The 111,117-nt window shown below is 69.0% G+C and carries 105 protein-coding genes and 2 tRNA genes (2 of these 107 only partly in view); 47 read left to right on the forward strand and 60 right to left on the reverse strand.

Annotation, left to right across the window (positions count from 1 at the left end):
- The 6 genes from sucC to oxc form a co-directional block, all read right to left on the reverse strand.
- On the reverse strand, nucleotides 1-547 hold the 5' portion of the coding sequence (gene sucC / locus G369_RS0122180) for an ADP-forming succinate--CoA ligase subunit beta (protein ID WP_019656238.1). Its footprint begins 632 nt before the window's first position; the window shows 547 of its 1,179 coding nt (coding positions 1-547); the start codon lies at nucleotides 545-547; the stop codon falls past the left edge of the window.
- A 35-nt stretch (nucleotides 548-582) separates the two neighbouring features.
- On the reverse strand, nucleotides 583-900 hold the full coding sequence (locus G369_RS0122185) for an HAD family hydrolase (protein ID WP_019656239.1): 318 nt from the start codon (nucleotides 898-900) through the stop codon (nucleotides 583-585).
- Between the two features lie 236 nt (nucleotides 901-1,136).
- Nucleotides 1,137-2,384, reverse strand: a complete 1,248-nt coding sequence (gene frc, locus G369_RS0122190) for a formyl-CoA transferase (RefSeq protein ID WP_019656240.1) — start codon at nucleotides 2,382-2,384, stop codon at nucleotides 1,137-1,139.
- A complete protein-coding gene (locus G369_RS0122195; protein ID WP_026346543.1) occupies nucleotides 2,381-2,827 on the reverse strand; it encodes a PAS domain-containing protein in 447 nt (148 codons plus the stop codon). Before G369_RS0122195 ends, frc (G369_RS0122190) begins: the two co-directional genes overlap by 4 nt.
- Nucleotides 2,828-2,985: 158 nt before the next feature.
- Nucleotides 2,986-4,257 (reverse strand): formyl-CoA transferase, encoded by a 1,272-nt coding sequence (frc, locus tag G369_RS0122200; RefSeq protein WP_019656242.1) that lies wholly within the window; start codon nucleotides 4,255-4,257, stop codon nucleotides 2,986-2,988.
- Nucleotides 4,258-4,290: 33 nt separating this feature from the next.
- Nucleotides 4,291-6,120, reverse strand: coding sequence for an oxalyl-CoA decarboxylase (gene oxc, locus G369_RS0122205; RefSeq protein ID WP_019656243.1), 1,830 nt, complete (start codon nucleotides 6,118-6,120; stop codon nucleotides 4,291-4,293).
- A 151-nt stretch (nucleotides 6,121-6,271) separates the two neighbouring features.
- Between oxc and G369_RS0122210 the strand changes: the two genes are divergently transcribed.
- Complete coding sequence (locus G369_RS0122210; RefSeq protein WP_019656244.1) at nucleotides 6,272-6,880, forward strand: Crp/Fnr family transcriptional regulator; 609 nt, start codon at nucleotides 6,272-6,274, stop codon at nucleotides 6,878-6,880.
- A gap of 225 nt (nucleotides 6,881-7,105) precedes the next feature.
- On the opposite strand, the gene G369_RS0122215 is transcribed toward G369_RS0122210, so the two are convergent.
- From G369_RS0122215 to G369_RS0122230, 4 genes are all read right to left on the reverse strand, one after another.
- Entirely contained in the window at nucleotides 7,106-7,942 is an 837-nt protein-coding gene (locus G369_RS0122215) for a cytidylate kinase family protein (protein ID WP_019656245.1), read from the reverse strand.
- A 19-nt stretch (nucleotides 7,943-7,961) separates the two neighbouring features.
- Nucleotides 7,962-9,494 carry a tripartite tricarboxylate transporter permease gene (locus G369_RS0122220; RefSeq protein WP_019656246.1) on the reverse strand — a complete coding sequence of 511 codons (1,533 nt, stop codon included), beginning with the start codon at nucleotides 9,492-9,494 and terminating at the stop codon, nucleotides 7,962-7,964.
- Nucleotides 9,495-9,519: 25 nt separating this feature from the next.
- Nucleotides 9,520-10,041, reverse strand: coding sequence for a tripartite tricarboxylate transporter TctB family protein (locus G369_RS0122225; RefSeq protein WP_019656247.1), 522 nt, complete (start codon nucleotides 10,039-10,041; stop codon nucleotides 9,520-9,522).
- A 115-nt stretch (nucleotides 10,042-10,156) separates the two neighbouring features.
- Nucleotides 10,157-11,188, reverse strand: a complete 1,032-nt coding sequence (locus tag G369_RS0122230) for a Bug family tripartite tricarboxylate transporter substrate binding protein (protein WP_019656248.1) — start codon at nucleotides 11,186-11,188, stop codon at nucleotides 10,157-10,159.
- 252 nt (nucleotides 11,189-11,440) lie between these two features.
- Here G369_RS0122230 and G369_RS0122235 point away from each other — a divergent pair.
- The 3 genes from G369_RS0122235 (at nucleotide 11,441) to G369_RS0122245 (ending at nucleotide 16,645) form a co-directional block, all read left to right on the forward strand.
- Nucleotides 11,441-11,515, forward strand: a tRNA-Arg gene (locus G369_RS0122235).
- 113 nt (nucleotides 11,516-11,628) lie between these two features.
- The gene (locus tag G369_RS36155; protein ID WP_019656249.1) at nucleotides 11,629-13,293 is read left to right on the forward strand and encodes a methyl-accepting chemotaxis protein; all 1,665 of its coding nucleotides are present in this window, start codon (nucleotides 11,629-11,631) and stop codon (nucleotides 13,291-13,293) included.
- A gap of 238 nt (nucleotides 13,294-13,531) precedes the next feature.
- Nucleotides 13,532-16,645 (forward strand): hypothetical protein, encoded by a 3,114-nt coding sequence (locus tag G369_RS0122245; RefSeq protein ID WP_019656250.1) that lies wholly within the window; start codon nucleotides 13,532-13,534, stop codon nucleotides 16,643-16,645.
- Nucleotides 16,646-16,864: 219 nt separating this feature from the next.
- Here the strand turns inward: G369_RS0122245 and G369_RS0122250 are convergent, their stop codons facing one another.
- From G369_RS0122250 to G369_RS0122300, 11 genes are all read right to left on the reverse strand, one after another.
- Entirely contained in the window at nucleotides 16,865-17,188 is a 324-nt protein-coding gene (locus tag G369_RS0122250; RefSeq protein ID WP_019656251.1) for a hypothetical protein, read from the reverse strand.
- A gap of 55 nt (nucleotides 17,189-17,243) precedes the next feature.
- Entirely contained in the window at nucleotides 17,244-17,945 is a 702-nt protein-coding gene (locus G369_RS0122255) for an EthD domain-containing protein (protein WP_019656252.1), read from the reverse strand.
- On the reverse strand, nucleotides 17,942-19,132 hold the full coding sequence (locus tag G369_RS0122260) for an NADH:flavin oxidoreductase/NADH oxidase (RefSeq protein WP_019656253.1): 1,191 nt from the start codon (nucleotides 19,130-19,132) through the stop codon (nucleotides 17,942-17,944). The genes G369_RS0122255 and G369_RS0122260 overlap by 4 nt, the downstream gene beginning before the upstream one ends.
- Nucleotides 19,133-19,144: 12 nt before the next feature.
- Nucleotides 19,145-20,113, reverse strand: a complete 969-nt coding sequence (locus tag G369_RS0122265) for a DMT family transporter (RefSeq protein ID WP_157773757.1) — start codon at nucleotides 20,111-20,113, stop codon at nucleotides 19,145-19,147.
- A 168-nt stretch (nucleotides 20,114-20,281) separates the two neighbouring features.
- Nucleotides 20,282-21,250, reverse strand: a complete 969-nt coding sequence (locus G369_RS0122270; RefSeq protein ID WP_019656255.1) for an MBL fold metallo-hydrolase — start codon at nucleotides 21,248-21,250, stop codon at nucleotides 20,282-20,284.
- Between the two features lie 30 nt (nucleotides 21,251-21,280).
- Nucleotides 21,281-21,991, reverse strand: coding sequence for an ABC transporter ATP-binding protein (locus G369_RS0122275; RefSeq protein WP_019656256.1), 711 nt, complete (start codon nucleotides 21,989-21,991; stop codon nucleotides 21,281-21,283).
- 20 nt (nucleotides 21,992-22,011) lie between these two features.
- On the reverse strand, nucleotides 22,012-23,802 hold the full coding sequence (locus tag G369_RS0122280; RefSeq protein ID WP_019656257.1) for a branched-chain amino acid ABC transporter ATP-binding protein/permease: 1,791 nt from the start codon (nucleotides 23,800-23,802) through the stop codon (nucleotides 22,012-22,014).
- Nucleotides 23,799-24,722, reverse strand: a complete 924-nt coding sequence (locus G369_RS0122285; RefSeq protein WP_019656258.1) for a branched-chain amino acid ABC transporter permease — start codon at nucleotides 24,720-24,722, stop codon at nucleotides 23,799-23,801. Before G369_RS0122285 ends, G369_RS0122280 begins: the two co-directional genes overlap by 4 nt.
- 75 nt (nucleotides 24,723-24,797) lie before the next feature.
- On the reverse strand, nucleotides 24,798-26,006 hold the full coding sequence (locus G369_RS0122290) for an ABC transporter substrate-binding protein (RefSeq protein ID WP_019656259.1): 1,209 nt from the start codon (nucleotides 26,004-26,006) through the stop codon (nucleotides 24,798-24,800).
- 67 nt (nucleotides 26,007-26,073) lie between these two features.
- Nucleotides 26,074-26,850: an SDR family NAD(P)-dependent oxidoreductase gene (locus tag G369_RS0122295; RefSeq protein WP_019656260.1), complete on the reverse strand. Its 777-nt coding sequence runs from the start codon at nucleotides 26,848-26,850 to the stop codon at nucleotides 26,074-26,076.
- 43 nt (nucleotides 26,851-26,893) lie between these two features.
- Nucleotides 26,894-28,654 carry an FAD-dependent oxidoreductase gene (locus tag G369_RS0122300; RefSeq protein ID WP_019656261.1) on the reverse strand — a complete coding sequence of 587 codons (1,761 nt, stop codon included), beginning with the start codon at nucleotides 28,652-28,654 and terminating at the stop codon, nucleotides 26,894-26,896.
- Between the two features lie 186 nt (nucleotides 28,655-28,840).
- Here G369_RS0122300 and G369_RS0122305 point away from each other — a divergent pair, with 186 nt between their 5' ends.
- Nucleotides 28,841-29,638: an IclR family transcriptional regulator gene (locus tag G369_RS0122305; protein WP_019656262.1), complete on the forward strand. Its 798-nt coding sequence runs from the start codon at nucleotides 28,841-28,843 to the stop codon at nucleotides 29,636-29,638.
- A gap of 75 nt (nucleotides 29,639-29,713) precedes the next feature.
- Here G369_RS0122305 and G369_RS0122310 read toward each other — a convergent pair whose 3' ends face one another.
- The 6 genes from G369_RS0122310 to G369_RS0122335 all read right to left on the reverse strand — a co-directional run bounded on the left by G369_RS0122310 (nucleotide 29,714) and on the right by G369_RS0122335 (nucleotide 34,781).
- On the reverse strand, nucleotides 29,714-30,460 hold the full coding sequence (locus G369_RS0122310) for a lysophospholipid acyltransferase family protein (RefSeq protein WP_019656263.1): 747 nt from the start codon (nucleotides 30,458-30,460) through the stop codon (nucleotides 29,714-29,716).
- A gap of 142 nt (nucleotides 30,461-30,602) precedes the next feature.
- Nucleotides 30,603-31,889 (reverse strand): dihydroorotase, encoded by a 1,287-nt coding sequence (locus G369_RS0122315; protein ID WP_019656264.1) that lies wholly within the window; start codon nucleotides 31,887-31,889, stop codon nucleotides 30,603-30,605.
- A 139-nt stretch (nucleotides 31,890-32,028) separates the two neighbouring features.
- A complete protein-coding gene (locus tag G369_RS0122320; protein WP_019656265.1) occupies nucleotides 32,029-32,991 on the reverse strand; it encodes an aspartate carbamoyltransferase catalytic subunit in 963 nt (320 codons plus the stop codon).
- Nucleotides 32,992-33,492, reverse strand: coding sequence for a bifunctional pyr operon transcriptional regulator/uracil phosphoribosyltransferase PyrR (gene pyrR / locus G369_RS0122325; RefSeq protein ID WP_019656266.1), 501 nt, complete (start codon nucleotides 33,490-33,492; stop codon nucleotides 32,992-32,994).
- 139 nt (nucleotides 33,493-33,631) lie between these two features.
- Complete coding sequence (gene ruvX / locus G369_RS0122330) at nucleotides 33,632-34,063, reverse strand: Holliday junction resolvase RuvX (RefSeq protein WP_020723217.1); 432 nt, start codon at nucleotides 34,061-34,063, stop codon at nucleotides 33,632-33,634.
- Between the two features lie 118 nt (nucleotides 34,064-34,181).
- Nucleotides 34,182-34,781 carry a YqgE/AlgH family protein gene (locus G369_RS0122335; protein WP_019656268.1) on the reverse strand — a complete coding sequence of 200 codons (600 nt, stop codon included), beginning with the start codon at nucleotides 34,779-34,781 and terminating at the stop codon, nucleotides 34,182-34,184.
- Between G369_RS0122335 and G369_RS0122340 the strand changes: the two genes are divergently transcribed.
- A complete protein-coding gene (locus tag G369_RS0122340; protein WP_019656269.1) occupies nucleotides 34,782-36,281 on the forward strand; it encodes a cryptochrome/photolyase family protein in 1,500 nt (499 codons plus the stop codon).
- A 71-nt stretch (nucleotides 36,282-36,352) separates the two neighbouring features.
- Here the strand turns inward: G369_RS0122340 and G369_RS0122345 are convergent, their stop codons facing one another.
- The 6 genes from G369_RS0122345 to G369_RS37735 form a co-directional block, all read right to left on the reverse strand.
- A complete protein-coding gene (locus G369_RS0122345) occupies nucleotides 36,353-42,595 on the reverse strand; it encodes a hybrid sensor histidine kinase/response regulator (protein ID WP_019656270.1) in 6,243 nt (2,080 codons plus the stop codon).
- 186 nt (nucleotides 42,596-42,781) lie between these two features.
- Nucleotides 42,782-45,088, reverse strand: a complete 2,307-nt coding sequence (locus G369_RS0122350) for a methyl-accepting chemotaxis protein (RefSeq protein WP_019656271.1) — start codon at nucleotides 45,086-45,088, stop codon at nucleotides 42,782-42,784.
- A gap of 43 nt (nucleotides 45,089-45,131) precedes the next feature.
- On the reverse strand, nucleotides 45,132-45,665 hold the full coding sequence (locus G369_RS0122355; protein ID WP_019656272.1) for a chemotaxis protein CheW: 534 nt from the start codon (nucleotides 45,663-45,665) through the stop codon (nucleotides 45,132-45,134).
- Nucleotides 45,666-45,684: 19 nt separating this feature from the next.
- A complete protein-coding gene (locus G369_RS0122360) occupies nucleotides 45,685-46,050 on the reverse strand; it encodes a response regulator transcription factor (protein WP_019656273.1) in 366 nt (121 codons plus the stop codon).
- Entirely contained in the window at nucleotides 46,050-46,448 is a 399-nt protein-coding gene (locus G369_RS0122365; protein ID WP_019656274.1) for a response regulator, read from the reverse strand. Before G369_RS0122365 ends, G369_RS0122360 begins: the two co-directional genes overlap by 1 nt.
- A gap of 84 nt (nucleotides 46,449-46,532) precedes the next feature.
- The gene (locus G369_RS37735) at nucleotides 46,533-46,703 is read right to left on the reverse strand and encodes a rubredoxin (RefSeq protein WP_007838397.1); all 171 of its coding nucleotides are present in this window, start codon (nucleotides 46,701-46,703) and stop codon (nucleotides 46,533-46,535) included.
- A 111-nt stretch (nucleotides 46,704-46,814) separates the two neighbouring features.
- Between G369_RS37735 and thiD the strand changes: the two genes are divergently transcribed.
- The 3 genes from thiD (at nucleotide 46,815) to G369_RS0122385 (ending at nucleotide 49,658) form a co-directional block, all read left to right on the forward strand.
- Complete coding sequence (gene thiD / locus G369_RS0122375; protein ID WP_019656275.1) at nucleotides 46,815-47,780, forward strand: bifunctional hydroxymethylpyrimidine kinase/phosphomethylpyrimidine kinase; 966 nt, start codon at nucleotides 46,815-46,817, stop codon at nucleotides 47,778-47,780.
- Between the two features lie 100 nt (nucleotides 47,781-47,880).
- Nucleotides 47,881-49,167 (forward strand): glutamate-1-semialdehyde 2,1-aminomutase, encoded by a 1,287-nt coding sequence (gene hemL / locus G369_RS0122380; RefSeq protein ID WP_019656276.1) that lies wholly within the window; start codon nucleotides 47,881-47,883, stop codon nucleotides 49,165-49,167.
- A gap of 5 nt (nucleotides 49,168-49,172) precedes the next feature.
- Entirely contained in the window at nucleotides 49,173-49,658 is a 486-nt protein-coding gene (locus G369_RS0122385) for a hypothetical protein (RefSeq protein ID WP_019656277.1), read from the forward strand.
- Nucleotides 49,659-49,675: 17 nt separating this feature from the next.
- Here G369_RS0122385 and G369_RS0122390 read toward each other — a convergent pair whose 3' ends face one another.
- Entirely contained in the window at nucleotides 49,676-50,119 is a 444-nt protein-coding gene (locus G369_RS0122390; protein ID WP_026346545.1) for a hypothetical protein, read from the reverse strand.
- Between the two features lie 132 nt (nucleotides 50,120-50,251).
- Between G369_RS0122390 and G369_RS36160 the strand changes: the two genes are divergently transcribed.
- The gene (locus G369_RS36160) at nucleotides 50,252-50,974 is read left to right on the forward strand and encodes a TetR/AcrR family transcriptional regulator (protein WP_019656279.1); all 723 of its coding nucleotides are present in this window, start codon (nucleotides 50,252-50,254) and stop codon (nucleotides 50,972-50,974) included.
- Nucleotides 50,975-51,024: 50 nt separating this feature from the next.
- Here the strand turns inward: G369_RS36160 and purH are convergent, their stop codons facing one another.
- Genes purH through dusB form a run of 3 tightly spaced genes read right to left on the reverse strand, consistent with a single transcriptional unit; the run spans nucleotide 51,025 to nucleotide 53,973 of the window.
- Nucleotides 51,025-52,632 carry a bifunctional phosphoribosylaminoimidazolecarboxamide formyltransferase/IMP cyclohydrolase gene (gene purH, locus G369_RS0122400; RefSeq protein WP_019656280.1) on the reverse strand — a complete coding sequence of 536 codons (1,608 nt, stop codon included), beginning with the start codon at nucleotides 52,630-52,632 and terminating at the stop codon, nucleotides 51,025-51,027.
- Between the two features lie 20 nt (nucleotides 52,633-52,652).
- Nucleotides 52,653-52,889 carry a Fis family transcriptional regulator gene (locus G369_RS0122405; protein ID WP_007838304.1) on the reverse strand — a complete coding sequence of 79 codons (237 nt, stop codon included), beginning with the start codon at nucleotides 52,887-52,889 and terminating at the stop codon, nucleotides 52,653-52,655.
- Nucleotides 52,890-52,908: 19 nt separating this feature from the next.
- Complete coding sequence (dusB, locus tag G369_RS0122410; protein ID WP_019656281.1) at nucleotides 52,909-53,973, reverse strand: tRNA dihydrouridine synthase DusB; 1,065 nt, start codon at nucleotides 53,971-53,973, stop codon at nucleotides 52,909-52,911.
- 175 nt (nucleotides 53,974-54,148) lie between these two features.
- On the opposite strand from dusB, the gene G369_RS0122415 reads away from it, so the two are divergent.
- The gene (locus G369_RS0122415; RefSeq protein ID WP_019656282.1) at nucleotides 54,149-54,619 is read left to right on the forward strand and encodes a YqaA family protein; all 471 of its coding nucleotides are present in this window, start codon (nucleotides 54,149-54,151) and stop codon (nucleotides 54,617-54,619) included.
- A gap of 84 nt (nucleotides 54,620-54,703) precedes the next feature.
- Here the strand turns inward: G369_RS0122415 and G369_RS0122420 are convergent, their stop codons facing one another.
- From G369_RS0122420 to ychF, 4 genes are all read right to left on the reverse strand, one after another.
- A complete protein-coding gene (locus tag G369_RS0122420) occupies nucleotides 54,704-55,378 on the reverse strand; it encodes a glutathione S-transferase (RefSeq protein WP_019656283.1) in 675 nt (224 codons plus the stop codon).
- Between the two features lie 64 nt (nucleotides 55,379-55,442).
- Nucleotides 55,443-55,628, reverse strand: coding sequence for a hypothetical protein (locus G369_RS0122425; RefSeq protein ID WP_019656284.1), 186 nt, complete (start codon nucleotides 55,626-55,628; stop codon nucleotides 55,443-55,445).
- On the reverse strand, nucleotides 55,625-56,146 hold the full coding sequence (locus tag G369_RS0122430) for an ATPase (protein WP_019656285.1): 522 nt from the start codon (nucleotides 56,144-56,146) through the stop codon (nucleotides 55,625-55,627). The genes G369_RS0122425 and G369_RS0122430 overlap by 4 nt, the downstream gene beginning before the upstream one ends.
- Nucleotides 56,147-56,171: 25 nt before the next feature.
- Nucleotides 56,172-57,263, reverse strand: a complete 1,092-nt coding sequence (gene ychF / locus G369_RS0122435) for a redox-regulated ATPase YchF (protein WP_019656286.1) — start codon at nucleotides 57,261-57,263, stop codon at nucleotides 56,172-56,174.
- A gap of 208 nt (nucleotides 57,264-57,471) precedes the next feature.
- Here ychF and G369_RS0122440 point away from each other — a divergent pair, with 208 nt between their 5' ends.
- The 6 genes from G369_RS0122440 to rbsD all read left to right on the forward strand — a co-directional run bounded on the left by G369_RS0122440 (nucleotide 57,472) and on the right by rbsD (nucleotide 63,628).
- Nucleotides 57,472-58,425, forward strand: coding sequence for a sugar ABC transporter substrate-binding protein (locus G369_RS0122440; RefSeq protein ID WP_019656287.1), 954 nt, complete (start codon nucleotides 57,472-57,474; stop codon nucleotides 58,423-58,425).
- Nucleotides 58,426-58,542: 117 nt separating this feature from the next.
- A complete protein-coding gene (locus tag G369_RS0122445) occupies nucleotides 58,543-60,141 on the forward strand; it encodes a sugar ABC transporter ATP-binding protein (RefSeq protein ID WP_019656288.1) in 1,599 nt (532 codons plus the stop codon).
- Nucleotides 60,138-61,130: an ABC transporter permease gene (locus tag G369_RS0122450; protein WP_019656289.1), complete on the forward strand. Its 993-nt coding sequence runs from the start codon at nucleotides 60,138-60,140 to the stop codon at nucleotides 61,128-61,130. The genes G369_RS0122445 and G369_RS0122450 overlap by 4 nt, the downstream gene beginning before the upstream one ends.
- 34 nt (nucleotides 61,131-61,164) lie before the next feature.
- The gene (locus G369_RS0122455; protein WP_019656290.1) at nucleotides 61,165-62,262 is read left to right on the forward strand and encodes a LacI family DNA-binding transcriptional regulator; all 1,098 of its coding nucleotides are present in this window, start codon (nucleotides 61,165-61,167) and stop codon (nucleotides 62,260-62,262) included.
- The gene (rbsK, locus tag G369_RS0122460) at nucleotides 62,259-63,236 is read left to right on the forward strand and encodes a ribokinase (protein ID WP_019656291.1); all 978 of its coding nucleotides are present in this window, start codon (nucleotides 62,259-62,261) and stop codon (nucleotides 63,234-63,236) included. Before G369_RS0122455 ends, rbsK begins: the two co-directional genes overlap by 4 nt.
- A complete protein-coding gene (rbsD, locus tag G369_RS0122465; protein ID WP_019656292.1) occupies nucleotides 63,233-63,628 on the forward strand; it encodes a D-ribose pyranase in 396 nt (131 codons plus the stop codon). Before rbsK ends, rbsD begins: the two co-directional genes overlap by 4 nt.
- A gap of 116 nt (nucleotides 63,629-63,744) precedes the next feature.
- Here the strand turns inward: rbsD and G369_RS0122470 are convergent, their stop codons facing one another.
- Nucleotides 63,745-64,626 carry an MOSC domain-containing protein gene (locus G369_RS0122470; RefSeq protein ID WP_019656293.1) on the reverse strand — a complete coding sequence of 294 codons (882 nt, stop codon included), beginning with the start codon at nucleotides 64,624-64,626 and terminating at the stop codon, nucleotides 63,745-63,747.
- Nucleotides 64,627-64,917: 291 nt separating this feature from the next.
- Between G369_RS0122470 and G369_RS0122475 the strand changes: the two genes are divergently transcribed.
- From G369_RS0122475 to G369_RS0122485, 3 genes are read left to right on the forward strand one after another with little or no spacing between them, the layout of a single operon-like run.
- Nucleotides 64,918-66,045 carry an FAD-dependent monooxygenase gene (locus G369_RS0122475; RefSeq protein ID WP_019656294.1) on the forward strand — a complete coding sequence of 376 codons (1,128 nt, stop codon included), beginning with the start codon at nucleotides 64,918-64,920 and terminating at the stop codon, nucleotides 66,043-66,045.
- Between the two features lie 55 nt (nucleotides 66,046-66,100).
- Entirely contained in the window at nucleotides 66,101-66,823 is a 723-nt protein-coding gene (locus G369_RS0122480) for a DsbC family protein (protein ID WP_019656295.1), read from the forward strand.
- Nucleotides 66,823-68,652 carry a M61 family metallopeptidase gene (locus G369_RS0122485; RefSeq protein ID WP_019656296.1) on the forward strand — a complete coding sequence of 610 codons (1,830 nt, stop codon included), beginning with the start codon at nucleotides 66,823-66,825 and terminating at the stop codon, nucleotides 68,650-68,652. The genes G369_RS0122480 and G369_RS0122485 overlap by 1 nt, the downstream gene beginning before the upstream one ends.
- A 7-nt stretch (nucleotides 68,653-68,659) precedes the next feature.
- Here the strand turns inward: G369_RS0122485 and G369_RS36165 are convergent, their stop codons facing one another.
- Entirely contained in the window at nucleotides 68,660-69,247 is a 588-nt protein-coding gene (locus tag G369_RS36165; protein WP_157773758.1) for a DUF2325 domain-containing protein, read from the reverse strand.
- Nucleotides 69,248-69,313: 66 nt separating this feature from the next.
- Entirely contained in the window at nucleotides 69,314-69,649 is a 336-nt protein-coding gene (locus G369_RS0122495; protein ID WP_019656298.1) for an SMR family transporter, read from the reverse strand.
- A gap of 105 nt (nucleotides 69,650-69,754) precedes the next feature.
- On the opposite strand from G369_RS0122495, the gene G369_RS0122500 reads away from it, so the two are divergent.
- Nucleotides 69,755-70,534, forward strand: a complete 780-nt coding sequence (locus tag G369_RS0122500; protein ID WP_019656299.1) for an enoyl-CoA hydratase — start codon at nucleotides 69,755-69,757, stop codon at nucleotides 70,532-70,534.
- Nucleotides 70,535-70,549: 15 nt separating this feature from the next.
- On the opposite strand, the gene G369_RS39530 is transcribed toward G369_RS0122500, so the two are convergent.
- Both G369_RS39530 and G369_RS0122510 read right to left on the reverse strand, forming a co-directional pair.
- A complete protein-coding gene (locus G369_RS39530) occupies nucleotides 70,550-71,959 on the reverse strand; it encodes a hypothetical protein (RefSeq protein WP_019656300.1) in 1,410 nt (469 codons plus the stop codon).
- Nucleotides 71,956-72,621 carry a sigma-70 family RNA polymerase sigma factor gene (locus G369_RS0122510; RefSeq protein ID WP_026346547.1) on the reverse strand — a complete coding sequence of 222 codons (666 nt, stop codon included), beginning with the start codon at nucleotides 72,619-72,621 and terminating at the stop codon, nucleotides 71,956-71,958. The genes G369_RS39530 and G369_RS0122510 overlap by 4 nt, the downstream gene beginning before the upstream one ends.
- Nucleotides 72,622-72,843: 222 nt before the next feature.
- Here G369_RS0122510 and G369_RS0122515 point away from each other — a divergent pair.
- The 5 genes from G369_RS0122515 to G369_RS0122535 all read left to right on the forward strand — a co-directional run bounded on the left by G369_RS0122515 (nucleotide 72,844) and on the right by G369_RS0122535 (nucleotide 75,435).
- Nucleotides 72,844-72,920 (forward strand) — tRNA-Met (locus G369_RS0122515).
- Between the two features lie 82 nt (nucleotides 72,921-73,002).
- Complete coding sequence (locus tag G369_RS0122520; protein ID WP_157773759.1) at nucleotides 73,003-73,404, forward strand: DUF2946 family protein; 402 nt, start codon at nucleotides 73,003-73,005, stop codon at nucleotides 73,402-73,404.
- A 126-nt stretch (nucleotides 73,405-73,530) separates the two neighbouring features.
- Nucleotides 73,531-74,145, forward strand: coding sequence for an SCO family protein (locus G369_RS0122525; RefSeq protein ID WP_019656303.1), 615 nt, complete (start codon nucleotides 73,531-73,533; stop codon nucleotides 74,143-74,145).
- A 39-nt stretch (nucleotides 74,146-74,184) separates the two neighbouring features.
- Entirely contained in the window at nucleotides 74,185-74,664 is a 480-nt protein-coding gene (locus G369_RS0122530; protein ID WP_026346548.1) for a copper chaperone PCu(A)C, read from the forward strand.
- A gap of 312 nt (nucleotides 74,665-74,976) precedes the next feature.
- Nucleotides 74,977-75,435: a hypothetical protein gene (locus G369_RS0122535; protein ID WP_019656305.1), complete on the forward strand. Its 459-nt coding sequence runs from the start codon at nucleotides 74,977-74,979 to the stop codon at nucleotides 75,433-75,435.
- A 46-nt stretch (nucleotides 75,436-75,481) separates the two neighbouring features.
- On the opposite strand, the gene G369_RS0122540 is transcribed toward G369_RS0122535, so the two are convergent.
- Both G369_RS0122540 and G369_RS0122545 read right to left on the reverse strand, forming a co-directional pair.
- Nucleotides 75,482-75,793 carry a hypothetical protein gene (locus G369_RS0122540; RefSeq protein WP_020723219.1) on the reverse strand — a complete coding sequence of 104 codons (312 nt, stop codon included), beginning with the start codon at nucleotides 75,791-75,793 and terminating at the stop codon, nucleotides 75,482-75,484.
- A 454-nt stretch (nucleotides 75,794-76,247) separates the two neighbouring features.
- Complete coding sequence (locus G369_RS0122545) at nucleotides 76,248-77,888, reverse strand: long-chain-fatty-acid--CoA ligase (RefSeq protein ID WP_019656307.1); 1,641 nt, start codon at nucleotides 77,886-77,888, stop codon at nucleotides 76,248-76,250.
- Nucleotides 77,889-78,008: 120 nt separating this feature from the next.
- Here G369_RS0122545 and G369_RS0122550 point away from each other — a divergent pair, with 120 nt between their 5' ends.
- From G369_RS0122550 to G369_RS0122575, 6 genes are all read left to right on the forward strand, one after another.
- Entirely contained in the window at nucleotides 78,009-78,680 is a 672-nt protein-coding gene (locus G369_RS0122550) for a nitroreductase (RefSeq protein WP_019656308.1), read from the forward strand.
- 138 nt (nucleotides 78,681-78,818) lie between these two features.
- Nucleotides 78,819-79,088: a hypothetical protein gene (locus G369_RS0122555; protein ID WP_019656309.1), complete on the forward strand. Its 270-nt coding sequence runs from the start codon at nucleotides 78,819-78,821 to the stop codon at nucleotides 79,086-79,088.
- Between the two features lie 37 nt (nucleotides 79,089-79,125).
- Nucleotides 79,126-79,890, forward strand: coding sequence for a helix-turn-helix domain-containing protein (locus G369_RS0122560; protein ID WP_019656310.1), 765 nt, complete (start codon nucleotides 79,126-79,128; stop codon nucleotides 79,888-79,890).
- 56 nt (nucleotides 79,891-79,946) lie between these two features.
- Entirely contained in the window at nucleotides 79,947-80,864 is a 918-nt protein-coding gene (locus G369_RS36180; protein ID WP_019656311.1) for a DMT family transporter, read from the forward strand.
- Nucleotides 80,865-80,915: 51 nt separating this feature from the next.
- A complete protein-coding gene (locus G369_RS0122570; RefSeq protein WP_019656312.1) occupies nucleotides 80,916-81,755 on the forward strand; it encodes an alpha/beta hydrolase family protein in 840 nt (279 codons plus the stop codon).
- 29 nt (nucleotides 81,756-81,784) lie between these two features.
- On the forward strand, nucleotides 81,785-82,135 hold the full coding sequence (locus G369_RS0122575; protein WP_019656313.1) for a hypothetical protein: 351 nt from the start codon (nucleotides 81,785-81,787) through the stop codon (nucleotides 82,133-82,135).
- A gap of 33 nt (nucleotides 82,136-82,168) precedes the next feature.
- Here the strand turns inward: G369_RS0122575 and G369_RS0122580 are convergent, their stop codons facing one another.
- From G369_RS0122580 to G369_RS0122590, 3 genes are all read right to left on the reverse strand, one after another.
- Nucleotides 82,169-83,338, reverse strand: coding sequence for a GGDEF domain-containing protein (locus G369_RS0122580; protein ID WP_019656314.1), 1,170 nt, complete (start codon nucleotides 83,336-83,338; stop codon nucleotides 82,169-82,171).
- A gap of 71 nt (nucleotides 83,339-83,409) precedes the next feature.
- Entirely contained in the window at nucleotides 83,410-84,588 is a 1,179-nt protein-coding gene (locus G369_RS0122585; protein ID WP_019656315.1) for an acetyl-CoA C-acetyltransferase, read from the reverse strand.
- Between the two features lie 48 nt (nucleotides 84,589-84,636).
- Nucleotides 84,637-85,419, reverse strand: coding sequence for an SDR family NAD(P)-dependent oxidoreductase (locus tag G369_RS0122590; protein WP_019656316.1), 783 nt, complete (start codon nucleotides 85,417-85,419; stop codon nucleotides 84,637-84,639).
- Nucleotides 85,420-85,521: 102 nt separating this feature from the next.
- On the opposite strand from G369_RS0122590, the gene G369_RS0122595 reads away from it, so the two are divergent.
- From G369_RS0122595 to G369_RS0122610, 4 genes are all read left to right on the forward strand, one after another.
- Complete coding sequence (locus tag G369_RS0122595; protein ID WP_019656317.1) at nucleotides 85,522-88,203, forward strand: winged helix-turn-helix domain-containing protein; 2,682 nt, start codon at nucleotides 85,522-85,524, stop codon at nucleotides 88,201-88,203.
- Nucleotides 88,204-88,424: 221 nt separating this feature from the next.
- A complete protein-coding gene (locus G369_RS0122600; RefSeq protein ID WP_026346551.1) occupies nucleotides 88,425-89,276 on the forward strand; it encodes an AP2 domain-containing protein in 852 nt (283 codons plus the stop codon).
- A gap of 8 nt (nucleotides 89,277-89,284) precedes the next feature.
- Nucleotides 89,285-90,337, forward strand: coding sequence for an AP2 domain-containing protein (locus tag G369_RS36185; RefSeq protein ID WP_244164371.1), 1,053 nt, complete (start codon nucleotides 89,285-89,287; stop codon nucleotides 90,335-90,337).
- A 73-nt stretch (nucleotides 90,338-90,410) separates the two neighbouring features.
- Nucleotides 90,411-90,788 carry a hypothetical protein gene (locus G369_RS0122610; RefSeq protein ID WP_019656320.1) on the forward strand — a complete coding sequence of 126 codons (378 nt, stop codon included), beginning with the start codon at nucleotides 90,411-90,413 and terminating at the stop codon, nucleotides 90,786-90,788.
- A 21-nt stretch (nucleotides 90,789-90,809) separates the two neighbouring features.
- On the opposite strand, the gene G369_RS0122615 is transcribed toward G369_RS0122610, so the two are convergent.
- The 5 genes from G369_RS0122615 to G369_RS0122635 form a co-directional block, all read right to left on the reverse strand.
- Nucleotides 90,810-91,958, reverse strand: coding sequence for an acyl-CoA dehydrogenase family protein (locus G369_RS0122615; protein ID WP_019656321.1), 1,149 nt, complete (start codon nucleotides 91,956-91,958; stop codon nucleotides 90,810-90,812).
- A 43-nt stretch (nucleotides 91,959-92,001) separates the two neighbouring features.
- Nucleotides 92,002-93,561, reverse strand: a complete 1,560-nt coding sequence (locus tag G369_RS0122620) for a long-chain-fatty-acid--CoA ligase (RefSeq protein ID WP_019656322.1) — start codon at nucleotides 93,559-93,561, stop codon at nucleotides 92,002-92,004.
- Nucleotides 93,562-93,592: 31 nt separating this feature from the next.
- The gene (locus tag G369_RS0122625) at nucleotides 93,593-94,705 is read right to left on the reverse strand and encodes a CaiB/BaiF CoA transferase family protein (protein ID WP_019656323.1); all 1,113 of its coding nucleotides are present in this window, start codon (nucleotides 94,703-94,705) and stop codon (nucleotides 93,593-93,595) included.
- Nucleotides 94,706-94,778: 73 nt separating this feature from the next.
- Nucleotides 94,779-95,921: an acyl-CoA dehydrogenase family protein gene (locus G369_RS0122630; protein WP_019656324.1), complete on the reverse strand. Its 1,143-nt coding sequence runs from the start codon at nucleotides 95,919-95,921 to the stop codon at nucleotides 94,779-94,781.
- Nucleotides 95,922-95,931: 10 nt separating this feature from the next.
- Nucleotides 95,932-97,128, reverse strand: coding sequence for an acyl-CoA dehydrogenase family protein (locus tag G369_RS0122635; protein WP_019656325.1), 1,197 nt, complete (start codon nucleotides 97,126-97,128; stop codon nucleotides 95,932-95,934).
- Between the two features lie 250 nt (nucleotides 97,129-97,378).
- Here G369_RS0122635 and G369_RS0122640 point away from each other — a divergent pair, with 250 nt between their 5' ends.
- Nucleotides 97,379-97,624, forward strand: a complete 246-nt coding sequence (locus G369_RS0122640; protein ID WP_019656326.1) for a hypothetical protein — start codon at nucleotides 97,379-97,381, stop codon at nucleotides 97,622-97,624.
- A gap of 31 nt (nucleotides 97,625-97,655) precedes the next feature.
- Here the strand turns inward: G369_RS0122640 and G369_RS0122645 are convergent, their stop codons facing one another.
- Nucleotides 97,656-98,525 (reverse strand): UDP-2,3-diacylglucosamine diphosphatase, encoded by an 870-nt coding sequence (locus tag G369_RS0122645; protein ID WP_019656327.1) that lies wholly within the window; start codon nucleotides 98,523-98,525, stop codon nucleotides 97,656-97,658.
- A gap of 94 nt (nucleotides 98,526-98,619) precedes the next feature.
- Between G369_RS0122645 and G369_RS0122650 the strand changes: the two genes are divergently transcribed.
- A complete protein-coding gene (locus tag G369_RS0122650; RefSeq protein ID WP_019656328.1) occupies nucleotides 98,620-100,368 on the forward strand; it encodes a lysoplasmalogenase family protein in 1,749 nt (582 codons plus the stop codon).
- Nucleotides 100,369-100,618: 250 nt separating this feature from the next.
- Here G369_RS0122650 and dmeF read toward each other — a convergent pair whose 3' ends face one another.
- Nucleotides 100,619-101,593 (reverse strand): CDF family Co(II)/Ni(II) efflux transporter DmeF, encoded by a 975-nt coding sequence (gene dmeF / locus G369_RS0122655; RefSeq protein ID WP_019656329.1) that lies wholly within the window; start codon nucleotides 101,591-101,593, stop codon nucleotides 100,619-100,621.
- Nucleotides 101,594-101,598: 5 nt separating this feature from the next.
- Nucleotides 101,599-102,663: a Holliday junction branch migration DNA helicase RuvB gene (gene ruvB, locus G369_RS0122660; protein WP_019656330.1), complete on the reverse strand. Its 1,065-nt coding sequence runs from the start codon at nucleotides 102,661-102,663 to the stop codon at nucleotides 101,599-101,601.
- 169 nt (nucleotides 102,664-102,832) lie between these two features.
- On the opposite strand from ruvB, the gene G369_RS0122665 reads away from it, so the two are divergent.
- The 7 genes from G369_RS0122665 to G369_RS0122695 all read left to right on the forward strand — a co-directional run bounded on the left by G369_RS0122665 (nucleotide 102,833) and on the right by G369_RS0122695 (nucleotide 109,391).
- On the forward strand, nucleotides 102,833-103,459 hold the full coding sequence (locus G369_RS0122665; protein WP_019656331.1) for a CDP-alcohol phosphatidyltransferase family protein: 627 nt from the start codon (nucleotides 102,833-102,835) through the stop codon (nucleotides 103,457-103,459).
- The gene (locus G369_RS0122670; protein WP_019656332.1) at nucleotides 103,456-105,222 is read left to right on the forward strand and encodes a bifunctional alpha/beta hydrolase/class I SAM-dependent methyltransferase; all 1,767 of its coding nucleotides are present in this window, start codon (nucleotides 103,456-103,458) and stop codon (nucleotides 105,220-105,222) included. The genes G369_RS0122665 and G369_RS0122670 overlap by 4 nt, the downstream gene beginning before the upstream one ends.
- The gene (locus tag G369_RS0122675) at nucleotides 105,219-106,562 is read left to right on the forward strand and encodes a phosphatase PAP2/dual specificity phosphatase family protein (RefSeq protein WP_019656333.1); all 1,344 of its coding nucleotides are present in this window, start codon (nucleotides 105,219-105,221) and stop codon (nucleotides 106,560-106,562) included. The genes G369_RS0122670 and G369_RS0122675 overlap by 4 nt, the downstream gene beginning before the upstream one ends.
- On the forward strand, nucleotides 106,552-106,998 hold the full coding sequence (locus G369_RS0122680) for a hypothetical protein (protein ID WP_019656334.1): 447 nt from the start codon (nucleotides 106,552-106,554) through the stop codon (nucleotides 106,996-106,998). The genes G369_RS0122675 and G369_RS0122680 overlap by 11 nt, the downstream gene beginning before the upstream one ends.
- Before the next feature lie 124 nt (nucleotides 106,999-107,122).
- A complete protein-coding gene (locus G369_RS36190) occupies nucleotides 107,123-107,848 on the forward strand; it encodes a lysophospholipid acyltransferase family protein (protein WP_019656335.1) in 726 nt (241 codons plus the stop codon).
- The gene (locus tag G369_RS0122690) at nucleotides 107,845-108,801 is read left to right on the forward strand and encodes a phosphatidate cytidylyltransferase (protein ID WP_019656336.1); all 957 of its coding nucleotides are present in this window, start codon (nucleotides 107,845-107,847) and stop codon (nucleotides 108,799-108,801) included. Before G369_RS36190 ends, G369_RS0122690 begins: the two co-directional genes overlap by 4 nt.
- A complete protein-coding gene (locus tag G369_RS0122695) occupies nucleotides 108,798-109,391 on the forward strand; it encodes a YdeI/OmpD-associated family protein (protein WP_019656337.1) in 594 nt (197 codons plus the stop codon). Before G369_RS0122690 ends, G369_RS0122695 begins: the two co-directional genes overlap by 4 nt.
- 20 nt (nucleotides 109,392-109,411) lie before the next feature.
- On the opposite strand, the gene G369_RS0122700 is transcribed toward G369_RS0122695, so the two are convergent.
- Nucleotides 109,412-110,023, reverse strand: coding sequence for a Crp/Fnr family transcriptional regulator (locus G369_RS0122700; protein ID WP_020723220.1), 612 nt, complete (start codon nucleotides 110,021-110,023; stop codon nucleotides 109,412-109,414).
- On the opposite strand from G369_RS0122700, the gene G369_RS39535 reads away from it, so the two are divergent.
- A complete protein-coding gene (locus G369_RS39535; RefSeq protein ID WP_019656339.1) occupies nucleotides 110,022-110,177 on the forward strand; it encodes a hypothetical protein in 156 nt (51 codons plus the stop codon). The genes G369_RS0122700 and G369_RS39535 overlap by 2 nt on opposite strands.
- Before the next feature lie 135 nt (nucleotides 110,178-110,312).
- Nucleotides 110,313-111,117: the 5' portion of a porin gene (locus G369_RS0122710; RefSeq protein ID WP_020723221.1), read on the forward strand. 260 nt of this gene lie beyond the right edge of the window; 805 of the gene's 1,065 nt are visible here — the first part of the coding sequence; its start codon is at nucleotides 110,313-110,315; the stop codon falls past the right edge of the window.

The following is a 111,117-nucleotide window of genomic DNA, read 5'->3' on the forward strand; positions in this document are numbered from 1 at the left end:
TCTGCATCAGCATGCGCGCCTGCGCCACCGAGCGGTCGGCGATGCCGATGCGCCGCGCGATGCCATCGGCATCGGCCACGCCAAGGCCGGCGAGGGGGTCGATGAAGAGCCGGTGGATCTTCTCGGGCGAGCGCGCGGCCACCTCCTCGATGTCCATGCCGCCTTCGCTGGATGCCATGAGCGCCACGCGCTGCGAATTGCGGTCGACCACGAAGCCGAGATACAGCTCCTTGTCGATCTCCACGCTCTCCTCCACCAGCAGCTGCGTCACGACGCGGCCCTCGGGGCCGGTCTGCGGCGTCCTCAGCGTCATGCCCAGCATCTGGCCGGCATGGCGCCGCACCTCGTCCACCGACCAGGCCGGCTTCACGCCGCCGCCCTTGCCGCGGCCGCCCGCATGGATCTGCGCCTTGACCACCCACGCGCGCCCGCCGATGCGGGCGGCGGCATCGGCCGCCTCGTCGGGCGAGCGGCAGACGAATCCGCGAGGGGTTGCCACGCCGTATTGGCGCAGCACTTCCTTGCCCTGGAATTCGTGGATGTTCATGGTCGGAAGGCGTTATTCAGCTGAATTGGAGAAATTCAGGCGCCGAGCTCGACGCCGTGGCTTTCGGCCCAATTGAAATAGCTCGACGAAGCCATTTCCCGCTTCTTGTGGATTTCCTTCTTCTGCTCGATGGCGAGCGCCAGGAATTCGGCGTCGTAGGCCTTCAGCAGGTGCGGCTGGTGGGTCTTCAGGTAATGGCCGATGCGCTCGTTCGCGTCCCGGCCCAGGCCCATCAGGCGGTCGTAGGTCTCGCCGTCCCAGTGCCAGCGCAGCCCCAGTTCGAAGAATGCGGCGTTGTAGGCATTGCGCTCGATTTCGTCGCGCCAGTATTGGGCGGGCGAATGGTTTTCCATGATCTTCTCCTTGAATGAATGCCGAACAGGTTGAATTGATCGAGAAATTCCGGCGAGTTCAAAATGTAGGATCGATGGACGATAAATAAAAATTAAATCAATTTATAAAAACCATTCGCCATGAGTTATGGATGGCGAACGCGCGAATTGAGATGCGCAGCAATCCTCCGTGCCGCCCGCGGGCGGCGCTGTCGCAAAGACTCGAAGATGAAAGGGTGGCGGGCCTGCGCCGCGCCTCAGATCACGCGCTCGGCCCGCAGGGTCTCAAGGTCGTCCGCGCTGTAGCCGAGCTGCCTCAGCACTTCCTCGGTGTGTTCGCCGAGCAATGGCGAACGCTTCACCACCGTCGGGCTGTCGGACATCTTGATGGGGTTGCCCACCGTCAGGTACTTCCCGCGCACCGGGTGGTCGACCTCGACGATGGTGCCGGTCTCGCGCAGCGATTCGTCCGCTGCGATCTCCTTCATCGAGAGGATCGGCCCGCACGGGATGTCGTACTCGTTGAGGATGTCCATGGCCTCGAACTTGGTCTTGGTCATGGTCCACTGCTCGATGCGCGCGAAGATCGGCTTCAGGTGCAGCAATCTCGCCGCCGGCGTGGCGTAGGCCTCGTCGGTGATCCAGCTTTCCTCGCCGATGACCTTGCACACGGCGGGCCACACGGCCGCCTGCGTGATGAAGTAGATGTAGGCGTTCGGGTCGGTCTCCCAGCCCTTGCACTTCAGGATGGAGCCCGGCTGGCCGCCGCCCGATGCGTTGCCTGCGCGCGGCACGGCGTCGCCGAACTTGCCGTCGGGGTACTGCGGGTACTCGTGCATGGTGCCGGTGCGCTCCAGCCGCTGCTGGTCGCGCATCTTCACGCGGCACAGGTTGAGCACCGCGTCCTGCATCGGCGCGAGCACCTGCTGGCCGCGCCCGGTGCTGTTGCGCTGGAAGAGCGCCGCCAGGATGCCGAGCGCCAGGTGCAGGCCGGTGCCGCTGTCGCCGATCTGCGCGCCGGTGACCAGCGGCGGGCCGTCCTCGAAGCCGGTGGTGGAGGCCGCGCCGCCCGCGCACTGGGCCACGTTCTCGTAGACCTTGCAGTGCTCGTACTTGCCGGGGCCGAAGCCCTTGACCGAGGCCACGATCATGCGCGGGTTGAGCTTCTGGATGTGGGCCCAGGTGATGCCCATGCGGTCGAGCGCGCCGGGCGCGAAGTTCTCGACCAGCACGTCGCAGGTCTTGATCAGGCTGTCGAGAACCTCCTTGCCCTTGGGGTTCTTGGTGTCCAGCGTGATCGAGCGCTTGTTGTGGTTCAGCATCGTGAAGTAGAGGCTGTCCGCGCCCGGAATGTCGCGCAGCTGGCTGCGCGTGGCGTCGCCTTCCCCGGCGCGCTCGACCTTGATCACGTCGGCGCCGAACCAGGCCAGCAGCTGCGTGCAGGTGGGACCGGACTGGACGTGGGTGAAGTCGAGGATACGGACGCCCTCGAGTGCTTGGCTCATCGACTGTCTCCTTCTCTGATCGTGGTGGCTTCGACTTCTACCAGACGTGCGCGAAGTTTGCGCTCCTCTGCGAAGCGGGCGGTCTCGTCGCGCACGATGGCGACGATGCCGGTGACCTCGCGATCGGCGGAGAACAGCATCGACACCGTGAAGGCGATCGACAGCGTGTGCCCGTCCTTGTGCAGGGCCGGCACGCGCAGCAGGTCGGCGCCGTATCTGGTGACGCCGGTTTCCATCGTCTTGTGATAGCCCTCCCAGTGCCTCTGGCGCTGCCTCTGGGGAATGATCAGGTCGAGCGACTGGCCGAGGGCCTCGGCCTCGCCGAAGCCGAAGATGCGTTCGGCCGCGCGGTTCCACAGCGTGATCGCGCCCATCGCGTCGCACACCATGATCGCATCGCCGGCGCCTTCGACGAGCTGCTTGAAATCGACATTCGCTTGCATGAGTGCCTCCGGCGCTTCGTTCAATCCAGGCCCGGCTCCGGCAGCAGCTTCCCCCAGTTCCAGGGACACCGCGGAACCGGCTCCGCCGGGCCGCAGGTGTCGCCCCCTGGAGGGGGGTGGCGCTGCCACACGAAGTGGGCAAGCCTGGGGGTGGGCTTCTACACTGCCTTGGCCGCGTGCAGGTTTTCGATCTGGTCCTTGCTGTAGCCCAGTTCCGCCAGCACCTCGTCGGTGTGCTCGCCCAGCAGGGGCGAGGCGGTGACCTCGGGCTTGAGATCGGAGAACTTGATCGGGCTGCCGATGGTCCAGTAGCTGCCGCGCTCCTTGTGCGGCACTTCGACGATCGAGCCGCTCCTGCGCAGCGATTCGTCGTGCAGCAGTTCCTTCATCGACAGCACCGGGGCGCAGGGAATGTCGTACTTGCGGAAGATGTCCACCGCCTCGAACTTGGTCTTGTCCTTGATGAAGTCCTCGATGGTGGCGAAGATCTGCTCGATGTGCGGCTGGCGGGCCTTGGCCGTCATGTAGTCGGGGTCGGTCTTCCACTCGGGCTTGCCCAGCGCCTCGCAGATCGGCTCCCAGGCGTGGCCCTGCACCGTGAAGTAGATGTAGGCGTTGGGGTCGGTCTGCCAGCCCTTGCACTTCAGGATCCAGCCCGGCTGGCCGCCGCCGCCGGCGTTGCCCCCGCGCGGCACGACCTTGTCCTCGAACGCGCTCATCTCGTGCGGGTACTGCGGGTACTCCTCGAGGTAGCCCACGTTGTCCAGCCGCTGCTGGTCGCGCATCTTCACGCGGCAGAGGTTGAGCACCGCGTCCTGCATCGAGCAGGCCACCTTCTGGCCCTTGCCGGTCTGCTCGCGCCCGATGATCGCCGTCAGGATGCCGATGGCCAGGTGCATGCCGGTGTTGGAGTCGCCCAGCGCCGCGGCCGAGATCGTCGGCACGGAGTTGCCGCCCTTCCACCAGCCGGTGGTGGACGCGGCGCCGCCGGCGCACTGCGCCACGTTCTCGTACACCTTCAGGTCCTCGTAATGGTGGCCTTCGCTGAAGCCCTTGACCGAGGCGACGATCATCTTGGGGTTCAGCTCCTGGATGCGTTCCCAGGTGAAGCCCATGCGGTCGAGCGCACCGGGGCCGAAGTTCTCCACCAGCACGTCGGATTCGCGGATCAGCTTCTCCAGCACGGCCTTGCCCTCGGGCTTCTTGGTGTCCAGCGTGATCGAGCGCTTGTTGCTGTTGAGCATGGTGAAGTACAGCGCGTCGACCTCCGGGATGTCGCGCAGCTGCGAGCGCGTGACGTCGCCCGCGCCGGGACGCTCCACCTTGATCACGTCGGCGCCGAACCAGGCCAGCAGCTGGGTGCACGCGGGACCGGCCTGCACGTGCGTGAAGTCGATGATCTTGATGCCGTTGAGGGGCTTGTTGCTCATTGGGATATCTCCTTGAATGAAACGGAACGCGGGTTACTTCTTCTTCGCCGTGGCGGGGTTCAGGCTCGTGATGCGGCCGCTCTCGGTGCCCGCCGTCTCGTCGATCACGGCGTTGATGAGGGTCGGGCGGCCCGAGGCGACGGCCTCGGCCAGGGCCTTCTGCAGCTCGTCGGCGGTGGTGGCGTGCACGCCGACGCCGCCGAAGGCTTCCATCAGCTTGTCGTAGCGCGCGTTCTTGACGAACACCGTGGGCGCCACGTCGGGCGTGCCGCTGGGGTTCACGTCGGTGCCGCGGTAGACGCCGTTGTTGTTGAAGACGATCACGCAGACCGGCAGGTTGTAGCGGCAGATGGTCTCCACCTCCATGCCGCTGAAGCCGAAGGCGCTGTCGCCCTCGATGGCGATCACCGGCTTGCCCGTGACCACGGCGGCGGCCACGGAGAAGCCCATGCCGATGCCCATGATCCCCCAGGTGCCCACGTCCAGGCGCTTGCGCGGCTCGTACATGTCGACGATGCTGCGCGCGAAGTCGAGCGTGTTGGCGCCCTCGTTGACGACGATGGCGTCGGGCCGCGCCTTCACCTGGTCGCGGATCACGCTCAGCGCGCTGTGGAAGTTCATCGGCGAGGGCCGCGCGGCCAGCGTGGCGGCCATCTTCGACAGGTTCTTGTCCTTGCGCTCGGCGATGGCGCCGGTCCACTCGGCCGGCGGCCTGGCCCACTTGGCGTCGATGCCGGCCAGCAGCGCGGCCACGCAGGAGCCGATGTCGCCGATCACCGGCGCCTCGATGGCGACGTTGCTGTCGATCTCGGTCGGCGCGATGTCGATCTGGATGAAGCGCTTGGCGCCCTTCTCCTGCGCCCAGGTCTTGCCCTTGCCGTGCGAGAGCAGCCAGTTCAGGCGTGCACCGATCAGCACCACCACGTCGGCCTCCTGCAGCACGTAGGAGCGTGCGGCGGCTGCCGACTGCGCGTGCGTGTCGGGCAGCAGGCCCTTGGCCATGGACATCGGCAGGTAGGGAATACCCGTCTTCTCGACGAGCGCGCGGATGTCGGCGTCGGCCTGCGCGTAGGCGGCGCCCTTGCCCAGCAGGATCAGCGGGCGCCTGGCGCCCTTGAGGATGTCGAGCGCGCGCTGCACCGCGTCGGCCGCCGGGATCTGGCGCGGCGCTGCATCGACCACCTTGATGAGCGAGGCCTTGCCGGCAGCCGCGTCCATGGTCTGCGCGAACAGCTTGGCCGGCAGGTCGAGGTACACGCCGCCCGGGCGGCCCGACAGCGCGGCGCGGATGGCGCGCGCGATGCCCACGCCGATGTCCTGCGCATGCAGCACGCGGAAGGCGGCCTTGCACAGCGGCTTGGCGATGGCCAGCTGGTCCATCTCCTCGTAGTCGCCCTGCTGCAGGTCGACGATCTCGCGCTCGCTGGAGCCGCTGATGAGGATCATCGGGAAGCAGTTGGTGGTGGCGTTGGCCAGCGCCGTCAGGCCGTTGAGGAAGCCGGGCGCCGACACCGTCAGGCAGATGCCGGGCTTCTGCGTGAGGAAGCCGGCTGCTGCGGCGGCGTTTCCGGCGTGCTGCTCGTGGCGGAAGGAGATCACGCGCAGGCCTTCGGCCTGGGCCATGCGCGTGAGGTCGGTGATCGGGATGCCGGGCAGGCCGAAGATGGTGTCGATGCCGTTGAGCTTGAGGGCATCGATGACCAGGTGGAAGCCGTCGATGGTCTCGCCCGCGGGCGCGCTGTCTTCCGTCACGCTCTTGAGCGCGCGCACCACCGCGTCGCCGTCGGCTTCACGGGTTTTCGCGGGCTTGAGGGCTTCGCTCAGCGTGGTGGTCGCCTCTTTCTCTGTTCTGACTGAAGACATGTCTCTCCTTCTGCATGGGTGAATGGCCGAGGTCCGAGCCGCGACTATGATTCGGGCCAAACTTTCGGCCGTTGACCTCGGTCAACTTTCCCGAAAACGGCGCAGCCCCCGATGAGCGGCGCCGGCAGCGAACTCGAGCAAGACGGTGACCATGACGACGTTGGAAAACCATCCGGAGAAGAACATCATTCGCGCCCAGCTGCGGCAGAACGTGCTTCTCAAGGACCTGAACGAAGCCGACCGCACCGAACTCGAGGCGCACCTGGTCATCGTCGACGGCAACAAGGGCGAGTTCCTGCTGCACCAGGGCGTGCGGGAGATGGAGCAGTACTTCATCCTCGACGGCATCCTCAAGCGGGTGGTGAGCAACCCGGAGGGCAAGGAGATGATCCTTCGCTTCGCCGACGAGAACGACATGGAGACGAGCTACGCCGCGCTGCGCCTGGGCACGCCCACGCCCTACGGCATCGTCTGCGTGACCAAGGCGCGCGTGGCGAGCCTGCCGCTGAAGGAGTGGATCGCCTTCCTGAACAAGCACCCGCAGACGAAGGAACTGTTCGAGTTCCTCGTGATGCGCGGCATGAGCGAGATCATGGCCCACACGATCACGCTGCACCTGCTCGATGCGGCGGGGCGCGTGCACCGGTTCCTGCGCAAGCATCCGGAACTGGTGGACCGGATTCCCAGCAAGGAGCTGGCTTCCTATCTGAACCTGTCGGCGGAGACGCTCAGCCGGTTGAGGAAGCGCGGGAAGATCTGAGCCGTCTTGCTCCCTCCTCCTCTGGGGGAGGGCCGGGGTGGGGGCACGGGGCGCTTCAAGGGCTGTCGGCGTATCTACCGCCCAGTGCCCCCATCCCGACCTTCCCCCAGAGGGGGAAGGAGCAAAGCCCAGGTCCGGTGCGCCGAAGCATCGCGCTGTCGATCGGTATTGGTCCCCTCTCCCGCTTGCGGGAGAGGGAGCAAGACCGAATCCGGAGCCCGGAGCTCAGGTCTGCTTCGCCGACGCAAACCGCCGCGTACTCGCCATCAGCCTCAGCTGGTTGTGCACGCCGCTCACGCCCCGGACCTCCGCCGCCACAGCCTCGGCCTGCGATCGCTCCTCGGAGTCCAGCACGATCCCGCGCAGCAGCAGCTCGCCCTGGTTCGCGGTGATGGTCACGTTGATGTCGCGCGTGGCCTCATGCTCCTTGAGCGCGGCGCGCACGCGGGCCTCGAGCGCCATGTTGGAGAGCTTCGTGCGCGAGGCCGGCGTTTCGGCGAACTCGGGGCGGCTCGCCATCAGCCTGATCTGTTCCACGCAGCTTTCCACCGAGAGCCGGTCGGTGTTGAGCACCAGGTCGTAGAGCACCGGGTCGCCCCAGGCCACGCCGAACTGTGCGTGCATTCGCGCGGCGTGCGCCTGGTCGCTGCGGCGGATCTCGGCTTCGGCGAACTCGGCGTCGTCGGTCTCGATATCGGCCATCAGCCACTCGACGCGATTCTTCATCGAGCGCGTGATGCGCACGCACACCACGTGCGGCACCGGCCGCAGCAGGCAGGTGGCGCCCCAGCCGCGCAGCACCACGTTGCCGCGCTCGGCCAGCGCGAAGAGCTCCTGCGCGGTGTAGAGCGCCACGCTGCGCCTGTCGGTGGTCAGGCGCTCCACCAACCCAGCCTTGCCGCTGCGCAGCCTGCCGATGAGGCTGGTGGAAACCTGCATCCGTTCCGCCACGTGCTCGATGACCTCGTGGCGCATCACGGCAAGGCCCAGCGTCTCGGCGAGCTGAAGCGAAACATCCTTCGCGAGGGAGCCCATCTCCTGGGTCAGTGCGATCACTGGCATGTGCTGGCCTCCTTCGTCATCAATCCACCGGCCGCTCGACCGCGAACTCGTCGGGCTTCTTCGGCTTCTTCACGAAGGCGAGCGCCCTGGAGATCAGCGGCCAGAACAGCAGCACCAGCGCGAGCGTGGTGATGGTGCCCACCAGCGGGTTCGAGAACATCACCATCACGTCGCCCTGCGACACCAGCATGGCCTGGCGGAAGGAGTCTTCGGCCTTGTCCCCGAGCACGAGCGCCAGCACCAGGGGCGCCAGCGGAAAGTCGAGCTTCTTGAACAGGTAGCCCAGCACGCCGAAGCCGAGCATGAACCAGATGTCGAGCATCGCGTTGTGCACGGTGTAGGCGCCGATCGCGCAGATCACGATGATCACCGGCGCGATGATCGAGAACGGAATGCGCAGGATCGATGCGAACAGCGGCACGGTGCTCAGCACCACGATCAGCCCGACGATGTTGCCGAGGTACATGCTCGCGATGAGGCCCCAGACGAAGTCCTTCTGCTCGACGAACAGCAGCGGCCCGGGCTGCAGGCCCCAGATCAGCAGGCCGCCCAGCAGCACCGCAGCGGTGGGCGAGCCCGGAATGCCCAGCGCGAGCATCGGCAGCAGCGCGCTGGTGCCGGCCGCGTGCGCGGCGGTCTCAGGCGCGACAACGCCTTCGGCCTCGCCGGTGCCGAACTTCGCGCCCTTCTTCGACATCTTCTTGGCCAGGCCGTAGGCCATGAACGAGGCCGGCGTGGCGCCGCCGGGCGTGATGCCCATCCAGATGCCGATGAGCGAGCTGCGGATCGAGGTCAGCCAGTACTTGGGCAGCTGCTTCCATGTCTGCCACACCACCTTGGGATCGATCTTCGCGCTCTTGCCCGAGAACTTCAGGCCCTCTTCCATCGACAGCAGGATCTCGCCGATGCCGAAGAGGCCGATCACCGCGATCAGGAAGTCGAAGCCGCGCATCAGCTCGGGTTGGCCGAAGGTCAGGCGCAGCTGGCCGGTGACGGTGTCCATGCCCACGCTGGCGAGCGCGAAGCCCAGCGCCATCGACGCGAGGATCTTGAAGGGCGAGCCCTTGCCCATGCCCACGAAGCTGCAGAAGGTCAGCAGGTACACCGCGAAGAACTCCGGCGAGCCGAACTTGAGCGCGAACTTCGCGACCAGCGGCGCGAGGAAGGTGATCATCACCACCGCGAGGAAGGCGCCCACGAAGGACGATGTGAAGGCGGTGGTGAGCGCCGCGCCGGCGTGCCCGTTCTGCGCCATCGGATAGCCGTCGAAGGTGGTGGCCACCGACCACGGCTCGCCCGGGATGTTGAACAGGATGGAGGTGATGGCCCCGCCGAAGAGCGCACCCCAGTAGATGCACGACAGCATGATGATGGCCGAGGTCGGCGACATCGTGAAGGTGAGCGGCAAGAGGATCGCCACGCCGTTGGCGCCGCCGAGCCCGGGCAGCACGCCGATCAGCACGCCGAGGATGATGCCGAGGAACATCAGGCCGATGTTCATCGGCGAGAGGATCACGTAGAAGCCCTGCATCAGGGCACTGAGTTCTTCCATTTCGCTTGTGCTCCTTGGGTCGGGTTCAGTAGCCGAGGAATCGAAGCGGATCGAGCGCGCCCTTGAAGAGCGGCACCTTGAACCAGACCTCGAACATGCAGAAGAAGAGCGTGTTCACGCCCAGCGCGGCGAACACGCTCTTGAACCACGCGTACTTGCCCAGCACCATCATGAAAAGCGCGATGTAGATCGCCGACGCCACGTAGATGCCGACGATGGCGATCGCCAGCACGTAGACCGTCGCCGGCACCAGCACCGAGAGCACGCGCCTGAGCTGTACGGAGTCGACGAAGACCGCGGTGTTGCGGCTCTTTCCCAGCAGCGACTGGTAGAGGATGCCCGCGCCCGAGATCGTGATGATCACGCCGATGAAGAACGGGAAGTAGCCGGCGCCCGGGCCGTCGGTGGTCCAGCCGGCGCCTAGCTTGCGCGCCTCGAACACCACCACCAGGCCGATGGCCAGCAGCGCGACGGCCACCGCCGCTTCTACGAGGTGGGTGGAGATGCCCGTGCGAGCCGGGCCCTCGGATGATTGTTCGTGCTCCATGGAGCCCCCATCGTGGTTGTGTGGAAGAAGAAAGAAAGGAAGGAAATCGGCGCGCACTCCCGGCGCACGCGCCCGCTGCCGCCGTGCGCGGCAGTCGTCGCCGGCCCGCGCCGACCTACTTGTTGCTCGCGAGGAAGCCCGCGTCGGACATCAGCGTGCGGTGCGCGGCCTCGGCCTCGGTGAGCCACTTCGCGAAGGCATCGCCGGTCATGAAGGTCGGGTTGAAGGCGCCCTTCTCCATGTATTCCTTCCAGTCCGGCGTGGCCGCGACCTTGGTCATCAGCTCCTTGTAGAAGGCGAGCTGGTCGGGCGTGACGCCGGGCGGCATGAAGATGCCGCGCAGCATCGTGTACCTGGTGGGCACGCCCGCTTCCTTGCAGGTGGGGATGTCGTTCCACGACTGCGTGTCGGTGACCTTGGCCTTGAAGGGCATGCGCTCGTCGTCGAACACGCACAGCGCGCGCAGCTTGCCCGCGCGCCATTGCGCCACCGCCTCGATCGGGTTGTTCACCGTCGACTGCACGTGCCCGCCCACCAGCTGCACCGCCACCTCGCCGCCGCCCTTGAAGGGCACGTAGATGAACTTGGTGCCGGTGGCCTTCTCCAGCGCCACGGTGATGATCTGGTCTTCCTGCTTCGAGCCGGTGCCGGCCATCTTGAACTTGTTCGGCCCCGCGGCCTTCACCGCGGTGATGTACTCGCCCGCGCTCCTGTAGGGATCGGAGGCGTTGGTCCACAGCACGAACTGGTCGAGCGCCAGCATCGCGACCGGCGTCATGTCCTTCCAGTTGAAGGGCACGCCCGTGGCCATGGGCGTGGTGAACAGGTTCGACAGCGAGATCACGATCTTGTGCGGATCGCCCTTCGCCTCCTTGACCGCGAGGAAGCCCTCGGCGCCCGCGCCGCCGGACTTGTTGACGACGATCAGCGGCTCCTTCATCAGCTTGTACTTGATGATGATGCCCTGCAGCAGCCGGCCCATCTGGTCGGCGCCCCCGCCGGTGCCGGCGGGAATCACGAACTCCACCGGCTTGGTGGGTTCCCATGCGAAGGCGGGCGCGGCACCGGTGGCCAGCGCCGCCGCGGCGGCAGTGGTGGCAAGAACGGCAGTCGCGCGGCTCAGGACATTCGAGGCGATCTTCTTCATCAGGTTGTCTCCTGTGTAGTGATTTCGCTCTTTTTTGTTCTTGAATCTGAGCAGAGATGCGAACGGGCACGATGGTGCGCGCCGCCGATTCGAGCCGGCTTGATCGCGGTCAACTTTTCGAAGATTTCGTATCGGGGTTAGCCCGCGATGGCGATGCGAGCGGGGTCGCGCGCGGGGTCGGCGGGAACCGGCATCGCGAACCCTATAAAATCGCGGGCGCACCACGGCTTTCGCCTCGTGCATCCCCATCCGGTCTTCGTAGTTCAATGGATAGAACGGGGTCCTCCTAAGACTCAGATACAGGTTCGATTCCTGTCGAAGGCACCACCCACCCGCCCCCCGCAACGGCTTTCGCCGCCCAGGCACGCCCTCTCACGCCCTGTTCTCCACAAGCGGCTGCGGGTCAACGCCCAGTCACACGCCCTCGGTCTAATCCGCGCGTGACTCCAGACTCCCACCTTCTCCTCCCCTCCCCCGGCGCCCGCAACATCCTCGGACGCCGGCTCCTTCTCACCTTCTCGGCCGTGCTGCTGCTGACCCTCGCGGGCTCCGGCATCGGCATCCGGTCGCTCGCCAAGGTCGACGAAGCCACGCGCGAGACCATCCAGCAGCGCGGCGTGTCGGAGCGGCTCGTGGCCGACGCCTACCGGCTGCAGGCGATCAATGCCGAGCGCTACAAGGCGATGGCGCTGAGCTCGGAGCCCGAGGTCGGCGAGATTCTTTCTGCGGACATCCGCGCGACCGCGGCCGAGTACGACGACTTGATCAGGCGGCTCGACCAGCGGCTGCACGACGAGTCCGACCGAGCATTGCTCGCTCAGGCCGACGCCGCCGCCAAGGACTTCGCAGGCGCCGTCAAGGAGCTGGTCGCCGCGCGCGACTCGGGCCTGACGGAGCGCATCCGCAATGTCTATGCGCAGCGCTTCCAGCCCAGCTCGGCGGCGCTGCTGGCCGCCGTGTCGAGGCTCGCCCGATCGCAGCGGCAGGCCATCGACACGGCCGGCGAAGACATCGCGCAGCTGAGCGCCTCGGCGCGCATCGCGCTGGCGGTGTTCAGCATCGCGGCCCTGCTGCTGGGCGGCGTGCTGGCACTGGGGCTGGTGCGCAGCATCGGCCGGCCGATCCGGCTGGCCAGCGAGACGGCCAGGCGTGTGGCGGGCCTCGACCTGCGCCGCGACATCGAAGGCCACTCCCGCGATGAAGCGGGGCAGATGCTGCAGGCGCTGGGCGCGATGCAGAGCGCGCTGCGCGAACTGGTGGTGCGCGTGCGCGAGTCGGTGCAGAACGTGCGCACCGCGGCCGGCGAGATCGCGCACGGCAACTCGGATCTCTCGGCGCGCACCGAAAGCGCGGCGGCCAGCCTGCAGCAGACCGCGGCGGCGCTCGAGCAAGTCATGCACAACGCGCGCGAGTCGAGCACGGCCGCGGGCGACGCCGAGCGCATGGCCGGCGCCGCGGCCGCGGTGGCATCTCAGGGCGGCGAGGCGGTCTCGCAGGTGGTGAGCACGATGCAGGACATCCGGCGCGAGTCGCACAAGGTGGCCGACATCACGGGCGTGATCGACGCCATCGCCTTCCAGACCAACATCCTGGCGCTCAATGCCGCGGTCGAGGCCGCGCGCGCCGGCGAGGCGGGGCGCGGCTTCGCCGTGGTCGCGTCGGAGGTGCGGCAGCTGGCCACGCGCTCGGCAGCGGCAGCGCGGGAGATCAGGAACCTGATCGACCACTCGGTGCAGCGCATCGAGGCCGGCACCCTGCTGGCCGACGACGCGGGCCGCACGATGGGCCGCATCGTCGCCTCCATCGGGCAGGTGGCCGACACGGTCGGCGCCATCACGGCGGCGACGCAGGCACAGGTGCAGGACATCGGCCAGATCAACGCCGCCGTCGCGCGGCTGGACGAGACGACGCAGAAGAACGCGGCCATGGTCGAGGAATCGACCGCCGTGTCGGAAAGCCTGCGCGAGCAGGCGCGCAACCTCGACACGCTCATCAGCCAGTTCGTGCTGCCCGGCGATGCGCCGCGCACTGCGCTGCCTTCGGCGCCGCGGCGCGACTACTCCCGCGACGTTCCGGTGTCGCCGCGCCTGCGGCCGGCGGGCTGAACCGAGGCCGCCCCGGGGCCCCCTGCGCCTCGGCCTTCGTTACGTCCTGACAAGGTAACGGCGCTACGTAACAAGCGCCGAAGCGCGCCCGCCGCAAGCCCCTGCGCGGGCGTCGGCCCGGCGGGAATCCCGATGTAAATCAACGACTTGCGCGCGCATCGCCCGCTCGGTGGCACCTGCGAGGGCCAGCGGCACACAAGTTGCCCCATCAGCCACTCCCAATACCGAGGAGGCTGCCATGGCGGATGCCAACACAACGATTTCTTCGACCGCCGGAGGTGCCGACGGCGGTGCCGCCGCACCGGTGATCCTCGCGCAATCGACGGTCCGGCCGATCGCGCCCATGGGTGCGGCCAGCACCGCCACGGCAGCGACGCCGGCCGCCGCACCGGCCGGCCTCGGCTCGCTGTCCAACGCCACGCCAGGCACGGTCGTCATGCGCGACGGCGTGGCGATTCCGGTGTCCGGCAGCCAGACGCTGATGGCCGGCGACCGCGTGATCGTTCCGCAGGACGGCCACGCCAACGTCCTCTTTCCCGGATCTGCCACCAACAAGGCGCCGCTGGCCGGCGTGTTCACCGGCGGGACCGACGCCACCATCAGCTCGACCAAGCTCGCCAGCGGCCTGGAACAGGTGAACGTGGACGTGGCCTCAGGCGACCTGGAAGTGACCGCGCCCGACAGCGACGCCGAAGCGGCCGCGCTGGCGGTCAGCAAGAAGACTGCCGCCGGCAGCGGCATCGGGCTGGGCGAGTTCGCGCTCGGCGCATTGGGCGCCGTCGGCCTCGCCGCCGCACTGGGCGGTGGCGGCAGCGATGGCGGCGGGATTCCCTTCTTCGCTCCCGGCATCGGCGAAAGCGATGCCGACGCGGATGCCGACGGCGACTCGGATGCAGACGCCGATGCGGATGCAGATGCCGACGCGGACGCCGATTCGGATGCCGATGCCGATTCCGACGCGGACTCCGATGCGGACGCGGATGCCGATTCCGATGCAGACGCGGACGCCGACCACCTGCTCGACCCGGGCGACAGCGCCGCCGACCATCTGCTCGGCGCGCTCGACAACCTGCTCGGCCTGGGCGGAGGCGGCACGGCGGCGGCCGCGCGCAGCGCCGCGGTCGCGAGCTCCGCGCCCACGCTCTCCTCGCTGATGCCCACGGTCGACGGCTTCACCGACCTGGTGGACAACGTGCTCTCGCCGATCGCGGGCAACGAGTTCCGGCCGAACGACCCGAACGCATTCGATCCTCTGGACGACACCGTCGGCGGCATCACCGCCGACCTCGGCGGCGTGCTCACCCCCGTGGTCGACGGCCTGCTGGGCGCCGGCCTGACCGGCGCGCTCATCGGCTCGCTGAACGGCCAGGTCGACTACCTGACCGATGCCATCGACAACATCCTCGAAAACGTGCTCGGCAGCAACGGCCTGCTCGGCGGCGTGACCACCGGCCTGGGCATCGACGGCCTCGTGGACCAGCTCATCGGCGACGAAGGCGTGATCAGCCAGGTGCTCGACGGCCTGCTGGGCGACGGCAGCCTCGTGGGCAGCGTGCTCCGCGAAGGCGGGCTGGTCGGACAGCTGCTGGGCGACGGCGGCCTGCTCGGTGGCGTGCTGGGCGATGACGGCCTGCTGGGTGGTCTGCTCGGTGGCGACGGCGGCCTGCTTGGCGGTGTGCTGGGAGACGAGGGCCTGTTGGGTGGCGTGCTCGGCGGTGAAGGCGGCCTGCTCGGTGGCGTGCTGGGCGATGGCGGCCTGTTGGGTGGCGTGCTCGGCGGTGAAGGCGGCCTGCTCGGCGGTGTGCTGGGCGATGACGGCCTGTTGGGTGGCGTGCTCGGCGGTGAAGGCGGCCTGCTCGGCGGTGTGCTGGGCGATGACGGCCTGTTGGGTGGCGTGCTCGGCGGTGAAGGCGGCCTGCTCGGCGGTGTGCTGGGCGATGACGGCCTGTTGGGTGGCGTGCTCGGCGGTGATGGCGGCCTGCTCGGCGGTGTGCTGGGAGACGACGGCCTGCTGGGCGGTGTCCTCGGCGAAGGCGGCTTGCTCGGAGGACTGCTCGGTGGCGACGGTGCGCTTGCCAGCGTGCTTGGCAGCGAAGGCCTCACCGGTGGCCTGCTCGGCAACGATGGCCTGGTCGACAGCCTGCTCGGACCCGATGGCGTGGTCGGCGGAGTACTCGGCGCAACGCCGCTGGGCGGATTGCTCGGCGGCGAGAACGGCCTGCTCAGCGGCGTGCTGGGCGACAACGGCCTGGTGGGCGGACTCCTCGGAGGAGACGGCCTGCTGGGCGGCGTCCTCGGCGACGACGGTCTCCTGGGCGCCGAAGGCCCGCTGGGCGGCCTGCTTGGCGGCGATAGCGGATTGCTCGGCGGCGTGCTGGGCGACGGCGGCCTGCTGGGTGGCGTGATCGGCGGTGAAGGTGGCCTGCTCGGCGGTGTACTGGGTGACGACGGCTTGCTGGGCGGCCTGCTGGGCGGCGATGGCGGCCTGCTGGGTGGCGTGCTGGGTGACAACGGCCTGCTGGGCGGTGTGCTCGGCGGCGACGGCGGCCTGCTCGGAGGTGTGCTGGGCGAAGGCGGCCTCGTCGGCGGCGTCCTCGGCGCCGTCACCAACGGCGATGCCGGTGGCCTGGTCGGTGGTCTGCTCGGCGAACACGGCATCGTCGGCGGCGTCCTCGGCGCCGTCACCAACGGCGAAGCCGGTGGCCTGGTTGGTGGTCTGCTCGGCGAAGACGGCCTCGTCGGCGGCGTCCTCGGCGCCGTCACCAGCGGCGATGCCGGCGGCCTGGTCGGTGGTCTGCTCGGCGAAGACGGCCTCGTCGGTGGCGTCCTCGGCGCCGTCACCAGCGGCGATGCCGGTGGCCTTGTCGGTGGTCTTCTGGGCGAGGACGGCATCGTCGGCGGCCTGCTCGGCGGGGTGACCGGCGGTGGCGCCTCGGGTGGCCTGCTGGGCGGCGTGCTCGGCGAGGACGGCCTGGTGAACAACCTGCTTGGCGACGACGGACTCGTGGGCAGCGTGCTGGGTGCCGATGGCCTGGTCGGCCGCCTGCTCGGCTCGCTGGGCGGCGACGCTGCCCCCGTGGCCAACGTGCTGCAGTCGGCGACGAGCGAGGCGGCCGCTCCGGCGGCGCATGCGGCCTCCAGCGCGGCGGCCCCGGCGACCGACATCCTGGCCGGCACTGCCGGCACCGCGGCGCCGGTGGTCGAGACGGTGGCGCATGTGGCCGAAGGCGCGGCCGGCAGCGTCGCCTCCGGCGTGGCCGAGGCGGTGGCGCCGATCACCAGCCAGGTCGAGCAGACGGTGAGCCACGTGGTGAGCCCGGTCACCAACATCCTGCACGGCCTGCTGGGCTGAGCGGACCACCCGCCCGGTCCGCCGCCGGCCTGGGGCGGCGATGTAGGCAAGGACTCACGTGCTTGCCTTGCGCTGTCCCGCATGGGTGGGCGGTGCGCAGAGTCAATGTGGGGGTTCCGTGGATCCCGGTTCCTCCTCACGGCGCATTCGTGCGTCGTTAAGCGCTCCCTCGAGGAGCGCTTTTTTTTGCGCGGGTACGCACCGGAAGACTCGCAGCCCTCAGCGGAGGGCGCTCATCGGCACGGCCTGCGGCGTGACCCTGGCTTCGGTCGCCGTCAGCAGCTGGCCGTTCGACTCCTTCCAGCACATGAGATTGGTGCGGCCGGAGCCCACCGGGCCTGGCGCCTGGATCGACACCGCCTTCCAGCCCCTGCATGCGCCGCCGATGGTGGTGGGGCGGTCGAGGAACACGTAGTCGGTTCCGGCGTCGATGCGCAACACGCCGGCCACTCCGGGCGACAGCGGCGTGGGCGTCTGGGCAGGCGCGCCACAGGCTGCGGCAGCCATGACGATGCCCAGGAAGAAGATACGAGTGCGTTCCATGCGTGCCGGTCCGGTGTCGAGGAGCGCCGATGTTAGGGCTGGCGTGCCCTCGGCCTCACACCACGCGGTACTCCTCCACCACGAAGGCCGTGATCTCCGAGAGGAAGGTGAGCGCGTGCGCCATCGTCACCCGCCCTTGCGGCGAGGCGAAGGCGGCATCCAGCGTGTCGGTGTTCTCGAACCAGAGCTCGACGATGCCGTCGATCGGCAGCTCGGCATAGCCGCAGGGCGTGCCCTTCACGAACTCGCGCGCGGTCACCACGTTCTGGCGGTAGCCGCTCACGCCGGGCATGCGGCGAACGTGGTCGGCGTGCACCTTCCACTCGCGGCGGAAGTCGTCCTCCGACTGTTCGATGGGCCGGCGCAGCAGCGAGATGCGCTTGAGCAGGCCCTGCGGCTTCGGCGGCAGCGCGACCACCTCGGTCTGCGCGACGGTCACGATGTGCAGGCCGCCGAGGAAGCGCTCCTCATCGGCGCGGATGGCGGCGGCCAGCTCGCCCGTGTTGAAGGCCGCATCGGCCTGCGCGCCCTCGTCGAAGCGCAGCTGCGAGAAGCCGTCGAAGTCCCAAGGCCCGCGCGCGAAGTCGATGCCGCGCTGCAGCCGGTCGAGCACGAGGTTCTGGCGGTAGCTGCGCAGCGTGGGCAGCTGCGCAACCAACGGGCCGTGCCTGTCGCGCCAGTGGCTGCGGAAGGCCTCGTCGGTCCATGCGGGCTTCTTCCGGATCAGGCCCATGCGCAGGGTCGTCGGTTCGGTCATCTGCTTGTCTCCTGGTCGTCGGGTTGCTGTTCGCGGGCTTCGGCGCGCGCACGCGCCAGGCCGGGTGCGCGCTTGGACAGCCATACGCCGTGGCGCACCGGCCATCGCTCGAAGCCCGGGTCCGCGTCGAGCGCGGCGGCTGCGTGGTGTGCCCAGTAAGGATCGAACAGCGCCTCGCGGCCAAGCGCGACCAGGTCGGCGTCGCCAGCCGCGAGCACGGCTTCGGCCTGATGCGCATCGACGATCATCCCGACCGCCTGCGTCGGCACCTGCGCCTCGCGCCGGATGCGCGCCGAGAACGGCACCTGGAAGCCCAGCCCGCGCGGCACGGGCAGCGCGCGCGTCTCCTCGGTGAGCCCGCCCGACGAGCAGTCGATCACGTCCACGCCGCAGCGCTTGAGTTCGCGCGCGAGCACCACCGAGTCGTCGAGGTTCCAGCCGTCGAGCGTGCCGTCGACCGCGGAGAGGCGGCAGAACAGCGGCTTGTGCGCGGGCCATGCGGCGCGCACGCGCTGCGCGATCTCCAGCGCGAGCCACATGCGGTTGTCGCGGCTGCCGCCGAGCGCGTCGTCGCGATGGTTGGCGTTGGGCGACAAAAAGCTCGCCACCAGGTAGCCGTGCCCGAAGTGCAGCTCGACCACGTCGAAGCCCGCCTTGTCCGCGCGCAGCGTGGCATCGACGAAGCGCTGAACCACCGCCGCGACGCCGTCGGCGTCGAGCGCGCGCGGCACCGACCAGCCCGGCCCCGCCGCGATCGCGCTCGGTCCCAGGCGCTCCCACGGCTCCTCGTCGGCGGCCATGCGCGCGTCGCCCAGCGCGGCGCCGCCCTCCCACAGCGGCTCGCTGCCGGCCTTGCGCCCTGCATGCGCGAGCTGCACGCCGATGGCGCTGCCCTGGGCATGGACGAAGTCGACCACGGCCTTCAGCGGCGCGATCTGGCTGTCGTTCCACAGCCCGAGGTCGGCCGTGCCGATGCGCCCGCGCGGATCGACCGCGGTGCTCTCGGTGAGGATCAGCCCCGCACCGCCGAGCGCGAACTTGCCCAAATGCACCATGTGCCACGGCGTCGCATGGCCGCGGTCGGCGGCGTGCTGGCACATCGGCGAGATGACGACGCGGTTGGCCAGCGTGAGGCCGCGCAGCTGCAGGGGCTGGAACAGCAGGGGAAGGGAATCGACGGAAGACATGGATGGAAGAAATCAGGGAGCAGGCTTGGACACGGTTGCGGCAACGGCAACGGCAGCGGCGGGCCGTGTGCCCAGCCAGGTGCCGCTCATCACCGCGGCGAAGCCGAACAGATGCCACCATGTCAGCCTCTCGCCCAGCAGCAGCGCCGCCACCGCGACGCCGAACACCGGCACCCAGTAGAGAAAGACGGCGGTGCGCGCCACGCCGATGACCGAGATGGCGCGGTTCCAGATCAGGTTGCCCGCGGCGGTGGCGGCCACGCCCGAGAACAGCACCAGCGCCCACGGCCACGCACCCGGAAAGAGCTGCGCTGCGCCCAGCGGCGACGGCCCGAGCAGCGCGTGCACCACCAGCATCGCCGTGCCCATCACGTAGATTCCCCAGCTCATCGACAGCGGATCGATCTGCCGGGCCAGGCGCTGCACGCCCACGCCGCCGACGGCGAAGCTCACCACCGAGAGCGCGAGCATCAGGTCGCCCAGCCCCGCATGCGACAGGCTCGCGCCCGGATGGCTCAGCACCACCGCCGCCACACCCGTGAAGCCCAGCGCCACGCCGACCAGACGCCGCGCCGTGAGCGCCTCGCGAAACACCAGCGCCGCCATCAGCGCCGACACCAGCGGACTCAGCGCCATGATCAACGCGCCGTTGGTGGCCGTCGAACGCTGCAGCCCCAGCGCGAACAGGATCTGGTTGGCGTACACCATCAGGAAGCCGCAGCCGGCCAGTGCCGCAAGACGCCGCATGCCGAACCCCGGCACCCCGCTGCGCCGCCACAGCACGATCGCGCTCAGCGCCATGCAGGCCACCACCATGCGCAAGGCCGCCAGCGGCAGCGCCTCGAAGAAGCCCGTCAGCACCTTCACCGCCGACACGTTCACGCCCCACACCAGCATCCCCAGCAGCAGCCAGGCCTGCACGGCGGCCGGTGTGGCGCCCGCTGAGGACGATGAAGATGACGACGGCGCAAGCTGGTTCATTTCAATCGTTCCGCCAGAGACAACCGTACACCACGGCCCGCGCAGCGAGGCCTCTTCGCAGGCTCCCGCGGAACCGGCTCTGCCGGGCCGCAGGGTGCGCCCCCGCGAGGGGGTGTCCGAGCCACACGAAGTGGGCGAGGCTGGGGGTGATCAACAGTCCTGGGGAGGTCATCCCTCCAGCTCGTTCCACATCTCGATGTCGCGCTCCGCGGTCCAGATGCGCGGGTGGACGTGACCCGTCGCTTCGTCGTACGCACGCGTCACGTCGAAGGGCATGCAGTGGTCGAAGATCACCCAGTGGCCGTAGGTGGGGCGCAGCGCCGCCACCGTCTCCTTGTAGATCGCGTTCAGCGTCTTGCCCTGCGCCACGCCATTGTTGACGAGCGTGTACACGTCGGAGATGAAGGCGCGCGTGGAGGCGATGGCCTTGCGCACGTCGGCTGCGTTCTCCAGCGCGGCGCCGCGGCCGGGCACCAGCTTCTCGAAGCCGAAGCCGGCGAGGCGGTCGAGCGTGGCGGGCCAGTCGCGGAAGTAGCAGTCGCCGGCGTAGGCGGTGCTCTGGTATTCGACGAGGTCGCCCGCGAAGCAGATCTTCTGGTCTTCGAGGTAGGCGATGGTGTCGCCCTTGGTGTGGCCGCGGCCCACCTGCGCGATCTTCACTTCGAGCTTCTTGCCCAGCCACACGCTCATGGTGCCGTCGAAGGTCATGGTCGGCCAGGTCAGGCCCGGCGGCACCGACTCGACGTTGCGGAACAGGCGCGGGAAGCGGCCGATCTCGCTGGCCTTGTCCTGCTCGCCGCGCTCGACGATCAGGTCGTAGGTGTCGCGGCTGGCGATGATCTGCTCGGCGCCCTCCTTGAAGTAGGCCGAGGCGCCCAGCACGCGCACCGCGTGGTAGTGCGACAGCAGCACGTACTTGATGGGCAGCGGCGTCACCTCGCGGATGCGGCGGATCACGTCCTGCGCCATCGCCGGCGTGGCCTGCGTGTCCACCACCATCACGGCCTCGTCGCCGATGAAGATGCCGGTGTTGGGGTCGCCCTCGGCGGTGTAGGCGTAGGCGTTCTCCGAGAGGCGGGTGAACGAGACCTTCTTTTCCTCGAGGTCGGCGTGGCTGGCGAATTTCTTGGTGGTCATTGGGAGTTCCTTTGAAATGAGCGATGCGGGTCAATGCGTGCCGAGGTACGCGGACTTCACCTTGGGGTTGTCGAGCAGCTCGCGGCCCGAGCCCTCGAGCGTGATGCAGCCGGTCTCGAGCACGTAGGCGCGGTCGGCCACGCCCAGCGCCTGCTTGGCCATCTGCTCCACCAGCAGGATGGTCAGGCCCGAACTGCGCAGCTGGCGGATGGCGTCGAAGATGTCCTTGATGATGAGCGGCGCCAGGCCCAGCGAGGGCTCGTCGAGCAGCAGCAGGCGCGGCTCGCTCATGAGCGCACGGGCGATCGCGAGCATCTGCTGCTCGCCGCCCGACAGCGTGCCCGAAGGCTGGTGCTGGCGCTCCTTCAGGCGCGGGAAGCGCGCGAACTCGCGCTCGATGCCGCGCTCCACGAAGGCCTTGTCGCCGCGGCGCGAATAGGCGCCGAGCATCAGGTTCTCGCGCACGGTCTGGTCGGGGAACACGCCGCGCCCCTCGGGCGACAGCGCCACGCCCAGGCCCACGCGCTTGTGCGAGGGCACGTGGGTGCAGTCGTTGCCGTCGATCAGCACGCGGCCCTCGGCCACGGGCTCCAGCCCGACGATGCTCTTGAGCAGCGTGCTCTTGCCGGCGCCGTTGGCGCCGATGATGGTGACGACCTCGCCCGCGCGCACTTCCAGGCTCACGCCCTTGACGGCCTCGATGGCGCCGTAGGAGACCTTCACCGATTCGATTTTCAGCATGATGGTTTCGGTCTTTCTGCTCAGGCCGGCATGGCCGTGGCCAGTGCCTCTTCTTCTTCGTCGTCCACGCCCAGGTAGGCCTCGACCACGCGCGGGTTGGCCTGCACCTCGGCGGGCCGGCCCTCGGCGATCTTGATGCCGTAGTCGAGCACGATCACGTGGTCGGAGATCGACATCACCAGGTCCATGTGGTGCTCCACCATCAGGATCGACACGCCGCACTTGCCGATGCGCAGCAGCAGCTCGCCGAGCTCGGCCGTCTCCTGCGGGTTGAGGCCCGCTGCCGGTTCGTCGAGCAGCAGCAGCTGCGGCTCGGTGGCCAGTGCGCGCGCCAGTTCCACGCGGCGCTGCAGTCCGTAGGGCAGGCTGCCCGCGGGCCAGTGCGCCAGGTGGCCGAGGTCGACGAGGTCGAGCAGCTGCAGCGCGCGCTCGCGCGTCGCCTTCTCCTGCCGGTTCGCGGTGGGCCAGGCCACCAGCGACGACACGAAGCCGTTGCTCATGCGGCTGTGGCGCCCGAGCATGACGTTGTCGAGCACCGAGAGATCCGCGAACAGGCGCAGGTTCTGGAAGGTGCGGCCCATGCCCATGCAGCAGATGGCATGCGCCGGCTGGCCCACGATGTTGCGGCCCAGGAAGCGGATCGAGCCCGCGTCGGGTTCGATCACGCCGGTGAGCATGTTGATCATGGTGCTCTTGCCCGCGCCGTTCGGCCCGATCAGCGCATGGATGTGGCCGCGCTGCAGGCGAAACGACACGTCCTGCGCCGGCTTCACGCCGCCGTACGACTTGGTCACGCCCTGCACCACCAGCAGCTCGCCTTCGCCGCCGGGGCCGATCTGGCCCGGCACGCCGCTGCCGCCCGCGCCTTCGCCGCGATGGCGCGACTTCATGAACCACTTGTTGAAGAGGCCCACCACGCCGCCGGGCATCACGTACAGCGCGAACAGCAGCAGGAAGCCATAGAGGAAGTGCTGTGCCGAGGGCCAGCGCGCGAGCAGCGCGTCGGTCAGCGTGAGCAGCACCGCGCCCACCAGCGGGCCGTACATCGAGCCCGCGCCGCCGAACAGCACCAGCAGCAGGATGAAGATCGACAGGTGGAAGGTGATGAAGTCGGAGTTGATGTACTGGTTCTGCTGCGCCACCAGCGCGCCCGCGATGCCGCAGGTGACGGCCGCGACCACGAAGGCCATGACCTTGGCGCGGTACACGCGAACGCCCACGGAGGAAGACGCGATCTCGTCCGCCTGCAGCGACAGCAGCGCGCGCCCGAAGCGGCCGCCCAGCAGGTTGCGCAGCAAGAGGTGCAGCGCCGCGCACAGCACGATGCCGAGGATCACCCACTGCGTGGTGTCCAGCGGCGCGCCCTTCCAGGTGAGCGGCCGGATGCCGTAGATGCCCTGGGCGCCGCCGAACACGTCGGTCCATTCGCCCACGAGCTTCTCGACCACGATGCCGAAGGCCAGCGTGACCATGGCGAGGTACGGCCCCTTCACGCGCAGCGAGGGCAGCGCGATCAGCACGCCGCACAGGCCCGAGATGACGGCGGCCAGTGCGAGCGCGAGCCACGGGTCCATGTCGGTGCGCGATGTCAGCAGCGCCACCCCGTAGGCGCCAGCCGCGAACAGCCCGGCCTGGCCGAGCGATTTCTGCCCCGCGTAGCCCACCAGCACGTTCATGCCGGCGGCGCAGAGGTAGTAGACGCACATCATGAAGGCGATGCGCAGGTAGTAGTCGTTGCCCGACGTCGAGACGATGCCGCAGAGCACGGCCGCGACCAGCACCACGGCGAGGGGATGGGCCAGGCGCTTCATACCTTCTCCACCGTCGAGCGGCCGAACAGGCCCGTGGGGCGGAATGCCAGCACCAGGATGACGAGCGCGAACACCGCCACCTCGCGCCACTGCGCCTGCCAGAGGTTGACCATCGACTCGAGCACGCCGAGCAGGAAGCCTCCGATCACGCAGCCGCGCGGATTGCTCAGCCCGCCGATCATCGCGCCCGAGAAGCCCTTGAGCCCCACGGTGAGGCCCATGAAGAGCGAGGCCTGCGCGATGGGCGCGAGCAGGAAGCCCGAGAGCCCTGCCAGCGCCGAGCTGACGACGAAGGCGCCGATCATCATCGCGTTGGTGTTGATGCCCATCAGGCTCGCGACGTTGCCGTTCTGCGCCACCGCGCGCATCGCCTTGCCGACCATGGTGCGGTTCATCACGCGGTCGAAACCCAGCATCACGACCACGGCCACGCCGAGCGTGAGCAACTCCTGCGGACGCACACCCACGCCGAAAAGGCGGATCACGGTGTCGCCCACGGGCGCGGGCACCACCACCGGCTTCGGGCCCCAGATGGCGAGGCCCACGCTCTGCAGGATCACGCCGAAGCCAAGCGTGCTCATCACCCAGGCCATGCCGGGGCGGCCGGCGAAAGGCCGCACGCCCAGCACGTAGAGCAGCCAGCCCAGCAGCCCCATCACGCCGAGCGCGGCCAGCAGCGCGAACAGCTGCGCGCCCGCGCCGGGCACGGCGTCGCCGAAGGTGGTGGAGCTCAGCGGCTTGCCCAGTACCAGGAACAGGGCGCTCATGCCGATGAAGGCGCCGGCCGAGACGAACTCGCCGTGCGAGAAGTTCAGCGTCTTGGTGGTCGTGAACGTGATGCTGAATCCCAGCGCCACCAGCGCATAGGCACCGCCGACGGCGAGCCCGCTGATGAGCGCCTGCAGGAGCGCTTCAACCATGGTATGTATCTCCGTTGCGAGACGGCGCCGGCTGCCGCGCGGGCAGGCCGGTCGCGCCTCATCTTTCTGTCTTGCTTACTGCTTGAAGTCGGCCGGCTTGAGGCCCTGGATCAGCGCGTCGCTGTAGGGCAGCAGCTTGCCGTCCTTCCAGCGGATCCAGACCAGGTCCTTGGCGGTCAGCGCCTCGTGGTTGGTCTTGCTGAAGGGCTTGTCGTAGGTCTTCAGCACGCCCTGCACGGGCGTCTTCAGGTCTTCGAGCGCCGCGCGCACCGCAGCGCCGTCGGTGCTGTTGGCCTGCTTCATGGCCTGCGCCAGCAGCTGCATGGAGTCGTAGCCGTGCAGCGCGAACGAGAACGAGCCGGGCGCCTTCAGCTTGGCGCCGATGCGGTCGAACAGCTTCTGCTGCGCGGGCGTGCGGGTCTCGCTCACGGTGCGCATGAAGATGGGCTTCTCGGCCAGCGCCTTGCCCGCCGCGTCGTAGAAGGTGATGTTGTCGGCGGCCCAGGAGGTGAGCGTCAGCGGGAAGTAGTTGATCTTCTCCATGCTGCGCACCAGCTGCGCGATGGGCGTGCCCTGCGCCCACACCACCACGGTGTCGACGTTGGCGGCCTTCATCTTCGACAACTGCGAGGTCATGTCGGTGTCGCCGACGCCGAAGCGCTCGGTGGCGGCGATCTTGATGTCCTGCAGCTTGGCGATCTCTTCCATGTCCTTCAGGCCGCCCTGGCCGTAGCCGGTGGTCTCGGCCATCAGGCCCACCACCTTGGAGCCGGCGGTGTTCTTCTTCACGTAGGCCATGAGTGCGGCGACCTGCTCGCGGTCGACCATCGAGACGCGGAACATGTAGTTGTCGGCGCCGGGACTCATCGGCTTGGTGATGTCGGTGCCCGAGCCCACGTTGCCCAGCACTGGGATCTTCTTCTGGTTGGCGATGTGCTTCCACGCCATCGCGTTGCCCGAGTTGGTGGGGCCGAACACCGCCACCACCTTCTCGTTGTCGATCAGGTCGCTCATGTTCTGTATCGACTTGGGCGGGGCCGACACGTCGTCGCGCGTGACCAGCGCGAGCTTCTTGCCGAGCACGCCGCCGGCGGCGTTGATGTCGGCGATGGCCGCTTCCATGCCCAGCACCGCGGCCTGCCCGCTCTGCGCCGAGGGCGATGCGGAAAGGTCGCCGTTGTAGCCGACCTTGATGTCCTGCGCCATGGCGCCGGTTGCGCCGGCCGCGAAGGCGGCGAACGCCGCTGCGGCGAGCAGCGTCTTGTACAGACGGATGGTTTTCATTTTTTGTCTCCTGAGGTTGACGGACGAGGAAGCGGAAAAAGCGGAAAGCAGAAGGCAGGAAGGAGGCTCAGACGGCGAGGAAGCCGCCGTCCACCGGCAGCACGATGCCGGTGACGTAGCGCGACATGTCGCTGGCCAGGAAGATCACCGGGCCCACCAGGTCTTCGGTCTGGCCGACGCGGCCCATCGGGATGCGGGTCATGAACGATTCGAGGCGCTGCGGGTTCTCGCGCGTGGCCGCGGTCATGGGCGTCTCGATCACGCCGGGGGCCAGCGCGTTGACGCGCACGCCGGCAGGCGCGAGTTCCTGCGCGAGCGACTGCGTGAGCATCTTGATCGCGCCCTTCGAGGGCGAGTAGCCCAGGCTCGCGCCCTGCCCCGCATAGGCGGCGATGGAGGCGATGTTGATGATCGAGCCCTTCGTCTGCTTGAGCATCGGGATGAAGGCCAGCGTGGTGTTGAAGGTGCCGTGCACGTTCACGTCGATGGTCTTCTTCCAGTTGGCCGCGGCGTTCGGGCTGCTGGTGTTCTCGCGGATGATGATGCCGGCGTTGTTGACCAGCAGGTCGACGTTGCCGATCTCCCTGCCCACGCGCTCGGCCATCGCCTGGCAGGCCTCGGGGGCGGTGACGTCGAGCACGAAGGACCAGGCCTCGCCGCCCGCGTCGCGCACCAGCTGCGCGGTTTCGCTGACGGTGGCGTCGTTCATGTCGGTGACGACGACGCGCGCGCCGGCCTGCGCCAGGCCCAGCGCGAGCGCGCGGCCGTTGCCCTGGCCCGCGCCGGTGATGAAGGCCAGGCGGCCTTCGAGCAGGCGGGGTGCGACGGTGGATGGAAAGGCCATCGGTGTCTCCTTCTTTCTCTGTCTATGTATGTATGGATGAGGCTCAGGCGGCGCGGCCGACCGGCACGGCCTCGCGCTGCTCCACCTTCAGCTGCGCCGCGGCCTTGGCCTCGGCCTGCGCGACCTGCAGCCCGGCAACGTAGCCGAAGGTCAGCGCCGGGCCGAGCGTGATGCCGGCGCCGGGGTAGTTGCCGCCCATCACGCTGGCCGCGTCGTTGCCCACCGCGTAGAGGCCCTTGATCGGCTGGCGGTTGGCGTCGAGCACGCGCGTCTTCTCGTCGGTGACGAGGCCGGCGAAGGTGCCGATGTCGCCGATCACCAGCCTGATGGCGTAGTACGGGCCGTTCTCCAGCGGCGCCACGCACGGGTTCGGCGTGACGTTCGCGTCGCCCTGGTAGCGGTTGTAGGCCTTGCTGCCCTTGCCGAAGGCCGGGTCGTCGCCGTTGCGCGCGCCCTTGTTGAACTCCTGCACGGTGGCTTCGAGCGTGGCGGGCGCGATGCCGATTTCCTTGGCCAGTTCGCCGACGGTGGCGCCGCGCTTGAGGTAGCCGCTCCTGAGGTGCCGCCCGATGGGCAGCGGCGCGGGCGCGACGCAGCCCAGGCCGTAGTTGCGCAGCGCCTTGTGGTCGCACAGCAGCCAGGCCGTGACTTCGGGCTCGCCCTCGCAGGCCTTGACCATCGCCTGCACGAAGTCGTGGTACGAGTTGCCTTCGTTGGTGAAGCGCCGGCCCTTGGCGGTGACCGCGATCACGCCGGGCTTGGCGCGGTCGATGAAGTGCGGCATCACGCCCTTGCTGCCGTCCGGGCGCGTGGTGACCGACGCGGGCACCCAGGCCGCGGCGTGCGGGATGGTGCCGTCGACGCGGCCGCCCACCGCTTCGGCCAGGCGCAGGCCGTCGCCGGTGTTGGTCGAGGGCGATGGCGAGTAGTGCTCGCGGCCGGTGGGCGCGTGCGGGAAGAGCTGCTTGCGGCGCTCCACGTCGTAGGGGAAGCCGCCGCAGGCCAGCACCACGCCGCGCTTCGCGACCACGCGCACGTTCTGGCCTTCGTGCTGCACCACGGCTCCGGAGACGCCGTCGTACTCCACCACCAGCTTCTTCACGGGCGACGAGAGCCACACGGGAATGTTCTTGTCCATCGCGGCCTTGGCGAGGCGGCCGGCCAGCGCGTTGCCGTTGGTCAGCGTCATGCCGCGGCCGTGGCGCAGCACGTCGAGGAAGTGGCGGCTCAGCCGCTTCGTCACGTACCAGAACGAGGTGGGCGACTTGAAGGCCCGCATGAAGTGTTTGATCTCGGGGCCCGAGCCCAACATCATCCCGAACACGGTGAGCTCGGGCAGCGGCGGCGCCAGCTGCTTGATGCGCTTGCCCAGCTCGCGTCCGTCGAACGGGCGCGTGACCATCGAGCGGCCGCCCTGCTGGCCGCCGGGCGCCTCGGCGTGGTAGTCGGGGAAGACGGCCGGCATGTCGAACTGCACGCAGGTGTTGCGCGTGAAGAAGTCGATGGCCTTCGGGCCCATCTCGAGGAAGGTGCCCACGCGCGCGGCGTCGAAGTGCGTGGTGGCCTCGTGCTTCATGTATTCGAGCGCGGCGCCCTCGGGCTCGTGGATGCCCTGCTCCGTGGCCAGGCGCGTGCCCGGAATCCACAGCCACCCGCCCGAGCGTGCGGTGGTGCCGCCGAAGCGCGGCTCCTTCTCGACCACCAGCACCTTCAGCCCCTGCGATGCCGCAGTGACCGCGGTGGCCATGCCCGATGCGCCGCTGCCGACGACGAGCACGTCGCATTCAAAAGTGTTCTGTTCCATGTCTCTGTCTGTTCGCGTATTTGTGTAAGACCAAAGTTGCGGCGCAGTTTAGGCAGCGACATTGATATGGTCAAGTGTCTTCGTTACTATCAGATAATCAATCATCATCGATTGAATACGACCATATCAGTAGAAACCCCGATGGCTATACTCGCCCCCACCCTCACTCCCCACGCCGGGCGCCCCATGGAAAAGCCAAGACGTGGCATTCAGTCCGTCGAAATCGGAACGCAACTGCTGGTGGCGCTCGGGCGCCATGTGGCGCCCATGGCGCTGCGCGACCTGGGCAAGGCCGCGGGCGTCCCGCCCGGCAAGGCGCACCCCTATCTCGTCAGCTTCCTGAAGGTCGGTTTCGTCGTGCAGGACAGCGCAGGCCGCTACGAGCTGGGCCCGCTGGCGCTGCAGCTGGGGCTGGCCAAGCTGCAGCGGCTCGATCCGATCAAGGAGGCATCGCCCCTCATCGAACAGCTCGCCTCGGAGACCGAGCAGAGCATCGCGGTGGCCGTGTGGGGCAACTTCGGGCCGACCGTGGTGCGGCTGGAAGAGCCGATCCACCCGCTGCACGTGAACCTGCGCACCGGCACCGTCATGTCGCTCGCCTACACAGCGACCGGCCGGCTCTTCGCGGCCTACCTGCCGCCCAAGGTGGTCGAAAAGATGATGCTGGAAGACCTGGCGCGCACCCGCCCCGCGGATGGCCGCGGCGCCACCGCCGAGCTCTCGCGCGCAGAGATCGAGACGCTGCTGGTCGAGACGCGGCTGCACGGCATGTCGCGCACGCTGGGCCAGCCGATCCCCGGCATCGACGCCTTCTGCGCACCGGTGTTCGACTCCACCAACAACCTGGTGCTGGGCATCACCGCCATGGGGCCCGAAGCCACCTTCGACCGCGAGTGGGACGGCCGCGTGGCCGCGCCGCTGCGAGCCTGCGCGCTGGAGATCTCGCGCCGGCTGGGCTTCGTGCCCACGGGCGAGCAGGACTGATCGAGGTCGTCACCGGCTTGTCGACAATGGAAAAAGGCGCTTCACGAAGCGCCTTTTTCCTTGGTGCCGAACCGGTCAGTGCGTTTCGCGCCGCAGCTGCTGCACGTCTTCATGCAGCGACTGCGCCCACGCGCGGCGGTCGCGGCCGTGCGGGTCCTGCGGCTCGCCGAAGCGCACGATGGCCAGCAGCGGCGGCGCGCGCAGCGTGTTCCACAGCGACACGACGAGGTTGTCGTCGTCGACGTAGCGCGGCGCCTGGCTGGTCTCGCCGGTGGCGGCATCGGCAAAACGCAGCGCGGCGGGCACCACCGGTGCGCCCGAGGAGATCGACGCCTGCAGCAGGTTGGCGTGGAAGGGCAGCAGGCCCCGGCCGTCGCTGGTCGTGCCTTCGGGGAACACGCCGATCAGGTCGCCGTTGCGCAGCGCGTCGGTCATGTGGTGCACCACGCGCAGCGCGTCGCGGCGGCGTTCGCGCTCGATGTAGAGCGTGCCCGAGCCGTTGGACAGCGTGCCGATCAGCGGCCACGACTTCACGTCCGACTTCGACACGAAACGCACGTGCCGCGCGGCGTGGATGGTGGTGATGTCCAGCCACGAGAGGTGGTTGCAGATCAGCAGCGCCGGTCCCTTGGCGGGCGGCGTGCCCTGCACCACCAGCGTGATGCCCATGAGCTCCAGCATGCGCCGCGACCACGCCTGCACGCGCGCGTTGCGCTCGTCGGGCGAGAGCTTCGGGAAGGTGAAGCGGATCGTCCACCAGCCCGAGGCCGCATGCATCACCGCGCGCAGCAGGCGCCAGCAGGCTTTCAGCGAATGCAGCATCGCACGGGCGCCCTCTGGGTGGCTTCCATGCAGGGTCGTGGAACACCGCGGAACCGGCTTTGCCGGCCCGCTGGTGTTGCCCCCTGCAAGGAGGTTGGCGCAGCGACGCGAAGTGCGCGAAGCCTCGGGGTGCGCTTCATTTCTATTCGTGGACGACGCGGCCGGCCACCAGCGTATGCCGCGCACGGCCCTGCAGCGGATAGCCCGCGAACGGCGTGTGCTTGCCCTGGCTCCTGAGCGCGCCGGGCTCCACCTGCCATTCGAGTGCGGGATCGACGATGCACAGGTCGGCCACGCCGCCTTGCTGCAGGCGGCCGATGCCGGTGGCCGCATGGTCGGCACCCAGCAGGCGCGCAGGCGCGGCGGTGACCGCCTCGATGGCGCGCGCGATGCCGGCGCCGCTTCGCTCGCCCCAGCGCAGCGCGAGCGGCAGCAGCAGTTCGAGGCCGGTGGCGCCCGCCTCGGCTTCGGCGAAGGGCAGCGTCTTGGCGTCGGCCTCGACCGGCGTGTGGTCGGACACCAGCGCGTCGATGGTGCCGTCGGCCAGCGCGGCCGAGAGCGCGTCGCGGTCGCCCTGCTGGCGCAGCGGCGGGTTCAGTCGGGCGCGGCTGTCGAAGTAGCCGATGTCGGTGTCGGCCAGATGCAGCGAGTTGATGCTCACGTCGCAGGTGATCGGCAGGCCCTGTGCCTTGGCCTGGCGCACCAGCTCCACGCCGCGGGCGCTGGAGATGCGGCACAGGTGCACGCGCGCGCCGGTGCTCTTCATGAGCTCGACGATGGTGAAGATGGCGATGGTCTCGGCCGACACGGACACGCCCGACAGGCCCAGCCGCGTGGCGAGCGGGCCGCTGGCGGCCACGCCCTTGCCGAGGTCGCGGTCCTGCGGGCGCAGCCACACGGTGTAGCCGAAGGTGCTGGCGTACGACAGCGCGCGCTGCAGCACCTGCGTGTCGCCCAGCGGCACGTCGGCCTGGCCGAAGCCGATGCAGCCGGCCTCGGTGAGCTCGGCCATCTCGGTCAGCACGCCGCCGGCCAGGCCGCGGGTGAGCGCGCCCTGCGGGAACAGGCGCGCGGCCTGCAGCTTCTCGGCGCGGAACTTGAGCATCTCGACCAGGCCGGGCTCGTCGAGCACCGGGTCGGTGTCGGGCGGGCACACGAGGCTGGTGACGCCGCCGGCGATGGCCGCGGCCATCTCGCTCTCGAGCATGCCCTCGTGCTCGTAGCCCGGCTCGCGCAGGCGCGCGGCCAGGTCCACGAGGCCGGGCGCGACGATGCAGCCCGAGGCGTCGATGGTGCGCTCGGCCTGGAAGCCGGCGGGGATGCTGCTGCCGATGCCGGCGATCTTTCCGTCGGCGATGGCGATGTCGGCCTTTTGATCGGTGCCCGACGCGGGGTCGACGACGCGGCCGTTGGTGATTTGGATGTTCATGCGTCTGTACTTCCGCTGACAGTCAGGGCCTTTTCGGGAAACACCGTGGCGCCGGCTTCGCCGGGCCACCGGTGTTGCCCCCGGCAGGGGGTTGGCGACGCGACACGAAGTGCGCGAAGACTGGTGGCAAGCAACATTTCTATGCCTCGTTGCCCGCCACGATGCTCATCACCGCCATGCGCACGGCGATGCCGAAAGTGACCTGCGGAAGGATCACGCTCTGCTTGCCGTCGACCACGGCGGAGTCGATCTCCACGCCGCGGTTGATGGGGCCCGGGTGCATCACGATGGCGTCGGGCTTGGCCAGCTGCAGCTTCTCCTGCGTGAGGCCGAAGGTCTTGAAGAACTCCTGCGACGACGGCAGCAGGGCGCCGCTCATGCGTTCGTTCTGCAGGCGCAGCATGATGACCACGTCGCAGTCCTTGATGCCCTCTTCGAGCGTGTGGCACACGCGCACGCCCATGCCGGCCATGTCGCCGGGCACCAGCGTCTTCGGGCCGACCACGCGCACCTCGGCGCAGCCCAGCGTGGTGAGCGCGTGGATGTCGGAGCGCGCCACGCGCGAATGCAGCACGTCGCCGACGATGGCGACCGTGAGGTTCGAGAAATCCTTCTTGTAGTGGCGGATCGTGTACATGTCGAGCAGCCCCTGCGTCGGGTGCGCGTGGCGGCCGTCGCCGGCGTTCACCACGTGCACGTGCGGCGCGACGTGCTGCGCGATCAGGTAGGGCGCGCCCGACTCGCTGTGGCGCACCACGAACAGGTCGGCGGCCATGGCGCTCAGGTTGGCGATGGTGTCCAGCAGCGACTCGCCCTTGGTGGCCGAGGAGCGCGCGATGTCGAGGTTGATCACGTCGGCACTCAGGCGCTTGGCCGCGATCTCGAAGGTGGTGCGCGTGCGGGTGCTGTTCTCGAAGAACAGGTTGAACACACTCTTGCCGCGCAGCAGCGGCACCTTCTTCACCTCGCGGTCGCTCACGCTCGTGAAGTTGGCGGCCGTGTCGAGGATGTGCGTGACGATGTCCTTGGGCAGGCCCTCGATCGACAGCAGGTGGATCAGCTCGCCGTTCTTGTTGAGCTGGGGGTTTCGCTTGTAGAGCATTTACCTGTTCTCCTCCACCTTGAGGCTGAAGGCGCCGTCATTGGCGCGGGCAAGGGCGAGCAGTTGCGTGTCGGGCAGCGTCAACGTGGCGGCGGCGAAGTCGGCCGCCACCGGCAGCTCGCGGCCGCCGCGATCCACCAGCACCGCGAGGCGCACGCTGGCCGGACGGCCGAAGTCGAACAGCTCGTTGAGCACCGCGCGGATGGTGCGGCCGGTGTAGAGCACGTCGTCGAGCAGCAGCACGTCGGCGCCGTTCACGTCGAAGGGCAGCGAGGTCTGCGCGCTGGCCGAAAGGCCGCGGCGCGCGAAGTCGTCGCGGTGCATGGCCGATGAGATGACGCCGGGCGCGCCGGGCAGGCCCAGGTCCTTCTGCAGCCGCTCGACCAGCCAGGCGCCGCCGGAGGTGATGCCCACCAGCTTCGTTTCAGGGCGCACCAGCGGCTTCACGCCGGCCAGCAGATCGAGATACAACGCCTCGGCGTCAGGAACGACAGAACTCAAGATGATTGCTCCAGGACAAGGCAAGGAAAACGGAAAGCTCGGGGAACACCGCGGAACCGGCTCCGCCGGGCCACAGGTGTCGCCCCCGGCGAGGGAGTTGGCGAAGCGACACGAAGTGCGCGAAGCCTGGGGGAGAGCCTCATTGCTCCAGGCTCCTCAGGAACTGCTCCAGGATGATGCAGGCCGACGCAGCATCGGCATCGCGCGCCCCCGAGGCCAGCGCCTCGGTGGTGCTGTAGCGCTCGTCGACCTCGAACACCTGGAGATTGAAACGGCCGCGCAGCTGGCGCGCGAACTTCTGCGCGCGGCGGGTGTTCTCGTGCGCGGCGCCATCGGGGTGCCAGGGAACACCGATCACCAGCGCGTCGGGCTGCCATTCCTTGATGCGCGCCTCGACCTGCGCGAAGCGCGCGTCGCCCTCGGCCTTGATGGTCGGCTGGGGCGTGGCGGTGCGCAGCAGCCGGTTGCCGCTGGCCACGCCCGTGCGCTTCAGGCCGAAATCGAAGGCCAGGAAGCTCTGGAAATGGGAGGGAACAACGGCAGGCGCTGGGGACCGGGCGCTGTCAGACATCGCCGGTCCGTTCACAGGGGGCCGCCGCGCACGGCCGCCCGAAGCGGCCGGCCCGCCCGCGGCAGGGAGTTGGCGAAGCGGCACGAAGTGCGCGCAGCCTGGGGGCGAGCCAGGTTCATCAGGCGTGTCCGGCGTCGGGGGACAGCTTCCAGGCCTCCAGGCCCAGCAGCATCAGCGCCTTGTCGTAGCGCTGCTCGATCGGGGTGTCGAAGATCACCGCCGGGTCGGCGCCCACGGTGAGCCAGCTGTTCTCGGCCAGCTCGGATTCGAGCTGCCCTTCGCCCCAGGCCGCGTAGCCCAGGGAGACCAGCACTTTGCGCGGGCCCGCGCCGGTGGCCAGGGCCTCCAGCACGTCCTTGGAAGTGGTCATCTCGAGCCCGCCGGGGATTGTCATGGTCGAGGCGTAGACGGATTCCTCGGGCTTCTCGGCCTGGGAGAAGACCGGCTCGTGCAGCACGAAGCCGCGCTCGGTCTGCACCGGCCCGCCCTGGAAGACGGGGGCTTCGCCCAGCTCGGGGCGGGCCAGGTGCAGCTCGATCTTCTCGAAGAGCACCTTGAGGTTGATGTCGCTGGGCTTGTTGATCACAAGGCCGAGCGCGCCGCGCTCGCTGTGTTCGCAGAGGTACACGACGCTGCGGTTGAAAGTTTTGTCTTCCATCCCGGGCATCGCTATCAAAAAGTGATGCGTGAGGTTCATCGGGGCAGAATCGGCGGCCATATGCCTCCGATTTTACTGGCCGTCGACAAGACCTATCCCAAAGGGCTCATGTGGTTCCGCCGCGACCTGCGCGTGGACGACAACGCCGCCCTCTACCGTGCGCTCCGGGCCTGCAGGCAGGTCCTGTGCGTGTTCGTGTTCGACAAGGCGATCCTGGACGCCCTGCCCACGGTCGACCGCCGGGTGGAGTTCATCCGCGAATCGCTGGTGGAGCTGGAGGCCGAGCTGCGCGCGCTGGGCGGAGGGCTGATCGTGCGGCATGCGGTGGCGGCGCAGGAGATTCCGGCCCTGGCCCGCGAGCTCGGCGTGCAGGCCGTCTTCGCCAACCGCGACGACGAGCCCGACGCGCTGGAGCGCGACGCCAAGGTCTTCGGCGCGCTGGCCAACGCGGGCGTGACCTTCCACACCTACAAGGACTCGACCGTCTTCGACCGCGACGAGGTCATGACCAAGACCGGACAGCCCTACACGGTGTTCACGCCCTACAAGCGGGCCTGGCTGGCGAAGCTCGACGCCTTCTTCCTGAAGTCGTACCCGGTGCGCAACCACGCCGATGCGCTCGCCCCCTCGCCCCAGGCCTACGGCGAGCCGGTGCCCACGCTGCGCGAGATCGGCTTCGAGAAGAGCAACCTCTCGACGCTGGAGATCCCCACCGGCACCCGCGGCGCCGGCAAGCTCTTCGAGGACTTCTTCGAGCGCATCGACCGCTACGACGAGGCGCGCAACTTCCCCGCCGTGCGCGGCCCCAGCTACATGGGCATCCACCTGCGCTTCGGCACGGTGTCGATCCGGCAGCTGGCCAGCGTGTCGCACCAGCTCTCGCTGCAGGGCAACACCGGTGCGGCGACCTGGCTGAGCGAACTGATCTGGCGGGAGTTCTACTTCCAGATCCTGGCGCACTTCCCGCACGTTCACCAGGGCGGCGAGTCGAAGAGCTTCCGCCCCGAGTACGACAAGATCCAGTGGCACCACGGCAAGCACGCCGACCAGCTCTTCGACGCCTGGTGCAACGGCCGCACCGGCTACCCGCTGGTGGACGCCGCCATGCTGCAGATCAACCAGAGCGGCTACATGCACAACCGTCTGCGCATGGTGGCCGCGAGCTTCCTGTGCAAGGACCTGGGTCTGGACTGGCGCCGCGGCGAGGCCTACTTCGCGCTGCACCTGAACGACTTCGAGCTGGCCTCGAACAACGGCGGCTGGCAGTGGGCCAGCTCCAGCGGCTGCGACGCCCAGCCCTACTTCCGCATCTTCAACCCGGTGACCCAGAGCGAGCGCTTCGACCCCGAGGGCAAGTTCATCCGCCGCTACCTGCCGCAGCTCGCGGGGCTGTCGAACACCACGATCCACGCGCCCTGGCTGGCCTCGCCGGTGGAGCTGGAAGCCGCCGGCATCAAGCTCGGCGAGACCTACCCCAAGCCGGTGGTCGACCATGCAGAGGCGCGCGAGAAGACGCTGCAGCGCTACGGCGTGGCGCGGGCGAAGGCGCTGCAGAAATAGCGACCACCGGAACCGGCAAAGAAAAAAGGGCCCCAGGGGCCCTTTTCCGATGGAGCGGCAGACCGGTCGCGTCAGGCCGCGACCGCCAGCGCCGGCTCGCTCGTGTACGCACGCACCAGGCGCAGCAGTTCCTCTTCCGAGTACGGCTTGCCGAGGTAGTGGTTCACGCCCAGCGTGCGCGCGTAGTCGCGGTGCTTCTCGGCGATGCGCGAGGTGATCATGATGATCGGCAGCTCGGCCAGGGCCGCGTCGGCGCGGATGTTGCGGGCCAGGTCGAAGCCGTCCATGCGCGGCATCTCGATGTCCGACAGCACCACCGCCGGGCGCTCCTGCTGCAGCCGCTCCAGCGCCTGCAGGCCGTCGGCCGCGAGCGACACGCGATAGCCTTCGCGCTGCAGCAGGCGCTGCGTGACGCGGCGCACGGTGATGGAATCGTCCACCACCAGCACCAGCGGGATCTGCGGCACCACCGGCGCCAGCGCCTGCAGGGGCTGCTGCGGCGCGCCCTGCTCGGCCTCGCCCTGATCCGCCGGGGCCGCGGCGGCGATCGCGGCGGCGGCCTGGCGCTCGCGCGCCTGTTCGCCGTGCACCGCGGCCAGCGCCACCGGGTTGTAGATCAGCGCCACCGCGCCCGAGGCCAGCACCGAGATGCCGGCAAGGCCGGGCAGCCGCGCGAGCTGCGGGCCGAGGTTCTTCACCACGACTTCCTGGTTGCCCAGCACTTCGTCCACGTGCAGCGCCACGCGCTGCGCCGCGCTTCGCACGACCACGATGGTGTTGTTCTTGGCCGGGCCGTGCTCGCTGCGGGTGGAGGCCTGCAGCAGCGCACCGGTCCAGTAGAACGGCACCTGCTCGCTGCCGAAGGGATGGCTGTTGTGCAGGTAGGCGGCCTCGAGGTCGGACGCGCCCACGCGCTGCACCAGCTCCACCAGGTTCGACGGCACGCCGATGGACACCTCGCCCGCGCGCAGCATCACCACGTGCGTCACGGCGGTGGTCAGCGGCAGCACCAGCTTGAAGGTGGTGCCCTGGCCCGGCGTGCTGTGCGTCTCGATGCGGCCGCCGAGCGCCGCGATCTGCGCGCGCACCACGTCCATGCCGATGCCGCGGCCGGCGAGTTCGGAAACCTGCCCCGCCGTCGAGAAGCCGGGCTTGAAGATCAGCTCGGTGGCCTCCTCGGCCGTGAGCTCCTGGTCGGCGCCCAGCAGGCCGAGCGTGCGCGCACGCTCGGCGATGCGCCTGTGGTCGAGGCCGGCGCCGTCGTCGCGGAAGCTCACCGACACGTCGTTGCCCTCGTGATGCAGGTCGATGACGATCAGGCCGCTGGCGTCCTTGCCGGCGCTCTCGCGCACCGCCGCATCCTCGATGCCGTGGGCCACGCAGTTGCGCAGCAGGTGCTCGAAGGCGGGCGTCATCCGGTCGAGCACGCCGCGGTCCATTTCGATGGAGCCGCCGACGATGTCCAGGCGCACCTGCTTGCCGGTGTCCTTCGAGGCCTGGCGCACCACGCGGTAGAGGCGGTCGGAGATGCCCTCGAACTCCACCATTCGCGTGCGCAGCAGGCCGCGCTGCAGTTCGCGCGTCTGGCGCGCCTGCACGCTGAGGTCGTCTTCCGTCGCCTGCACGGTCTTCTGCAGGGTGCGCTGCACGGTGGCCACGTCGTTCACCGACTCGGCCATCATGCGCGTGAGCTCCTGCACGCGGGTGAAGCGGTCGAACTCCAGCGGGTCGAAGCTCTGCTGCGAGTCCTTGGCCTGCGCGAGGCGCGACTGCATCTGGCTTTCGGCCTGCACCTCGATGTCGCGCAGCTGCTGGCGAAGGCGGTCCAGGTTGCCCGTCAGGTCGGCGAGCGAGCCGCGCAGCTGGCCGAGCTCGGCCTCCAGGCGCGAACGCGTGATGATGACCTCGCCGGTCTGCGCGACCAGGCGGTCGAGCAGCTGGGTGCGGATGCGCACCGCCTGGCCGCTCGCGGGGCGCAGCGGCGCCACCAGCGCGGCCGGCGCCGGGCGCGGCTGCGGGCTGGCGGCGGCAGCCACCTGCGGCGCAGCGGCGTGATCGGCCGCGGCCTCCGCCGAGGTGGCTGCGGGCTGGTCTTCCAGGCTCGCCACGGGCTCCACGGTTTCGTCGTTGGCCGGCACGGCGGCCTCGGGCGCCTGCGACGCGACGGCGACGGGCGCGGCCGAGGTGGCGGCGGCAACGATCTGGGCCAGTTCGACCTGCGTGGCGTCGTCGGCCGCGCGCAGCGCGTCGAAGGTGGCCTGCAGCACGTCGAGGCGGCCCAGCAGCTTCTCGATGTCGGCCCGCTCGGCGCCCTGGGAGCCCAGGACTTCGATCTCGGACTCCATGCGGTGCGCGCGCTCGCCCAGACGCATGGCGCCGGCCAGGCGGGCGCTGCCCTTGAGCGTGTGCAGCGTGCGCAGCACCGAGGCGCGCGGCGCGCTGTCGTCGGGGTGATGCGCCCACTGGCGCAGCGCCTCGCCGAGCTGCGGCAGCAGTTCGGCCGCCTCTTCCTCGAAGATCGGGAACAGGTCGACGTCGACCGCGTCGGCCAGGTCGATGGCGTCCTCGGAGTCGTCCAGCGCCACGTCGGCGACGGGCTCGCTGGCGACCACCTGATGCAGTGGCCGGGCCTCGGCGCGCATGGCCACTTCGGTGGGCATCGGCGAATTGGCGATGTCGCGCAGGGCCTGCAGCGTGCCTTCGGCCGGGTCGCGCAGCAGGCCTACGGCGAACTGATGCAGCAGGCGGCGCAGCTCGTCGGCAGCGGCCACCAGAACCATGCCCTGCTCGCGCGTGCCGCTGCCCTGCATCTGCAGGTGCTGCAGCGCCGCCTCGAACAGGCGGGCCATGCCCGACAGGCTGTGGAAGCCGACCGTGGCCGAGCTGCCGGCCAGCGAATGAGCCAGCGCGATGGTCGAGTCGGGCAGGCGCTCGTGCGATTCGAGCGCCCACTCGCCGACGTCGGTGGCGAGCTGGCGCGACCATTCGTCGGCCTCGTTGAGGTAGACGTTGTAGAGCTGGATGCCGATGCGCAGCGGGCCGATGACCTTGACCTGGTCCTCGGCGCTTTCCTGCGCGACGACGGGAGCGGGGGCTTCGACGGGCTCGGCCGGCTCCACGCTGACCACGGGCTCAGGCACAGGGGCCTCCACCACATCGGCGACGAGGATCTGCGCCTCGGCGGGAACGGCGGGCGCCTCGAAGATGGGCACGACCACTTCCTCGGCCTGCGCCACCGGGGCGGGCTCGGGCTGCGGTTCGGGTTCGGGTTCGACCGCCAGCAGCGGCTCGGGCACGGCGGCCGGCGCCTTGTCGGGCAGCGGGGCTTCCACGGCCTCCACAGCTTCCGCAGCGGGCACGGGCTCGGGTTCCGGCTCCGCGACGGGGGCTTCGGCCTGCACGGGCAGCGGCTCGGGCTCCCATTGCAGGTCGGGCAGGCCGGCGGTGGTGGGCACGGTGACGGCGACGGGTTCCGGCGCGGGGGCCGCCGGCTCGGCGGGCTCCTGCTTGAGTTCGACGGTCGCGGGCGTCCTGGCGGGCGGCGCGAGGAAGTCGAACATCTCGCCGCTGGGCAAGACCAGCGGCGCTGGTTCTTCGGTCTGCTGCTTCGACTCGAAATCGAGGAAGTCGGTGGACGCGAAATCGTCGTCGGCCTCGGGCGCTCCGGCCTTCACCGGCTCCTGCCAGTCGAGCGGCTGCAGCGGCGGCAGCTCGAAGGCGGCGGCCGGTGCGGGCTCAGGCGTGGGTGCGGGCGCGTCCGGCGTGAGCGACAGGTCGGGCAGATCGGGCAGGTCGGGAAGGCGCAGCGGCGGCAGCTCCGCCGCGACCGGCGCCGGCGCAACCACGGGCGCGGGAGTTTCCAGCGGCGAGGGCGCGGTCACCGGCGCTTCGGCGGCGATGTGGCGCGCGGCGACCGCCAGGGCCTCGGCATCGGCCATGCGCACCGGCGGGGGCACCGGCTCGCCGGCCATCAGCGCATTGGCCACACGGCTGAACGGGGCGGACTGCCAGCCCTGTGCTGAGCCGGCGGCAATGGCTTCGACCCACTGGCCGAAATCCTTCATCGTGCGTTCGGTGCCTTCCAGCAGCGCCGGCGTGGCGGCGCGCTGGTCGGCCAGCCAGGTGTTGAGCACCTGTTCGAGCGCCCATGCGGCGTCGCCGAACTCGGTGAGGCCGACCATGCGCGAACTGCCCTTGAGCGTGTGGAAGGCACGCCGCAGGATCGTGAGTTCCTCGGTGTCGTCGGGGTAGCTGGCGAGCTCCTCGATGGCGGCCAGGCCGTTCTGCACGACCTCACGGGCCTCCTCGAGGAAGATGTTCTGCAGGTCGTCTTCTTCGAGCTCGGTGACTTCGGTGTCGGGCAGCTCGGCCGGGCCGGAGATCTTCTGGGTCCAGCTGTCGGCCTTCTTGCTGAATTCCTCGATGGGCGAAGGCTTGGCCTTGGGCGCGGCGAGCGCCGCGAGCTTGGAGGCGATCTGCGCGTCGACTTCCTCGATGCTGAGCACGGCCTCGGCGGCGGGCGCCTGGCCTGCGGCCGGGGCGTCGCCGGCCGTTGCATCGGTACCCTGGCGGCCCATCAGCGGCTTGAGTTCGCCGGCGTCGGCGTCGAACACGAACAGGCGCTTGGCCAGCGCGGGCTGGTAGCCCAGCATGTCGATCAGGAAGCCCAGCGCGCCGAGGTTGTTGCCCAGCGCGTCGAAGCCGGCCATCTCCTCGGCCGGCGAGGTGCTGACGAGCATCGCCTCGACGTCCTCGCGCATGCGCTGCACGGTGTGCGCGGCCTGCTCGAGGCCGAGCACCGAGAACACGCCGCGCATCTGCAGCAGCTGCGTGGGCACGGTGCGCAACAGGCCCTTCTCGGCCGGGCGGCGGAAATACTGGTCGAGCGACTTCTCGAGCTCGCTCAGGTGGCTGCGCAGCTCGTCGACCACGGTGCCCATGGTCTGGCGGTCGCTCACGCGGCGGTAGAGGTCCTCCATCCACGGCTCGAGCGGCTCCGAATGGCCGCCGGCGCGCACGCGCTCGATGCGGCCCGCCAACTGCAGCGTGCGGGCGGTGAGCTGGGGATCGCTCGGGTCCAGGTCCTCGAGGGCGGCCTCCAGGTAGAGCACCGAGGTGGCGACTTCCATCGCGAGCTCGGTGCCCGGCGCCTGGCCGGAACGCACCGAGGCCTCGACCGCGTGGGTCAGGGCCTGCACCATCGGCAGGATCGGCGGATGCAGCTTCTGCAGCGATTCGCCCAGCTGAGCGAAGGTATCGGCCACCTGGCGGGTGCGGGTGATGTCGCCGCCGGAGAGCGCCGACCACATTTCCTTGGCGGTTTCGATGCGCTTGCGCGCCTGCTGCAGCACCAGCGGATCGAAGCGGCCGAACTGCTCGACGTTGTAGTCGACGCGCTGCTCGCCCGAGATGCCCCAGGCGGTGCGCACGGTGCGCAGCGTGGCGGCGTCGTCGCCGGGGCCGGGCACGGCCTGCGCGCAGAAGAAGAGCAGGTCCTGGCCGAGCCGGTCGGACACCAGGCTGTCGCCGCGCGCGAGCGTGGCGTACTGCAGCAGCACGCGCGAGGCGGCGCGCTTGACGTAGGCATCGGGCTGGATCAGCCCCGCAGCCAGGGCCTCGAAGAAACCGGCGGCCAGGGTCCAGAAGCTGGAGACGCGCGGCAGCAGCGCACCGCGGCCGAGCCCCAGGCACAGCGCATGGAGGCGGCGCGCCGCCTGGGTGTCGCCGCTCTTGACGACCTGCAGCACCTCGCGGTCGAGCCGCGAGCGCACGGCCGGGTCGTAGGCGACGGCGGCCTGCGTGACGGCGGGCTTGATCTCGACCCAGCGCCAGGCGGTGCTCCACAGGTCGGCCGGGTGCACGCGCTCGTTGCCCACCAGCTCCAGCACGTCGCGGTACTGCGGGAAGAGCGCAACCGACGACACCGGCTTGCCGGCCAGCAGCGCGCCAAGGAAGTCGGTGACGGCGAAGCCCGCACGCTCGATCTTGAGCACCGCGGCCTCGGTGCAGCGTTGCGGCTCGGCGATGAAGCCCTGCACGGCGAACTCGATGGCGCCGAGCACCAGCGCGGGCGAGGAGTGCCCCACCATCTGGAGCGCGCCGACGGCCTGGTGCAGCTGCTGGCGGGCCATCTGCAGCGGGCCGGCCTCGGGCTCGGACGCGGCATCCACTTCGCGCACGAAGCGCCGCAACGACTTGCCTACACCGTCAAGGGATTTCTGGATCTCTCCCAGCACCCAGGCCAGCGGCCCGAGGTCTTCGGTGACCGGCGCGTTGCCGGCGTGAGGGGCCGTGGCAGGGGTTTGGATCGACACGTTGGATGCTCGCCGTTTCTTTTGACTGTCAGTTTTTCAATGGGCGCAAGGCGCCCCGGATGCACAAGGCCTCCGCTGCCGCTTCAGGGAACATCGCGGAACCGGCTTCGCCGGGCCGCAGGTGTTGCCCCCGGAAGGGGGTTGCCGAAGCGGCACGAAGTGCGCGAAGGCTGGGGGAGAGCTTCATCACGCAATCTTGAAACGGGCGACCGAGCGGCGCAGTTCCTCGGCCATCTGCGAGAGTTCGCGCACCTGCTGCGCCGTGGTGCGCGTACCTTCTCCGGTCTGTTCCGTCACCGCGAAGATGTGCTGGATGTTCGCGGCCACCACGTTCGCCGAATCGGCTTCGCGGGATGCGGACTGCGAGATCTGCTCGATGAGGTCGGCGAGCCGGCGCGACACGCGGTCGATCTCGGACAGCGCGGTACCCGCGTTGTCGGACAGCTTGGCCCCCTCGACCACACCCTGCGTGGAACGCTCCATGGCGCCCACCGCGTCCTGCGTGTCGGTCTGAATCGCCTTCACCAGCGCCGAGATCTGGCGCGTGGCGTCCGCGGAGCGTTCGGCCAGTCGCTGAACTTCTTCCGCCACCACCGAGAAGCCTCGGCCGGCTTCACCGGCGGACGCGGCCTGGATGGCTGCGTTCAGGGCCAGCACGTTCGTCTGTTCGGTAATGTCCGAGATCAGCTCCGTGATTTCACCGATCTCCTGCGAGGATTCGCCCAGGCGCTTGATCCGCTTGGAGGTTTCCTGGATCTGGTCGCGGATGGAGTTCATGCCGCCGATGGCGTTCTGCACGGCCTGCAGGCCCGAGGAAGCAGCCTGCAGCGACTGGCGCGCCACGGTGGCGGACTCTTGCGCCTGGGTGGACACGCCGTTGATTCGCTCCGCCATGGTCAGCACCGACTGGCCGGTCTCGCGGATCTCGCGCAGCTGTTCGGTCGAGGCCGCCAGCAGCTCGGTCGAGGTGCTTTCCACCTGCGACGTCGTCTGCGCCACGCGGGTCGCCGTGTTCTGCACGTTGCCCACCAGCAGCCGCAGTTCTTCCACCGTGTAGTTCACCGAGTCGGCGATGGCGCCGGTGATGTCCTCGGTCACGGTCGCTTCCTGCGTCAGGTCGCCTTCGGCCACCGTCTGCAGTTCGTTCATCAGGCGAAGAATGGCGGCCTGGTTGGCGTTGTTCACGCGGCTGGCTTCTTCGGAAGCCTGTTCGGCAGCCAGACGTTCGCGTTCGGCGACCGCGGCGCGTTCGCGGCCTTCGCGCACCTGCACGAAACCGATGGCGCCGGCGAGCGCCAGGGCGGCCAGCGACAGCACGAACAGCAGCACGATGGTGCCGGCGCCCAGGCCGGTGCGGGCGGAGAGCTTTTCCTGCAGGTCGCCCAGCGACTTACGCAGCGGCTCGCTGTCGGTCAGGATCGAGGCCTGCGCTTCGCGCGCGGCCACCAGGCCCTGCAGGTTGCCCAGAATGGCCGATGCCTGCGTGCGCATCTGTTCGTAGGTCTTCAGGATGGCTTCGAGCTGCTGGCGCGTCTGCGGGTCCTTCGAGCCGGGGAAGCGCTGCTGCGCATTGCCGTCGAGCAGACCGCGGGTGGTTTCCTGGAAGGTGTTCAGGTCCTTGCCCAGCAGGAACACGGCGTCGGGGTTCACGCCCTCGACCGTGAAGAACTCGTTGGTCGACTTGCCGATGCGCTGCGTCAGCATCACGAGCTGGCCGGCGGCCGAGATCTCGGGCAGCGTGGCGTTCTGCTGCATCTTCAGCGAGGCGACGGTCTCCGTCATCTCGAGCAGCGTGGACGACTGCTGGTTGATGTCGCGCAGGGCGGCGCCCACCTGCGTCAGGATCTGGCGCTGGGCCAGCACGACCTTGGCGCTGGCGTCGGCACGGGCGACCAGAGGATTGATCCTGTTCATCTCCTCGTCGTACTGGTTGCCCACGCGCTCCAGGCGCAGGGAGTCGTCGCCGTTGGTCAGGCCCTGCACGCGGCGCGTGAGGTCGTCGGCGGCGTCCTTCACCTCGACGAAGGCCGAGGGGCTGCCCACGAGGGCCTGCGAGATCGACTTGGCCAGGCGCTGCGACTGCATCAGCGACTGGCCGGTGGCCGCCACCTGCTGCGCGAGGCGTTCGGCGCGAAGGATTGCGGAGCCTGCGACCAGCAGCAGCAGCAGCACCACGATCGCCAGCATGATGGCCAGGATACGCTGCTGCTTCGCCGGGTTGGAGCCCGCGCGGCCGCCGGTGATGTCGGGCGCGATCTCAGCAGCCGCGGCGCCGGGTTCGTTGGCGGCGTCGCCGCCGCCGGGCAGGTCGACGTCGCCGAAGCTGGTGTCGGGCGCGCCGGCCTTGCGGTCGATGCGCACGGTCTTCTCGTCCGGAACCTGGACCGTGTCGACATCGTCGATCGATATCGAACCGGAGCCATCGACGCGGGCCTTGTCGTTGCCGTTGGTCACGGGCAGTAATTTCTTGAACTTGTCGGCGATCGAGCTCACGGTCGGTCCTTCAGGTGGTTTTCCGGTACGGCGTGCGTAGACGCTACGCACCAATGCTCAAAAACTGGGGTTGCTGCGAAAGCGCCTGCAGGTTGACTTCCTGCCAGCGCTCCCCTGCCGCATCGGTGAACAGATGTCCGTGCCATGCGGGTGCGTCTGCGCCGGGAGGTTCGGACGCCGTGAAGGCCTCCGCCCCCCGCAACCCCGCCAGTCGATCGACCAGCAATGCGCAGTTGACTTCGAGCAGCTCGTTGAAAGCAACGAGCCGCGACTGGATGCGCGCCGCCTCGGTGGCGGCCAGCGCGGCAGGAACGCCGGTGGCGAATGCCGAAAGCTGCACGACGCCGTAGAGGCCGCCGCGCAGGTTGGCAACGCCCAGAAACCACGGCTCCGTGTAGGGCACGGGCTGCGGCGGCGTCCAGGGAAAGATCTCGCCGGCGTGTCCCAGCGGAAAGAGGTATTTGCCCTCGCCGGCCTCGACCGCCAGCCAGGTGGCGGCCACGCCCGTCGTGCGAGCGGCCTGCAGGCGGCTCGCCAGCCGGGACTGGAAGGCTCTCAGAGCATCGCGATTCGCCATGGACTCGGCAGGCTTTCGCTCAGTTCAGGGCGCTGATCTTGGACATCAGGTCGGCGGCGTTGACCGGCTTCACGATGTAGTCGCGCGCGCCTTGGCGCATGCCCCAGACGCGGTCGGTCTCCTGGTTCTTGCTGGTGCACAGGATGATCGGGATCGCCGAGTACTTCGGGTCGCGGGCAATGGCGCGCGTGAGCTGGAAACCGTTCTGGCCGGGCATGACCACGTCCATGAGGATCAGATCGGGGTGCTCCTCCTCGAGGCGGCGCATGGCGTCGTCGGCGTTCTCGGCCGTCTTGACGGCGAAGCCGTTCTTCTGGAGGAGGTCGGACAGGAACACCAGTTCCGTCTTGGAGTCGTCGACGACGAGGATTTTTCGAATGGGCATTACTGCGCTTCCTGTTGAACGGTGCCAAACTGCTGCACGGCCTGCAGCAGCTGGTCTTTGGTGAAAGGCTTGGTCAGGTAGTCCTGGGAACCGACCATGCGGCCGCGTGCCTTGTCGAATACACCGTCTTTCGAAGACAGCATGACGACCGGGACGTTGGAAAAGTGGGCGTTGCGCTTGATGATGGCGCAGGTCTGGTAGCCGTCGAGACGCGGCATCAGGATGTCGCAGAAAATCAGGTGCGGCTTGTGGTCGTTGACCTTGGAGAGTGCGTCAAAGCCGTCCTCGGCGAGAAGAACTTCATGCCCACCCTGCTTCAGAAAAATCTCGGCACTGCGCCGGATGGTGTTGCTGTCGTCGATGACCAGCACCTTGTAACCAGATCCATTCGGGCCCATTGCAAACGCTCCTGCTCATGAGACTTGGAAGCCCGCCGCGCCGAACACCGACGCAGACCGCGTAGCTCTATCTATGCCATGCTTTCAGATTTCAACCATTTCGAAGTCTTCCTTGCGCGCACCGCACTCAGGACAGGTCCAGTTCATCGGAACGTCGGCCCAGGCCGTGCCTGCCGCGATGCCGTCTTCCGGTACACCAACCGCTTCGTCATAGATCCACCCACAAATCAGGCACATCCAAGTTTTCGTATTCATCGGAGCTTAAAGTCCTTGTTCATTAAATGCAACGAGTGTATCTATGCGTATCTCCCTGGCAGACTGTAAACGTCGCGCCTATGCCACCATCCAGGGGATTCCGCACGGCGTATGACCATCTACTTACTTCCAGCAGACAACGCCCGTAAACCGGGCGATCTTAACGACCCCTCGCAGGATGCCGGACAGCAGGCCGAGCACGACCTGAATCCGCCCTGCGTGCTGGTGTTCAACGCCAGCGACCCCAGCGGCGCGGGCGGCCTTGGCGCGGACGCCCTGGCCATGGGGTCGGTAGGCGCACACATCCTGCCGGTCGTCACGGGCGCCTACGCACGCGACACGGCCGAGATTTTCGATCACTTCCCCTTCGACGAGGAGGCCATCGCCGAGCAGGCGCGCTCGATCCTGGAGGACGTGGAGGTCCAGCTGATCAAGGTCGGCTTCGCCGGAACCACCGAGGCGCTCAGCACCATCGCGGAAACCGCCGCCGACTATCCGGAGGTGCCCGTGGTGGCCTACATGCCCAACCTGTCGTGGTGGGACGAGAACCTGATCGAGCCCTATCTCGACGCTTTCCGCGAGCTCGTCCTGCCCCAGACGACGGTGTTGGTAGGAAACCACAGCACGCTGTGGCGCTGGCTGCTTCCGGACTGGAACGGCGATCGGCCGCCCGGCGCGCGCGACATCGCCAAGGCCGCCGGCGAGTTCGGCGTGCCCTACACGCTGGTGACCGGCCTGGTGCTGCCCGACCAGTTCATCGACAACGTGCTGGCCTCGCCGCAGTCGGTGCTCGCCAGCGAGAAGTACGAGCGGCTCGAGGCCGTCTTCGCCGGTGCGGGCGACACCCTCTCCGCCGCGCTGGCCGCCCTGCTCGCCAGCGGCGCCGACCTGGTCGCCGCAACCACCGAGGCCCTGGCCTACATGGACCGCTGCCTCGACGCGGGCTTCCGCCCGGGCATGGGCCACGTGCTGCCCGACCGCCTCTTCTGGGCCGAGCCCGAACCCGAGGAGGAAGGCGACGAGGACCCGGACGCCCCGCCCGACTTCGCCCTTCCCCCACACGACACCCGCCACTGAAATGCTGCTCGTCCCCAGGCCGCGCGCACTTCGAGCCGCTTCGCCGGCCCCTGCCGGGGGCACGCCGGCCGCTCCCACTGAAAACCTCTGCTGAGTCCCGATGCCAAGTACCGACCGCAACGACATTCTTTTCGAGCGCGCCCGCGCCGTGATTCCCGGCGGCGTGAACTCGCCCGTGCGTGCCTTCAAGGCCGTGGGCGGCACGCCCCGCTTCGTGCAGCGCGCCCAGGGCGCCTATTTCTGGGACGCCAACGACAAGCGCTACATCGACTACATCGGCTCCTGGGGCCCGATGATCCTGGGACACGGCCACCCCGCCGTGGTCGAGGCGGTGCAGAAGGCCGTGCTCGAAGGCTTCTCGTACGGCGCGCCGACCGAGCGCGAGGTCGAGCTGGCAGAGGCCATCCTCGCGCTGGTGCCTTCGATGGAAATGGTGCGGCTCGTGAGCTCGGGCACCGAGGCGGCCATGAGCGCCCTGCGTCTGGCGCGCGGCGCCACCGGCCGCAAGAGCATCGTCAAGTTCGAGGGCTGCTACCACGGCCATGCCGACGCGCTGCTCGTGAAGGCCGGCTCCGGCCTCGCCACCTTCGGCAATCCCACCTCCGCCGGCGTGCCGCCCGAGGTGGTGCAGCACACCATCGTGCTCGAATACAACAACCTGCAGCAACTGGAAGAAGCCTTCGCGCTGCACGGCAAGGACATCGCCTGCCTGATGATCGAGGCGATCGCCGGCAACATGAACTTCGTGCGCGCCACGCCCGAGTTCGCCCGCCGCTGCCGCGAGCTCTGCACGCAGCACGGCGCCCTGCTGGTCTTCGACGAGGTGATGACGGGCTTCCGCGTGGGCCTGCACGGCGCGCAGGGCGTGCTGGGCATCAAGCCCGACCTCACGGTGCTTGGCAAGGTCATCGGCGGCGGCATGCCTCTCGCGGCCTTCGGCGGCCCGCGCGCGATCATGGAGCAGCTCGCGCCGCTGGGGCCGGTCTACCAGGCGGGCACGCTGTCGGGCAATCCGGTGGCCACGGCATGCGGCCTCGCCACGCTGAAGGAGATCGCGAAGCCCGGTTTCTACGAAGCGCTCGGCAAGAAGACGCGCTCGCTCGTCGACGGGCTCAAGGCTGCCGCGGCGGCCGAAGGCCAGCCCTTCAGCGCCGACAGCGAAGGCGGCATGTTCGGCTTCTTCCTGATGAAGGACCTGCCGCAGAACTATGCCACCGTGATGACAACCGACAACGCCAAGTTCAATGCGTTGTTTCATGGTCTGCTGGATCGCGGCGTGTATATTGCGCCCGCGCTTTACGAAGCAGGCTTCGTGAGCGCGGCACACAGCGACGAGGACATCGCCGCCACCATCGAAGCCGCACGACAAATCTTCAGCACACCCTAGCCACCATGAACTCCCTGCGCACGCTGCCGGCCCTGAGCATCGCTCTTCTCATTCCCGGCTTCGCAGCGGCGCAGGACTCGTCCTTCGATCCGAAGAACATCTGGATCAACCCCGGCTTCTACTCGGCGCATTTCGACAGCGGCAAGGGCCTGGAGAACGTCAACCAGGGCCTGGGCTTCGAGTACCCGCTGAACGATACCTTCCGCGTCACCGCGGGCACCTTCCGCAACAGCGACCGCCGGCAGTCGAACTACGTGGGGCTGTATGCGCTGCCCTTCGAGTTCTACGGCGTGAAGTTCGGCGCCGTGGTCGGCGGCTTCGACGGCTACCCCAACTACCGCAACGGCAACTGGTTCCCCGCCATCCTTCCGGTGGCCGCCATCGAGGGCAAGAACTGGGGCCTCAACATCGCCTACGTACCGACGATCAAGAACCGGCTGTACGGCGCGGTCACCTTCCAGCTGAAGTACCGCTTCGGCACGCACGAGTAAGCCGGCCTTCGGCTTGTCTATCGGGTCGTGACTTTCACGAGCCTGGTCACCGGCTTGCCGTCCACCAGGACAGGCTTGTGCTGGTCGTCGGCCAGCAGGATGCCGATCACGTGCTCTCCCGTCGGCGACGGGCATGGACCGAAGCGCGCCTTGATCAGCTCTCCGCCGAAGTCGCTGTTCATGCTGTTGTAGGGACGGCCCGGCAGGTTGCAGCTGTCGCCTTCGGGATCGATCTTCATGTGGATGTGGCCACAGCGCTTGTCGCCGCCGCATTGGCCGGCGGCGAGCAGCCTGTAGTTGCTCTGCACGACCACGCCGATGGAGCGCTCGGCATCGCTGCCCAGTTGCACGACAGCCCCTTCGGGCGGCCAGACGATCTGCAATGTCGGTGCGGACTCCTGGGCCGATGCCGCGCCTGCCCAAAGGGCCGCGGCGAACAGAAAAGCAAGACGGATATGCATGAGAGCTCCAGTTGGAACGATGGATGGAAATGGTTCGGATACCGCGCATGTAATCAATGCATACATCGCGGCAGGGCGCAGTCTAGCGCAAAATAAGCAGCGCTTACATTGAATGCAGCAAGCTCCATCCCCATGGCCACTCGCCCCCCCTCTCCGCCCGCTCCCGAACCCCGCGCCTATCACCACGGCAACCTGCGCGAGGCGCTGATCGAGGCGGCCGTCGAGCTGATCGAGCGCGACGGCCTCGACAAGCTCAGCGTGCGCGAAGCGGCCAAGCGCGCGGGCGTGTCGCCGGGCGCGCCGTTCCGTCATTTCGCGACCAAGACCGCGCTGCTGACGGCCGTGGCCGAGCAGGCGACACAGCGGCTGCGCATGCACGTGGAGGAAGCCGTGGCGGCCGCGTCCGAAGCGCCGCCGCTGGCGCGCTTCGGCGCCATCGGCCATGCCTACATCGAATGGGCGCGCGCGAACCCGACGCACTTTCGCGTCATCAGCGAACGCTCGCTGATCGACTACGACGATTCGCCGACGCTGCGCAGCGACAACGAAAAGATCCGCACGCAGATGCGCAAGCTCTTCGACGAGGCATTCGCGCAAAGCGGCAGCACGACGAATGCCGCCGACGCCGCGCACGCGCAGATCGCCGCGCGCGCGCTGGTCTACGGCTTGGCGCGCATGGCCGTGGACGGACACTTTCCGGAATGGAGCCTTTCGCGCCAGTCGACCGCCAAGACGATGGCGGGCACGCTGGATTTCTTCATGTCGCTGCTCGCGGGCGCGGCGGAGTCCAGCGCCGAAGCGGCAGCATCGCCCCAAAAGAAAAAGGCCGAGTCGCGCACGCCAGGGAAGAGCTAGCGGACGGCCCGGCCGCGCCCTGGAACGGGCGCAGGTCGATCAGTGGCGAATCAGTGGCGGAAGTGCCGCACGCCCGACAGCACCATCACCACGCCGCGCTCGTCGGCAGCGTCGATGACCTCCTGGTCGCGCATCGAGCCGCCCGGCTGGATCACGCAGCTCGCGCCCGCGTCCACCACCACGTCGAGGCCGTCGCGGAACGGGAAGAAGGCGTCGCTGGCCACGGCCGTGTCCTTCAGCGACAGGCCCGCGTGCTCGGCCTTGATGCTGGCGATGCGCGCCGAATCGAGGCGGCTCATCTGGCCTGCACCCACGCCCATGGTCATGCCGTTGGCGCAGAACACGATCGCGTTGCTCTTCACGTACTTGGCGACCTTCCATGCGAACAGCAGGTCTTGCAGTTGCTGCGGCGTGGGCTGCTTCTTGCTGACCACCTTGAGGTCGGTGGCGGCGAGCTCGTGGTTGTCGGCCGTCTGGATCAGCAGGCCCGAGCCGACGCGCTTGACGTCCATGGCGTTGCGGCCGTTGTCCCAGTCGGTGGCGCCGCCCTTGGGCAGCGCGATCTCGAGCACGCGCACGTTGAGCTTTGCCTTGGTGGCCTGGAACACCTCGAGCGCCTCGGGCGTGTAGCCCGGCGCCATCAGCACCTCGACGAACTGCTTGGCGATCTCCTGCGCGGTCGGGCCGTCCACCGGACGGTTGAAGGCAATGATGCCGCCGAAGGCCGAGGTCGGATCGGTCTTGAAGGCCTTGGAGTAAGCCTCGGCCGCGTCCTTGCCGATGGCCACGCCACAGGGGTTGGCGTGCTTCACGATCACGCAGGCGGGCACGTCGAAGCTCTTCACGCACTCCCACGCCGCATCGGCGTCGGCGATGTTGTTGTAGCTCAGCTCCTTGCCCTGCAGCTGCTTGGCCGAAACGAGCGAGCCGGGCGCGGGATGCAGGTCGCGGTAGAAGGCGGCCTGCTGGTGCGGGTTCTCGCCGTAGCGCAGGTCCTGCACCTTCACGAAGCGGCCGTTGCTCTGCGCCGGGAAGAGCGAGCGCTTGGGCGCGGGCTGGCCGATGCTGGCGTCGAAGTCGATGGCCGAGAGGTAGTCGCTGATCGCGCCGTCGTAGTCGGCGATGCGGTTGAACGCGGCCACCGAGAACGCGAACTTGGTCTTGTCGCTGAGCTTGCCGTCGGCCTTGAGTTCGGCCAGCGCCACGGCGTACTGAGAGGAGTCGGTGAGCACGCCCACGTCCTTCCAGTTCTTGGCTGCGCTGCGCACCATGGCCGGACCGCCGATGTCGATGTTCTCGATCGCGTCTTCCAGCGTGCAGCCGGGCTTGGCCACCGTGGCCTCGAACGGGTAAAGGTTGACCACCAGCAGGTCGATGGTGTCGATGCCGTGCTGCTGGATGGCAGCCACGTGCGCGGGCAGATCGCGGCGCGCGAGCAGGCCGCCGTGGATCTTCGGATGCAGCGTCTTCACGCGGCCGTCGAGCATTTCGGGAAAGCCGGTGTGGTCGGCCACCTCGGTGACGGGCAGGCCCGCATCGGCGAGCAGCTTGGCGGTGCCGCCTGTGGACAGCAGCTTGATGCCCAGCGCGTGCAGCGCCTGGGCGAATTCGAGGATGCCGGTCTTGTCGGAAACGGAGATGAGTGCGGTCTGGGCCATTGGATATGCCGGGGAGTTATTTATTTCAGGAGTTTGTGTTCGACCAGCTTCTTGCGAAGCGTGTTGCGGTTCAGGCCCAGCCATTGCGCGGCCTTCGATTGATTGCCCTCGGCGCGCGTCATCACGACATCGAGCAGGGGTTTCTCCACCACGCGCACGAGCATTTCGTACATGCCGTCGGGTTCGGTGCCGCGCAGGTCGCGGAAGTAGCTGTCCAGACTGGTGCGCACGCAGTCCTCGATGTGTTTCTTGCTCATTGCTTCTTCTTTTCCTCTCTCAATGGACGGTGCAGGCCGTCTCCTCTTCTTCGCCCGGCGCGTCGTCGTCCGCGGGGCGCTGCACGGGCATGCGGTCCATGTGATCCGCCAGCCCGTCGAAATAGTCGCCGACGGCGCGCAGCTGCTCGGCACAGTCCTCGATGGCGTTCATGCGTGCGCGGAACGCCTCGCCGTCGGGCAGCGTGCGCACGTACCAGCCAATGTGCTTGCGCGCCGTGCGCACACCGCTGTAGTCGCCATAGAGCGCATAGTGCTCCACCAGATGGTCGAGCAGCAGGCGGCGCACCTCCGCCACCAGCGGTGGCGCGCGGTGGGTGCCGGTCTCGAGGAAGTGCGCGATCTCGCGGAAGATCCACGGCCGCCCCTGCGCGGCGCGGCCGACCATCACGGCGTCGGCGCCGGTGGCCGCGAGCACGTCGCGCGCCTTCTCGGGTGAATTGATGTCGCCGTTGGCCACCACCGGCACGCGCACGGCAGCCTTCACGGCGGCGATGGTGTCGTACTCGGCGAAGCCCTTGTAGCCCTGCTCGCGCGTGCGTCCGTGCACGGTGAGCATCTGCACGCCGGCCGATTCGAAGTCGCGCGCCAGCTTCACCGCGTTGCGGTGCTCCATGCTCCAGCCGGTGCGCATCTTGAGCGTGACCGGCACGCCGAAGGGCTGCGCCGCGTCGACCACGGCCTGCACGATCTCCAGCGCGAGCGGCTCGTCGCGCATCAGCGCCGAGCCGGCCCACTTGTTGCAGACCTTCTTGGCCGGGCAGCCCATGTTGATGTCGATGATCTGCGCGCCGCGCTCGATGTTGTAGACCGCGGCCTCGGCCATCATGGCCGCGTCGGTGCCGGCGATCTGCACCGCAATGGGGCCCGGCTCTCCGTCGTGGTTGGCGCGCCGCGATGTCTTGAGCGAACCCCAGAGCTCCTTGCGCGAGGTGACCATCTCGCTGACCGCGTACCCCGCGCCGAGCGCACGGCACAGCATGCGGAAGGGCCGGTCCGTCACGCCGGCCATGGGCGCGACGAACAGGCGGTTCTCCAGCGTGTGGTTGCCGATCTGCAAGGTCATTTGGAAGGGGGGAGCTGCGCGTTCGGCTGCTGAAAAATGAGGCACGATTGTAGCCACGCCGCATTTCAGCGACTGAAACGATTTGCGCCTCGGTACCCCGTACAAATACCGGTGCGCGCCGGGGCTTTCTCCCACGCGTCGGCGGTGCCTGCGCTGCCTATACTGCGCCGACCCTATGGAAGCCTGGCTCGACTCTCTCCTTGCGCTGCTGGCACTGCCGCAGTACGGACTCTCCACGCTGTTCGTGGCTGCCTTCGTCTCGGCGACGCTTCTGCCGGTGGGCTCCGAGCCATTTCTCTTCGGCCTGCTCAAGCTCAATCCCGACATGTTCTGGCCCGCCATCGCAGTCGCGACCGTGGGCAACACGCTCGGCGGCGCAGTCGACTGGTGGATGGGCTACGGCGCGCACAAGGTCGCCGACAAATACTCGCACTCGAAACATCATGTGCGTGTTCTGGGCTGGCTCGAGAAGCTCGGCCCCAAGGCCTGCCTGCTGAGCTGGCTGCCGCTGGTGGGCGATCCGCTGTGCGCGGTCGCCGGCTGGCTCAAGCTTCCGTTCTGGCCCTGCGTGGCCTACATGGCGATCGGGAAATTCCTGCGCTATGTCTCCATGACTGTCGCGCTGCTGCACGTCTTCCCGTCGTAGTTGTCGCTCACCGCCGAACTGCGCGCGCTTCGTTCATGTCGCTTCGCCGACGCCTTTCCGAAGCGGCTATCGCGAAGGAATGACTCAGTTCAGAAGCTCATAAGGACCGCCGCGCTCCAGCGCACGCTTGTACGCAGGACGCGAATGGATGCGCTCCAGGTATGCCATCAGCTTCGGCCGCTTCGCATCGAGCCCGCCGCGCGCCCGCGCGGCCTCGACCACGAAGCTCATCTGGATGTCCGCGCCAGTGAACGCATCGCCTGCGAACCACTCGCTCCTGCCCAGCTCGGCCTCCATGTAGTTCAGGTGGCTCGCGATGTTCGGATGGATGAACGCCGATTTCGTCTTCGCCGCGATCGCCTTCGCCACCGGCCTCGCGAAGAAAGGCATCTTGCCGGTCTCGATGCGGTCGAAGATCAGCTTCAGCAGCAGCGGAGACATGGCCGTGCCTTCCGCGAAATGCAGCCAGTAGCGATAGCGCACCGCCTCCGGCGAACCCGCGACTGGAGCGAGCCGGCCGTTGCCGTAGCGCTCGATCACCGTCTCGATGATCGCGCCCGACTCGGCGAGCGTGAGTCCGTCATCCGTCGTGACGACCGGTGACTTTCCCAGCGGATGAACGGCCCGCAGCGAAGCGGGCGCCAACATGGTCTGCGGATCGCGCTGGTAATGCACGACCTCGTAGGGCAGCTCCAGCTCCTCGAGCAGCCAGAGCACGCGTTGCGAGCGGGAGTTGTTGAGGTGGTGGACGGTGAGCATGGGGCTGGCCTTGGGAGGAGAGACGGGGCGCGCGGAGTCTATCCAACAACCCGCTGCCGCGGCTTCACTTCACGCCGGCCTTGCGCAACTCGTCTGCCGTGATGCGAACCGGCTTCTGGCCTCGCTGCACCACGATGGCGGTGTTGGTGCGTACTGCTGCTTCCCGAGCCGCCCTGGCAGCGCGCCGGATCGCGATCAGCGACCCGGCGAGGTCCTTGTCCTTAGCCTGCGACAGCTGCTCATTGGTCATGACGCTTCTCCCCATTCGATGAGAGCCGGCTCTTCACCGGAGTTGTCGTACAGAGCCCAGGCATCGACCGCACCGCGATAGCTGTCGTCGAAGTTCCTGCGCCCAGACGCGAAGCGGCGGCGAATCACATCCTCAGGAATGTGATGGCCGCCTTGGCGAACACGTTCCGCCACACGCGCGACTGCAAATTCTGCCGTGGGCAATGACAGAAAGAAAAGACTCACGTGATAGCCCGAGGCTCTCCAGGCGCCGATATGGCGCAGATAGCCCAGTCCCGACAAGGTCGTTTCGAAGGCGAAGCTTTCTCGCCGACGGACACACTCCGCAATCTCATCGAGCATCAGCCGACCGGCCTTGATCGCTTCTGCTTCCGGCGCGAAAGGAGACAGCCCGGCAGCGATCAAGTCCGCATTGATGAAGCGCGAAAGCTGCGCTTCCTGCGGAAGGAAAGCCCGGGCGAAGGTGGTCTTGCCCGCGCCATTGGGCCCCGCAATGATGACGATCTTGGGACGACTCATCGGAGGGGCATCTCACCGGCGGGAATCAGGAGCTGAACAGGAAGTTCATCACGTCGCCATCCTTCACGACGTATTCCTTGCCTTCCGAGCGCATCTTCCCCGCGTCCTTGGCGCCCTGCTCGCCCTTGTAGGCGATGTAGTCCTCGAAGGCGATGGTCTGGGCGCGGATGTAGCCCTTCTCGAAGTCGCCGTGGATCACGCCTGCCGCCTGGGGGCCGGTGTCGCCGATGTGGATGGTCCAGGCGCGCACTTCCTTCACGCCGGCGGTGAAGTAGGTCTGCAGGCCCAGCAGCTTGAAGGCCGCACGGATCAGGCGGTTCAGGCCCGGCTCCTCCTGGCCGATCTCGGCGAGGAACATCTTCTTGTCCTCGTCGTCCATCTCGGCCAGGTCGGCCTCGATCTTGGCGCAGATGGCGACCACGGGCGCGCCCTGCTTCGCGGCATATTCGCGCAGGCGGTCGAGGTAGGGGTTGTTCTCGAAGCCGTCTTCGGACACGTTGCCGACGAACATCGCGGGCTTGGCGGTGATCAGCGAGAAGGTCTTGATCAGCGGGCGCTCTTCCTTGGTGAACTCGAGCGCGCGCACCGGCGTGTTCTCGTTGAGCGCGGTCTGGCAGCGCTCGAGCAGGCCGACCAGCTTCTGCGCGTCCTTGTCGCCCGAGCGGGCCACCTTGGTGTGGCGGGCCAGCGCCTTCTCGACGGTGGCGAGGTCGGCCAGGCACAGCTCGGTCTGGATCACCTCGATGTCGGAGATCGGGTCGACCTTGCCGGCCACGTGGACGACGTTGTCGTCGTCGAAGCAGCGCACCACATTGACGGTGGCGTCGGTCTCGCGGATGTGGGCCAGGAACTTGTTGCCCAGGCCTTCGCCGGTGCTGGCGCCGGCCACCAGGCCGGCGATGTCGACGAACTCGACGATGGCGGGCACCACGCGCTCGGGCTTGACGATCTCGGCGAGCTGGTCGAGGCGCGGGTCGGGCACTTCCACCACGCCCACGTTGGGCTCGATGGTGCAGAAGGGATAGTTTTCCGCCGCGATGCCGGCCTTGGTCAGCGCATTGAAAAGGGTGGATTTACCGACGTTGGGCAGGCCGACGATGCCGCATTGCAAACTCATGGGAGGTCCTCTTGGGTAACCGGCAATTTTAGGCGAGCATGTCCCGATGCCCATCCGACAGGTCTTCCAGCCCGCCGGCCGAGCCCTCGGCGATCAGGGTTAGCACCGATCGGCAAACGTTTGCGCAAACGTTTCCGTAAGTTAACATCGGCGCCCCGGCCAAGACCGGCGCACCGTTTCGATCCACCCATCCCAGGAGACAACCACCATGAAGTTCACCCGCCGTACCCTGCAAAGCGCTGCCGCACTGACGCTGCTGGGCGCCATGGCCGGAACGCCCGTTCTCGCGCAGGAAAAGCCCAAGGTCGCGCTGGTCATGAAGTCGCTGGCCAACGAATTCTTCCGCACCATGGAAGACGGCGCCAAGGCGCACCAAAAGGCCAACGCCGCCAAGTACACGCTGGTGGCCAACGGCATCAAGGACGAGACCGACACCGCCGCGCAGATCAAGATGGTCGAGCAGATGGTGGCGCAGAAGATCAACGCGCTGGTCATCGCGCCGGCCGATTCGAAGGCGCTGGTGCCGGCCGTGAAGGCGGCCATCGACAAGGGCATCCTGGTGGTCAACATCGACAACCAGTTCGACGCCGCCGCGCTGAAGGAAAAGGGCATTCAGGTGCCCTTCGTCGGCCCCGACAACCGCGCCGGCGCCAAGCTGGTGGGCGATGCGCTCGCCAAGGAGCTGAAGGCGGGCGACAAGGTCGGCATCATCGAAGGCGTGTCGACCACCTTCAATGCGCAGCAGCGCACGCTGGGCTACCAGGACGCGATGAAGGCCGCCGGCGTGACGGTGGTGGGCGTGCAGTCGGGCCAGTGGGAAATCGACAAGGGCAACACCGTGGCCGCCGGCATGATGCGCGAGCACCCCGACCTGAAGGCGCTGCTCGCGGGCAACGACAGCATGGCCCTGGGCGCCGTGGCTGCCGTCAAGGCCGCCGGCAAGACCGGCAAGGTGCTGGTGGTCGGCTACGACAACATCGGCGCCATCAAGCCGATGCTCAAGGACGGCCGCGTGCTCGCCACGGCCGACCAGTTCGCCGCCAAGCAGGCCGTGTTCGGCATCGAAACCGCGCTGAAGGCGCTGGCCGAGGGCAAGAAGCAGGCCGACATGCCCGCCGAGGTGAAGACCGACGTGGTGCTCGTCACCAAGGACTCGAAGTAAATGTTGCTCGCCCCCAGGCTTTGCGCACTTCGTGTCGCTTCGCCAAACCCCTGCCGGGGGCAACACCGACGGCCCGGCAAAGCCGGTTCCGCGGTGTTTCTGGAATAAGGTTTATCGATGGCTGACAACGATCCCGGCGCGCCCGTGCTCTCGCTGAGCGCCATGGGCAAGGACTATGCGGCGCCGGTGCTGGACGACGTCTCGCTCGTGCTCAACCCCGGCGAAGTGCTGGCCCTCACGGGCGAGAACGGCGCCGGCAAGAGCACGCTGTCGAAGATCGTCTGCGGCCTGGTGCAGCCCACGCGCGGCCAGATGCTGCTCGACGGCAAGCCCTTCGCGCCCACCTCGCGCCGCGACGCCGAGCGCCTGGGCGTTCGCATGGTGATGCAGGAGCTCGGCCTCGTCACCACGCTGTCTGTGGCCGAGAACCTGCTGCTCGACCGCCTGCCCAACAAGACCGGCTGGATTCGCAAGGCCAGGCTGCACGAGCTGGCCGCGCGCCAGCTCGCCAAGATCGGCATGCAGAACATCGACCCGGCCACGCCCGTGGCGCGACTGGGCATCGGCCAGCAGCAGATGGTCGAGATCGCGCGCAACCTGCAGGACGACACGCGCGTGCTGGTGCTCGACGAGCCCACCGCCATGCTCACGCCGCGCGAGACCTCGCACCTCTTCGAGCAGATCGACCTGCTGAAGGCGCGCGGCGTGGCGATCGTCTACGTGTCGCACCGCCTGGAAGAACTGCAGCGCATCGCCGACCGCGTGGCGGTGCTGCGCGACGGCCGCCTGGTGGACGTGCGCCCCATGGCCGGCGTGCGCGAATCCGAACTGGTGCAGCGCATGGTCGGCCGCGCGGTGCACGAGCACGAGGGCCGCGACCGCCGCGCGGCAGGCCCCGTGCTGCTGAGCGCACGCGGCATCGGCCGCGCGCAGGTCGTTCGCGACGTGGACATCGACCTGCGCGCGGGCGAAGTCATGGGCCTGGCCGGCCTGGTCGGCTCGGGCCGGACCGAACTGGTGCGCTTGCTGTTCGGCGCCGACCGCGCCGACCGCGGCGAGATCACGCTGCACGCCGACGGCAAGACCACCCACCACGTGCGCAAGGGCTGGCGCTCGCCGATGCAGGCGATCCGCGCAGGCATCGGCCTGGTCACCGAAGACCGCAAGTCGCAGGGCCTGCTGCTGCCGCAATCGATCCGCGTGAACGCCACGCTGAGCGACCTGGGCGCGATCTCGCATGCCGGCTGGCTGCGCGGCGCCAAGGAGCGCAGCATCGCGCGCAAGCTGGTGGAACTGCTGCGCATCCGCTCGCGCAGCATCGAGCAGCCGGTGGCCACGCTCAGCGGCGGCAACCAGCAGAAGGTGGTATTCGCGCGCTGGCTGCACCGCGAATGCAAGGTGCTGCTGCTCGACGAACCCACGCGCGGCGTGGATGTGGGCGCGCGCGCCGACCTCTACGCCGAACTCGACCGCATGACCGACGCCGGCAAGGCGCTGCTGATGGTGTCGAGCGACCTGCGCGAACTCATGGCCATGTGCGACCGCATCGGCGTGATGAGCGCCGGCCGCCTGGTCGCGGTGTTCGAGCGCGGAGAATGGACCGAACAATCGCTGCTGGCCGCGGCATTCAGCGACGCCACGGGACACCCAGCAGCCCAACCGCCGACGGTATCCCCCGTTTCCGACCCGACCCCGGTCGCCGCCGACACACCATGAACGCCGCTTCCCCGAAATCCAATACGCCGCCCGCGCCTTCCGCGCTCAAGGGCCAGCTCGGCACCTACCTGGGCCTGACGATCGTGCTCGTGGGCATGATCGCCCTCTTCGGCTCGCTCAGCGAATACTTCCTGACGCGCGAGACCTTCGTCTCCATCGCCAACGAGATCCCGGCGCTGGCCGTGATGGCGGTCGGCATGACCTTCGTGCTGATCATCGCGGGCATCGACCTGTCGGTGGGCTCGGTGCTGGCGCTCAGCGCCGCCGTCACCGCCGCCGCCATCCTCGAATGGAAGCTCTCGGTGCCGCTGGCCGCCGCGCTCGGACTGGCCACGGGCCTGGTGTGCGGCACGGTCACGGGCGCGGTGTCGGTGGCATGGCGGCTGCCGAGCTTCATCGTGTCGCTGGGCATGCTGGAGGCGGTGCGCGGCGGCGCCTACCTCGTGACCGATTCGCGCACGCAGTACGTGGGCGACGCCATCTCGGGCCTGGCCGCGCCGTGGATCGGCGGCATCTCCGCCGCCTTCGTGCTGGCGGTGGTGCTGGTGGTCATCGGGCAGCTGGTGCTCACGCGCACCGTGTTCGGCCGCCACGTGGTGGGCATCGGCACCAACGAGGAGGCGATGCGCCTGGCGGGCGTCGATCCGCGGCCCATCCGCATCATCGTGTTCGCCGTCACCGGCCTGCTGGCCGGCCTCGCGGGCCTGATGCAGTCCGCCCGCCTCGAGGCCGCCGACCCGAACGCGGGTGTGGGCATCGAGCTGCAGGTGATCGCGGCCGTGGTGATCGGCGGCACCAGCCTGATGGGCGGGCGCGGCTCGGTCGTCAACACCTTCTTCGGCGTGCTGATCATCGCGGTGCTCGAGGCCGGCCTCGCGCAGGTGGGCGCCAGCGAGCCGAGCAAGCGGATCATCACCGGCGCGGTGATCGTGGTGGCGGTGATCATCGACACGCTGCGTCAGCGCCGCGCGGAACGCCGGCTGGCCTGATCGGCTCCCGTCCATCCAGCAACAGGAAAGAACCATGGCCACCATCAAGGACGTCGCGCTGAAGGCGGAGGTGTCGGTCACCACCGTCTCGCATGTGGTCAACGACACGCGCCACGTGAGCGCCAAGGTGCGCGAGCGGGTGGAACTCGCCATCCGCGAGCTGGGCTACGTGCCCAACGCGATGGCGCGCAGCCTCAAGAGCAACACCACATCGACGCTGGGCATGCTCATTCCCAACAGCTCGAACCCCTACTTCGCCGAGATCGTGCGGATCGTGGAAGACCGCTGCTTCGGCGCCGGCTACACGCTGGTGCTGTGCAACACCGACGACGAGCCCCGGCGCCAGAGCGTCTACCTGCAGGTGCTGGCCGAGCGCCGCATCGACGGGCTGATCGTGGTGTCGACCGGCGAGAGCGGCGACGACGACCTGGCGAAGCAGCTCAACGGACTGCGCGTTCCCACCGTGCTGGTCGACCGCGAGATCGCCAACCCCGTCTGCGACCTGGTCGAGACCGCCCACATGCAAGGCGGCCTGCTCGCCGTGCGGCACCTGCTGTCGCTGGGCCACAAGCGCATCGCCTGCATCGGCGGCCCGGTGGGCGTGATGCCCAGCGAGCAGCGCATCGAGGGCTGGCGCATGGCGCTGGCCGAGGCCGGTGCCGCGCCCGGCATCGCCAGCACCGATTCGCTGCTGTGGCGCGGCGGCTTCACCAGCCAGGGCGGCTACGAGGCGATGCACGCCATCCTGCGCACCGAGCAGAAGCCCTCGGCCGTGTTCGTCTGCAACGACCTGATGGCAATCGGCGCCTTGCGCGCCGCGCACGAGAGCGGCGTGCGGGTGCCCGACGAGCTCTCGATCGTCGGCTTCGACGACATCGAGCTCTCGGCCTACACCAGCCCCGCGCTCACCACCGTCGCGCAGCCCAAGGAGCGCATCGGCGCGCTGGCGGTCGACATGCTGCTGGAGCGCGTGGGCGGCAAGCGCCGCGATGCGCGCAAGGTGGTGCTGCAGCCCGAGCTGTGCGTGCGCGCCTCCACCGCGCGCCATGCGAGCTTCCGCGAAGCCCCCGCCCCCGCACCGGCGGCCGCCGGAACGCCCTCCCCGCAAACCCGAAAGTCCCGCACCTCGTGAGCCTGAAGCCTTCTTCCAGCAGCAGCACCGATGGCCGTGCCGCGGCACCGCGCATCGTGGTGTTCGGCAGCCTCAACATGGACCTGGTCGTGCGCGTGCCGCACGCGCCGGCCGCGGGCGAGACCCTGCTGGGCCATTCGATCGCCGACATTCCCGGCGGCAAGGGCGCCAACCAGGCGGTGAGCTGCGCGCGCGAAGGCGGCAGCGTCCGGATGATCGGCTGCGTCGGCGACGACGCGCACGGCAAGGCCCTGCGCGATTCGCTGGAGCGCGACGGCATCGACACCGCCTCCCTGCGCACCGTTGCGGGCGAGCCCACGGGCACCGCGCTGATCCTGGTGGAAGACAGCGGGCAGAACCGCATCGTGATGATCCCCGGCGCCAACGCCCGGCTGGAGGCCGACGAGGCCACGCTGAAACAGCAGGTGCAGGGCGCCGCCTTCCTGGTGGCGCAGTTCGAGACGCCGCTGGACCAGGTCGCGCGCGCCATCGCGGTGGCGCACGAGGCGGGCTGCAAGGTGCTGCTTAACCCTTCGCCGGTGCAGGCCATCGCCGAGCCGCTGTGGCCGAAGATCGACACGCTGGTGGTCAACGAGATCGAGGCGCAGACGCTGTGCGGCCAGTCCGCCGACAGCCCCGAAGAGGCGGCACGGGCCGGCCAGGCGCTGCGCGCCAGGGGCATCGCGCGCGTGGTCGTCACGCTGGGCGCGCGCGGCGCGGTGGCCATCGATGCCGACGGCGCACGCCACCATCCCGCGCCGCAGGTGCAGGCGGTCGACACCACGGCCGCCGGCGACACCTTCCTGGGCGCGCTCGCCGTCGCGCTGGGCGAAGGCCAGGGCTTCGACGAGGCCGTGCGCCTGGGCATCCGCGCCGCGGCGCTGTGCATCCAGCAGCCGGGCGCCCAGCCCTCCATCCCGCAGCGCGATGCCGTGCTGCGCAGCCCCATGCCCCCCGACTGGATCAAGCTTTGAAACGCACCGCCCTGCTGCACGCCGAACTCTCCCACGTGATCGCCTCGCTGGGCCACGGCGACATGCTCGTGCTCGGCGACGCCGGCCTGCCCATTCCCGACGGCCCGCGCCGCATCGACCTTGCCGTGGCGCGCGGCGTGCCGACGCTCGGCGAGGTGCTGCAGGCGGTGTTGTCGGAGATGCAGGTGGAAGGCATCGTGATCGCCGAGGAGGCCCTGGCCGGCGATGAGAAGAAGCTGCCGGGCTGGTACCCGCAGTCGCTCGGCATCGAGCCCCAGACCGTGTCGCACGAGGAATTCAAGCGCCGCACGGCCAAGGCCCGCGCCATGGTGCGCACCGGCGAGTGCACGCCCTACGCGAACATCATCCTCGTCGCTGGAGTGAAGTTCTGACGCGCCCCCGGGCTTGCCCACTTCGCGTGGCCGCACACCCCCTTGCAGGGGGTAATACCTGCGGCCGGGCAAAGCCGGTTCCGCTGTATTCCTGAAACAGGCAAACCCTGTTCCGGCTATTCGAAGCGGTAATTCGCGCCCACCTGCTGCCCGACCTTGAGCGTGTGCTCCACGCCCTGGATCACGATGCAGTTCATGCCGAAGGTGATGCCGCCGTCCACGCGCGCGTCGGCGCGGTAGGTGCGCAGCGTGTTGCCGACTTCGGGGCTGCTCAGCGCGGTGGCCGGGTCGATGTCGGGGATCGGGCAGCGCGTGCAGGGCTTGACGGGGCGCAGCTCGGCCTCGCCCTCGCCGGTGGTGATGTGCAGCGCCTCGACGCGGTCCTCGTCGTGCGACTCGATGCCCGCGAGCACGATGTTCGGGCGGAAGCGCTCGATGCCCACGGGCCCATGGCCCTGCGCCGCGAGGCGGTCGTTGAGCTCGGCCAGCGAGCCCTCGCTCGCCACCAGCAGCGCGTAGCCGTCGGCGAACTGCGTCTGCGCCTCGACGCCGTCGGTCCACTTCATGCTCGACAGGCGCCTGTGCTCGGGGTCGAAGCGCACCAGGCGCAGGGTCTGCGGCTTGCCGGGCTCGGAGAGGAAGTCGCTGAACCACTGCGCGGCGATGTCGCCCATGTCGTAGGCAGCCACCTCGTCCTTCCACACGCGCACCCGCACCGGCTTCTCGACCCGGTCGAAGGCCAGGTGCAGCGCCAGCATGCCGGGCGCGCGCAGCACCACCTCGGTGTGCTTCATCTGCGGCTTGATCAGCGCCATGCGCGGCAGCTGCCGCTGGGTGACGAACTCGCCCTGCGCATCGACCACCATCCAGGCGCGGTCGAACTCCAGCCCCGTCTCGGTCAGCAGCATCTCGGGAAGCTCGACGCCGGCGCAGGATTTCACTGGGTAGACGAACAGGCGCGAGATGGTGGCCTGGAGATCGAAGGCGGGCTGGGACACGGTGGGGTTTCCTTGAAATTCGGCCGCGATTGTCCCGCAGCTCCCGGGAGAATCCCCGCCCCCTTCCAGGGATACCACGGAACCGGCTTTGCCGGGCCGCTGGTATCGCCCCCGCGAGGGGGTTGGCGAAGCGACACGAAGTGCGCGAAGCCTGGGGGCGGTTGCGGTCCGCGCGGAACCGGCTCTGCCGGGCCGCCGGTATCGCCCCCGCGAGGGGGTTGGCGAAGCGACACGAAGTGCGCGAAGCCTGGGGGCGGGCCTGATCCTTGGCGTAATCCATACAATCCCTCGATGGCCCTCCCTCCAGAAGTTTGCATTCGCGGCGCCGGCATCGTCGGCCGTACGCTGGCCCTGCTGCTCGCCCGCGAGCGGGTCCGCGTCGCGCTGGTGGTGCCGCCGGCCGCGCAGGGCAAGGAAGACATCCGCGCCTACGCGCTCAATTCCGCCTCCCGCGCGCTGCTCGAATCGCTGCGCGCCTGGCCCGATGCGGCCCACGCCACGGCCGTGCGCGAAATGCTGGTGCATGGCGATGAAGGCGGCCGGGTGCAGTTCAGCGCCGCGCGCCAGAAGGTCGAGGCGCTGGCCTGGATCGTCGACGTGCCCGCGCTCGAAAAGCAGCTGGCCGACGCGGTGCGCTTCCAGCCCCAGATCGAAGTGGTGAACGAGCCCGTGGCCGCGCCGCTGACCGTGGTGTGCGAAGGCAAGTCCAGCACTACGCGCGAAGCTCTCGGCGTGAGCTACGAGGTCACGCGCTATCCGCAGCACGCGATCGCGGCGCGGCTGGAAGCCGCCCAGTCGCACGACGGCATCGCACGCCAGTGGTTCAACGACAAGGGCGAGGTGCTCGCGCTGCTGCCGCTGGACGGCACGCACGGCAAGACGGTCGCGCTGGTGTGGTCGGCCGACCAGCTGCGCGCACCGGACCTGCTCGCGCAGGGCGACGAGGAGTTCGCCGCCGCGGTCACCGAAGCCAGCCACAACACGCTCGGCGCGCTCCGGCTCACCAGCGAGCGCGCCGCCTGGCCGCTGGCCCGCGCCATCGCCGACCGCTGGACCGGCACCATGCCCGGGCAGCCCGGCCGCTCCTGGGCGCTGGCGGGGGACGCGGCCCACACGGTGCATCCGCTGGCCGGCCAGGGCCTGAACCTGGGCCTGGCCGACGCGGCCGAACTGGCCGACGTGATCAAGAACCGCGACTACTGGCGCAGCGTGGGCGACGCGCGCCTGCTGCGCCGCTACGAACGCGCCCGCCGCGCCGACGTGCTGCAGATGAGCCTGGCGACCGACGGGCTGCAGCAGCTCTTCGCGCACAACCTGGGCCCGCTGCAGGCGCTGCGCAACTGGGGCATGCGCGGCTTCGACCGCACGCGCCTCGTCAAGCACTGGATCACCGCGCAGGCCATGGGCCTGAAGGCCTGAGGCCCCCTCCTCAGACGACATCCGACCGAACTCCGACCGAACCAACGGACACCCGATGACATTCGTACGCAACCTTCTCCTCGCCGCCTGCACGCTCGGCGCGGTCGTGGCCGCCACCGCAGGCGAGGCCGAGATCCGCAAGAACCTGCCGGCGCGCATTCCGCAGTTCCCGGCCATCGACGAGGTGTCGAAGTCGCCGATCCCGGGCGTGTACGAAGTGCGCGTGAACGGCTCGCAGATCTTCTACACCGACGAGCAGGGCAACTACCTCTTCCAGGGCAACCTGATCGACGTGAAGGCGCGCAAGAACCTCACCGAGGAGCGCGTCGAGAAGCTCAGCGCCGTCGCCTTCGACCAGCTGCCGCTGAAAGACTCGATCAAGATCGTGCGCGGCAACGGCAAGCGCAAGCTCGCGGTGTTCGAGGACCCGAACTGCGGCTACTGCAAGCGCTTCGAGAAGGACATGAAGACGGTCGACAACGTCACCGTGTACCTGTTCCTCTACCCGGTGCTCGGCCCCGATTCGAACGTCAAGTCGCGCGACATCTGGTGCAGCAAGGACAAGGGCAAGGCCTGGAGCGACTGGATGGAGTCGAGCACCCGCCCGGCCACCGCGCCCGCGAGCTGCGACGTGACCGCGCTGCAGCGCAACGTCGACTTCGGCCGCAAGTACAACATCACCGGCACGCCCACGCTGATCTTCAGCGACGGCACGCGCACGCCGGGTGCCATTCCCGCGGAGCAGGTCGAGAAGCAACTCGCCGCGTCGTCCAGCTGATGGCGACGAAGGCCCCAGCGCAGCACGCGGCAGGCGTGCACTACCGCGTCGAATGCGCCGACCCGCACGCGCATCTGTTCGGCGTCACCCTCACCATCGAGGCGCCTGCCGCGCAGCAGCGCGTGTCGCTGCCGGTGTGGATTCCGGGCAGCTACCTGATTCGCGAGTTCGCCAAGAACCTGCAGGGCCTGCGTGCCACGCAGGGCCGCCGCAAGCCGGCGCTGACGCAGCTCGACAAGTGCAGCTGGCTCGTCGAATGCACGCCCGGCCAGCCGCTGGTGCTGAACTACCAGGTCTGCGCCTACGACAACTCGGTGCGCACCGCCTGGCTGGACGCAGAACGCGGCTTCTTCAACGGCACCAGCGTGTGCCTGCGCGTCGAAGGGCAGACCGAATCGCCGCATGCGATGGAGATCGTCGCGCCTGCGCACGTCGGCGACGACGGTGCGCGCTGGTCGTGCGCCACCGCGCTCGTGCCGCTGAAGGCCGACAGGCACGGCTTCGGCAGCTACATCGCGTCGGGCTATGACGAGCTGGCCGACAGCCCCGTGGAGATGGGCGCCTTCTGGAGCGCCGACTTCGAGGCCTGCGGCGTGCCGCACCGCTTCGTGGTGGCCGGCGCTGCGGCGTCGTTCGACGGCGACCGGCTCATCGCCGACACCAAGGCCATCTGCGAGGCCGAGATGCGCTTCTGGCACGGCGACAAGGTCGGCAAACGCGGCGGCCCGAAGCCGCCGATCGACCGCTACGTGTTCATGCTCAACGTGGTCGACGACGGCTACGGAGGCCTCGAGCACCGGCATTCCACCGCGCTGATCTGCAACCGCCGCGACCTGCCGCAGCGCGGCGACAAGAAGAGGCAGCCCGAGGGCTACACCACGCTGCTGGGCCTCATCAGCCACGAGTATTTCCACACCTGGAACGTCAAGCGCATGCGGCCGGCCGAGTTCGCGCGCTACGACTACAGCCAGGAGAACTACACGCAGCTGCTGTGGTTCTTCGAGGGCTTCACCAGCTACTACGACGACCTGCTGCTGCGGCGCGCCGGTCGCATCGACGACGCGGCCTACCTGCGCCTGCTCAACAAGACCATCAACCAGGTCGTGCAGACACCGGGCCGGCTGGTGCAGCCGGTGGCCGACGCGAGCTTCGACGCCTGGGTCAAGTACTACCGGCAGGACGAGCAGACGCCCAACAGCACGGTGAGCTACTACACCAAGGGCGCGCTGGTGGCGCTGTGCCTCGACCTCACGCTGCGCCACGAAGGCAAGGGCACGCTCGACGACGTGATGCGCCACCTGTGGAAGCACAGCGAGGGCGGGCCGATCAGCGAGCAGGACATCGCGGCGGCGCTCGAAGCCGTGGGCGGCCGCTCGTACAAGGCCGAGCTGGCGCGCTGGGTGCACTCGACCGAGGAGCTTCCGCTGGCACTGCTGCTGCGCTCGCATGGCGTCGCCACACTGGAAGACCCCTCGCAGCCGGCACAGGCGCTGGGCCTGCGCGTGGCCGAGGCCAACGGCGGCGTGCAGGTGAAGGTGGTGCTGCGCGGCGGTGCTGCCGAGAAGGCCGGCTTCTCCGCGAACGACGAGTGGATCGGCATCGAACTGCCCGCCTCCGGCAGGAAGAGCCAGCAGCGGCCGGCCCAGGCCTGGCGCATCGCCAAGCTCGACGACCTGGCGCTCTACCTGGGCGATGCGACGAAGTGCACCGCCATCGTGGCGCGCGACCGCAAGCTCATCAGGCTGCCGCTCGTGCTGCCCACCGGCGCGACCACCTGGCGGCTGTTCTCGCACGATGCCGCCAAGGTGACGGGCTGGCTGGCCGGCTAGCCGGCAGCTAGGCGCTTTCCGCCGCCTTCGGGTGGCGCACGAACATCATCGGCTGGGGCTCCCCCACCAGCACGCAGGGCTTGCCGGTGCGCCGGCAGTGGTCCTGCACGCGCCAGTAGGCGCCGTGGCTGACGCAGCCGGTCTGGCAGATCACGAGATCGGCCGCGTGCAGGCTGGCTTCGAGCGCGGCGGCGTCGGCATCGTCGGCGCCGTCGTGATGCAGGTAGCGGCCGCCGGCGATTTCCACCAGCTGGCGCGCGAGCGACGACGGCGCCTCCTGCTCTTGGCCCACGCACAGCACCGCCTTCTCGCGCAGGTCGGCCGGCGCAGGCATGCCGGACGGCTTCAGGTGCCGCCTGCCGCCAGGCGCCAGCAGCGCGTGCAGCCGCTTCGGCAGCGCGCTGCCGGCCAGGGCGCGCGCCGCGAGTTCCTCGCGCACGATGGCGACCGCCGAATCTCGCGCCACCAGGGCACCGCGCAGCCGCACGATCTGCGCTTCGAGCCTTTCGATGAGGGCGGCCTGCTCGACCAGCAGGCGCGAGCAGCGCTCCTGCACCCGGGCATAGGCCCGCAGCAACACGGCATGTTCTTGCATCGGGAACTCCATGGCGGGCATTCTAGATGAGAGCAATTCTCAATTGGAGCACTCGACCCTTGCCTCTCAATGGGCAACCGACTTCGAGAACACATTCACCACCACCACGCCCGCGATGATCAGCCCGAGCCCGGCGATCGCAGGCGCGTCGAGCTTCTGGCCGAACCACAGCCAGCTCACCAGCGAGATCAGCACGATGCCCACGCCTGACCAGATCGCGTAGGCGATGCCCGTGGGCACGGTGCGCAGCGTCAGCGAGAGGAAGTAGAACGCGACCGCGTAGCCCGCCACCGCAGCCAGCGCGGGCCACAGCCGCGTGAAGCCCTCGGAGCCCTTGAGGAAACTGGTGGCGACCACCTCGGCCACGATGGCGACGAACAGGAAGGCGTAGTTGGAGTTCATGGCGGCCACTCTATGGGAACCGGCAATGCCCCGCGCCCCCGCCGGCCATGCTGGGTATAGTGAAGCGCGTTTTTCCCTCCTCTTTCCCGTTCCCCCGGAGACACCATGAGCTACGAAAACATCGAAGTGCGGACCGAAGCAGGCAAGGTCGGCATCATCACCCTCAACCGCCCCAAGGCCCTGAACGCGCTGAACGACGCGCTCATGACCGAGCTGGGCCAGGCCCTGAAGGCCTTCGATGCCGACGACGCCATCGGCTGCATCATCCTCACGGGCAGCGAGCGCGCCTTCGCGGCCGGCGCCGACATCGCGGCGATGGCCAAGTACAGCTTCATCGACACCTACAAGGGCGACTACATCACGCGCAACTGGGAAACCATCCGCTCGATCCGCAAGCCCGTGATCGGCGCGGTGGCCGGCTTCGCGCTGGGCGGCGGCTGCGAGCTGGCGATGATGTGCGACTTCATCATCGCGGCCGACAACGCCAAGTTCGGCCAGCCCGAGATCAAGATCGGCGTGATCCCCGGCGCCGGCGGCACGCAGCGCCTGCCGCGCGCGGTGGGCAAGAGCAAGGCCATGGACATGGTGCTCACGGCACGCATGATGGACGCCGCCGAAGCCGAGCGCGCCGGCCTCGTCAGCCGCGTGGTGCCCTTCGAGAAGCTCGCCGACGAGGCGCTGGGCGCGGCGCTGGTGATCTGCGGCTTCTCGCAGATCTCGGTGATCGCGGCCAAGGAGTCGGTCAACCGCGCCTTCGAGAGCGGCCTGAGCGACGGCGTGATGTTCGAGCGCCGCCTGTTCCACGCACTGTTCGCCACGCAGGACCAGAAGGAAGGCATGGACGCCTTCCTGACCAAGCGCCAGCCCGACTTCAAGAACGCCTGACGCCGGCCGATCCGGTCAGCGCGTCGACAGCAGCGAACGCAGCGCGTCGAGCGCCTGGGCCGGCGGCGTGCCGACCAGCGCGGCGCCGCCGGGCTGCGGCGTCCAGCGCACCTGGTCGCCGGCGATCTCCAGCACCGCGACCAGCGCCTTGCCCCGATAGAGCTCGAGCCGCGCCTCCACCGGTGCGGCCAGCGGCTCGTCGGGCGCGGTGGCCGAACGCGCGACGGTGCCGACCAGCGCCGCCAAGCCTTCGACGTCGCCGCGCTCGCGGCGCACGCTCTCGCCGTTGCGCGTAAAGCCCAGGGAAGTCCATCGATCCAGCGCCGAGAAAGGCGCAGCGCTTCGGGGCGCAATGGCCTTGGCTGCCGACGGTGCCGGTGCGGATGGACGCACCGCGCCGGAGGCAGTTGCGTCGGCGTGGTCCTGACGGGCGAGCGCGGGCGCGGAATCCTGGAGCGGCTCGCGATACGCCTGCGCCGCGCCAGGTGCGGGCGCAGGAGCGACGGCCGCCGGCGGCAATGCCGGGGCGGCTGCCGCAGGCGCCCCCGCCGCGTAGGCACGGCGCCGCTGTTCGCCCTCCACCTGCGCTTCGCGACGCTCATCGCGCGCGAGCGGCGCGGGCAGCGGTGCCGGTTCAGCCCTCTCGGCCACGGCCGGAGGCGGCGGAGCCGGTGCGATCGATACGGACGGAGCGGGTGGCGCGACAGGTGCCGGAGCAGGCGGAACAACCAGAGCGCTGGGCGCAGCAGGCGTCGCTTGCAGCAGTGGAGGCACCGGCTCGGCTTTGCGTGCGGCATCCGCGTTCGCCGTATTGGCGGCCTCCTTGGGCGCCCTTTTGGCGGACGAGTCTGCCGACTCGCGCGCAATCCTGGCGCGCTGTTCCGATTCGGGCGTACGTGCTGCGGGCGCTCGTGCGGGAGCCGGCGCCGCTGCGGCAGGCGCTGCCTGCGTCTCTGCCTGCGCCGCGGCAGCCTCTGCTGGAGGCTGGGCCGGCTTCGGTGCTGCTGGTGCTGCCGGTGCTGCTGGTGCTGCCGGTGCTGGCAGCGCTGCAGGTGCTTGTGCCGGCGCAGCCGCTCCCCCCACGCGCGCCTCGCCATCGAGCTGCGCGTCCGGCACGGGATCCTTGTGCCAGAGCACCGTCACGAAAGCCGCCACCAGCACGGTGGCGAAGGCGGCGTTCCACGGCATGCGCGCATGCGGTTCGCCGCCGCCGAAGAGGCGGCGCCACCAGGGCGCGGCACTGGCGTTGTTGGCTGCCGCGCCTGCATCGACGGGAGCAGCGGCCAGGTTGTGCGCCATCTTCAGGATCGCCTCGCGCGTGCGCGGATGCGGCGTGGCCTCGCTGTCCGGCGCGTGGTCGAGCGCGCGGCGCAGCGCCGGGTCGTGCAGGTCGTCGAAGTTGGAGTTGTCGTTGCCGCCGCTCATGCCCGCTTCTCCAGCACCGACAGGTAGCGCTCCATGCAGCCGCGAAGTTTCTGCAGTCCGTAGCGCAGCCTGCTGCGCACGGTCTCGAAGCCGATCTCCAGGCTCGTGGCCAGCGCCTCGACGGTGAGGCCGTCTTCATGGTGCAGCAGGAACGCGGCGCGCTGCTCGGCCGGGAGTTCGTCCAGGCAGGCGAGCAGGCGGCGGCCCGCGGCGCGCCAGAACGCGAGTTCCTCGGCCGAAGGATGCGAGGCCGCGTCACCCGCTGCGCCGCGCACGCCGTGCTCGAGCGTGGGCACGGGGCTGTCGTCGTCCGCGTGCGATTCGAGCGCCACTTCGCGCCCGCTCACGCGCAGGCGGTCCATCGCCAGGTTGTGCGCGATGGTGAAGGCCCAGGTGCGCCATGCCGCGCCCTGCGGCGAGAAGCTCTCGCGCGCGGAGATGATCCGCACCCAGGTGTCCTGGAACACCTCGTCGGCCTGCGCCGCGAGCCGCGCGCCGAGCAGACGCTTGACGAAGCGGAACAGCCCGCCCTCGTGGCGCGCGTAGAGCACGTCGAACGCGGCGGCGTCGCCCTGCGCGTAGGCCAGCATCAACTGATCGTCGGGCATGGCGTCTCGCTCGGGGGCGTTCTTGGCTGAAGGGGCGCGGGGGAGCGCGGACATCGGAGGATTTTCACCCGAGCTTGTACGGGCCAAGAGGCGCATCGGGGTTCGGGACGGGAAAAACACGACGAGCAGCATCGTCGGCCACCTGCACCACAGGCGGCGGGCCGAAAGCCTTGCGCGGAGGATCTAGCGGAAGAATTGGGCCGGTTGCCTTCGGGTGGTTGAGCGGCCGCAAAAGTCTGGGCTATAATCGCAGGCTCGGTGAGCAACTCACTGAAAGGCTCTTTAGCTCAGTCGGTTAGAGCGATGGAATCATAATCCACAGGTCCGCGGTTCGAGTCCGTGAAGAGCCACCAAAACAACCGAAAAAGCCTTGCAGGTCAACGACTTGCAAGGCTTTTTTCTTTGCGGCGCGGCACTGGCCGATAATCCCCGGAGATGCCTGCGACGCCTTTCCGCTCCCTGCCCAGCCGCCCCGGCTCGGCATTGCCGCGGCCGGGTGTGGGGCTGGTCCGCCTAGCGCTGCTGTGGTTCGCGCTCTCGCTGGGCGTCGCCATGGCCTCACCGCTCGTGCATCCGCAGACGGTGGAGCTGGTCTGCTCCAACGCCGGGTCGGTCAAGGCCATCGTCCATGGCGACGACGGCGTACAGGAGATGGGCGCGGGCCACATGGACTGCCCGCTGTGCGTGCTCAGCGGCGCCCCGCCCGCGACCACGCCCACCGTCGAATTGCCGGCGTTCGCGCCGCTGGCCCGTGTGGTGCGGCCGGTTCCGTCGGCGCATGTCGCAGCTGCCGCCACCGCGCCGCTGCCGGCCCGCGGGCCTCCCTCGCTCGTCTGAGGCTTCTTCCCCAGTCTTCGCGCGCGTGATGCCGGCCTCCCGACGAGGCCCGTCTCTCATACGCCGCGCGCGTTCCTGCAACGAATCCATCGGCGCCTCCTGCAGGCGCCGGAGCGAGTCCATCCAATGACCAGAAACGAATCCCACCCTCCGACGCGGCGGCGCCTGCTGCTCTGCGCGGGAGGCCTCGCAGCCGTCGCGAGCCTTGCGGGCTGCGACAGGCTGCTGCCCGAGCGCTTCAACGGCGTCGACATCACCGGCGCCAACTACGCGCAGGACTTCCGCCTGACCGACGCCGACGGCCGCGAGCGCACGCTGGCCGACTTCAAGGGCAAGGCCGTGATGATGTTCTTCGGCTTCACCCAGTGCCCCGACGTCTGCCCCACCGCCCTCGTGCGCGCGGCAGAGATCAGGAAGATGCTCGGCGCCGACGGCGATCGCCTGCAGGTGATCTTCGTCACCGTCGACCCCGAGCGCGATTCGCCCGTCGTGCTCAAGGCCTACACCCAGGCCTTCGACCCGAGCTTCATCGGCCTGTACGGCGACATGCAGCGCACCAGCCAGACGGCGAAGGACTTCAAGGTGTTCTATCGGAAGGTGCCCACCGGCTCCTCCTACACCATGGACCATTCGGCCTTCAGCTATGTGTTCGACCCCAAGGGCAAGATCCGCATCGTGCTGCGCCACGAGCAGAGCGCGCAGGAATGCGCCGACGACCTGCGCAGGCTCCTGCGGGCCTGACTTCCATCATTCGAATCCAAGGAGATAAAGACCATGACCATGAAGAACCGCATTGCACACATCCTCGCCATCACAAGCGCCGCGCTGCTCACCGCGCATGCCGCGAACGCGCAGGTCACCGTGAAGGACGCATGGGTGCGCGCCACCGTGCCGCAGCAGAAGGCCACCGGCGCGTTCATGCAGATCAGCGCCGCGAAAGACACGAAGCTGGTCTCGGCCAGCTCGCCCGTCACCCCCGTGGTGGAGGTGCACGAGATGGCCATGCAGGACAACGTGATGCGCATGCGCCAGATCCCCGCGCTCGATCTGCCCGCCGGCAAGACCGTCGAGCTCAAGCCCGGCGGCTATCACGTGATGCTGCTCGACCTCAAGCAGCAGGTGAAGGAAGGCGACACCGTGCCGCTCACGCTGGTGTTCGAAGGCAAGGACGGCCAGCGCGAATCGGTCGAGGTGAAGGCGCCTGTGCGGGCGCTGAATGCGTCGGCGCAGCCTGCCGGGCACGGCAGCCACAAGCACTGAGCGGCGCGAACCGGCCACCCCTGCACCACGGAGACTGGCCGGAGGGACTACCCTGTTTCGGTGATGGCGCCTACCCCTGGGACACAGAAGAATGTTGACAAATATTCACAATTCATCCCCTCCCCGGCCGGCCCTTTCGTGGAACGGATCGCGCGGGGGCTCGTGAGGTTGTCCGGGGAGCAGGAGGGCGTTCGCGCCGATCCTGCTCCGGCTGGGTGACTCCGGGCGGCATCGACGGCCGAGGGAGGTGTACACAGGGGTTGTTCCGTGCCGCTCAGTTACCTCCTCCATCTGGAGAATGCTCGCCTGCCCATGCACGTGACCGACGCGCGGGACGTGCGTCGGGTTTCGGTCCTGAAGGCGACCGGCCTCATCGAGGCCGCCATCGATCCGGCCTACGACACCGCGCAGGGCAGCTACAGGCTCGCGCAGGCCGCGCTGGTGGTCTGCATCACCGACGAGGGGCATGCCGAGATCGAGAGGCTGCGCGGCCGCGAGGGCAGCGGCGCATCGCCGAAGAAGGCATCGAAGTCGAAGCTCGAACCGCTCGACTACCTGCGCGCCATAGAACGTTCGGCCTTCCCCCTTCGCGTGGAAGACCGCCAGGAGATCGGCTGCGTCGAGGCGCTGAAGCAGGCCGGCTTCGTCGATGCCGTCATCAGCCCAGCCCTGGCATGGAAGGATGCCGGCGGCGAGCCGCAGGAGCTGGCGGTCATCAAGCGCATCACGCCCTTCGGACGCGCGCAGCTCGCGCGCGGCGCCACCAGGTGATTTCGCGGCTTTCGGAATTTCGACAGGCCGGCAGCGCTTCTTTCGCCTACATCCGCGCCGTTTCGAGCGCTTCGCACTGGCCTTCGATGCCCGCGTGCAGCATGCCCAGCGATGCGATCAGCAGGCGCTGTATCGACGAGCGATGGGTTTCGTCGAGCAGGGGCTGCGCTGCGTCGCGCCGCCCTTCGTCCCACGCGAGCAGCTGCATCAGCGTGTGCGCGCCGTCGATCACGTCGCGCGCATCGTTGAGGAACGAGGCCCGCCGTCGCTCCTCGTGGTCGAGCCCGTCAACGGGGTTCCATGCGAACGGTTTGAACTCCGCGCTTGTGCTTTGCGCGGTACTTGATGAATCGGCCATGTCGGCCCTCCCTGTCGGTTCGGCTTTGCTGCAACCGCCGCATCCGCTGCTAAACGAAGGCGGCGGCTCGAACGGGTTAGCAGACCGGGAACCGCTAGGCGAAACCGGCAGGGCGCGAGCCCTCCCATCCGAGCCGCCTGAAACGGGAAGCTGGAATAGAAAAGCCGCGAGACCATTGCGGTATGCGGCTCTTCGCCGCGGTTACTTCAGGCTGCTAAACCCGGCCTCGCTCATCGCGAGGCGGTCTGGAATGTAGCCGCCAGCCCTACCCCCGTCAATCGACGCCGAAGCCCCCGCATCCCGAGCGGCTCGCACGAACTTGCACCGGACCGGCACCGCTGCCTATTCAACAGGCAACGTGGCGGGAAGCCACGCCAGTTCTCGCTCCGCTGTCCCGCCTCCACCCACAACTCACAGAGTTGTCCACAGAAAAATCGAACAAGTCACCGAACTGTCAAACAGATGTCGTCGCCACGTAACCTTTGAACTGTTCGCGCAGCTTCGTCTTCAGCAGTTTTCCGGTGGCTGTATGCGGCAGGCTGTCGACGAAGACCACGTCTTCCGGTAGCCACCATTTCGCGACGCGCTCCGCGAGGAATGTGAGCAGTTCCTCGCGCGTGGCTTCCATCCCCGCACGCTTGACCACGATGAGCAGCGGACGCTCCTGCCACTTCGGATGCGCGATGCCGATCACCGCCGCTTCGGCCACCGCGGGGTGCAGGCTCGCGGAGTTCTCGAGGTCGATGGACGAGATCCACTCGCCGCCCGACTTGATGACGTCCTTCGCGCGATCGACGAGCTGCACGTAGCCGTCCTCGTCGATGTTGGCCACGTCGCCCGTCGGAAAGAAGCCCTCGGCATCGAGCACCGATCCGCCCTCGCCCTTGAAGTAACCGCTCGCGATCCACGGACCGCGCACGTGCAGGTGGCCGAAGGCCTTGCCGTCGTGCGGCAGGCGCTGGCCGTCGTCACCGACGATCTTCAGCTCCACGCCCCACACGCCGCGGCCCTGGCGCATCTTCACGCGCAGCTGTTCTTCCTTCGGCATCGACAGGTGCTTGGGCAGCAGGTTGCCGATCACGCCGATGGGGCTGGTCTCGGTCATGCCCCAGCCCTGCACGAAGTCGGCGCCGAAGTCGCGCTCGAAGCGCTCGATCATGCTGCGCGGCGTGGCCGCGCCTCCCACGCCGATGCGCTTGAGGCCGATGGCGCGCGTGTCGATCTCGGGGTGCGCATCGAAGTACTGGAACAGCATCAGCCAGATGGTCGGCACGGCCTGCGAGAAGCCGACCTTCTCGTCGCGCATCAGCTCGTAGAGGCTCTGGCCGTCCATGTGCGGACCGGGCATGACCAGCTTCATGCCGGTCATCGCCGCCGCGTACGGCATGCCCCATGCGTTGGCGTGGAACATCGGCACCGCGAGCAGCAGCGTCATCTGCGAGTTGACGCCGAAGGTGTCGGGCGCGCACTCCATCAGCGAGTGCAGCACGGTCGAGCGATGCGAATACAGCACGCCCTTCGGGTTGCCCGTGGTGCCCGAGGTGTAGCAGAGCGACGACGCGGTGCGCTCGTCGAACTCGGGCCACTCGTACTTCTCGCTCTGCGAACCGACGAGCTCGTCGAAGCACAGCAGGTTGGGCACGTCGACGGGCGGCACGTGCGCGCGGTCGGTCATCGCGATGAAGGCGCGCACCGACTTCAGCGCAGGCGCGAGCTTCTCCACCAGCGGCGCGAAGGTGGTGTCGAAGAACAGCACCTTGTCTTCCGCGTGGTTGACGATGTAGTCGATCTGCTCCGGAAAGAGCCGCGGGTTCACCGTGTGCAGCACCGCGCCCGAGCCCGACACGCCGAAGTACAGCGCGAGGTGCCGCCATGTGTTCCACGCGAGCGTGCCCACGCGGTCTCCGGGCTCGATGCCCAGCGTCTTCAAGGCATTGGCCACCTGCTTGGCACTGCGCTGTATCTGCGCATAGTCGGTGCGATGCACCGGCCCCTCGACGGTGCGGCCCACGATCTCCGCGTGCGGATGGAATGTGGCCGCATAGTCGATGAGCGACGAGATCAGCAGCGGGCGGTCTTGCATCAATCCGAACATGTCTTGTCTCCTGTACGCTGGGCGGATGCTAGGCAGGGGCCACGCCGCGCGGCATCGTCGGAACGGACGATTGAGCGCATCCGAGGGTTGCCCCTAGCATCCCCCCAAGAGGACTTTGGAATGAACGTTCAGGACGCCATCGCCACCCGCCGCTCGGTGCGCGAGTTTCTCGACACGCCCGTCTCCGGCGACGTCATCCGCCGTGTGATCGAACAGGCGCTGCGCGCACCTTCGGGCGGCAACCTGCAGCCCTGGCACCTGCACGTGGTGGGCGGCGAGAAGCTCGCCGAGCTCAAGGCCATCATGCGCACGCGCGTGAAGGAAGCGCCCGCCGGCGAAGGCAGCGAGTACGACATCTACCCGCGCGAACTGGTCGCGCCCTACCGCGACCGCCGCTTCGCCGTCGGCGAGGCGATGTACGCGCGCCTGGGCATTCCGCGCGAGGACAAGGCCGCGCGCCGCGAATGGTTCGCGCGCAACTACCAGTTCTTCGGCGCGCCGCTCGCGCTCTTCTGCAGCGTCGACCGCCGCATGGGCCCCCCGCAATGGTCCGACCTGGGCATGCTGCTGCAGAACGTGATGCTGCTGCTGCGCGCCGAGGGCCTGGACAGCTGCCCGCAGGAATGCTGGGCGATCTACCCGCAGACCATCGGCAGCTTCATCGGCCTGCCGCCCGAGCGCATGCTCTTCACCGGCATGGCCATCGGCTACGCCGACCGCAGCCGGCCGCTCGATGGGCTGGTGACCGAGCGTGCGGCGCTGTCGGAGGTGGCGGAGTTCGTGGGGATCTGAGCGCGCCGTTCTTCGAGCAAAGGGTGCTCAGGATCTCTTCAGGCGAGGCGGACAGAATCCGCACGGCCGTGCTCGCGAGAAATCGCACGGGCACGAGAAGAGACCGAAGAATCGCCTCGCCCGGCAAGGAGAGACCCGATGCGCGAACAAGAAGAGTCCTACTGGTTCCCCGCCAAGCGCTACGGCTGGGGCTGGGGCCTCCCTCACCGCTGGCAGGGCTGGGTCGTCCTCGCCATCTACGCCGCGCTGGTGCTGACCGCGGTGTATGCCCTTCATCCCGAACACGAACCGCTGCGCTTCTTGCTCGGCATCGCGATTCCGACCGTGGCGCTGGTCGCGGTCTGCTGGCTCAAGGGTGAGCCCGCGCGCTGGCGCTGGGGCGAGGACGGCAGCAGCGAAGACAAGTAACCGCCAGCGGCCATCCGGCGCGCAAAATGGCTGAGCCATGCCTCACGACCGCACGCTCCTCTATGCCGGACAAGATTTCACGGTGGAGCACCTGCGCTCGCATGCGAAGGACGAGCTTGGCTGGAGCGGCCCCTACACGATCGAATCGCGCCGCATCATCTTCCCCGCAGGTCGTACGGTGCTCGACGTGCGTTGGGGCGACAGCACCTGGCAGGTCGACGCACTGACCGCCATGCATCTGGTCGATGCCATGATCTATCAGCTGCGCCCAGTGGTGCGCGCAGTTAGGCAAAGCGTCGTGGTCAGCCGGCACCGGCCGGCACGTACCGACTCAACGCCTGCGTTCCGCCGGCTCTCGCCGAAGTCGCTGTACCGGGTTCACCTGGCGCAACGCCAACTGCGCAGGGGCGACGGCGGAGCAACGGCCATCGCATCGCTGGTCGCCGAACTCGAGACATCGCACCAGCAGATGCCGCTGACCAGCGCGGTCGCGAGCGCCAAGCAGCTGCTTGCGGAAACCGCCGATCGCGAGGCACGGCTTTCATTGCGCGAACTTGCCGACGCAGTCTCGCGCTCCCCCTTTCACCTTGCACGCAGCTTCCGCCTGCAGACGGGCCTGAGCCTTCACCAATACCGCCAGCACCTGCGCATCGCCTCTGCCCTGGAGCGCCTGGCCGATGGCGACACCGACCTCGCAGGCATCGCACACGACCTCGGCTACTGCAGCCAGAGCCACCTGGGCGCGGTATTCAGGCGCGACGTGGGCGTGACGCTGGGCGAAGCCCGGCGCGCTCTGGCCTGACGGCCGGCGCACGAATTTGATAGCCGCCAGCGGGTGCGGTCGCGAGACTCGCCGCCATGCTGGATCGCAACCTCCTCACTGGCCTGCTTGCCGCGCTGGCCGCCTCCTTCATCGGCAGCGCACGGCAGCTCGTGTCGCGGCACGGCGTGACCACCACGCTCGGGCCGATCGACCTTGCGCTGCTTCGCTACGGCATTCCTGCACTGCTGCTCATGCCGCTGTGGTTCGGCCGCGAGCGCATCGCCCCGAAGGCATCGCTGCCCGTGCTCGCGGTGCTCGTCGCCGGCGGTGGACTGCCATTCGGCCTGCTGGTGCTCGCGGGTGCGCAATGGGCACCCGCGAGCCACATGGGCATCTTCATGGCGGGCAGCCTGCCGCTGTTCACGGCCATCGGCGCATGGCTGCACAAGCGGCAGAGGATCGAAGGCATCAGGCTCGCCGGACTGGCCTGCATCGCGATCGGCATGGCGCTGTTCGCGGCAGACAGCTTTCGCGGCGGCACCAGCTCGACCGGCTGGCGCGGCGACCTGCTCTTCCTCGCCGCGGCCATGCTGTGGGCCGCGCACTCGCTCGCGTTCGCGCACTGCGGACTCACGCCATGGCAGGGCGCGGCATTCGTGAACGGCTGGTCGACGCTGCTCTTGTCGATGCTCGTGCTGCCCTTCGCCGGCGTGCCGAAGCTGCTGGCAGCCCCGTGGCCCGACGTCGCGCTGCAGGCCACGACGCAGGGCGTGGTCGCCGGCCTTCTCGGGCTGGTGGTCTACATGGTCGCCGTCGCGCGGCTGGGCGCGCCGCGTGCGTCGCTGTCGGCGGCGCTGGTACCGGTGTTGACGACGCTGGGCGCCGCGGCCTGGATGAACGAGCCCGTCACTGGGGCGGCGTTGGCGGCACTGTCGCTGGTGGTGCCGGGAATCGTGCTGGCGAGCGGCGCGGCAAGGTGGAGTCCGAAGCGGGGAGCGCACGCTGCGGGTTAGCGGCTCGGGGTCGCGGGCAGAATGCGGCAGATCGTCAGGGATGCCCGCGCAATGAAAAAGCTCTTCGCTCTTGCCGCCTCGCTCGTTTTCGCAGCCGCTTCCTGCTGGGCGCAGGAACGCAGCACGGTCCGTGTGCCCACGCCGTTCGCCGAGGGCGGTGCACCGGTCACGCTGGAGATGGTGATCTACAAGCCCGGAGGCTCCGGCCCCTTTCCGACCGTGGTGTTCAACCACGGCTCCACTGGCATCGGCAACAACCCGGCGCTCTTCAAGGAAACCTGGGCACCCGAGCGCCTCGCCGGATGGTTCACCCAGCGCGGTTGGCTGGTCGCATTTCCGCAGCGCCGCGGGCGCGGCCAGTCGGACGGGCTCTACGACGAGGGCTTCACACCGAAGCGCGAGCACTACAGCTGCGATCCGGGCCTGTCATTGGCCGGCTTCGAGCACGCACTTGCGGACATCGACGCAGCCGTCGCTTGGCTGCAGGCGAATCCGGACGTGGACACCCGGCGCATGGAGATCGCCGGCCATTCGCGCGGCGGGATTCTCGCCATCGCCTATGCCGGCACCCGGCCGGGCGTGTTCCGTGGTGCGATCAACTTCGTCGGCGGATGGATGAGCGACCAGTGCCCCAACAGATCGGCCGACGCGATCAATCCCGTGAGCTTCAGGCGTGGCGCGGCGTTTACCCGCCCCACGCTCTGGCTGTACGGCGAGAAGGACAGTTTCTACGCGATCGCCCACAGCCGGATGAATTTCGAAGCGTTCACGGCCGCGGGGGGTCAGGGCAGCTTCGAGGTCTACACGCTGGCTCCCGGCGTGAACGGCCACATGCTGATCGTGCGACAGGACCTGTGGGGGCCGGCGGTCGAAACCTACCTGGGGCAATGAGCGCCATGATCTCCGCCTGAACCCACCCCATGCCACGCACCCTCTACTGCTGGCGCTGCCAGACCGACATGCCGATGCTCACGGAGGAAGAGTGGCAGGTTGCGCATCCCATGAGCTACATCGCGCAGATGAATCGATACCGCGAGGAAACCGGCTGCAGCCTCGCCGAAGCCCGGGAGCGCGGCCTCGGCTACCTGACGGTGGCGGCGTACGAACGCATCACGGGCTTCAGGGAAACCAATCCGAATGCGATCCTGCATCACCGCCTGAGCCTCTACGGCCCACCGTGCCACGTACGCGACACGCCGCTTCGTACGCCTGCGGCCCGCTACTGTGCAAGATGCAACGCCGAGCGCGTCGATGCCGACGCCGGTGGATGAAGCTCCCCGCGCACATCCCGCCAGCCGAATCGCTCAGGCCGCAGCAATCACCCGATCCCGCCCCATCGCCTTGGCGCGGTAGAGCGCCGCATCCGCCAGCGCCAGCATGTCGTCGATGCTGGAGCCGCCTGCGCTGCTCGCGCCGGCCGCCACGCCGATGCTCACGGCCATCGAGCCGACGACAGCCATGCTCGAGTCCGCCGGGAAGGGCTCGCCGATGGCGTGCCTCAGGCGCGCCGCGATCGCCATCGCCTCGGACTGGCCGGCCTCGGGCAGCAGCACGACGAACTCCTCGCCGCCATAGCGGCCGAGAACGCCCTTGTCGCCGATGGCGCGCTGCATGCGGCGCACCGCCTCGCGCAGCACGGCGTCGCCCATCTGGTGGCCGAAGCGGTCGTTGATGTCCTTGAAGTGGTCCAGGTCCACCATCAGCAGCGCGCCGCCGCGCTCGCCCGAGGAGAAGGCGCGCTCGCTGGCCTCGAGCACGGCGCGGCGGTTGAGCGCGCCGGTCAGCGGGTCGCGCGTGGCGAGGTATTCGAACTCGGTGTGCACGCGGTCTGTGGCCATCAGGATGACGGCGATGGACAGCAGCAGCACGGTGAACGAGTACATGCTGATATAGATCGACTGGATCCACGAGCCCTCCATGAGCCCGTTGCCCGCCATCCCGGCCACAACCGACACGAAGCGAAGCGCCGCCACCAGCGCCTGCGCCAGCAGCAGCCCGGTCATCAGCCGCTTGCCGAACACTTCGCCCGCATGCCGCATGTAGAGCTGCGCGTGCCGGAAGAACAGCGCCGCCACCGCCAGGGTGACGAACAGCAGGCGCATCTCGAAGTCGGGCTTCACGATGCCGAACCAGAACAGCGCCGCCGTCAGGACGCAGTTCAGCACCGTCCAGCTGCGGGTGTCGCTGCGGCCGAACAGGAATTTCTGGCTGCCGGCGTAGTACAGGATGCAGGCCTGGTACAGCACGAAGTTGGCGACCACGATCGTGAGGAAGTCGGGAAAGTACCCGCGCGCCGCGAAGAGCATGGTGCTCACGAACGCGACCAGCGGGGCCTTCGCCCAGTCGCCCAGCCCCTGGATGGTGCGCGGATAGCTGCGCTGCATGAAGAAGACCACGAGGGCCATCATGACACCCATCACTCCCGCAAGCAGGATGATGGAACGGGGATCGAGGATGGATGGCGAGGCGCCCATGGACCCCGATTATGTTGGCATCGGCATTCCCCGCCCCGCAGGCGGCCTCCCGCGCCTGGCCTGCCGACGCGTCAAAGCCGCTCGACGATGGTCACGTTGGCCATGCCGCCGCCCTCGCACATGGTCTGCAGGCCGTAGCGCTTGCCGCGCTGGCCGAGCGCATGCACGAGCGTGGTCATGAGCTTGGTGCCCGACGCGCCCAGCGGATGGCCCAGCGCGATCGCGCCGCCGTTCACGTTGAGCCGCGCCGGGTCGGCGTCCAGCGTCTGCAGCCAGGCCAGCGGCACCGGCGCGAAGGCTTCGTTGACCTCGTACAGGTCGATGTCGGAGATCTTCATGCCCGCCTTCTTCAGCGCGCGCTGCGTGGCCGGCAGCGGGGCCTCCAGCATGATCACCGGGTCGTGCCCCATCACGCTCATGTGATGGATGCGCGCGAGCGGCTCCACGCCCAGCGTCTTCAGGCCGCGCTCGTTCACCACCATCAGGCCGCTGGCGCCGTCGCAGATCTGGCTGGCGGTGGCCGCGGTGCAGCGCCCGCCCTCGGCGATGAGCTTCACGGCCGCGATGCTCTCCAGCGTGGCGTCGAAGCGGATGCCTTCGTCCACAGTGTGCTGCTCGCCGGGCTCGGTTCCGTCGGCCATGCGCACCGACACGGGCACGATCTCCTGCTCGAAATGGCCGGCCCTGGTGGCGGCGATGGCGCGCCGGTGGCTTTCCAGCGCATAGCGGTCGAGCTCGTCCTTCTCGATGCCGTAGTTCCTCGCGATCATCTCGGCGCCGGTGAACTGGCTGAACTGCACGTCGGGGTAGCGCTTGGCCATGAGCGGGCTCACGTAGAAGCCCAGCCCGTTCTTCAGCGGCAGCGTGACGGGCATGCCCATGGGCACGCGCGTCATGCTCTCCACCCCGGCGGCGATCACGATGTCCATGGTGCCCGACATCACGGCCTGCGCCGCGAAGTGCAGCGCCTGCTGCGACGAACCGCACTGCCGGTCGACCGAGGTGGCCGGCACCGACTCGGGCAGCTTCGAGGCCAGCACCGCGTTGCGCGCGATGTTGGAAGACTGCTCGCCGGCCTGGTCGACGCAGCCCATGATGACGTCTTCGACCAGCGCCGGGTCGGCGCCGGTGCGGTCCACCAGCGCGTTCAGCACCTGTGCTGCGAGATCGGCCGGGTGCCAGCCGGCGAGGCGGCCGTTGCGGCGGCCGCCGGCGGTGCGGGCGGCGGCGACGATGAAGGCTTCGGGCATGGGAGTTCTCCTGTGTTTCTGTCTATCTGTGCGGGTTCGGGTGGCGTGTCAGCGCGGCGCCATGCGGATGGCCCCGTCGAGCCGCACGCTCTCGCCGTTGAAGTAGCCGTTGGTGATCATCAGTTCGGCCAGCGTCGCGTATTCCGCCGGGTTGCCCAGCCGCTTCGGGAACGGCACCGAGGCCGCCAGCGCGGCCTTCACGTTGTCGGGCGCGCCCTGCAGCAGCGGCGTGTCGAAGATGCCCGGCAGGATGGTGTTGACGCGGATGCCCTCGCTCATGAGGTCGCGCGCGATGGGCAGCGTCATGCCGACGATGCCGGCCTTCGAGGCCGTGTAGGCCGCCTGGCCCATCTGCCCGTCCTGCGCGGCCACCGAGGCGGTGTTGACGATGGCGCCGCGCTCGCCGTCTTCCAGCATGTCGAGCGTGAGCATGCCGGCGGCCGACTTGGCGATGCAGCGGAAGGTGCCCACCAGATTGATCTGGATGATGCGGTCGAAATTCGCGAGCGGAAAGTGCTTGATCTCCCCGGTGGCCTTGTCGCGGCTCGCGGTCTTCACCGCGTTGCCGGTGCCGGCGCAGTTGACGAGCACGCGCTCCTGGCCGTGCGCCGCGCGGGCCTTGGCGAAGGCGGCGTCCACCTGTTCCTCCGACGTGACGTCGACCTTGCAGAAGATGCCGCCGAGTTCCTTGGCCAGCGCCTCGCCCTGCTCGGCGTTGAGGTCGAAGAGCGCGACTTTCACGCCGTGGCCCGCGAGCCGGCGCGCGGTGGCGGCGCCCAGGCCCGAGGCGCCGCCGGTGACCACGGCGGCAATGCTGGAATCGAGTTGCATCTGCTGGAGTCCTCGAGGTGTCTTGAACGGTTTGTCCCCGTCCAGTTTAGGAAGCAGAATCGGCCGCACACATCGTCGGAAACGACGGGATTTCAGCGCCGCATGCAGCCGTCCACCCCCCGGATCCTCGAAACAAAGCTCAATCCCCCGGCCTTCGTCGCCACGCAGGTGCCGCGCACCGCGATCGGGGAAGAGGTCGCCTCGGCGGCCGTGAAGCTGGTGCTCGTGCGCGCGCCGGCCGGCTTCGGCAAGACCACCGCCATGGCGCAGATCCGCGAGCGCATGGAGGCCCGGGGCATCGCCACCGCATGGCTCACGCTGGACCGCGCCGACAACGATGTCTCGCGCTTCCTCGACTGCCTGGCCGAGGCCGTGCAGCGCCTGGGCGTGGAAGACCCGCGCGGCAACGGCGGCAACAACCCCTTCGATGCGGTGGCCGCGCTGGCGGCGCACGAGTCGCCCTTCACGCTCTTCCTCGACGACTTCGAGCGGGTGCAGGAGCCGGCCGTGCTGGGGCTGGTGCGCGAGATCGTCGAACACCTGCCGCGCCGCGGGCAGATCGTGATCGGCTCGCGCAGCCTGCCCGACCTGGGCCTGGGCCGGCTGCGCGCGCGCGGGCAGCTCACCGAGATCGACACCGACCGGCTGCGCTTCAGCCTGGAGGAGACCGGCGCCTTCTTCGGCCTGCGCCAGTCGCTGCCGGCCGAGATGCTCTCGCTGCTGCACCGCAAGACCGAGGGCTGGGTGGCGGCGATCTGGCTCGCGTCGATGGCGCTGGAGCGCCACGGCGCGGGCTCGGCGGGCGCCACCGCCACTGCTTTTGTCGAGCGCTTCTCGGGCTCCGACCGCGCGGTGGCCGAGTACCTCGCCGAGGACGTGCTCGCGCACCAGCCGAAGGAGATCCGCGACTTCCTGCTGCGCACCAGCATCCTGAGGCAGCTCGACGCATCGGTGTGCCAGGCGCTGTGCCCGCGTGTGGACTGCGCGGCCATCCTCGAGCAGCTGGCCGCGTCGAACCTGTTCCTCACGCCGGTGAGCGGCGATGGCGATGCGTGGCGCTACCACAGCCTCTTCGCCGACTTCCTGCGCGCGCAGCTCGCGCGCGAGATGCCCGGCGAGCCTGCGCGGCTGCACCTTGCGGCCTCGGGCTGGTACGAATCGCACGGCCGACCGGTGCCGGCCATCGACCATGCGATCGAGGGCGGAGACCATCCGCATGCGCTGAACCTGCTCGACCATCACGCCGCGCAGTTCCTCGAAGAGGGCCGCATGCGCATGCTGGCGCGCTGGTTCTCGGCCATTCCCGAGCACCAGCTGCGCGGGCATCCGTTCCTGCAGCCGATCTCGCTGTGGGCCACCTGCTTCACCCACGGCCCGTGGGACGCGATGCGACAGCTCGACGAATCGGGCTGCCTCGACAGTCCCATCGCCGAGGTGCGCGCGAGCGCCCACACCCTGGTGCCGCTGCTGCTGGCCATGCAGGACCGCCACGACGAGGCCTACGAGGCCGGCCGCCAGAGCCTGGCGCGCCTGCCCACCGGCCTGGCCTTCGCCGACAGCGTGCTGCTCAACGCGATGGCGCACATCCTCGCGGTGCGCGGCGACCAGCACGAGGCGCAGCGGCTGCTCGACGCGGCCCGGCGCGAGCAGGGCAACAGCGCCTTCAACCGCATGTACACCGAGTCGCTGGCGGGCCTGTTCGACCTGCACGAAGGCCGGCTGCGGCAGGCCACCGCGCGGCTGCGCATGGCGGTCGATTCCACGCACGCCGTGTCGTACAACCACAGCCACGGCAACGCATGGGCCGGCGTGCTCTACGCGGGCGCCGTGTACGAGACCAACCAGCTCGTGCAGGCCGAGCGCCTGCTGAACGTTTACCTGCCGCTGGCGCGCGACGTGGGCCTGCCCGACCACATGATCCTGAGCCACGCGATGCGCTCGCGGCTGGCCTTCCACGCGGGCGACATCGACGCGGCCTTCCAGGCGCTCACCGAGCTCGAGTACCTGGGCCACCAGCGCCAGTTGCCGCGCGTGGTGGCCGGCGCCAAGCTGGAGCGCTCGCGCATGCTGCTGCTGCAGGGCAACGGCCCCGCCTCGCACGACGAGCTGCTGCGCGCCGACGACCCCGCCCTGTGGGACCGCGAGCGCCGCCAGCGCCTGCCGGCCCACGACCTCGACTACCTGGCGCTGGCCAAGGCGCGCTGGGAGATCGCCTTCGGCGATGCGCGCGCGGCGCTGTCCGTGCTCGACGCCGAACTGCACGCCGCGCTCGCCGCGGCCCGCAACCGGCGCGCGCTCAAGCTCAGGGTGCTGCGTGCGCTGGCCCTGCAGCGCGCCGGCGACCCGGCCGCCGCCACCGAGGAGTTCGCCGGCGTGCTGCAGTCCGCGAGCCAGGAGGGCTTCATGCGGCTGATCCTCGACGAGGGCCCGGCCGTGGGCACGCTGGTGCACCGCAGCGCCGCCGCGATGCAGGAAGGCGGCGCCGGCGACCCGATCCTGGCGGACCACCTGCAGCGGCTGCTGCAGGCCGTGGGGCCGATGCCGGCGCCGGCCGAGTCGGAGGCTCCCCCCGGCGGCGAGGCGATGAAGGAGCCGCTCACGCGCAAGGAGATCCGCGTGCTCCAGCTGCTGGCCGAGGGCTACTCGAACAGCGCGATGGCCGAGAAGCTCTTCGTTTCCGACAGCACGGTGCGCACGCACCTGCGCAACATCAACATGAAGCTGGACGCGAAGAGCCGGACGCAGGCGGTGGCGATCGCGCGCAGGCTGGGTGTCATCCGATAGCCTTACATCCGGCCTCCTTCCGGCGCCGCCTACCCCCTGAACTACGGATTCCGGTGATACCCCACCGGTGCCTGCTTCCCTAGCATTTCCCTCTGTGTTCCAACTGCCGCGATAGCGCAAGGCGCATCGCGGCGCCTGGGAATCCTCGCCCGGCGCCGCCCCCCCAGCGCCCGGCGGGAAAGCCATGCAAGAACCAGAGAGCGGACTCAAGCCGAAGCACCATGCCCAAAGGAATCCCCAACTCCGCAGCCATGTACGGCATCTACCCCCGCAGCTGGGGCTACGAGGTGTCGATCGTGCGAAACGGAAAGCGCTATTTCCAGCAGTTCGGCCGCGCCAGCTACGGCGGCGACGCCCAGGCGCTGCGCCAGGCGCAGGAATGGCGCGACGGCGTGGTGCGCAGCGTGCCGCCGGTGCCTCGGCGCACGCGCGCCGAGAAGCTGCGCGTCAACAACACCACCGGCGTGTCGGGCGTGTTCTGCCAGGTCGCGCCGGGCGGCAAGGTGCGGGCCTGGGTCGCCAAGACCTACATCGGGCAGGACGAGATCCTGCGCACCGACTTTCCCGTGAACACGGTGGGCGACGCGGCGCAGGCGCTGGCCATCGAGGAGCGGGCGCGGCAGCTCGAACGCATGGACGGCCTGGCCAGGCTGCATCCGGCCGAGGAGTCCATCCGGACGAGCCCACCGGCCTCTCCGGCCGAGACGCTGGTGCCCAAGCGCTCCAAGTCCGAGATCAAGCGCAGCACCAATTCGAGCGGTGTGAGCGGCGTGCATTTCAAGGCGCCGAACCCGGGCCATCCGGGCTACTGGCTCGCCATCACCTACACGGCCGGCCGGGGCAGCGTGAGCAAGGCCTTCTCCATCAAGGAGCACGGCGCCGAGAAGGCGAAGCAGCTGGCCATCGAGGAACGCCAGCGCCAGCTGGAGCAGAAGCACGCGTTCATGCAGCAGGAAAGCAGCGCCGCGGCGAAGACGCCGGCGATCTCCATCCCCTTCCTGCCCGACCAGCCCTCCCGGGCTTCCTCCCTGCTGCACGGCATGGCCGCCGCCGAGGCGAGGCCGGCGCAGTGATTCCGTGGATGTCCGCGCCCGGCGCCGTTCGCGCGGCGGCCGGCGGATATCCGTGCCCGGCGCGGGCCGCCGGGGATATTTTTCCGACCGCCTCCGCCGCCCGGACGGATTCATGGCGGCGCTTCGGCCAGAATAGCTGCGAAAAATGCGCGCCCGATAGCCACCGCAATGGCGACGGCGACGCGCGAGCCGGGGAGCCCATCGGAATCAGCATCGGCGATGCTGAGTACGCAAGCAGCAGCATCACATCGAGAATGCCCAAAGGTGTACCGAACCCGGCAGCCATGTATGGCATCTACGCCAGGTCCTGGGGTTTCGAAGTCTCCATCGTCCGCAACGGCGTCCGCCATCACAGGCTGTTCGGCAAGGCCAGTTACGGCGGCGCGGAACAGGCGCTGCTTCACGCGCAGGACTGGCGCGACCACATCGTGCGCAGCGTGCCGCCGCTGCCGCGCAGTGCGCGGGCCGAGAAACCCCGCGCCAACAACAGCACCGGCGTGACCGGCGTGTTCCACCACCTCGCGCCCAGCGGCCGGGTGCGCGCCTGGATGGCCAAGACCTACATCGCGCCCGACGAGATTCTGCGCACCGATTTCTCCGTCGCCGAGCTGGGCGACGACGCGCAGGCGCTCGCGATCCAGGAGCGCGCACAGCAGCTCAAGCGCATGACCGGGCTGGCGCGCATCCACCCGGCCGAGGAGGCGATCCGCATGGGGCTGTCAGCCCACCCTGCCGGGCCGCGCGAACCCAAGCGCTCGAAGTCGGAGATCACCCGGCGCAACAACACCAGCGGCGTGAGCGGCGTGCATTTCAAGGCGCCCAACCCCAGCCACCCTGGCTACTGGCTCGCCATCACCTACACCGCCGGCAAGGGCAGCGTGAGCAAGGCCTTCTCGGTGAAGACGTACGGCGCCGAGGCGGCGAAGAACATGGCCATCGCCGAACGCGCGAACCAGCTCGCCCTGAAGCAGCTTGCGGCCGGGGAAGAAGAACGACATCAGAGAGGAAAAGCCGAGGCCGGCGTCCGCGCGACGACCGGCACGAGGCGGAACAACGGATGAGTCCATTGCAAGGAAGAGACCTCGCGCGCGCCGCGAGGCCAGGGGAAGGCCGCCCGCGCGGAGCGGCCCGCCCATGAATCACAAGCACCTGCACCAGCTGCTGCGCGTCGCGTCGCACCTGATGGACCAGGCCGCGGCGGAAGTGCGCAGCACCGATCTCGGACCCGTGGACGAGAACATCCAGCGCATCGGCCGCGCGCTGATCGAGGTGATCGAGGTGCAGCGGCAGCTCTACGCCGCGCAGCCCGAGCTGCAGCCCAGGTCGCTGGCAGCCGACTCGCGCGAGAGCGATGCCAACCTGCTCTTCACCCAGTACACGATGGAGGCGCTGGAGCTGGAGGACGCGGGCAACCCCGAGGCCGCGCGCGAGAAGTACACGCAGTTCATCGGGCTGTCGCCCTCCTACCCCCACCGCGAGATCGCTCGGGCGCAGATCAGGCGGCTGTCCTGAGCGTGCCCGGAGAACCGGGCCTCACAGGGCCCGGGCGATCACCTCCTTCATGATCTCGTTGGTGCCGCCGTAAATGCGCTGCACCCGGGCATCGGCGTACATGCGCGCCACCATGTATTCGTTCATGAAGCCGTAGCCGCCGAAGAGCTGCAGGCACTCGTCGATCACGCGGCCCTGCGCCTCCGAGCCCCAGAGCTTGGCCATGGAGGCGGTGGCGGTGTCGAGCCTGCCGGCCACCAGGTCCTCGATGCAGCGGTCGATGAAGGCGCGGCCCACCTTGATCTGCGTGGCGATCTCGGCGAGCTTGAACTTCGTGTTCTGGAACTCGGCGACGGGCTTGCCGAAGGCCTTGCGGTCGCGCACGTAGTCGAGCGTGGCCTGGTAGGCGCCCTCCATGGTGGCCAGCGCGCTCAGGCCGATGATGGTGCGCTCATAGGGCAGGTCGCTCATGAGCTGGAAGAAACCCTGACCCTCCACGCCGCCGAGCAGCGCGTCGGCGCCCACGCGCACGTCGTCGAAGAAGAGCTCGGAGGTGTCCTGCGCCTTCATGCCGATCTTGTCGAGCACGCGGCCCACGCGGAAGCCCTTGCAGCCCTCGGTCTCCACGATGAGGATCGAGGTGCCCTTGGCACCCTGGGTCGGGTCGGTCTTGCACACCACCAGCACCACGCCGGCCAGGAAGCCGTTGGTGATGAAGGTCTTGGAGCCGTTGACGACGTAGCCGCCTTCCTTCTTCTCGGCGCGGGTGCGCACGCCCTGCAGGTCGGAGCCCGCGCCCGGCTCGGTCATGGCGACGGCGCCGACCAACTCGCCGCGCGCCATGCGCGGCAGGTAGTGGCGCTTCTGCGCCTCGGTGCCGTGGTTGAGGAAGTAGTGCGCCACGATGCTGTGCACCGAGGTCGCCATGCCGGTCAGCGCACGGCGCGACATCTCCTCGTAGAAAACGGCCTCGTGGCGGAAGTCGCCGCCGGCGCCGCCGTACTCCTCGGGAATGTCGGCGCACAGCAGGCCGAGCGCACCGGCCTTGCGCCACACCTCGTGGCCCACGTGGCCGCGCTTGCGGGCCTCCTCGTCGTGCGGCAGCACTTCGGTCTCGATGAATCGCACCACGTTGTCGCGGTACAGCTCCAGGTCTTCGTCGCTCCAGGAGCGGCGGAAATCGATGGCCATGTTGTCTTCCTTTGCTTTCCTTGTTTCTGCCGGATCCCGCGGCTCAGCCCACGCGCCGTTGCCTGCCGGCCCAGAAGGGCTCGCGCAGCTGGAACTTCTGCAGCTTGCCGGCCGCCGACAGCGGCAGCGCGTCGCGGAACTCCACGCTGCGCGGGCACTTGTAGTTCGCGATGTGCTCGCGGCAGTGGGCGATGACGGCCTCGGCCTCCAGCGCCATGCCCTCGCGCCGCACGATCGCCGCGTGCACGCGCTCGCCCCACTGGTCGTCCGGCACGCCGATCACCGCGGACATCAGCACCTGCGGCATCTTCGCGATGGCGTTCTCGACCTCGGCCGAATACACGTTCTCGCCGCCGCTGACGATCATGTCCTTCATGCGGTCGACCACGTAGACGAAGCCTTCGTCGTCCATGTAGCCGCCGTCGCCGGTGTGCATCCATCCGCCGCGCAGCGCGGCCTCGGTCTGCTCGGGCTTGTTCCAGTAGCCCTTCATGACCATGGGGCCGCGCGCGACGATCTCGCCGACCTGGCCGGGCGGCAGCTCGTTGTCTTCGCCGTCGACGATGCGTACTTCGGCGATGGGCACCGGCGTGCCGGCGGAGCGCAGCAGCCGGTAGCGATCGGGGCCGGGCAGGTGGCAATGGGGCGACAGCGCCGTGACCACGGGCGACAGCTCCGTCATGCCGTAGACCTGCGCGAAGGCGGCGCCCGGAACGGCGCGCATCGCCTGGTCGAGCAGCGCGGCGTCGATGGGCGCCGCGCCGTAGAACAGCAGCCGCAGGCTAGACAGGTCGAACTCCGCGAAGCGCGGATGCTCGATCACGCGCTTGATCATGGTCGGCACCATGAACATCTCGGTGATGCGCGCGGACTGCACCGCCTGCAGCACGGCCAGCTCGTCGAACATCGGCAGCACGTGCGTGGGCGTGAGCCGCAGCATGTTCTGGATGGTGGCGCCGCAGCCGGCCACGTGGAACATGGGCGCGGCGACGAGGGCCACCGCGTTCTGCGCATCGCGCGGCAGCGCCGCCACGGTGCTCAGCGCGTTGATGCACAGGTTGCCGTGCGTGAGCATCACGCCCTTGGGCTGCCCGGTGGTGCCGCCGGTGTACATGATGGCCGCGAGTTCGTCGGGCGCATGCGGCGCATCTTCGATGGGCTGCGCCTCGCCCAGCAGCGCCTCGTAGCCCACCATGCCCTCGGGCACCGCGCCGTCGCCGCAATAGACCACGGTGCGCAGCGAGGCCGAGAGCTGCCGCAGCGCCGGCACCATCGGCACGAACAGGTCGTCCACCAGCAGGATGCGGGTGTCGCAGTCGTCCAGCGAATAGGCGACCTCCTTCGGGTTCCAGCGGATGTTGACCGGATTGATCACGCCGCCGCCCCACCAGGTGCCGAAGAAGTATTCGACGAAGCGGTGCGAGTTGAGGCTCATCATGCCGACGCGGTCGCCGCTCGCCATGCCCAGTCGCTTCAGCACCGCGCCCAGGCGCGCGACGCGATCGGCGAGGGTGGCGAAGTCCTGCCGCGTGGCGCCGCAGACGATGGCGGTGCCCTTCGGCTTCTCGCGCCGGCCCTTGTGCAGGGGTTGGGTGAGGAACATGGGTGGCTGTCTCCGTTCTTGTTTTCTCTGTTCAAGCCCCGCACAGCGGCGCGATGGCTTCCGCCGCCACGCCCCAGCGGCGCAGCACGGCGGAGCCGTCTTCGCCGGCAGTGGCCTGAGGCACCGTCGGCGCGGTGCGGCTGAATCGCGGCGCGGGCGCGGGCTGCACCACGCCGCCCAGGTTGGCGAAGGTGCCGCGCGCCACGTTGTGCGGGTGCTCCGGGGCCTCGTCCCAGTCGAGCACGGGCGCGAAGCAGGCGTCGCTGCCCTCGAGCAGCACGCACCACTCGTCGCGCGTGCGGGTGCGGAACACGTCGGCCATGCGCAGCTTGAGCATCGGCCAGCGGTCGGCGTCCATCTGCGCGTCGAAGGCGGTGTCGTCGGCGATGCCGCAGCGCTCGCGCAAGAGCGCGTAGAACTGCGGCTCGATGGCGCCCACGGCCACGTACTTGCCGTCGGCGCAGGCGTAGGTGTCGTAGAAGTGTGCGCCGCCGTCGAGCATGTTCTCGCCGCGCTGGCTGCTCCACTGTCCGGCCGACCTGAAGCCGTACATCATGGCCGACAGCAGCGCCGCGCCGTCGGTCATGGCGGCATCGACCACCTGGCCCTGGCCCGAGCCCTTGGCCTCGTGCAGCGCGGCGAGGATGCCGAATGCCAGCAGCATCGCGCCGCCGCCGAAGTCGCCCACGTAGTTCAGCGGCGGCACCGGCGGCTCGCCCGCGCGGCCGATGGCGTGCAGCGCGCCGCTGATGGCGATGTAGTTGATGTCGTGCCCCGCCGCATGCGCAAGCGGCCCGTGCTGGCCCCAGCCGGTCATGCGGCCGTAAACCAGCCGCGGGTTGCGCGCGTGGCATTCGGCGGGGCCGAGGCCCAGGCGCTCCATCACGCCGGGGCGGAAGCCCTCGATGAGCACGTCGGCCCTGGCGATGGCGTCGAGCACCGATTGCGCGGCGCCCTCCGCGCGCAGGTCGACCTGCAGCGTGCTGCGCCCGCGCGCGAGGATGTCGTGCGGCGCGGTGCGCGTGCCGGGGCGCTCGATGCGGATCACCTCCGCGCCCATGTCGGCGAACAGCATCGCGCAGAACGGGCCGGGGCCGATGCCCGCCATCTCGATCACCCGAAGGCCTTGCAGTGGACCTGCCATGGTCTGTCTCCTGTGTGTGGAGGCATCTTGGCGCCGCCCCCCTGGCGCCGCATCGTCGAAAGCGACGAAAGCGCTACGCCAGCGCCGCCACGGCGCGCAGCTTCGCGACGCGGCGCAGGTGCCACGAAGGCGGTCCGAACTGGCCCTCGATGAGCGTGGCGCGGCGCACGTAGTGGCCCACTGCCAGCTCTTCGGTCATGCCCATGCCGCCATGCAGCTGCACCGCACCCTGCCCGACCGCCCTGCAGGCCCTGGCGGCGGCCACCTTGGCGGACGAGACGGCGCGTGCGCGTTCGCCGGGCGAGGCGCCGTCGATGGCTTCGCCGACGCTGGCCGTGAGCGCCGCGGCCTGTTCCAGCGCCATGTGCATGTCGGCCAGCCGGTGCTGAAGCACCTGGAAGCTCGCGATCGGCACGCCGAACTGCTTGCGCTGCCGCACGTAGTCGAGCGTGTCGCGCATCAGGCGGCGCATGACGCCGACCGATTCGGCGCACACGGCGAGCGCGGCCTCGTCGAGCGCCCGTTCGATCTGCGGCAGCGCGCCGCCCTCCTCGCCCAGCAATGCGTCGGCCGGCAGGCGCAGGTCGTCGAATGCGATCTCCGCCGCACGGCCGCCGTCGCGCGTCGGGTAGGCACGCAGGCGCAGGCCGGGCGTGTTCTTCGGAACGACGAAGAGCGAGAGACCGGCGCCGCCTCGCGCGCTCACGAGCAGGTGGCTGGCCCATGGCGCGGCGTGCACCACGGCCTTGCGTCCGTTCAGGCGGAAGGAGCCGTCGGCATCGCGCACGGCTTCGGTCCGCACATCGGCGCGGTCGTGCCGGCTCTGCGGCTCGCCATGGGCGAATGCGAGCACGGCCTCGCCCGCGACCGTGCGAGCGAGCAGCGCATCGGCCTGCACGCCCGGGTTGCGCTGCAGCAGCCCGGCGCCGATGACCATGGTCGACAGGTAGGGCTCGGCGGCGAGTGCGCCGCCCAGCGTTTCCATCACGGCGAGATGCGCGGGCATGCCGCCGCCGAGGCCGCCCTGCGATTCGGGCAGCGCAGCGCCCAGCAGGCCGAGTTCGCCGGCAAGGCCCTGCCAGAAGGGCGGCGGCGCGTCGTCGGCCTTGCGCAGCGCATACAGGCGCTGCTCGAAGCCGTGGTTGTCGTCGAGGTAGCGCGCGAGGCTGTCGCGCAGCATCGCCAGGGTGTCGTCGCGTTCGGTGGTGGCGTTCATGGCACAGCCCTCAGTTCGCCAGCAAATGGGCCGCGACGATGTTGCGCTGCACCTCGTTGGACCCCGCGTAGATCGACGCCGCGCGGTCGTTGAGGTAGGCCGACATCGAGAACACGGCGTCCTCCGGAACGGGCAGTTCGCCTCCCTGCAGCTGGTCGTGCAGCGGAAGGTCGGCGGCTGCGTAGTGGGCGGCGATCTCGACGCCGAGCTCGGTCAGCCGCTGGCGCAGTTCGGAGCCCAGCACCTTGCCCATCGAAGGGCGGATGCCGTGCGGCTCGCCGCGGGCCTGGGCGCGCAGCGATTGCAGCTCGGTGGCCTCGAGCGCGTCGATGGCGCATTCGGCTTCGGCCAGGCGCAGGGCCATGTCGTCGGCCTCCTGCGCGTCGCCCGCCGCCGCGAAGGCTGCGTCCGCGGCTTGCTGCAGGCGGCGCAGGCGTGCGCGCAGCATCGGCGCCCACGCACCGCCGCGCTCGTGCTGCAGCAGGTACTTGGCGATGGCCCAGCCCTGGTTCTCCTCGCCGATGAGCCCTTCGGCCGGCACGCGCACGTCGTCGAAGAACACCTGGTTGAGCTCGTGGTCGCCCGAGATGCTGATGATCGGCCGGATGGTGATGCCCGGCTGCGGGATGTCGAAGCACAGGAAGCTGATGCCCTGCTGCGGCTTGCCGCCCGAGGCGGTGCGCACCAGGCAGAACATGCGGTTGGCGTACTGGGCGTGGGTGGTCCAGATCTTGGTGCCGTTGATGACGTAGTGGTCTCCATCGCGCACGGCCTTGCACTGAAGCGAGGCCAGGTCGGAGCCCGACTGCGGCTCGGAGTAGCCCTGGCACCAGTAGTCCTCGCCCGAGCGGATGCCGGGCAGCCAGGCCTTCTTCTGCGCCTCGGTTCCGAAGGCGATGATCACCGGCGCGACCATGCCCGGGCCCATCGGGGCGCGCGGCGGGGCGTCGGCGGCCGCCAGCTCGGCCGAGAAGATGTAGTGCTGCATCGGCGTCCAGCCGGTGCCGCCGTGCTCCACCGGCCAGTGCGGCACGCTCCAGCCGCGCCCGGCGAGGATGCGGTGCCAGCGGTTGCCGTATTCATGGTCGCTGAAGATGCCGGAGCTGCGCCGGCCGGCGGCGCGAAGCTCGGGCGTCAGCTCGCGCGCGAGGAAGTCTCTGACCTCGTCGCGGAACGCGGCCTCCGCGGTCGTGAGTGCCCAGGCCATGGTGTTCGTCGTCTCCTTCGGGAATGCCCTGGCCGAGTGTGATGCCGTCCGGGCCGGCCGGCATCGTCGGATCGGACGAACGTGGCGGCGCGACCCATGCATGCACTGCGGAGGCTCACGGATTTCCGTGGAACCTGGTTTGCATGCGGGATAGTCCGATACGGCGGGCCATCGGTTGCTGCTTCAATCGTTCGCGGGGAGCTGTTCCGTGCGGCAGAGAAGAAAGAGCCGCCCTCGAAGGAGCACTGCAGTGAGCACTGTCATTCCCGGCTTTCCGCACAGCAGCGTCGAGCGCCTGTGCGACTACGAGCTGCCGGAACAGCCCGGCGCCACGCCTGCCCTCGACCCACCCGATTCCGACGGCCCCGAGAACCTCGCGCTGGCCTGGTGGCTGTGGATGGACGAGCTGGGCAGGAGCATGCTGAAACACTACGACGCCTGGCGCGAGCAGTTCGACCGGGCGACGAGCACGACCGGGCGCGACCACAGAGGCTGAGCGCGGCAGCCCTGCCTCTTTTTTCCGCGCTTCAGGCGGCGACGGCCTCGCGCTGCGGCGTCGCCTTCGACGGCACGGGCATGTGCCTGGCCCAGTCGATGATTTCTAGCGTGCCGTCGGCATGCTCGGCCAGCGCCGTGAGGCTCTCGACCCAGTCGCCGTCGTTGCAGTAGAGGATGCCGTCGATGTCGCGCATCTCGGCGTGGTGGATGTGGCCGCAGACCACGCCCTGCGCGCCGCGCTTGCTGGCCTCGCGCGCCACGGCCACTTCGAAGTCGCCCACGTAGCTCACGGCGCGCTTCACCTTGCCCTTGAGGTACTTGGAAAGCGACCAGTAAGGCAGCCCCATGCGCGCGCGCAGCGAATTGAGGTGGCGGTTGAGCTTGAGCGTGAACTCGTAGAGCGAGTCGCCCACGTAGGCCAGCCACTTGGCGCACTGGATCACGCCGTCGAACAGGTCGCCGTGGATGATCCAGAGCTTGCGGCCGTCGGCCGTCTCGTGGATCCACTCGTCGGCCACGTCGATGCCGCCGAAGTTGTGGTGCAGGTACTTGCGGGCGAACTCGTCGTGGTTGCCCGGGATGAAGATCACGCGCGTGCCCTTGCGCGCCTTGCGCAGCAGCTTCTGGATCACGTCGTTGTGCGCCTGCGGCCAGTACCAGTGCCGCTTGAGCTGCCAGCCGTCGATGATGTCGCCGACCAGGAACAGCGTCTCGCACTCTGTGTGCTTGAGGAAATCGAGCAGGGCCCGGGCCTGGCAGCCGGGGGTGCCCAGGTGCAGGTCGGAGATCCAGAGGGTGCGGAAGTGCAGCGGCGGACGCCCGCGATCGTCGTCCTCCGGGTCGAGTGCCCGGGCCGCGGTGTCGCGCCATGCGCGAAGGAAAGCGTCGTCGCGTTGCATGGCCCGGTAGGCTCCCACCGCCGGGTGACCGTACGATGGCGACCCCGTGACATCCCGGTGACTTGTGGCAGTGCAGCAACGCCACAATCGCGCGATGCGACCTGGCCAGATCATCGTTCTTGCGACACCCGTCTTCTTCCTGCTGATGGGGATCGAGTTCGCAGTGGGCCGTGCCCGCGCTCGCCGCGGCACCGGGCAGGACACCTACCGCCTCGCCGACGCCATCAACAGCGTCGGGCTGGGCATGCTCAGCCAGGTCAGCGCGGTGCTCACCGGCCTGCTGCGCATCGGCATCTACACGGCCGTGTACTCGGCGATCTCGCTCTTCCCGCAGGAAGCGGCCCGGCAGTTCTGGACCACCTGGTACGGCTGGCTGCTGGCGCTCGTGTTCTACGACTTCTGCTACTACTGGCTGCACCGCATGGGCCACGAGTCGGCCGTGCTGTGGGCGGCGCACGTCGTGCACCACCAGAGCCAGCACTACAACCTCTCGACCGCGCTGCGCCAGACCTCCAGCGGCGCGCTGCTGGGCTGGATCTTCTACCTGCCGATGGCGGTGGCCGGCGTGCCGCCGCTGGTGTTCGGCGTGGTGGCGCTCGTCGACCTGCTCTACCAGTTCTGGGTGCACACCGAGCAGGTGGGCAGGCTGGGCTGGTTCGACCGCTGGTTCTGCTCGCCCTCGAACCACCGCGTGCACCACGCGGTGAACGACAAGTACCTCGACCGCAACTACGGCGGCGTCCTGATCGTGTGGGACCGCATCTTCGGCACCTTCCGCGAGGAGGACGAGCGCTGCGTCTACGGCACGCGCGGCGGGCTGCGTAGCTGGGACCCGCTGTGGGCCAACGCCGAGGTCTACTGGGCGCTCGCGAAGGATTCATGGCACGCGCGCAGCTGGGCCGACAAGCTGCGCGTGTGGCTCAAGCCGCCGGGCTGGCGGCCGGCGGACGTGGCGGCGCGCTTTCCGAAGCCGGCCTTCGACATCGCGAAGGTGACGCGCTACGAGCCGGCGGTGAGCGCGGGCGTGCAGTGGTTCGCGGGCATCCAGTTCCTGCTGCTGGTCGGGTGCGCTGTGGTCTTCCTGTGGTTCTCCGACCTCATGCCGCTGTCGCATTCCGGAGTCTGGCTGGCCGCGCTGACGGCCATGCTGTGGGCGATCGGCGGCGTGCTGCAGGGGCGGCTGACGGTCACCGAGGTGCTGCTGATCGAGGCCGCAGCCCTGGCCACGGCCAGCGCGGCACTGGGCATCGGCTGGCTGCACCACGTCTTCAAGCCGCTGGCAATGTCGATCGCGATCGTCCTCGCGGCCCGGCGGGCGCTCGCGGCCGGCCCGGTCACCGGCTTCGACGGCCTGCTGGTGGCGGGCCTGGTCGCTTCGCTGGCAGGCGACGTGCTGCTGATGGGGCCGGCCGGGATGTTCGTGCCCGGCCTCGTGTGCTTCGTGCTGGCCCACCTCGCCTACATCGCGCTGTTCCGCATCGGCGTGGGGCTGTTCCCGCGCCCCGGGGCGCTGGCGGCCACGCTGCTGGTCGGCGCGGCGATGTACGCCTTCCTCTGGCATGGCGGGCTGCCGGCGGCGCTGCGGATTCCGGTCGGCGCCTATGTGGTGGTGATCGCCTGCATGGCGGCGCAGGCCATCGGGCGCGCGGCGGTGCTGCGCCGGACCGACCCGTCGGCCCCATGGGTGGCGGTGGGTGCCTGCTTCTTCATGCTGAGCGACTCGCTGCTGGCGATCAACCGGTTCGTGATGCCGATGCCGCTGGCGCAGCTGTGGGTGCTGGCGACGTACTACGCGGCGCAGGTGTTGATCGTGCGGCACGCGAGGCGCAGGGCCTCGATTTGACTTGCTCCGTCCCCTTCCGGGGGAGGGCCGGGGTGGGGGCAGGCGGCGTCGGAATGGACACGCCGTCGTGCCCCCATCCCAACCTTCCCCCAAAGGGGGAAGGAGAAAGAACATGGTGCCCAGGTCGATTGACTTCGGCTCGCTCCCTCCCCCGCTGGGGGAGGGTTGGGGTGGGGGCAGGCGGCGTTGGAGTGGTCGCGCCGTCGTGCCCCCATCCCGGCCTTCCCCCAGCGGGGGAAGGAGGAAGAACCTAATCCACGCAGCGCTGGATTTCCACCGTCGAGTGGCGGATCTCCTCGTGCATCGAGAAGCAGGCCCGCACCTGGTCGGCGGTGAGCGTCGGCGAGTGGGTCACCACGGTGAGCGCGCAGGCGTAGGCGTCGCGGCCCACGCGCCACACGTGCAGGTCGGCCACGCGGGTCTCGGAATCGGCCAGCAGGGTCTCGACGCCTTCCTTGATCTCCGCGGTGACGGGGTGGTCCATCTCGCGGTCGAGCAGCACCTTGCCGGTCTCCTTCAGCAGCCCCTTGGCCCAGGCCGCCACCAGCACCGCGCCGACGATGCCCATCGCCGGGTCGAGCCAGGCCCAGCCGTAGAACCAGCCGCCCAGCAGCGCCGCGATGGCGAGCACCGAGGTGGCGGCGTCGGCCACGACGTGCAGGTAGGCCGAGCGCAGGTTCAGGTCGTGGCCATGGCCGTGGTGATCTTGATGGCCGTGCCCATGGTGATGGTGGTCGTGTGCATGTCCATGGTCGTGCCCGTGATGGTGATGCGCCCCACCCAGCAGCCGCGCACAGACCAGGTTGACCACCAGCCCCAGCACCGCCACGGCGATGGCCTCGGGGTAATGGATGGCCGAGGGCGACCACAGCCGCTCCAGCGAGCCCACCACCATCAGCGCCGCCACGCCCAGCAGCGCCAGCGCGCTCGCGAAGCCGCCCAGCACCTCGATCTTCCAGGTGCCGAAGGCGAAGCGCGGGTCGCGCGCATAGCGGCGCGCGGCGGCATAGGCGAAGGCGCTCAGGCCGATGGCCAGCGCGTGCGAGCTCATGTGCCAGCCGTCGGCCAGCAGCGCCATCGAGTTGAACCACCATCCGGCGCCGATCTCGACGACCATCATCGCGAAGGTGATCCACATCACCAGGCGCGTGCTGCGCTCGGCGGAAGAGGTGTCGGCGCCGAAATGGTGGTCGTGCTGCCAGGCGCTCAGGTCATGGGTGTGCATGGGAATCAGGCTCCAAAGAGATCGGGGCCGTCGGCACGGCCCGAGGGCGGGGCCACGCCCAGGTGGCGGTAGGCGGCCAGCGTGGCGATGCGTCCGCGCGGCGTGCGCTGCAGGTAGCCCTGCTGGATCAGGTAGGGCTCGATCACGTCCTCGATGGTGTCGCGCTCCTCGCCGATGCTGGCGGCCACGTTGTCCAGGCCGACCGGGCCGCCGTCGAAGCGGTGGATGACGGCCTCCAGCAGCTTGCGGTCCATCAGATCGAAGCCCTGCGGATCGACGTCGAGCATGGCCAGCGCCCGGTGCGCGATGTCTTCGGTGATGCGGCCGTTGCCCTTGACCTCGGCGTAGTCGCGCACGCGGCGCAGCAGGCGGTTGGCGATGCGGGGCGTGCCGCGCGAGCGGCGGGCGATCTCGAAGCCGCCGGCCGCATCGGCCTCCACCTTCAGCAGGCCGGCGCTGCGGTGCACGATCAGCGCGAGCTCCTCGGGCGTGTAGAACTCCAGCCGCGCGACGATGCCGAAGCGGTCGCGCAGCGGGTTGGTCAGCATGCCGGCGCGGGTGGTGGCGCCCACCAGAGTGAAGGGCTGCAGGTCGAGCTTGATGCTGCGCGCCGCGGGGCCCTCGCCGATCATGATGTCGATCTGGTAGTCCTCCAGCGCCGGATACAGGATTTCCTCGACGACCGGGCTCAGCCGGTGGATCTCGTCGATGAAGAGCACGTCGTTCGGCTCCAGGTTGGTCAGCAGCGCCGCCAGGTCCTTGGGCTTCTCGAGCACGGGGCCGGAGGTCTGGCGCAGGTTGACGCCCAGTTCGGCCGCGACGATGTGCGACAGCGTGGTCTTGCCCAGGCCCGGCGGGCCGAAAAGCAGCACGTGGTCGAGGGCTTCCTTCCGCTTGCGCGCGGCACCGATGAAGATCTCGAGCTGCTCGCGCACCTTGGCCTGGCCGACGTACTCGTCGAGCAGCTTGGGACGCAGGGCCCGTTCGATCGCCTCCTCGTTGGGCGATGCGGGGGCCGCGGACACCACGCGTTGGGGGGCGGGCGCGAAGTCGTCTGTCTGGATGGTCATTTGCTGGAAGTGTGCGCCGACGAGTTTAGTCCCGAGCGCCGCGCCGGGCCGCCCCAAGCAAGCGAGCGCCCCCTCGGGGGGCAGCGAGGACACGCAGTGCCGAGCGTGGGGGCCCGTCCTTCACTGGCAGAATGCTTCGGCCATATAACGAACGAGGGGAAGCCAGCACGTGTCGATCTACGAACTGAAGCCGCGTTTCCAGGCACTGCTGCGGCCGCTGGTGGTCCGCCTGCATGCGATGGGCGTCACCGCCAACCAAGTGACGCTGGCGGCATGCGCGGTATCGGTGGCGCTCGGACTCTGGCTCTTCTTCGCGGCGCCCTCGCTGGCGGCCTTCGGGCTCATCCCGCTGTGGATGTTCCTGCGCATGGCCTTCAACGCCATCGACGGCATGCTGGCGCGCGAGCACAACCAGCAAAGCAGGCTCGGCGCCTTCCTCAACGAACTGACCGACGTGGTCTCCGACGCGGCGCTGTACCTGCCCTTCGCGCTGGTGCAGCCCTTCGGCGGCTTCTGGGTCGGCACCGTGATCGTGCTGGCCGGGCTGAGCGAATTCGCCGGCGCGCTGGGCCCCACGGTCGGCGCCTCGCGCCGCTACGACGGCCCGCTGGGCAAGAGCGACCGGGCCTTCGTGTTCGGCGCGCTCGGCCTGTACGTGGCGCTGGGCGGGCCGCTGCCGGGCTGGACGGCCTGGCTGATGCCGCTGCTGGCCGCGCTCGTGGCCTGGACCACCATCAATCGCATCCGCCGGGCACTGGCGGAGGCAGACGACAAGAATTCAACAGGGACTCAATGACAAACACGACTCCTCGCATCGCCGAAGAACTCCACTTCCAGACGCACGACGGCGAATCGCTCTTCTACCGCCGCTGGCCCGCCACCGGTGCCGCGCGGCGCGGCGCCGTGCTGCTGTTCCACCGCGGCCACGAGCACGGCGCGCGCATGGCGCACCTGGTCGACGAGCTCGACCTGCCCGACTTCGACTTCTACGCCTGGGACGCCCGCGGCCATGGCCGCTCGCCCGGCCAGCGCGGCTACAGCCCCAGCTTCGGCACCTCGGTGCGCGACGTGCAGACCTTCGTGCAGCACATCGGCGCCGTGCACGGCGTGCCCGAGCACGACATCCACGTGGTCGCGCAGAGCGTGGGCGCGGTGCTGATCGCCACCTGGGCGCACGACTACGCGCCCAAGGTGCGCGGCCTCACGCTCGCCTCGCCGGCCTTCAAGGTCAAGCTCTACGTGCCCTTCGCACGGCCGGGCCTGGCGCTGATGCACAAGCTGCGCGGGCTCTTCTTCGTCAACAGCTACGTGAAGGCGAAGTTCCTCACGCACGACCCCGAGCGCATCGCCAGCTACGAGAGCGATCCGCTCATCAGCCGGCCGATCGCGGTCAACATCCTGCTGGGCCTGTACGAGGCGGCCGAGCGCGTGGTGGCCGACGCCAACGCGATCACGCTGCCGGTGCAACTGCTCGTCTCGGGTGCCGACTGGGTGGTGCACCACAAGCCGCAGCACCAGTTCTTCGAGCGGCTGGGCAGCGCGGTCAAGACCAAGGTCGATCTGCCGGGCTTCTTCCACGACACGCTGGGCGAGAAGGACCGGGCGCCGGCCGTGGCGCAGATCCGCGAATTCATCCTGCAGCGCTTCGACGAGCCCGCCGTGCCGGTCGACCGCCGCGAGGCGCACCTCAGCGGCGAGACGGCCGAGGAGTCGCGCGCGCTGGCCGAGCCGCTCTCGCCCCTGTCGCCGCGCGGCGCCTACTGGGCCATCACCCGCGCCGGGCTGAAGCTGGGCGGCACCATGTCGGAAGGCATCAAGCTCGGCCACGAAACCGGCTTCGACTCCGGCAGCACGCTCGACTACGTCTACCGCAACCATCCGCAGGGCAGTTCGTTCATCGGCCGCTCCATCGACAAGACCTACCTGGAGTCGATCGGCTGGCGCGGCATCCGCCAGCGCAAGATCCACGTCGAGGAGCTGCTGCGCATCGCGATGGAGCGGCTGGCCGAGATGCACCGCGAGGTGCGCGTGATGGACATCGCCGCCGGCCACGGCCGCTACGTGCTCGACGCGGTGCTGGCGAGCCCCGTCAAGGCGAGCTCGATCCTGCTGCGCGACTACAGCGACATCAACGTGCGCGACGGCCGCGCGCTCATCGCCGAGAAGGGCCTGGAAGACGTCGCCCAGTTCGTGCAGGCCGACGCCTTCGACCGCATGAGCCTGGCCAGCGTCACGCCGCGGCCCACGCTGGCCGTGGTGTCGGGCCTGTACGAGCTCTTCCCCGACAACGAGATGGTGCGCCGCTCGCTCGCGGGCGTGGGCGACGCGGTGGAAGACCGCGGCTACCTGGTCTACACCGGCCAGCCCTGGCACCCGCAGCTCGAGATGATCGCGCGCGCCCTCACCAGCCACCGCCAGGGCGAGGCCTGGGTGATGCGCCGCCGCACCCAGTACGAGATGGACCAGTTGGTGGAGGAAGCCGGCTTCCGCAAGATCGACCAGCGGGTGGACGAGTGGGGCATCTTCACGGTGTCGCTGGCGGTGCGCGTCACGCAATGACGAGCACCCCTCGGCCCTGGAAGCGCGCCGCCGCCTGGCTGGTGCTGCTGGGGCCGCTGTTCTACGCGACCTACGGCTTCGCGAACTGGTGGGCCACCACGCGCGCCAACGTGCCGTCGATGGCCTTCGAGTGGGAGCGGCACGTGCCGTTCTGGCCGTGGACCATCTTCCCGTACTGGACGATCAACGCCTTCTACGCGCTGTCGCTCTTCCTCGCGCGCAGCAGGCACGCGCTCGACCGGCATGCGCTGCGGCTGCTGACGGCGACGCTCGTCGCCTGCACCTGCTTCGTGCTGTGGCCGCTGCACTTCAGCTTCGGGCAGCCGCCGGTCGACGGCGCGCCGGCCTTCCTGTTCAACGCGCTGCGGGGCTTCGACCAGCCCTTCAACCAGGCGCCCTCGCTGCACATCGCGCTGGCGGTGATCCTGTGGGACTGGTACCGGCAGTTCATCCGGCCGCTGTGGGCGCGGCTGGTGCTGCACCTGTGGGCCTTCGCCATCTGCGCCTCGGTGCTCACGACCTGGCAGCACCATTTCATCGACATCCCGACCGGCGCACTGCTGGGCCTGTTCTGCGTGTGGCTGTGGCCGCTGGAGCGCGTGGTGTCGATGCCGCGCGCATGGCGCACCACGCGCGACCCGCAGCGCTGGAGGCTGGCCGGCTTCTACGCGGTGGGTGCGGCACTGTTCCTGGCGGCGGCACTCTACGGCGGCGGGATCGCGCTGTGGCTCGCGTGGCCGGCTGCCTCGCTGGCTCTGGTGGCGCTGAACTACGCGGGCTTCGGCGCGCGCGGCTTCCAGATGGATGGCCGCGGCCGCATGGGCTGGGCGGCGCGCTGGATGCTGGCGCCCTACCGGCTCGGCGCCGCCGTCAATGCCTGGCTCTGGACGCGCAGCCTGCCAGCCTCGGTCGAGGTGGTGCCGGGCCTGCGGCTGGGCCGGCGGCCGACGCATGCCGAGTGGCTGGCCGCCGGCCGGCCCCGGCTGGTGAGCCTGTGCGCCGAGCTGCAGATGCCCGCCGGCGTGCCGCACGCGCGCTGCGTGCCGGTGCTCGACCTGACGGTGCCGCCCACCGTGCGCCTGCAGCGCGCGGCCGTCGTCATCGAAGGCCAGCGCAGGAGCGCGGACGGTGCCACAGTGTGGGTCTGCTGCGCGCTCGGCTTCTCGCGCAGCGCGGCGGCGGTGATCGCCTGGCTGGGCCGCTACGGGGCGGCCGGCGGCGTCGCCCAGGCCGAGGACGCGGTGCGCCGGGCACGACCGCAGATCGTGCTGCGGGATGCGTGGCGGGTCTCCCTGGAGCCGTTCGAGCCCTTGCAGGAGGTGCCGCCCCATGACCGATGACAACGACAGAACCACCTGCGCCGCGCTCGCGGCGCTGCTGCGCGCCGTGGCGCTGCTGGCCCTCTGGGGCTTCGCGCTCACCTGCATCTCGGCACTGGTGCTCGCGCTGACGCTGCGCTCGCTCTCCACAACCGCCACCATGGGCTTCGGCGCGGTCGTCATCCTCGGCGCGCTGGAGCGCTACTTCGCGTTCCGGCTGCGCTTCGACGAGGCGCTGTTCGACGGCCTCGCTCGCAACACCGTCGCCTCGCTCGACGCGCTCGACCGCGCGCTCGCCTCCCTCGGGCTGCGCGAGCCGCCGGCTTCGCAGCATGCGCCCCGCCCGCTCGACGACCGCGTGCAGGGCACCCGCCAGCTCATGCAGCGCCACGCCATCGTGGTGGCCTGCCAGAGCGCCATGTTCCTACTGGCCTTGATGACACAGGACTTGTCATGACTCTCCCCCAGGCTTGCCCACCGCGTGTGGCCTCCTCCCCCCTCGCCGGGGGCCGCACCGGCGGCCCGGCAAAGCCGGTTCCGCGGTGCGCACCAAACCAGCCGTTCACCCCGGAGGCGACGCTTTGAGCGACAGCACGGACAAGCCCGAAAGCACCGTGCTGCGGCGCGGCCTCGCCATCGTAGCGGGCAAGCTCATCATCGGCGCGGCCGGGCTGCTGACCGGCGTGCGTGCCATCTGGTCGGGCTCCACGCCCAAGGCCGAGCAGACGCTGTACTTCGCCAACCACACGAGCCACGGCGACTTCGTGCTGCTGTGGGCCACGCTGCCGCCCGACCTGCGCGCGCTCACGCGGCCGGTGGCCGGACAGGACTACTGGATGGCCTCGAAGCTGCGGCAGTTCATCGGCATCGATGTGTTCAACGCGCTGATGATCCGCCGTGACGGCTCGGGCCAGGGCGAGAACCCGGTCGAGCAGATGAAGCAGGCGCTGGACGCCGGCGACTCGCTCATAATGTTCCCGGAGGGCACGCGCAACACCGGCGACGAGATCCTGCTGCCGCTCAAGAGCGGCCTCTTCCACCTGGCGCGCGCCTGCCCCAACGTGCGGCTGGTGCCCGTATGGATCGAGAACCTCAAGCGCGTGCTGCCCAAGGGCACGCTGGTGCCGATCCCGCTGGCCTGCACGGTGCGCTTCGGCGCGCCGATCTCGCTGGCCGAGGGCGAGGACAAGAACAGCTTCATCGCCAGGGCCCGCACGGCGATGCTGGACCTGCGGCCCGAGTACGACCGCATCGAGGAGAACGGCACGGCCGGCAGCCAGAACGGCAACGGAGGGGCCGCAGCATGATCGAGCTCTCTCCCTTCGCGTGGACCACGCTCAAGCTCTTCGGCGGCGTGGCCGGCGTGCTGGTGCTGGCGTCGGCCATCGGCGCGCTGCTCAAGTGGAAGGTGGCGCACGGCCAGCCGCACTCGGTGATCGACAACCTCAACTCGCGCGTCAACGCGTGGTGGGTGATGGTGGCGGTGATCGGCATCGCCTTCGCCTTCGGCAAGGGCGGCGTGATCGTGCTGTTCTACCTGATCTCGTTCTACGCGCTGCGCGAGTTCATCAGCCTCGCCTACACGCGCCGCGGCGACCATGCGCCGATCGCACTGGCCTTCTACCTCGCGCTGCCGGGACAGTACTTCCTGATCTGGATCGACTGGTACGGGCTCTACGCCATCTACATCCCGGTGTATGCCTTCCTGCTGCTGCCCATTCTGGCGGCGGTGAGCGGCGACACGCGGCGCTTCCTGGAGCGCACCTCGAAGATCCAGTGGGGCCTGATGGTGTGCGTGTTCTGCATCAGCCATGTGCCCGCGCTGCTCACGCTGCAGATCCCGGGCTTCGAGGGCCGCAACCTGCTGCTGATCGCCTTCCTGGTGATCGTGGTGCAGGGCAGCGACGTGCTGCAGTACGTGTGGGGCAAGCTCTTCGGCAAGCGCAAGGTAGCGCCCGAACTCTCGCCCTCCAAGACCTGGGAAGGCCTGGTCGGCGGCGTCGCGAGCGCCACCGCGCTGGGTGCCGCGCTCTACTGGGCCACGCCCTTCAACCCGTGGCAGGCGGCGCTGATGTCGCTCACCATCTGCCTCATGGGCTTCTTCGGCGGGCTGGTGATGTCGGCCATCAAGCGTGACCGCGGCGTGAAGGACTGGGGTTCAATGATCGAGGGCCATGGCGGCATGCTCGACCGGCTCGATTCGGTGATCTTCGCGGCGCCGATCTACTTCCACGCGCTGCGCTACTGGTGGGTGCCTTGAGCAAGACGGAAGAGCGCATCGTGCACGACACACCGGTGGAGTGCACCAACGCGGCCTCGTGGGCGCGCTGGCTCAAGCGCCACCATGCCAGCGCCGCCGGCGTGTGGCTTCGCATCGCAAAGAAAGACAGCGGCATCGCCTCCGTCGACTATCCCGCCGCGGTGGAGGAAGCCCTGTGCTGGGGCTGGATCGACGGCCAGCGCAAGAGCCAGGACGAGCACTACTTCATGCAGCGCTTCACGCCGCGCACCCGGCGCAGCATCTGGTCGCAGGTCAACCGCGACAAGGTGACGAAGCTCATCGACGAAGGCCGCATGCAGCCGGCCGGCCATGCCGAGATCGAACGCGCGAAGGCCGACGGCCGCTGGGACGCGGCCTACGAGGGTGTCGCCAAGGCCACCGTGCCGCCCGACCTGCAGGCCGCGCTCGATGCCGACAGGAAGGCCGCGAAGTTCTTCGCCACGCTCGACTCGCGCAACCGCTTCGCGATCCTGTTCCGCACGCAGGGCGCCAAGAAGCCCGAGACCCGCGCACGCCGCATCGCACAGTTCGTGGAGATGCTGGCCAGGGGCGAGAAGATCTACCCCTGAGCCCCTGCTGAGTTTTCCGCTCAGGTGCCGGCCGCGATGCGCGCCAGCCGTTCGGCATCGACGATGCGGATGCGCTTGTAGCGCATGTCGATGGCGCCCTCTTCCACCAGGCGCCCCAGTTCCTTGTTGATGGTCTGGCGCGAGAGGCCGAGCATGGCCGCCAGGTCGTTCTGCGACAGGCGCACCAGCGGGCCGCCGTCGCTCTCTCCCGTTCCAGGTCCCTGCCCGTTGTAGAAGTGGATCAGGCTCATCAGCGTCGCGGCCACGCGCCCGTGGATCGAGTTGAGCATCTGGTTCTGCAGCAGCACGATGCTCAGCCGCTGGCGCTGCAGGCCGAGCTTGGCCACGTCGCGCCACAGCACCGGTTCGGCGTCGAGCACCGCGATCACGGCATCGCTGGGCAGGTGGATGATCACCGAGTCCTCGTGCGCGTGGTAGTCGTAGGGCAGCGGCACGTCCTCGAGCAGGCGCACCAGCGGCGCCACCTGGCCCGGTCCCAGCAGCGCATTGACGTACTTGCGCCCGTGGGTGCTCATGCTGCTGATCTCGAGGCAGCCCGACACCACCACCAGCAGCTCGCGCCGATGGCGGTCGTGCGCGAGCACCTGCGTGCGGCGGCTGTAGCGCTCCATGCGCGCGGACTTCATGAGCTCGGCGCGGCGCGCGTCGGGCCAGCGCGAGAACAGCTCGTTCCAGCGCAGCGCGCGCTCGATGAGCGCGGCGCTCTCTTCGGCGTTCCTGGGGGTCGAGCGAGGCGATCGGGTCAGCGGGTTCTCCCTGCCGTGATGTTCATGAATCTGTCAAAGCGTTGACAGATTCGGGAGGGCGTCATTTCTATCGTAAGCACCGGACATCCACAAGCACACAAGCGGCACCGCCATGCACCCGCATGCGGCAAGCCCTACCGGAGACAAGCAGCACATGAAGAAGACAGCAGCCGCCGGCCTCGCGCTGGCGGCCTATTCCTCGCTCACGCCGGCGCAGAGCAGCGTGACCATCTACGGCACGGTCGACCTCTACATGGCCTTCGCCAAGTCGGGCATCACCTCGTCGAAACGGCTCGAAGACGGCGGCCAGACCGCCTCGCGCCTGGGCTTTCGCGGCACCGAAGACCTCGGCGGCGGGCTCAGCGCGCACTTCACGCTCGAAAGCGGCTTCGCGCCCGACACCGGCAACGGCACGCTGCCCGGGCCGGCCATGTCATTCAGCCGGCAGTCCTTCGTCGGCCTGTCGGGGCCGTGGGGGCAGATCGACGCGGGCCGCATGTACACGCCGATGTTCTACACGCTGTTCAAGGCCGACCCGTACGGCGTGAACTCGGTGTTCTCGCCGATCAACCTGGTGGCCGCCACCGACGCGCAGCCGGGCCTCACGCCCTTCGCGGCCCGCGCGAGCAACATGGTCCGCTACCGCACGCCGGCCAGCAGCGACTTCTTCGCCGACATCGCCTACGCACCCGGGGAATCGAGCGCGCCCAGCCACCAGAGCGGCAACTTCTACGGCGGCAGCCTCGGCTGGTCGCGCAAGCCCTACTACATCGCCTATGCGTTCCAGCGCGCGCGCTCCGGCTCGGCCGCCGCGCCCGTGGCCCAGCCGGCCGCCACCACCTACCAGGCGCTGAGCGGCGCCTACGAGCTGCCGGACATCGGGCTGCAGTTCTACGCCAACTACGTGCGCAACAGCTCGAACCTGCCGCGCGTACCCACGGCGAAGCTCGCGAGCCTGG

This window comes from Variovorax atrisoli 110B, assembly GCF_000382045.1.
Classification (GTDB): domain Bacteria; phylum Pseudomonadota; class Gammaproteobacteria; order Burkholderiales; family Burkholderiaceae_C; genus Variovorax; species Variovorax atrisoli.

Excerpts from the sequence above, each read along its gene's own strand:
- G369_RS0122185 (WP_019656239.1), bottom strand. The coding sequence starts at position 900 with ATGGAAAACCATTCGCCCGCCCAATACTGGCGCGACGAAATCGAGCGC.
- frc (WP_019656240.1), bottom strand. The coding sequence starts at position 2,384 with ATGAGCCAAGCACTCGAGGGCGTCCGTATCCTCGACTTCACCCACGTC.
- G369_RS0122195 (WP_026346543.1), bottom strand. The coding sequence starts at position 2,827 with ATGCAAGCGAATGTCGATTTCAAGCAGCTCGTCGAAGGCGCCGGCGAT.
- frc (WP_019656242.1), bottom strand. The coding sequence starts at position 4,257 with ATGAGCAACAAGCCCCTCAACGGCATCAAGATCATCGACTTCACGCAC.
- oxc (WP_019656243.1), bottom strand. The coding sequence starts at position 6,120 with ATGTCTTCAGTCAGAACAGAGAAAGAGGCGACCACCACGCTGAGCGAA.
- G369_RS0122210 (WP_019656244.1), top strand. The coding sequence starts at position 6,272 with ATGACGACGTTGGAAAACCATCCGGAGAAGAACATCATTCGCGCCCAG.
- G369_RS0122215 (WP_019656245.1), bottom strand. The coding sequence starts at position 7,942 with ATGCCAGTGATCGCACTGACCCAGGAGATGGGCTCCCTCGCGAAGGAT.
- G369_RS0122220 (WP_019656246.1), bottom strand. The coding sequence starts at position 9,494 with ATGGAAGAACTCAGTGCCCTGATGCAGGGCTTCTACGTGATCCTCTCG.
- G369_RS0122225 (WP_019656247.1), bottom strand. The coding sequence starts at position 10,041 with ATGGAGCACGAACAATCATCCGAGGGCCCGGCTCGCACGGGCATCTCC.
- G369_RS0122230 (WP_019656248.1), bottom strand. The coding sequence starts at position 11,188 with ATGAAGAAGATCGCCTCGAATGTCCTGAGCCGCGCGACTGCCGTTCTT.
- G369_RS0122245 (WP_019656250.1), top strand. The coding sequence starts at position 13,532 with ATGGCGGATGCCAACACAACGATTTCTTCGACCGCCGGAGGTGCCGAC.
- G369_RS0122250 (WP_019656251.1), bottom strand. The coding sequence starts at position 17,188 with ATGGAACGCACTCGTATCTTCTTCCTGGGCATCGTCATGGCTGCCGCA.
- G369_RS0122255 (WP_019656252.1), bottom strand. The coding sequence starts at position 17,945 with ATGACCGAACCGACGACCCTGCGCATGGGCCTGATCCGGAAGAAGCCC.
- G369_RS0122260 (WP_019656253.1), bottom strand. The coding sequence starts at position 19,132 with ATGTCTTCCGTCGATTCCCTTCCCCTGCTGTTCCAGCCCCTGCAGCTG.
- G369_RS0122265 (WP_157773757.1), bottom strand. The coding sequence starts at position 20,113 with ATGAACCAGCTTGCGCCGTCGTCATCTTCATCGTCCTCAGCGGGCGCC.
- G369_RS0122270 (WP_019656255.1), bottom strand. The coding sequence starts at position 21,250 with ATGACCACCAAGAAATTCGCCAGCCACGCCGACCTCGAGGAAAAGAAG.
- G369_RS0122275 (WP_019656256.1), bottom strand. The coding sequence starts at position 21,991 with ATGCTGAAAATCGAATCGGTGAAGGTCTCCTACGGCGCCATCGAGGCC.
- G369_RS0122280 (WP_019656257.1), bottom strand. The coding sequence starts at position 23,802 with ATGAAGCGCCTGGCCCATCCCCTCGCCGTGGTGCTGGTCGCGGCCGTG.
- G369_RS0122285 (WP_019656258.1), bottom strand. The coding sequence starts at position 24,722 with ATGGTTGAAGCGCTCCTGCAGGCGCTCATCAGCGGGCTCGCCGTCGGC.
- G369_RS0122290 (WP_019656259.1), bottom strand. The coding sequence starts at position 26,006 with ATGAAAACCATCCGTCTGTACAAGACGCTGCTCGCCGCAGCGGCGTTC.
- G369_RS0122295 (WP_019656260.1), bottom strand. The coding sequence starts at position 26,850 with ATGGCCTTTCCATCCACCGTCGCACCCCGCCTGCTCGAAGGCCGCCTG.
- G369_RS0122300 (WP_019656261.1), bottom strand. The coding sequence starts at position 28,654 with ATGGAACAGAACACTTTTGAATGCGACGTGCTCGTCGTCGGCAGCGGC.
- G369_RS0122305 (WP_019656262.1), top strand. The coding sequence starts at position 28,841 with ATGGAAAAGCCAAGACGTGGCATTCAGTCCGTCGAAATCGGAACGCAA.
- G369_RS0122310 (WP_019656263.1), bottom strand. The coding sequence starts at position 30,460 with ATGCTGCATTCGCTGAAAGCCTGCTGGCGCCTGCTGCGCGCGGTGATG.
- G369_RS0122315 (WP_019656264.1), bottom strand. The coding sequence starts at position 31,889 with ATGAACATCCAAATCACCAACGGCCGCGTCGTCGACCCCGCGTCGGGC.
- G369_RS0122320 (WP_019656265.1), bottom strand. The coding sequence starts at position 32,991 with ATGCTCTACAAGCGAAACCCCCAGCTCAACAAGAACGGCGAGCTGATC.
- ruvX (WP_020723217.1), bottom strand. The coding sequence starts at position 34,063 with ATGTCTGACAGCGCCCGGTCCCCAGCGCCTGCCGTTGTTCCCTCCCAT.
- G369_RS0122335 (WP_019656268.1), bottom strand. The coding sequence starts at position 34,781 with ATGGCCGCCGATTCTGCCCCGATGAACCTCACGCATCACTTTTTGATA.
- G369_RS0122340 (WP_019656269.1), top strand. The coding sequence starts at position 34,782 with ATGCCTCCGATTTTACTGGCCGTCGACAAGACCTATCCCAAAGGGCTC.
- G369_RS0122355 (WP_019656272.1), bottom strand. The coding sequence starts at position 45,665 with ATGGCGAATCGCGATGCTCTGAGAGCCTTCCAGTCCCGGCTGGCGAGC.
- G369_RS0122360 (WP_019656273.1), bottom strand. The coding sequence starts at position 46,050 with ATGCCCATTCGAAAAATCCTCGTCGTCGACGACTCCAAGACGGAACTG.
- G369_RS0122365 (WP_019656274.1), bottom strand. The coding sequence starts at position 46,448 with ATGGGCCCGAATGGATCTGGTTACAAGGTGCTGGTCATCGACGACAGC.
- G369_RS37735 (WP_007838397.1), bottom strand. The coding sequence starts at position 46,703 with ATGAATACGAAAACTTGGATGTGCCTGATTTGTGGGTGGATCTATGAC.
- thiD (WP_019656275.1), top strand. The coding sequence starts at position 46,815 with ATGACCATCTACTTACTTCCAGCAGACAACGCCCGTAAACCGGGCGAT.
- hemL (WP_019656276.1), top strand. The coding sequence starts at position 47,881 with ATGCCAAGTACCGACCGCAACGACATTCTTTTCGAGCGCGCCCGCGCC.
- G369_RS0122385 (WP_019656277.1), top strand. The coding sequence starts at position 49,173 with ATGAACTCCCTGCGCACGCTGCCGGCCCTGAGCATCGCTCTTCTCATT.
- G369_RS0122390 (WP_026346545.1), bottom strand. The coding sequence starts at position 50,119 with ATGCATATCCGTCTTGCTTTTCTGTTCGCCGCGGCCCTTTGGGCAGGC.
- G369_RS36160 (WP_019656279.1), top strand. The coding sequence starts at position 50,252 with ATGGCCACTCGCCCCCCCTCTCCGCCCGCTCCCGAACCCCGCGCCTAT.
- purH (WP_019656280.1), bottom strand. The coding sequence starts at position 52,632 with ATGGCCCAGACCGCACTCATCTCCGTTTCCGACAAGACCGGCATCCTC.
- G369_RS0122405 (WP_007838304.1), bottom strand. The coding sequence starts at position 52,889 with ATGAGCAAGAAACACATCGAGGACTGCGTGCGCACCAGTCTGGACAGC.
- dusB (WP_019656281.1), bottom strand. The coding sequence starts at position 53,973 with ATGACCTTGCAGATCGGCAACCACACGCTGGAGAACCGCCTGTTCGTC.
- G369_RS0122415 (WP_019656282.1), top strand. The coding sequence starts at position 54,149 with ATGGAAGCCTGGCTCGACTCTCTCCTTGCGCTGCTGGCACTGCCGCAG.
- G369_RS0122420 (WP_019656283.1), bottom strand. The coding sequence starts at position 55,378 with ATGCTCACCGTCCACCACCTCAACAACTCCCGCTCGCAACGCGTGCTC.
- G369_RS0122425 (WP_019656284.1), bottom strand. The coding sequence starts at position 55,628 with ATGACCAATGAGCAGCTGTCGCAGGCTAAGGACAAGGACCTCGCCGGG.
- G369_RS0122430 (WP_019656285.1), bottom strand. The coding sequence starts at position 56,146 with ATGAGTCGTCCCAAGATCGTCATCATTGCGGGGCCCAATGGCGCGGGC.
- ychF (WP_019656286.1), bottom strand. The coding sequence starts at position 57,263 with ATGAGTTTGCAATGCGGCATCGTCGGCCTGCCCAACGTCGGTAAATCC.
- G369_RS0122440 (WP_019656287.1), top strand. The coding sequence starts at position 57,472 with ATGAAGTTCACCCGCCGTACCCTGCAAAGCGCTGCCGCACTGACGCTG.
- G369_RS0122445 (WP_019656288.1), top strand. The coding sequence starts at position 58,543 with ATGGCTGACAACGATCCCGGCGCGCCCGTGCTCTCGCTGAGCGCCATG.
- G369_RS0122450 (WP_019656289.1), top strand. The coding sequence starts at position 60,138 with ATGAACGCCGCTTCCCCGAAATCCAATACGCCGCCCGCGCCTTCCGCG.
- G369_RS0122455 (WP_019656290.1), top strand. The coding sequence starts at position 61,165 with ATGGCCACCATCAAGGACGTCGCGCTGAAGGCGGAGGTGTCGGTCACC.
- G369_RS0122475 (WP_019656294.1), top strand. The coding sequence starts at position 64,918 with ATGGCCCTCCCTCCAGAAGTTTGCATTCGCGGCGCCGGCATCGTCGGC.
- G369_RS0122480 (WP_019656295.1), top strand. The coding sequence starts at position 66,101 with ATGACATTCGTACGCAACCTTCTCCTCGCCGCCTGCACGCTCGGCGCG.
- G369_RS0122485 (WP_019656296.1), top strand. The coding sequence starts at position 66,823 with ATGGCGACGAAGGCCCCAGCGCAGCACGCGGCAGGCGTGCACTACCGC.
- G369_RS36165 (WP_157773758.1), bottom strand. The coding sequence starts at position 69,247 with ATGCAAGAACATGCCGTGTTGCTGCGGGCCTATGCCCGGGTGCAGGAG.
- G369_RS0122495 (WP_019656298.1), bottom strand. The coding sequence starts at position 69,649 with ATGAACTCCAACTACGCCTTCCTGTTCGTCGCCATCGTGGCCGAGGTG.
- G369_RS0122500 (WP_019656299.1), top strand. The coding sequence starts at position 69,755 with ATGAGCTACGAAAACATCGAAGTGCGGACCGAAGCAGGCAAGGTCGGC.
- G369_RS39530 (WP_019656300.1), bottom strand. The coding sequence starts at position 71,959 with ATGAGCGGCGGCAACGACAACTCCAACTTCGACGACCTGCACGACCCG.
- G369_RS0122510 (WP_026346547.1), bottom strand. The coding sequence starts at position 72,621 with ATGTCCGCGCTCCCCCGCGCCCCTTCAGCCAAGAACGCCCCCGAGCGA.
- G369_RS0122520 (WP_157773759.1), top strand. The coding sequence starts at position 73,003 with ATGCCTGCGACGCCTTTCCGCTCCCTGCCCAGCCGCCCCGGCTCGGCA.
- G369_RS0122525 (WP_019656303.1), top strand. The coding sequence starts at position 73,531 with ATGACCAGAAACGAATCCCACCCTCCGACGCGGCGGCGCCTGCTGCTC.
- G369_RS0122530 (WP_026346548.1), top strand. The coding sequence starts at position 74,185 with ATGAAGAACCGCATTGCACACATCCTCGCCATCACAAGCGCCGCGCTG.
- G369_RS0122535 (WP_019656305.1), top strand. The coding sequence starts at position 74,977 with ATGCACGTGACCGACGCGCGGGACGTGCGTCGGGTTTCGGTCCTGAAG.
- G369_RS0122540 (WP_020723219.1), bottom strand. The coding sequence starts at position 75,793 with ATGGCCGATTCATCAAGTACCGCGCAAAGCACAAGCGCGGAGTTCAAA.
- G369_RS0122545 (WP_019656307.1), bottom strand. The coding sequence starts at position 77,888 with ATGTTCGGATTGATGCAAGACCGCCCGCTGCTGATCTCGTCGCTCATC.
- G369_RS0122550 (WP_019656308.1), top strand. The coding sequence starts at position 78,009 with ATGAACGTTCAGGACGCCATCGCCACCCGCCGCTCGGTGCGCGAGTTT.
- G369_RS0122555 (WP_019656309.1), top strand. The coding sequence starts at position 78,819 with ATGCGCGAACAAGAAGAGTCCTACTGGTTCCCCGCCAAGCGCTACGGC.
- G369_RS0122560 (WP_019656310.1), top strand. The coding sequence starts at position 79,126 with ATGCCTCACGACCGCACGCTCCTCTATGCCGGACAAGATTTCACGGTG.
- G369_RS36180 (WP_019656311.1), top strand. The coding sequence starts at position 79,947 with ATGCTGGATCGCAACCTCCTCACTGGCCTGCTTGCCGCGCTGGCCGCC.
- G369_RS0122570 (WP_019656312.1), top strand. The coding sequence starts at position 80,916 with ATGAAAAAGCTCTTCGCTCTTGCCGCCTCGCTCGTTTTCGCAGCCGCT.
- G369_RS0122575 (WP_019656313.1), top strand. The coding sequence starts at position 81,785 with ATGCCACGCACCCTCTACTGCTGGCGCTGCCAGACCGACATGCCGATG.
- G369_RS0122580 (WP_019656314.1), bottom strand. The coding sequence starts at position 83,338 with ATGGGCGCCTCGCCATCCATCCTCGATCCCCGTTCCATCATCCTGCTT.
- G369_RS0122585 (WP_019656315.1), bottom strand. The coding sequence starts at position 84,588 with ATGCCCGAAGCCTTCATCGTCGCCGCCGCCCGCACCGCCGGCGGCCGC.
- G369_RS0122590 (WP_019656316.1), bottom strand. The coding sequence starts at position 85,419 with ATGCAACTCGATTCCAGCATTGCCGCCGTGGTCACCGGCGGCGCCTCG.
- G369_RS0122595 (WP_019656317.1), top strand. The coding sequence starts at position 85,522 with ATGCAGCCGTCCACCCCCCGGATCCTCGAAACAAAGCTCAATCCCCCG.
- G369_RS0122600 (WP_026346551.1), top strand. The coding sequence starts at position 88,425 with ATGCCCAAAGGAATCCCCAACTCCGCAGCCATGTACGGCATCTACCCC.
- G369_RS36185 (WP_244164371.1), top strand. The coding sequence starts at position 89,285 with ATGTCCGCGCCCGGCGCCGTTCGCGCGGCGGCCGGCGGATATCCGTGC.
- G369_RS0122610 (WP_019656320.1), top strand. The coding sequence starts at position 90,411 with ATGAATCACAAGCACCTGCACCAGCTGCTGCGCGTCGCGTCGCACCTG.
- G369_RS0122615 (WP_019656321.1), bottom strand. The coding sequence starts at position 91,958 with ATGGCCATCGATTTCCGCCGCTCCTGGAGCGACGAAGACCTGGAGCTG.
- G369_RS0122620 (WP_019656322.1), bottom strand. The coding sequence starts at position 93,561 with ATGTTCCTCACCCAACCCCTGCACAAGGGCCGGCGCGAGAAGCCGAAG.
- G369_RS0122625 (WP_019656323.1), bottom strand. The coding sequence starts at position 94,705 with ATGGCAGGTCCACTGCAAGGCCTTCGGGTGATCGAGATGGCGGGCATC.
- G369_RS0122630 (WP_019656324.1), bottom strand. The coding sequence starts at position 95,921 with ATGAACGCCACCACCGAACGCGACGACACCCTGGCGATGCTGCGCGAC.
- G369_RS0122635 (WP_019656325.1), bottom strand. The coding sequence starts at position 97,128 with ATGGCCTGGGCACTCACGACCGCGGAGGCCGCGTTCCGCGACGAGGTC.
- G369_RS0122645 (WP_019656327.1), bottom strand. The coding sequence starts at position 98,525 with ATGCAACGCGACGACGCTTTCCTTCGCGCATGGCGCGACACCGCGGCC.
- G369_RS0122650 (WP_019656328.1), top strand. The coding sequence starts at position 98,620 with ATGCGACCTGGCCAGATCATCGTTCTTGCGACACCCGTCTTCTTCCTG.
- dmeF (WP_019656329.1), bottom strand. The coding sequence starts at position 101,593 with ATGCACACCCATGACCTGAGCGCCTGGCAGCACGACCACCATTTCGGC.
- ruvB (WP_019656330.1), bottom strand. The coding sequence starts at position 102,663 with ATGACCATCCAGACAGACGACTTCGCGCCCGCCCCCCAACGCGTGGTG.
- G369_RS0122670 (WP_019656332.1), top strand. The coding sequence starts at position 103,456 with ATGACAAACACGACTCCTCGCATCGCCGAAGAACTCCACTTCCAGACG.
- G369_RS0122675 (WP_019656333.1), top strand. The coding sequence starts at position 105,219 with ATGACGAGCACCCCTCGGCCCTGGAAGCGCGCCGCCGCCTGGCTGGTG.
- G369_RS0122680 (WP_019656334.1), top strand. The coding sequence starts at position 106,552 with ATGACCGATGACAACGACAGAACCACCTGCGCCGCGCTCGCGGCGCTG.
- G369_RS0122690 (WP_019656336.1), top strand. The coding sequence starts at position 107,845 with ATGATCGAGCTCTCTCCCTTCGCGTGGACCACGCTCAAGCTCTTCGGC.
- G369_RS39535 (WP_019656339.1), top strand. The coding sequence starts at position 110,022 with ATGCGCGCGGACTTCATGAGCTCGGCGCGGCGCGCGTCGGGCCAGCGC.
- G369_RS0122700 (WP_020723220.1), bottom strand. The coding sequence starts at position 110,023 with ATGGAGCGCTACAGCCGCCGCACGCAGGTGCTCGCGCACGACCGCCAT.